The sequence below is a fragment of the Streptomyces roseolilacinus genome, from assembly GCF_014649335.1.
Taxonomy (GTDB): domain Bacteria; phylum Actinomycetota; class Actinomycetes; order Streptomycetales; family Streptomycetaceae; genus Streptomyces; species Streptomyces roseolilacinus.
This window is the reverse complement of sequence record NZ_BMSV01000012.1, coordinates 56,303-169,811: the sequence shown is the minus strand read 5'-3', so window position 1 is coordinate 169,811 and position 113,509 is coordinate 56,303. Positions and strand designations below refer to the sequence as shown.

The window sequence follows — 113,509 nt, the reverse complement described above, 5'->3', positions numbered from 1 at the left end:
ACCGCGGCGTCCTCGGCGTCCTCCAGGGAGGCGCCCCGCAGCGCGCGCGGTACGCCCGCCCCGGCGACGACCGGGACGTCCACGGTCTCCCGCCACAGCGCCAGCACCCGCCGCCGGTCGGCCGCCGTCAGGTGCAGCCCCCGCCCGGTGTGCGCCCACACGGCGACGCCGCCGACCCGTTCGGCGGCGATCCGCTCGGCGTAACGGCGCAGGGCCGGCAGGGCGACGGCCCCGGAGGCGTCCATGGGGGTGAGCACGGCGGGCAGGACGGTGCCGCGCAGTCGCCCGGCGAGTTCCTCGGTAGCGGACATGGACGGCCCCCTGTCTGACGGTCTGTCGCCACGGTGCGCGTTCACGCTAGCCTTTACGGCCCGGACCGTAAAGGAAGGAACCGGTGCCATGCGCCTCGGCCTCTACGTCAACCTGTACGCCGACAAGGCCGACCGGCCGCGGCTCGCCGACGCGGTGGAGCAGGTGCGGCTGGCGGAGCAGGCGGGCTTCGCCTGGGTGGTGCTCGGCGAGCGGCACCTGCACCGCCCCGGCTACCACGAGGCCGTCACGTCGCTGGCGTACCTCGCGGCGCACACCGAGCGGATCGGCCTCGCCACCGCCGGGCTGATCGCCCCCGTGTACCACCCGGTGTGGCTCGCGGAGACCCTCGCCCACGTCGACGTGCTGTCCGGCGGCCGGCTGACGGCCGGCTTCGTCCTCGGCTACCGGCCCGAGGAGTTCACGCTGTACGGCACCCGGCCGCAGGAGCGGGTGCCGCGGTTCGAGGAGTGCCTGGAGCTGGTGACGCGGCTGTGGACCGAGGACGAGGTCGACCACGAGGGCCGCTTCACCTCCCTGGACGGGGCGTTCCTCTCCCCCCGCCCGGTGCAGAGCCCGCGCCCGCGGATCTGGAACGGCGGGCGGGTGTCCGCCGCGCTGGAGCGGACGGCGCGGATGTGCGACGGCTGGACGACGTCGTTCAACGAGCTGGACGCGGAGCTGCCCGGCAAGATCGCCGAGTACCTGGCGTACCCGCGGGGCGCGGCCAGTCTGGGCGCGGAGGTCATCGTCTGCCGCGAGGGCTACTGCGCGCCCACCACGCAGCTGGCGCGGGCCGCGCTGGAGGAGCCGCTGCGCGGCCTGTACGACGCGTACGGTGACTGGAAGCGCACCTCGGCGGACGCGGAGCGGTACGCGCAGGAGTGGGAGGACGTCGCGGCCCGGTCGGTGATCGGCTCGCCCGAGGAGTGCGCCGACCGGCTCGGCCACTACGCGGCGATGGGCGCGGACGGCGTCGTCCTGCGCGTCCAGCCGCCCGGCATGCCGCAGGCGGACGCGCTGCGCGCCATCGAGGCGTACGGCACGGACGTCCTGCCGCGGCTGCGGACCGCGTGACGGCCGGGACCCGGACGCAGGTCCGGGTCCGGTCAGGGCTTGAGGCCCGTCGGGACCCGAGGCCCGTCAGGACTTGAGGCCGGTCGTCGCGATGGAGTCCGTCAGGTAGCGCTGGAGGAGGCCGAAGACCAGCAGGCAGGGCAGGACCGTGATGGTGGCCCCGGCCATGACCTGGTTGACGGCCACGTTCTCCCCCTCCAGCGTGGCCAGGCCGACGGTGAGGGTCCGCATCGCGGAGGACTGGCCGATGACGAGCGGCCACAGGAAGTCGTTCCAGTGCCACAGGAAGACGAAGACGCCGAGGGTCGCCAGGACCGGCGTGATGAGCGGGAGGACGACGGTGGTGTAGATCCGCCACTCGGACGCCCCGTCGATCTTCGCGGCCTCGAACAGCTCGTCGGGCAGCTGCGCGATGAACTGCCGCATCAGGAAGACGGCCTGCGAGTTGGCGAGGGTGGGCACGATCAGACCCCAGTACGTGTCCACGCCGCCGAGCCGGGAGACGAGGACGAAGTACGGGATGAGCGTCGCCTGGAACGGCACCATCAGCGTCGCCAGGAACGACCAGAACAGCACCTCGCGCCCCGGGAACCGCTTCTTGGCGAAGGCGTATCCGGCCATGGAGGAGAACAGCAGGATCAGCACGACCGACACGAGCGAGTACACCAGGGAGTTGGCCGCCCAGCGGGTGACATCGGCGCCGGACAGCACGGCGGAGAAGTTCTCCCACGTCGCCCTCGTCAGGTCGAAGGCGCCCGGCAGGGTCCTGCCGCCCGGCGGCGCGAACGCGACCAGCACCATCACCGCGAAGGGCGTCATCGTCACCAGCGCCACTAGGACCAGCAGCACCGGCAGCCGGAGTCTCGCCATCACTCGTCCCGTCCGATCAGCCGGCGCTGGATCAGGGAGAACACCAGGACCACCAGGAAGAGGACCAGCCCCAGCGCGCTCGCGTAGCCGAAGTCGAAGAACTTGAAACCGGTGTCGTACAGGAAGTACACGAGCGGGTAGCTGGCGCGCACCGGGCCGCCCGCCGTCATCACGTACATCGCGTCGAACACCTGGAACGCCCCGATCGCCTCGATGACGAGGACGAAGAACAGCACGGGGCGCAGCAGCGGCAGCGTGACCCAGCGCAGCCGCCGCCAGCCGGTGGCGCCGTCGATGACGGCGGCCTCGGTGACCTCGCGCGGGATGGACTGGAGTCCGGCGAGGAGGATCAGCATCGAGTACCCGAAGCCCTTCCAGGCGGACGTGGCCGCGATGGCGGGCAGGACGAGGCGCTCGTCGCCGAGGAAGTCGACGGGGCCCAGGGACAGCACGCCGAGCACCGCGTTGAGCAGGCCGTCCTCGACGTCGTAGATCCACTTCCAGATGACGGCGGCGAGCACGATGCTGGTGACGTACGGCAGGAAGAACACGCCGCGGAAGAAGCCGCGCAGCCACACCGTGCGGTGCAGCAGCAGCGCCGTGCCGAGCGAGAGGCCGACCGTCAGCGGCACGAAGAACAGGGTGTACAGGGCCGTGACGCCGAGGCTGGACCAGAAGAGGTCGTCCTGGAGGAGCCGGGCGTAGTTCTCGGCGCCGATGAACCGCCAGTCGCCGCTGAGCCGGTAGTCGGTGAGCGACAGGAACGCGGCGCCGATCGTCGGGCCGAACCGGAAGACCACGAACAGCAGCAGCATCGGCGCGACGAACAGCAGCCCGACGCGCGCCTCGCGGCGGCGGACCGGCCGGGCCGGCCGGCCCGCCGGGAGGGGCGGGCCGGGAACGGCGACGGGCTCGGGGGTCGGGGCGGTTCGCTCGCCGGCCGTGCCCGCCGTCAACGCTGCCGTGCCAGCAGGTCGTCGGCCTGGGCGGCCGCCGCGTCCAGGGCCTCCCGGGGGCTCTTGCGCCCGGTGAGCGCGGCCTGGATCTCGGGGGCGATCAGGGCCATCAGCTGGCGGGCGACGGGGCTGGGCTCACCGGGGTAGGCGAACGGCAGGGCCTCCTGGAACCGCTTGGCGTGCGGGTCGTCGCTGGGCACCGTCACGTCGGTGCGCGGGGAGAGGAAGCCGCTCGCCTTGCCGAGGCTCTGGATGCGGGCCGGTCCCGCCATGAAGGCGAGGAACTTCTCCGCGCCCGCGACGTTGCGGGCCTTGGCGTTCACGCCGAGGCCGCCGGGGACGCCGAAGGAGACCTGCTCGGCGTTGCGCAGGGGCTTGCCGACGACCACGTTCCCGGCGCCCCAGGTCTTGCGGGCCAGGTCGGCGTCGGCGAGGGTGCTGGAGAAGCCCATGGCGACCTGCTGCTTGCCCAGGGGGTGGTCGGCGAAGATGTTGGTGTTGGTGAGGGCCGACCTGGGGACGGCGCCCGCCTTGTAGAGGTCGGTGAGGAAGGTGAGGGCGGCGACGCCCTCGGGCCCGTTGAACGCGGCCTTCTTGCCGTCCTCGGAGAACACCGTGCCGCCCGCCTGCCACAGCAGCGGGTAGAAGTTGAGGTTGAGGGTCGCCTCGTTGCTCGCCGAGTAGTCGAGGGTGGCGGCCCCGACGCGCTTCAGCTTGGGCGCTGCGGCCTTGACCTCGTCCCAGGTGGCGGGCGGTTTGTCGATGCCGGCCCGGTCGAGGAGCCTCTTGTTGTACAGCGTCGTGGTGACGGTGTGGTAGATCGGCACCGCGTAGAGCTTGCCGTCGTGGGTGAGCGCGTCGAGCGCGTTGGGCAGGAACGATTCCTTGATGCCCTCGACGGCCTTGTCCACGGGGCGCAGGGCGCCGTTGCCGAGGTACTGCGGGACCTGGTCCGGGTTGAGCAGCACCACGTCGGGGCCCTTGCCGCTGCCGAAGGCGGTGGCGAGCTTCTCGTCGCGGTTCTCCCAGGGCTGCTCCTCGATGGTGACCGTGGTGCCGGGGTGGGCCGTCTCGAAGTCCTTCTCGACCTGGTCCCAGTAGGCGGAGTTGGCCTTGGGGTCCGCGATGACGGGGTACATCCAGACGGTGACGTCGTTCGCTTCCGACCCGCCGTCCCCGCCGCAGCCGGCCAGCAGGGAGGCCGCGGTGAGGAGGGCGAGGGGAGCGAGGGCGCGCTTGGATCCTGTCGTCATGAAGGGCCTCCGTAAGGCCTGAGAAGGAGACGTACACCCGGTCACTTTCGGTCCGGGCCGAAAGTAACCGGGCATAAATCGTACTGTCAATGCGCGCGGATTCAGCGGCGCACATCGACCTTGTAGAGCTCCGGGCCGCGGCTGAAGTACAGCCACCCCTCGTGGGCGGCGAGCCGCCGGTGCGGGAAGTTGACCAGGAGGTGCGGGTCGCGGTCCGGGAAGAACGGGTCGACCCGGAAGATCAGCGCGCCGTCGACGGAGACGTACAGCTTGCGGCGGCTGACCACGATCGACCCGTCGTTGTTCCGGGTGCCGAGTTCGAGGCGCCGCAGGATCCGCGGGGCCTCCGGGTCGATGGCGAACAGCGAGTGCCCGGCGAGCGCCCAGAGCACGCCGCCGGCCACCTCGACCGCGCTGACCGCCCCTATCCCCTCGACCAGTTCCAGCTCCCACAGCTTCCGGGCGCCCTCCACGTCCCAGGCGAAGACGGCGCCGGCGGTCCGGGTGGGCGGGGTGGTGCCGAGGCCGCCGAAGATCGACGCGCCCCCGTAGACCACGCCGTCGTCGGCGGTGAGGGCGATGACGGACATGTCCTGGACGACGTTGCGGGTGAACGTCCACTCGCCGGTGTCCCTGTCGTACACGGCGAGTCCGCCGCCCAGGCGGTTGCCGTCCGGCACGGTGCCGACGGCAATCTTCCCGTCGGTCTCGGCGAGGCAGCGGGCCCGCGCCTGGAGCTCGGGCTTCAGGGTGAGGACGACCTCGGGGTTGGCCGGGGTGCCGGGCGGGCCGTCCGGGGAGTACTCGGGGCTGTTCCACTGCTGGTCCGGCCGGTAGCGGAACAGCCTGGCGTCGGGGTACTGGCCGATCCAGACCGTGCCCTCGGAGTCGCGCAGGATCGCCTCGATCTGGCCGAAGCGGTGGAAGGACGGCGTGCCCGTCGCGGTGGCGACGGACGACAGGCCGCCGTTGAGGAAGCCGCCCGCGTAGACGGTGCGGCGGCCGCCGGCCGCGAGGGCCTGGATGTCGATCGGCTCCTTGCGGACCTTCGTCCCCAGCACGGCGTGGGCGCCCGTGGTCGGGTTGTACCGGAACATGTCGCCGCGCCACAGGGTGCCGACGACGCTGCGGCCGGGGTAGTCGGGCAGGCCCAGCTCGGCCCAGCCGAACGAGCGGGCGTTCTGCACCTTGCCGGTGAAGGAGAGGCCCGTGCCGGTGATCAGGCCGGTGTCCGGGTCGTAGCGGCGCAGTTCGCCGCGCTGCACGAAGTACACGGCGCCGTCCTCGTCCGGCGGGCAGACGCTCAGGCCGTGGACGTCGGGGACGGGGTCCGACCACGTGCGGGTGGCGAGGTCGAAGACGTAGAGCGGACTGGGGGCGTCGGAGCCGATCCGGGCGTACAGCCGGTTGCCGTACGCGTTGAGGTCGTAGATCGGCTTCCCGGCGACGGTGCCGAGTCCGGGCGGGGTGGGCAGCTGGGTGAAGGTGCGGGTGGCCGGGTCGAGTTCGGCGATGTGGGCGGCCGCGTAGGAGCCGCTGTAGACCTTGCCGCCGGAGCAGGCGATGCTGCGCACGTACGTCTGCCCGGGGACGGCCTGCCCGAAGTCGGTGAAGGCGCGGGTGGCCGGGTCGAAGCGGAAGACCTTTCCGCCGGGGAACGTACCGCCCCACACCTTGCCGTCGGCGTCGGTGGCGAGGCTCCAGATGAAGGTCTGGCCGGCCGCCGGGAGGCCCAGGTCCTCGGCGGTGTCGCCGGAACCCGGCGTCCAGCGGTACAGGTGGGCGTTGCCGTAGGTGCCCGCGTACACGCCGCTGGGCGCGGCGGTGACGGCCCACGCGCCGTCACCTCCCGTCAGCGGGGCGCTGACCAGCAGGTCGCCGGTCGTGGGGTCCATGGCGTTGAGGCGGGCGGGTTTGCCCGTCGAGGCGTTCCACAGGGCCTGTCTTCCGGACGGTCCCGGGGCGACGGCACCGCCGAGCAGCAGGACGTCGGCGAGGGGGACTCCGATGAGTTGGGGTTCACGCATGAGCTGGCTCCCGGCCTCGGCGTGTGCTTCGGGAGAAGGGGACAGGAGGGTGGCGGAGATAACTGCGGTCGAGCCGGCGAGGAACGCGCGTCGCGTCGCCACAGACGGGACACCTCCCTGGAAGGAGAGAGTTACGGCACTAGCCGAAAGTGATACGCCGCAGCTCATGGGCCGTCAACGGTACTCGTCGCCCCGGTGGTGTTCTGATACGACACACGGCCGCCTCCGCCACGTCAGCCGGAGGAGCGACACCGTGGTCACGGGGTGTGCGGCTCCCTCCGGAGCGGGGTTCCGGCGATTTTCGGCCAACTCCTCGTCGGGCAGGACGGAAACGTTCCCTCACCCGGGTGGAGCCCCCCGGGCCGACGGCCGGACCCGGGCCGGGCGCGCGGTGCCATTGGTACAGTCGGAACACGGGCCACCCGGCCACGAAGGGGGCGACGGACCATGCCGGTCGACGAACTGGACACCCGAATCCTCCGCCTGCTCATCGAACAGCCGCGCACAAGCGTGCGGGAGTACGCGCGAATCCTCAAGATCGCCCGCGGCACGCTCCAGGCACGGCTGGACCGGCTGGAGCGGGACGGCGTGATCACCGGCACGGGCCCGTTCCTCTCCCCCGCCGCGCTGGGCCACCCCGTGCTCGCCTTCGTCCACGTCGAGGTGACCCAGGGGCACCTCGACGAGGTGGGCGACGCGCTGGCCGCCGTACCGGAGATCGTCGAGGCGTTCTCGATCACGGGCGGCGGGGACCTCCTGACCCGGGTGGTGGCCCGGGACAACGCTCACCTGGAGGACGTCATCCAACAGCTCATCCGACTGCCGGGCGTCGTGCGGACGCGGACCGAGGTGGCGCTGCGCGAACGCGTGCCGTTCCGGCTGCTGCCCCTGGTGGAGGCCGTGGGGCGGGACCCGCGGACCGCGGCGCGGGCGCCCCGGCCGGGCGGGGGCGAGGGCCGGTGACCGCCGTCGTCTTCGACCTCGACGGCACGCTCGTCGACAGCGAGCCGAACTACTACGAGGCCGGCCGCAGGGTCCTCGCGGCCCACGGTGTCACCGACTTCGACTGGGAGCGGCACACCGACTTCATCGGCATCGGGACGCGGGAGACCCTGGAGGCCCTCAAGGCCGAGTACGGCATCGACGCGCCGCTGGAGGAACTGCTCGCCGGCAAGAACCGGCACTACCTGGAACTGGCCCGGGCGGCGACCGAGGTCTTCCCCGAGATGCGGCTGCTCGTCGAGCGGCTGCACGCCGACGGGGTGCCGATGGCGGTGGCGTCGGGCTCCTCCCGGGCGGCGATCGAGGCGGTCCTCGCCGGCACCGGCCTCTCCGGGTACTTCCGCGTGCTGGTCTCCGCCGAGGAGGTGCCGCGCGGCAAGCCGGAGCCGGACGTGTTCCTGGAGGCGGCCCGCCGGCTGGGCGCCGACCCGGCCGGCTGCGTGGTCGTGGAGGACGCCCCGCCCGGCGCGGAGGCGGCCCACGCGGCGGGCATGCGCTGTGTCGCCGTGCCGTACGTCCCGGCGACGGCCGACGACCCGGCGTTCCTGCGGGCGGGCCTGCTGTTCCGGGGCGGGCAGAGCGCGTTCCGCGCGTCGGAGGCGTACGACTTCGTCAGGGAGCGCCCGGGCGCGTGGGAGGCGGGGCCGGTGGGATAGGGGCCCCGCCCCCGTCCCCGGGCCGGAAGCCCGTCACTCCGGCCTCGGACCGGCCTCCCTCCTCCCACCCCCGGCCCGGGGCCCGTCACTCCGCCCCCGGCCCGCCCGTCCCGCCGGCGGGCCCCGCCCCGTGGGGGGCCGGGTCCACGGCGCCGGGTGCGCCGCCGCAGCCGTGGCCGGGGGCGCCGGTGGCGGCGGCCGTCAGGTCCTCGTACACGGCGACCTTGTACCGGATCAGGTCCAGGCAGCGGGTCAGCTCGGCCATCTGGTCCGTCACCCGGGCTTCGTGGTCGCGCAGCAGGGCGAGCCGCGCCCCTTCGGTGCCCTCGCCCTCGCGGGCGAGCTCGGTGTAGCGGCGGATCTCCGGCAGGGGCATGCCGGAGGCGCGCAGCACGACGCACAGGCGGAGCCAGGCGACGTCGTCCTCGCCGTAGACCCGCTGCCGGCCGGCCCGCCGGGCGGGGGCGGACAGCAGGACGCCCTCGCGCTCGTAGAACCGCAGCGTGTGGACGGACAGGCCGGTGCGCCGCGCGACCTGACCGATGCTCAGTCCCTCCGGTCGTCCCGACACGGTCTTCCCTCCCCCGCTCCGCGGCACTTGATCTGGAGCCGACTCCAGATCCTAGGGTCTGCGTCACCGGGCCGGGTCGGATCCCTCCCGGTCATCGCCGTACCGGCCCCCCCTTCCCAAGGAGTCCTGCCATGCGTTACCGCACCCTCGGCGGCACCGGCATCGAAGTGAGCACGTTCTGTCTGGGAACCATGATGTTCGGCGCCGTCGGGAACCCCGACCACGACGACTGCGCGCGGATCGTCCACGCCGCGCTCGACGCGGGCGTCAACTTCGTCGACACGGCCGACATGTACTCGGCCGGCGAGTCGGAGACCATCGTCGGCAAGGCGCTGCGCGGCCACCGGGACGACGTGGTCCTGGCGACCAAGGTGCACTTCCCGATGGGGGAGGGACGCAACCGGGGCGGCAACTCGCGGCGGTGGATCGTGCGCGCGGTGGAGGAGAGCCTCCGGCGGCTGGACACCGACCGGATCGACCTCTACCAGGTGCACCGGCCGGACCACACGACCGACGTCGAGGAGACCCTGTCCGTCCTGGGCGACCTGGTCCGGGAGGGCAAGATCCGGGCGTTCGGGTGCTCGACCTTCCCGGCCGAGGAGATCGTCGAGGCGCACCACGTCGCCGAGCGCCGCGGGCTCATGCGCTTCCGCACCGAGCAGCCGCCGTACTCGCTGCTCGCCCGCGGTGTCGAGGCGGGCGTGCTGCCGGTGGTGCGGCGGCTCGGGATGGGCGCGCTGACCTGGAGTCCGCTGGCCTCCGGGTTCCTGAGCGGGCGCTACCGCAAGGGGAGGCCGGTCGACCTGGGCAGCGGGCGGGCCGCGCTCACACCGGACCGCTTCGACCCCGCGCTGCCCGCCACCGCCGCCAAGCTGGACGCGGTGGAGGAGCTGGTGGCCGTCGCGGACGGGCTCGGCCGTACGCTGCCCGAGCTGGCGGTGGCGTTCCCGCTGGCGCACCCGGCCGTCACGTCGGTGATCATCGGGCCGCGCACCCGGCGGCAGCTGGAGGACGCGCTCAAGGGGGCCGACCTCGTCCTCGACGACGCGGTGCTGGACCGCGTCGACGAGATCGTGCCGCCCGGCACCGACCTCTACCACCCGGACGGGGCGTGGCGGCCGCCGTCGCTCACGCACTCCGCCCGGCGGCGCCGCTATCCGCTGGACGACCGGCCGGCGGCCTGACGCCCCCGGCCCGCCCGGCGGCGGCGGGACCCGGAGTGGGCCGGGGCGGGCCCGGCGCTCCTGGGCGGCGCCGGTGTCCGCGGGCGGCTCCGGGCCGGCACCGCGAGCGCGCCGCCCCCGGTGGGAGAGGGCGGGCCGGTGCCCGCGGGCGCGGCCGCCCGCGCCCCTTGCGTACCCTGTTCCCCGTGCCGTCCTCCCGTCCGCGCCGCGTCGCCGTCCTCGTGCTCGACGGTGTGAAGCCGCTGGACGTCGGCATTCCCGCGCAGGTGTTCACGACCCGCGCGAGCATGCCGTACGAGGTGCGGGTGTGCGGCGCGGCACCCGGTCCCGTGGCCGGCGGCGACGGACTGTCGTACCACGTCGCCCACGGCCTCGAGGCGCTCGCCTGGGCCGACCTCGTCTTCGTCCCCGGCTACCGGTTCCCGGACCGCGACGACCCGCCGCGGGCCGTCGTCGACGCGCTGGTCGCCGCCCACGGCCGGGGCGCCCGGCTCGCCGCCATCTCGACGGGCGCCTTCGCGCTCGCCGCCACGGGCCTGCTCGACGGCCGGCGCGCCACGACGCACTGGCACTACACGCGGGTGCTCGCGGCGAGGTATCCGCTCGTCGAGGTCGACCAGAACGTCCTGTTCGTCGACGAGGGCAGCCTGCTGACCTCGGCCGGCGCCGCCTCGGGCATCGACCTGTGCCTGCACATCCTGCGCGACGAGCTGGGGGTGGCCGCGTCGAACCACGCCGCCCGGCGCCTGGTCGCGGCCCCCTACCGCAGCGGCGGCCAGGCGCAGTACGTGCCGCGCAGCGTGCCCGAACCGCTCGGCGAGCGGTTCGCCGCCACCCGGGAGTGGGCGCTGCACCGGCTCGGCGAACCCCTCACCCTCGAGGCGCTCGCCCGGCACGCGGCGGTGTCACCGCGCACGTTCTCACGGCGCTTCGTCGAGGACACCGGGTACACGCCGATGCAGTGGGTCATGCGTGCCCGCGTCGACATGGCCCGTGAGCTGCTCGAACGTTCGCAGCGGAGCGTCGAGCGGATCGCCGCCGACGTCGGCCTGGGCAGCGGCGCGAACCTCCGGCTGCACTTCCAGCGCATCCTCGGCACCACGCCGAGCGAATACCGGCGCACCTTCGCCAAGCGCGGGTAGCCCGCCGCACCTGGCGCGATCCTTTCGAACCGTGGCGATCGCGCCGCTGTCCCGCGCGGACGCGCGCCGCGAACCTGGAGGCGAACCGAAGGGACACCACTCATGACTCGCATCGCCGTCAACGGATTCGGCCGCATCGGACGCAACGTGCTGCGCGCGCTGCTCGAACGCGACAGCGACCTGGAGGTCGTCGCCGTCAACGACCTCACCGAGCCCACCGCCCTCGCGCGGCTGCTCGCCTACGACTCGACGGCCGGCCGGCTCGGCCGCCCGGTGACCGCCGACGGGGACGCCCTCGTCGTCGACGGCCGCCGCATCAGGGTGCTCGCCGAGCGCGAGCCGAAGCGGCTGCCGTGGGCCGAGCTCGGCGTCGACATCGTGCTCGAGGCGACCGGCCGCTTCACGTCGGCCGCGGCCGCCCGCGCCCACATCGACGCGGGCGCGAAGAAGGTGCTCGTCAGCGCGCCCTCGGACGGCGCCGACGTCACGCTCGCGTTCGGGGTCAACACCGACGCGTACGACCCGGCCGCGCACACGATCGTCTCGAACGCCTCGTGCACGACCAACGCGCTCGCGCCGCTGGCCGCGGTGCTCGACGAGCTCGCCGGCATCGAACACGGCTTCATGACGACGGTGCACGCCTACACGCAGGAGCAGAACCTCCAGGACGGTCCGCACCGCGACCCCCGCCGCGCCCGCGCCGCCGGCGTCAACATCGTGCCGACCACGACGGGCGCCGCCAAGGCGATCGGCCTGGTGCTGCCGGGCCTCGACGGCAAGCTGTCGGGCGACTCGATCCGCGTGCCGGTCCCGGTCGGCTCGATCGTCGAGCTCAACACGACCGTCGCCCGCGACGTGACGCGCGACGACGTGCTGTCGGCGTACCGTGCCGCGGCCGAGGGCCCGCTCGCCGGCGTCCTGGAGTACTCGGACGATCCGCTCGTGTCGTCCGACATCACGGGCAACCCGGCCTCGTCGATCTTCGACTCGGCGCTCACCCGCGTCGATGGCCGCCACGTCAAGGTGGTCGCCTGGTACGACAACGAGTGGGGCTTCTCGAACCGTGTGATCGACACCCTCGAACTCCTCGCCGGTCGCTGACGGACCGCCGGGGCGGGTACGGGCGAAAGGCCGCGCCGGCGTTCGTGCGGCGCCCGTACGACGGCCGGGGGCCGTGGGGCCGTGGGGCCGCGCCGAGCGTGCGGCCCGCCGCCCGCGCCCCGCACGCTCCGGGCACCGGACGGGCCGGTCCCGGCCCGGCCCGGTGGCTCACGCCTCCCGCCGCGCCGTCACCAGGCCGGTCTCGTACGCGGCGATGACCGCCTGGGCCCGGTCGCGGACCCGCAGCTTGGCGAAGAGGCCGGTGATGTGGTTCTTCACGGTGGAGGCGCTCACGCCGAGCCGGTCGGCTATCTCCGTGTTGTCCGAGCCCCCGGCGATCAGCCGCCACACCTCCCGCTCGCGCGGGGTGAGCCCCTCGGCGGCGGAGGGCACCGCGTGCGCCGTCCGGTGGTCCGGGGCCGTGACGTGCGTGGAGATGAGCCGGGTCAGGAGCCGGGGGGCGAGGATCGCCTCGCCCTCGCGGACCACGTGCAGGGCGGCGACGAGGTCCTCGGGCGAGATGTCCTTGGGCAGGAAGCCGCACGCCCCGGCCCGCAGGGCGCCCACGACGTGCTCGTCCATGTCGAAGGTGCTCAGGGCCAGGACCCGGCAGCCGGGCAGTTCGGCGGTGAGCCGTTCGGTGGCGGCGATGCCGTCCAGGACCGGCATGCGGATGTCCATGACGACCACGTCGGGCCGGTGCTCGTGGGCGAGGCGGACCGCCTCGGCACCGTCCGCGGCCTCGGCCACGACCCGGAAACCCGGTTCGGGGGCGAGCATCAGGGCGAGGCCGCGGCGGACGAGGGGCTGGTCGTCGGCGATGAGGACCTTCACGGTCGCGCTCACGCGTACGTCTCCTGACGGTCGGGGGGCAGGGGCAGGCGGGCGCGGACGGCGAACCCCGTGCCCTCCGGTCCGGTCCGCAGGGTGCCGCCGTGGAGGGCGACGCGTTCCCGCATCCCCATGAGCCCGTGGCCCGATCCGCGGGCGACGGGACGGCCGGGACGCGGACCGTCGTCGGTGACGGCGACCCGCACCTCGTGGGCCGCGAAGGTGAGCCGCACGTCGACGTGCGCGCCGTCGCCGGCGTGCCTGCGGGCGTTGGTGAGGGCCTCCTGGACGATGCGGAAGACGGTGAGCGCGACACCGGGCGGAAGCGACCGCGGGTCGCCGTCGGTGGTGAGGGTGGTGGGGAGGCCCGCACGGCGGCTGTCCCCGACGATGCGGTCGAGGTCGCCGATCCCGGGCTGCGGCGCGGTCGCCTCGCCCTCGTCGCCCTCGTCGCCGGCCCGCAGCACGTCGAGCAGGTGGCGCATCTCGCGCAGGGCGGTGCGGCCGGAGCCCTCAAGGGTGACGAGGGCCTCGCGGGCCGCCTCCGGGGACCGGTCGAGGTTGGCCCGGGCACCTCCGGCGAGCAGCTGCATCGTGGTCAGGTGGTGGGCGACGATGTCGTGCAGCTCTCGGGCGATGCGGCGCCGTTCGTCGGAGACGGCCCGCTCGGCGAGCAGTCGCCGCCGGGTCTCGGCGTCGCGCTGCCGGCGGCCGACGACGACGGCGGCGCCGGCCACGAACAGCGCGGACGCGGCGTTGGGGACGAACTCCATCAGGGACGGCGCGGGCAGTCCCGGGTGGACGAACTGGAGCACCGCTACGCAGCCGGCGACGGCCGCCGCGCCGACCGCGGCGCTGTGGTGGCGTACGGCGGTGTAGAGGGCCACGACGGTGGCGGCGCCGTAGTGCTGGCCCACGGGACTGAACCAGTTGAGCGACAGGTTGACCGCGAGGACGCACGCGAGGACGCCCAGCGGTGCGCGGCGGCGGGCCAGCAGGAACAGCGAGGCGGCGACCACGACCAGGCACCCGGCCACCGGCACGCGGCCCTGGTCCAGCTGGCTGGTGACGGTGAAGCCCACGAGGTCGACGGCCGCGGCGCCGACGGCGACGAGCCCGTCGTGCCGGCTCCACCACGGCCCCGCCTCTCCGTGCCGGTCCCCCGTCCCCGTGCGGCCGGGACGCGTCCCGGCCGCACGGTCCGGGAGCCCGGTGCCGGATGCGCCCGCCCCGCCCGGTGCCCGGCCGGGGCGCGTTTCGTCCGCGCGCCGTCCCATCTCTCCCCCTGTGCGCATCCGCGCTTTCCCTGAGGCCGCCGCGGCGGCCCGACGAGCCGCGGTCCGTCCGCCGAGTCTCCCATGGTGCCGGGACACCGGGGCCACGGCGTCGGGACCGGGAGGGAGGAGGGATTGGGAGCAGGCTCCCAGCCCCCGAGGGGTTCGGGGCCGTGCTCCCAGCGGGTTTCTCGTCCGCGGCTCCGAGGCGTCGGCCGCGCGCCGCTGATGTGCTGGACACGCGCCGGGACCGCCCGGCGCGGGGGGCCGCCCGGAACGTACGCGGTCTCGCGGCCCCCGTTCACCCGTACCTTCCCGGAGGCCTTCCGTGATCCGTGCCCTGACCGGATTCTCGACCCGCAGACCATGGCGGGTCATCGTCGTGTGGGCGGTGGTCGGCGTCTTCGTGGCGCTCGTGGGCCAGGCGCTCGTCTTCCGCGTGACGCACACCGACAGCGCCGGCTTCCTGCCCCCGGAGTACGACGCGGCCGCGGCGCTGCGGGTCGCCCGGGAGGAGTTCGGCGCGGAGCCCGACGCGGACGCGGTGACGGTGCTGGTGGCGCGACGCGACGGCAGGCCGCTGGAGGACGCGGACGAGGAGCGCGTACGGGACGTGGCGCGCGCGCTGAGCGCCGCCCGCGTGGAGATGCCGTGGACGGACGAGCAGATACCGGGGCTCTCCGAGGACTACTCGCAAGTTCCCCGCGTCACACCGGCGATGACCGCTCCCGACGGGTCGTTCGCCCTGCTCGGCGCGCGACTGCGGGGCAACTCCACCGACCCCGGCATGCACGCCCTGTACCGGGCCTTCCACGACCGTGCCGAGCAGGAGTTCGGCGAGGCCGGGCTGCGCACGGGGTTCACCGGGGGCCTGGCGGACGTGGTGGACCGCGCCGACGCGGAGAAGACCACGCAGACGGTGGTCGGTCTGCTGATGATCGGGCTGATCGTGCTGATCAACGTCCTGGTGTTCCGCAGTCCCCTGGCCGCGCTCGTCCCGCTGATCGCGGTGTCCGTGGTGGGCGGCGCCGCCACCGGCACGGTCGTGGGAGCGGCCCTCCTGACCGGTTTCGCGCTGGACCCGGGCACCCCGGGCATGATCGGCATCGTGCTGGTCGGCATCGGCGTCGACTACTTCCTCTTCCTGCTGTTCCGTTTCCGCGAGGAGCTGCGGCGACGTCCGGAGGAGCACCACCGCCTGGTGGCCGCGGACGTGGCCGGACGGGTGGGCATCGCGGTGACCTCGGCGGCACTGACGATCGTGGCGGCCTTCGCGACGCTCGGCGTGGCGACGTTCGGGCAGTTCCGGGTGCTCGGCCCCTCCGTGGCGGTGTCGGTGCTGGTGATGCTGGTGGCGAGCCTGACCCTGATGCCGGCGCTGCTGGCGGTGACCGGGCGGAGGATGTTCTGGCCGTCGCGGACCCTGGCGAAGGCCGAGCGGACCGGCCCGGCGGGCCGTACCGGCGAGCTGGTGGCGCGCCGCCCCCTGCTGGTGCTCGTGGCGTCGGTCGCCCTCCTCGGCTCCCTCGCGGTCGGCGCGGTGGGCGTCCGCATGGACTTCGGCACCGGCGGCACCCCGCACGACACGGCGGCCGCCGCGACGGCGCGGGAGATCGCCGGCGCCCTGCCGCCGGGGGTGTCCGACCCGACGACGGTGTACGTCACCGCCGGCGACGGGCGGACCCTGGACCCCGCCGGGCTGGGCGGCCTGCGCCGGGCGCTGTCCCAGGTGGAGGGCGTGGGCACGGTGGCGGCCCCCGTGCTCGACGCCGACCGCACCGCCGCCCGGCTGGACGCCTACCTGACGGTGGACGCCCGGTCGCAGCGCGCCCGGGACATCGTGGCGGGCCCGGTGCGTCAGACCGTACGGGAAGCGACGCCGGCCGGGCTGACCGCGCACGTGGGCGGCACGGCGGCCGTGTTCGCCGACGTGGCGACGGCGGTCGACCGGGACCTGCGGACGGTGTTCCCGGTGGCGGCGGCACTGATCGCGCTGATCCTGGTGGTGCTGCTGCGCAGCCTGGCGGCCCCGGTGGTGCTGATGCTCGCGGTCGGGCTGTGCTTCGCGGCGACGTTCGGCGCCTCCGCCCTGGTCTTCCAGCACGTCGGCGGCGAGCCGGGCGTGAACTTCGTCCTGCCGCTGGTGCTGTTCCTGTTCGTGGTGGCGCTGGGCACCGACTACAACATCCTCATCAGCGACCGCCTGCGTGAGGAGACGGCCCGCGGGGGCCCGGCCCGCGCCGCCGTGGCCCGCGCGGTACGGCACACGGCGCCGGCCATCGCCACGGCCGGCGTGGTCCTCGCCGCCTCCTTCGGCAGCCTCGCGGTGAACGCGGACCCCTCCACCCGCCAGCTGGGCTTCGCCACGGCCCTGGGCATCCTCCTGTCCGCCTTCGTCCTGTCGCTCCTGCTGGTCCCGGCGGCCGCGGCCCTGCTGGGCCGGGGGATGTGGTGGCCGGTGCGCGGGGGACGGGGCCGGCGGGAGGGGGCCTGACCCGCGGCCCGGCGACGCGCCGGGGCCCTTTGCCGCTCGGCGGGCGATCCGCGAGGCCCCGGCCCCGACCCCGGCGGGAGGGTGCCCCCGCTTCGGCACGGGGAGGACGGTCCGGGCGGCCGCCACGGACCTGCGCCGGCCCTCCCACCCGGTGCGGCCGGGAAGCGCTCCCGCGGCCGCTCCGGGGCTACCCGAGGAAGCTCAGCCGCACCTTCCGCTCCGGGTTGTCCTTGTTGGTGTCGACCAGGCACACCGACTGCCAGGTGCCGAGGGCCAGGCGGCCGGCGACGACCGGGAGGGTCGCGTGGGGCGGGACCAGGGCCGGGAGCACGTGGTCGCGGCCGTGGCCGGGGGAGCCGTGGCGGTGCTGCCAGCGGTCGTCGGCGGGGAGGAGGGTGTGCAAGGCGGCCAGCAGGTCGTCGTCGCTGCCGGAGCCCGTCTCCATGAGGGCGACGCCGGCCGTGGCGTGCGGGGTGAAGACGTTCAGCAGGCCGTCGCGGCCGGCCGCGACCTCGTCGAGGAAGGCGGCGCACGCCTCCGTCAGGTCGTGGACGGTCTCGCGGTGCCCGGTGGTGACGGACAGCGTACGGGTGGTGAATGCGTCGCTCATGCCTCCATGGTGCCCGCCCGGCGCCCCGGGAAGATCCCCCGCGCCCGAAGAGTTGGTGGAAGCGTGAACGATTTCGAGGCGCGGGACGTGGACGTGGTCGTCGTGGGCGCCGGGCAGGCCGGGCTGTCCGCGGCGTACCACCTGCGGCGCACCGGGTACGTGCCGGACCGGGACTTCGTCGTGCTGGACCACGCCCCGGGGCCGGGCGGCGCCTGGCAGTTCCGGTGGCCGTCGCTGACGTACGGCAAGGTGCACGGGATGCACGCGCTGCCCGGGATGGAGCTGACGGGGGCGGACGCGGGCCGTCCGTCCGCCGAGGTGATCGGCGGGTACTTCGCCCGGTACGAGGAGGCGTTCGACCTGCGGGTGCACCGGCCCGTCGACGTGACGGCGGTGCGGGACGGGGAGGGCGGGCGGTTGCGCGTCGAGACGTCCGAGGGGGTGTACGCGGCGCGGGCGCTGATCAACGCGACGGGCACCTGGGACAGGCCGTTCTGGCCGCGCTACCCGGGGCAGGGGACGTTCCGGGGACGGCAGTTGCACACGGCGGACTACCCGGGGCCCGAGCCGTTCGCCGGGCGGCGGGTGGTCGTGGTCGGCGGCGGGGCCTCCGGCACGCAGCACCTGATGGAGATCGCCGACGTGGCGGCCGCGACCACGTGGGTGACGCGGCGCGAGCCGGTGTACCGCGAGGGGACCTTCGGCGAGGCCGAGGGGCGGGCGGCGGTCGCGCTCGTGGAGGAGCGGGTGCGCCGGGGTCTGCCGCCGCGCAGCGTGGTGAGCGTGACGGGGCTGCCGCTGAACGACGCGGTCCGGGAGGCGCGGGCGCGCGGCGTCCTGGACCGGCTGCCGATGTTCGACCGGATCACCCCGACCGGCGTGGCCTGGGACCCGGACGCGGAAGGCGGGCGGGGGCGGACCGTGGACGCGGACGTGATCCTCTGGGCGACCGGCTTCCGGGCGGCGATCGACCACCTGGCGCCGCTGCGGCTGCGCGAGCCGGGCGGCGGCGTCCGGGTGGACGGCACCCGCGCGGTGCGCGACGGGCGGATCCACCTCGTCGGGTACGGGCCGTCCGCGTCGACCGTCGGCGCCAACCGGGCCGGGCGGGCCGCCGTCCGGGACGTGCGGCGGCTCCTGGAGCGGGAGCCGGTGGCGGCCTGAGCCCCGCCGGGCGTCAGGAGGGGGCGTTGCGGCGGTTCTCGTTGAACTCCTCGACGTTCCGCAGCTGCTCCTGGTAGTCGGCGGTGAAGCGGGTGTCGCCGGGTGCGACGGTGACGAAGTACAGCCAGTCGCCGGGCGGCGGGGCGATCGTGGCGTGCACGGCCTGCTCGCCGGGGTTGCCGATCGGCGTCGGCGGCAGTCCGGGGGTGGCGTAGGTGTTGTACGGGCTCTCGATGCGGGTGTCGGCGTGCGAGGTGTCGATGGTGGAGCGGTCGAGGGCGTAGTTGAGCGTCGAGTCCATCTGGAGGGACATCCCGCGAGCGAGCCGGTTGTGGATGACGCGGGCCACCTTGCCCATGTCGTCCGCCGTGTCGGCCTCGGCCTGCACGATGCTGGCGATGGTGATCGTCTCGTAGAGGTCGGCGTCGTTGCGCCGGGATCCCTGGGTGACCTTCGGCGTCCCGAACCGCTCCCCCGCCGTGGCGACCATGTACCGCAGCAGGCTCCGCGGCGTGGTCGTGTCGTCGATCGGGTACGTCGCCGGGAACAGGAAGCCCTCGGGGTTGCCTTCCGCGGCGGCCGGCAGGCCGAGCCTCGCGGTGGCGGCCTCGTCGCGGGTGGTGCCGGGCGGCAGGCCCAGGGCCTTGTCCACGGCTTCGTAGACCTGGCCGGCGCGCCAGCCCTCCGGGATGAGCAGCGTCCGGGTCGCCTGCGGCGGCTTCCGCGGCGCGGGGGCCTCCCGGACGAGGAGGAGCGGCACCAGGACGCCCACCGCGACGAGGGTGAGCACGCCGACGATCAGCACCACTCGGCCGCGGCGGGTCAGCCGCGGTTTCCCGTGCCTGCGGTGGGACGCCTTCGGGGACTCGTACCTCATGGGTGCACGGTAACCCGCATACACTCATGAATTACGCATATCGGATATACCGACACGCGTGGGGGGCGGGGAAAGGCGGGAGCGGGTGGGCGCCGGGACGCGCGGGCGCGCGGGGCTCCGGTGGCCGGCTCCCGTGCGGCGCGGGGCGCTCACGACGCGCGGGCGACGGGCCGCGGACCGCGGCCGCGGGGTCCGGCACCCGCACGGCGCACGAGGGGGAGCCGCTCGCGCACCTCGCCACCGGTCCGCTCACCGGCGCCCTTCGCCGCGCGCGCCCTCCCCCTCCGGTGCCGCCGCTCCCCCGTCCCACGGGAGCGGTGGCGCTTCGGCGTCCATCCGCGCGTCACCGTGGACCAGGGCCGCGTACCGGCCGCCCTTGGCGAGCAGCTCGGCGTGGGTGCCGCGCTCGATGATCCGGCCGGCGTCCAGGACGACGATCTGGTCGGCGTCGCGGATGGTGGAGAGCCGGTGGGCGATGGTGATGGTCGTCCGACCGGTGGACAGGTCGTCGATCGCCTGCTGGACGGCCTGCTCGGTCCGGGTGTCGAGGGCACTGGTCGCCTCGTCGAGGATGAGCACGGGCGGGTCGCGCAGGATGGTCCGGGCGAGGGCGAGGCGTTGCTTCTCACCGCCGGAGAAGCGGTAGCCGCGCTCGCCGACCAGCGTGTCGTACCCGTCGGGCAGCGAGGCGATGTGGTCGTGGATCTGGGCGGCCCTGGCGGCGGCCTCGACCTCGGCGTCGGTGGCGTCGGGCCGGGCGAAGCGGAGGTTGTCGGCGACCGAGGCGTGGAACAGGTACGTCTCCTGGGAGACGACGCCCACCGCGCGGGCGAGGCTGTCGAAGTCGAGGTCGCGGACGTCGACGCCGTCGAGCGTGACCCGGCCTCCGGTCACGTCGTAGAGGCGGGGCACCAGGTAGCTGAGCGTGGACTTGCCGGAGCCGGTGGCGCCGACGACGGCGAGGCTGCCGCCCGCCGGCACGGTGATGTCGATGCCGTCGAGCGTGGGGCCGCTCTTCTCGTCGTCCTTGTCGTAGTGGAAGTCGACGTCCTCGAACCGGACCTCGCCGCGGACCTTCTCCAGGCGCACGGGCCGCTCGGGCTCGGTGATGTCGACGGGCAGGTCGAGGTACTCGAAGATCCGCTGGAAGAGGGCGAGCGAGGTCTGGATCTGCACGCCCGTGGAGAGCAGGCCGACGGCGGGGCGGAACAGTCCCTGCTGGAGGGAGACGAAGGCGACGAGCGTGCCGATGGAGATCGCCGGCCCGCCCGCCTGGAGCGTGAGCCCGGCCGCCCAGTACAGCAGCGCGGGCATGGCGGCCATGACGATGCTGATCGACGCCATCCGCCACCGCCCGGCCATGGAGGCGCGGACCTCCAGGTCGACGAGGCGCTCGGACTCGTCGGCGAAGGACCGGGTCAGCGAGTCGGCGCGGCCCATGGTGCGCCCCAGCAGGATGCCGCTGACGGACAACGACTCGGTGACCGTCGCCGCCATGGCGGCCATCTGCTTCTGCCGCTGCGTGGTGATCGCCTTGCGCTCCCTGCCGACCCGGCGGCTGATCCACACGAAGACGGGCAGCAGCAGGAGCGACACGACCGTGAGCCGCCAGTCGAGCGCGAGCATCGCCACGACCGTCGCGACGACGGCCGTCAGGTTGGAGACGAGCGAGGTGGCCGTCGACGTCACCGTGGCCTGCATGCCGCCGATGTCGTTGGCGATGCGCGACTGGACCTCGCCCGTGCGCGTCCTGGTGAAGAAGGCGAGCGGCATGCGCTGGAGCTGCGCGTAGACCGCCGTGCGCAGGTCGTGCATGACACGCTGCCCGACCGTGGTGGAGATCAGCGTCTGCAGGACGCCGAAGACGCTGGTCACCACCGCGGTGAGGATCATGCCGAGCGCGAGCAGGCTGAGCAGCCCCGTGCGCCTCTGCGGGATGGCGGTGTCGAGGATCTCGCGCAGGAGGAACGGCGAGGCGACCCCGACCAGGGACGAGGCGCCGACGAGCAGGCCGACGAAGGCGAGCCGGCCACGGTAGGGGCGGAAGAGTCGCAGGATGCGGCCGATCTGCGCCGGAGGCTGGTCCGGATCGGGGGGTGGCGGAGTCCAGGTGGACTCGGCGTGGATACGCATGGGCTCCTTCCGGCCGGTCGGTCGCGCGCCCCGCGGAGGCGGGACGCGGCCCTGCGACGCAGAGCTTAGCTCATTGTTACCTCACTTCACAATGAGCGTGGTCCTGATACCCTTCCGATTATGAACGCACCCGACGCCGACGGCCTGCTCGCCGAGCAGCTGCTGCGGCTGACCCGCCGCCTCCGCCGCAGCCAGCAGCGGCAGCTGGAGGCCGCGGACGTCAGCATCACGCCCGCGCAGCTGCGGCTCCTGCGCACGGTCGCGCACTACGAGCGGCCGCCCCGCATGGCCGACCTCGCCGAACGGCTGGAGGTCGTCCCCCGGGCGGTGACCAGCCTCGTCGACGGGCTGGAGGCGGGCGGCCGGGTGCGCCGCGTCCCCGACCCGGCCAACCGCCGCGTCATCCGGATCGAGCTCACGGACGAGGGGCGCGCCACGCTGAGACTGCTGAGGAGCGCGCGCCGGGCCGCCGCGGAGGACATCCTGGCCCCGTTGACCGCCGAGCAGCGCGAGGTGCTCGGCGGGCTGCTGTCCGCTCTGGTCGACGGGATGCCGGAGCGGCGCTGCTGAGCCGCCGTGCGCCCTGCGCGCACCGTCGAGGGGACGTGACATGCCGCTGCCGGAGCCGAAGCCGGACCCCCTGCGCCCGGGCGATCCCGGGCGGACGCCCTCCCCCGACCGGCTGCCCGACCCGACGGCGCGCGGCACGCCGTCGGGACTGCGCGACGAGCTGGTCGCGGTGCTCGGCCCCCGCAAGGTGCTGTCGCGCGTCTCCGACCTGGTGCGCTACGCCTCCGACGCCAGCCCCTACCGGTTCGTGCCGCAGGTGGTGCTGGTGGCGGAGGACGTGGACGACGTCTCGGCGATCCTGTCGTACGCGCGCGGCAGGGGCCGCGAACTGGTCTTCCGCGCGGCCGGCACGAGCCTGAACGGGCAGGCCCAGGGCGAGGACGTCCTGGTGGACGTGCGGCGCCACTGGGAGGGCGTCGAGGTCCTCGACGGGGGTGCCCGCGTGCGCGTCCGGCCCGGTACGACCGTCGCCCGGGTGAACGCCGCGCTCGCGCCGTACGGGCGGGTCCTCGGCCCGGACCCGGCGAGCGCCGCGGCCTGCACGGTCGGCGGGGTCGTCGCCAACAACGCGTCGGGCATGACCGCCGGGACCACGCGCAACGCCTACCGGACCGTGGCGTCGCTGACGGTGGTCCTGCCGAGCGGCACCGTCGTCGACACGGGCGACCCGGCCGCCGACGAGGAGCTGGCCCGCGCGGAGCCCGAGCTGTGCGGGGCGCTGCTCGACCTGAAGGCGCGGATCGAGGCGGACGCGGAGCTGACGGCCCGGATCCGCGCCAAGCACCGGATCAAGAACACCAACGGCTACCGGCTGGACGCGTTCCTGGACGGGGCGACGCCCGCGGAGATCCTGCGCGGGCTGATGGTCGGCTCGCAGGGCACGCTCGGGTTCATCGCCGAGGTCGTCCTGGACACGCTGCCGCTGGACCGGGCGGTGTCGGCGGGACTGCTGTTCTTCCCGTCGCTGCGGGCGGCCGCGGCCGCCGTGCCCCGGTTCGCCGCGGCGGGGGCGCTCGCCGTCGAGCTGATGGACGGCAACACGCTGCGCGCCTGCGCCGCCGTGCCCGGCGTGCCCGCCGACTGGGCGGACCTGCCCCGCGCCTGCGCGGCGCTGCTGGTGGAGTTCCGGGCCCCGGACGCGGCGGCGCTGGAGGCCCAGGAGTGGGCGGCGGTGGAGGTGCTGGACGCGCTGGAGCCGATCGCGCCGGTCCCCTCGGTGACCAACGCCTTCACCCGCCGCCCGGGGACGATCGCCGGGTACTGGAAGGCCCGCAGGGCGTTCGTCACGGCCGTCGGGGGCTCCCGCCCGCCGGGGACGACCCTGGTCACGGAGGACTTCGCGGTGCCGCCCGCCCGGCTGGCCGAGGCGTGCGGCGCCCTGCTGGACCTCCAGGCGGAGCACGGCTTCACCGCGGCGGTGGCGGGGCACGCCGCCCACGGCAACCTCCACTTCCTGCTGGCGTTCGACCCGGCCTCCCCGGCGGACGTGGAACGGTACGCGGCGTTCATGGACGCCTTCTGCCGGATGACCGTCGAACGGTTCGACGGCTCGCTGAAGGCGGAGCACGCGACGGGACGCAACATCGCGCCGTTCCTGGAGCTGGAGTGGGGGCCGCGCGCCACGGAGCTGATGTGGCGCACGAAGCGGGCTCTCGACCCGGACGGCGTGCTGGCCCCGAGGGTCGTCCTGGACCGGGACCCGGGCGCCCACCTGCGGGGCCTGAAGACGGTCCCGGCGGTGGAGCCCCTGGTCGACGCGTGCATCGAGTGCGGCTTCTGCGAGCCGGTCTGCCCCAGCCGGGACCTGACGACGACGCCCCGCCAGCGGATCGTGCTGCGCCGCGAGATGGCCCGCCAGGGCCACGGCTCGCACGTGGAGGACGCGCTGGTGGCGGAGTACGGGTACGACGCGGTGGACACGTGCGCCGCCGACGGGTCCTGCGCGGCGGCCTGCCCGGTCGGCATCGACACGGGCGCGCTGGTGAAGCGGCTGCGGCACCTGCGGCACTCGCCGCGCGAGGAGCGGGCCGCGGCGCTGGCCGCGCGGAACTTCACGGCGGTGGAGGGCGCGGCCCGGTACGCGGTGGCCGCCGCGTACCGGGCGGGGCGGGTCGCGGGCGGCCGGCTGCCGCGGGCGGTGACAGGCGCGCTGCGCAGGGCCGTGCGCCCCGACCTGGTACCGGAGTGGCTGCCGGAACTGCCGGACGCGGCGCCCGCGCGGCTGCCCCGCACGACGCGGGCGGGGGCGTCCGCCGTGTACTACCCGGCCTGCGTCAACCGGGTGTTCGGCGGACCTGACGGCCGGGGCGGGCCGTCGCTCCCGGAGGCGGTCGTGGCGCTGTCGGCGCGCGCCGGGCGGCCGGTGTGGATCCCCGGCGACGTGCGCGGTACGTGCTGCGCGACGATCTGGACGTCCAAGGGGTACGAGGAGGGCGCCGCCGTGATGGCCCGGCGGATCGTCGAGGCAGCCTGGGGGTGGACCGGCGGCGGGCTGCTGCCGCTGGTCGTGGACGCCTCGTCGTGCGCGCTGGGGCTGGGCCGCGAGGTCGTGCCGCACCTGGACGGGCGGACGCGGGAGCTGCACGGCGGACTGACCGTGTACGACTCCCTGGTGTGGGCGGCCGACCACCTGCTGCCCGGGCTGACCGTGCGGCGGACGGCGCGCTCCGCCGTGGTCCACCCCACGTGCTCGATGGCGCACCTGGGCGTCGGCGGCCGGCTGGCCGCGCTCGCCGCCGCGTGCGCGGACGAGGTGGTCGTCCCGGCCGACGCGGGGTGCTGCGCCTTCGCGGGCGACCGGGGGCTACTGCACCGGGAGCTGACCGAGGCGGCGACGGCGCGCGAGGCGGCCGAGGTGCGGGGGCGCGGCTTCGACGCGTACCTGTCCGCGAACCGGACGTGCGAGATCGGGATGCAGCACGCCACGGGCCGCCCCTACCGGTCGGTGCTCCTGGAACTGGAGCGCGCCACGCGCCCGTGAGCCCCGGACGGCCGATCCTCCCCCTCGCGCACCCGCGGCCCGGCCGGCCGGGTCCCTCCCGGGATGCGCGAACCGGTCCGGGGCGGGCCCGGAGCGTCCCGCGGAGGGGTGGCCGACGGCACCGGCGGGCTCCCGCGCCCCTCCGGCGCCGGAGGGGCGCGGGGGCGCCGGGAGGACGACCGCGCGCGGACACGGGGCGCTTCCGTTCCTCCCGGCACCCCGCCGAAGGCGCCCCGGGGCGGGACGGGCCGGCGGGTCAGCAGCGCCTGCGGTCCTCCGTCACCGTGCCCTGCGCCGTGGCGAGGGTGCGGTCGTGACAGCCGGCGGAACCGTGGAGCCGGTACCGCTCGGTGGAGGTGCCCACCGCGTGGCGCCGGTCCCGGGGCACGCCGGTCGTGTACGTGGCGTCGCCCGCGTACGTGTCGTCGAGCCGCGACCAGGACAGCGTCCTGCCGCCGCGCGCGGAGACGGTGTGGACGCGGTCCCCGAGCGACAGCACCGTGCGGAGCCGGTCGCCCTCGCCGAGCGTCGTCTCGCCGTCCATCGTGTACGTGCGCCGGGTGCGGGTGGTCGTGCCCCCCGCGGTGACCGTCTCGTGGTCGGTCCAGGTGGCGTCGAGGGCGTCGGGGTTCTCGCCGTCGCCCCAGCGGTGGACGGAGGTGTGGGCGAGGGCGCGGGTGACGGTGGTGGTCACCCGGCCGTGGGAGGTGTCGACGTACCCGGCGACGGTCAGCCGGTGGGCGGCGGTCGTGTCGAGGCGGTGCGGGGAGCCGGGGGTGTGGAGGGACTCGCCGTCGGGGCCGCCGTCCTCGTGGCGGGTGAGGGCGCCGGTGACGACGGCGCGGCCCTCGTCCTGCCACAGCAGCAGGTTGGTGGGGGTGCTCCAGCCGGGCCGCCCGGCCGGGACGCCGGCGACGGAGACCTCGACGCGGTGCGGGCGGCCGTCGTTGAGGAGTCCGGCGAAGGGCGTCAGGTCGTAGACGACGGGGGCGGCGTCGAGGGCCCGGGGGCCGGGGATCACGTACCAGAGGAAGGGGTTGGACCAGCCGCCCGTCCAGACCGTCGGGAAGGGGGCCGCGATGCCGGCGGTCCGCCCGTCCACGCTGATGCGGACCTCGCGGTGGGGCCCGCCGTCGGCGGTGCAGGAGTAGGGCGCCCCGGTGGGGACGGTGAGGTACCAGTACTCCTCGCAGCCGCCGCCCGAGCCGGTGGCGTGGACCTCGGCGAGGATGCGCTCGGTGTTGCGCGGGGTCGTGAGCGTGCCGGCCGCCCCGAGGGGGACGACCCGGTCGGGGGTGGTGGCCGGGTCGGGTTCCGCCGCGCCGCGGGCGGCGTGGAAGGTGAGGGTGACGGTGACGTCGATGACGCCGGTGTGGGTGTCGTCCACGACGTTGCCGATGAGCATCTCGACCGGCTGCGGCCGGCGCAGCGTGTCGCCGTACCGGGTGACGTCCTTCTCCACCGACCAGGCGATGCCGTCGGGCGAGGGCTGCGGCGTGGAGGTGCGGAACACCTCGACGCCGCCGATGGCGAGGTGGCCGAGCCGGTCGTACTGGCGTCCCTCGACGCGGCCGTCGAGCCGGAGCACCACCGCGCTCCACCGGCTGCCGCAGCCGTCGGGTGGCGTGTAGGCGCCACGGTAGGGGGTGAAGTCGCGGAACTGCGCCCGGACGACGGTCACCTCGCAGGAGGGCACGCCCTCCGGCCGGCGCACGGGGGGCGCGGCGGTCACCGGGTCGTGCCAGTCGCTGCCGAACTCCGCGGGTACCTCGGCCCGTTCGGCCGTCGCGGCGGCCGGCGGCCCGCCGGACAGGACACCGGCGGCGAGCACCCCACAGATAATCGTGCTCATGACTCTGCGTCGTCTCATGGGGAGGGAGTGAAGCGCGGGGGCGGGCCCGGCGCCAGGGGCGGATCCGGGACACCGGCCTGTTCCGTGCGCCCCGCGGGAAAACCGATTGCCCCGGACGGGGCGGCGGGGCCAACCTGACACGTCTTCGCCTCGCCGTCGCCGCGACGGCCCGCCCCTCCCGCTTCGCAGTCCGACCGCCGAGATGCCTGGGACGTCATGCCGCTCCGTCACCTTCCGTACGCCGACCCCGGAGAACCCGACGTCCGCTCGGGTTCCCGCTTCCTGCTCTGGCTGCTCGCGCGCCGGCTCGGCGGCCAGCTGGCCTCCCTGGGCTGGGGCCTGCTGATGAACCTGGGCATCGTCGGGCTGCCGCTGGGCGTCGGCCTCGCCGTGCAGGCCGTCGTCGACGGCTCGGGCGGCCGGCTCGCCCTCGCCGGCGGGGTGATCGCCCTGTGCGGCGGCGCCCTCGCCCTCGGCGACCTGATGCTGCACCGGACGGCCGTCGCCAACTGGATCGCCGCGGCGACGCGGGTGCAGCAGCTGCTCGCCCGCAAGGCCGCCGAACTCGGTTCGGCGCTCACCCGGCGGGTCGCCGCGGGAGAGGTCGTCACCGTCTCCACCGGGGACGTGGAGAAGATCAGCTGGTTCGTGGAGGCGCTGTCCCGGTTCGCCGCCGCGGCGGCCACCCTGGTCGCCGTCTGCGTGGGCCTCGTCCTGTACGAGCCGGAGCTGGGCGTCGTCGTCGCGCTGGCCGTGCCGGTGCTGGCGCTCGCGCCGCTGCCGCTGCTGCCCCGCGCGACCCGGCGGGCGGACGAGCAGCGGGAGAAGGCCGGGCGGGCGACGGAGCTGGCCACCGACACCGTGGCCGGGCTGCGGGTGCTGCGCGGCATCGGCGGCGAGGAGCTGTTCCTCGGCCGCTACCGCGCGGTGTCCCAGGAGGTGCGGCGGGCCGCCGTCCGCAGCGCCCGCTCGTGGGCGCTGATCGCGGCCGTCCAGGTGGCGCTGCCGGGGCTGCTGCTGATCGGGGTCGTCGTGTACGGGGCGCGGCTGGCGCTGGACGGCAGGATCGCGGTCGGCGAACTGGTCACCGTGTACGGCGCGGTGCTGCTGACCCAGCACCCGCTGCGCCAGTTCGAGGAGATCGCCATGGCCTACTCGTTCTCCCGGCCCTCGGCCCGGCGCGCCGCGCGGGTGCTGGCGCTGTCCCGTACCGCGCCGGGGACGGACGCCGCGCGGTCCGTGCCGGAGGGCGGGGACCTGTACGACCCGGCGAGCGGGGTGCTGGCCCCGGCCGGGCGGTTCACCGCCGTCGTGTGCGGCGACCCGGACGCGGCGGGGCGGCTCGCCGAGCGGCTGGGCGGGCACCCGGCGGAGCCCGGCGAGGAGCACGTGCCGGTCCTGCTGGGCGACGTCCCGCTGGACGCGCTGCCGTTGGACGCGGCCCGTACGGCGGTGCTGGTCCAGGACAAGGAGCCGGTGCTGCTGTCCGGGACGCTGCGGGAGCTGCTGGACGTGCCGTCGTCCGGCGCGGTCGGCGCGGGAGAGGCGCTGGAGGCGGCGCGGTGCGGGGACGTGCTGGAGGCGCTGGCGCAGGCGTCGCCGGAGCCGGGCGGCGACCCCCTGGACACCCGGATCACCGAGCGGGGGCGGTCCCTGTCGGGCGGCCAGCGGCAGCGGCTCGCCCTGGCCCGGTCGCTGGTGACCGACCCGGAGGTGCTGGTCCTGGACGAACCGACGTCGGCGGTGGACTCGCACACCGAGGCGCGGGTCGCCGAGGGCGTGCGGCGGCTGCGCGAGGGGCGCACGACGGTCGTGCTGGCCTCCTCGCCGCTGCTGCTGGACGTGGCCGACCGGGTGGTGCTGGTGCACGGCGGCCGGGCGGTCGCCGCGGGCACCCACCGGGAGCTCCTGCGCACCGAGCCGCGCTACCGGGCGGTCGTGTCCCGTGACACGGAACCCGCCGGGACCCCGGGCCCGAAGGCCCCCGAACTCGTCGACGCCGAGGAGTCCGCATGATCGGCCTGGCACCGCCGGAGTACGACCCGGCGGCCCCGCGGTCCGCGACGACGCTGCCCGTGGCGGGCCCGGACACCGTCCGCGGGTACGTGCGGGAGCTGCTGCGCCGGCACCGCGCGGCGTTCGCGGTGCTGGTGGCCGTCAACGCCGTCGCGGTCGTCGCGTCCATGGTCGGCCCGTACCTGCTCGGGTCGCTGGTGGACCGGATCTCGGCCGGGGTGCGCGAGCCGCACCTGGAGCGGACGCTGCTGCTGTTCGCCGCCGCGCTCGCCGTGCAGACGCTGTTCGTGCGGCTGGTGCGGCTGCGCGGGGCGATGCTCGGCGAGGAGATGCTGGCCGACCTGCGCGAGGACTTCCTCGTCCGGTCGGTGCGGCTGCCGCCCGGCGTGCTGGAGCGGGCCGGGACCGGCGACCTGCTGTCCCGGATCACCACCGACATCGACCGGCTGGCCGAGGCGATGCGGCAGGCCGTGCCGCAGCTGGCCATCGGCGTGGTGTGGGCGGGCCTGCTGCTGGGCGGCCTGGCGGTGACCGCGCCGCCGCTGGCGCTCGCGGTGCTGGTGGCGGCGCCGCTGTTGATCGCCGGCTGCCGCTGGTACTTCCGGCGGGCGCCCGCCGCGTACCGCTCCGAGGCCGCGGGGTACGCGGCGGTGGCCGCCGCGCTGACCGAGACGGTCGACGCGGGCCGCACCGTGGAGGCGCACCGGCTGGGGGCGCGGCGGGTGGCGCTGTCGGACCGGCGGATCGGGCAGTGGATCGGCTGGGAGCGGTACACGCTCTACCTGCGGTCGGTGTTCTTCCCGGTGGTCAGCCTCACCCACGTCACGGTCCTCGCGTCGGTGCTGCTGATCGGCGGGGTGCTCGTGCTGGAGGGCCGGCTGGACGTGGGCCGGCTGACCACGGCCGCGCTGCTCGCGCAGATGCTGGTGGACCCGGTCGGGATCATCCTGCGCTGGTACGACGAGCTGCAGGTCGCGCAGGTGTCGCTGGCCCGGCTCGTCGGCGTCCGGGAGATCGGGCCGCACGCCGGGGACGGATCGGTGCGCCCCGAGGGGCGGGACGTGCGCGCGGACGAGGTGCGCTTCGGGTACCGCGAGGGCGCCGACGTGCTGCACCGGGTGTCGCTGGAGGTGCCGCCGGGGACGCGGCTGGCGCTGGTCGGCCCGTCCGGCGCGGGCAAGTCGACGCTGGGCCGGCTGCTGGCGGGGATCTACGCGCCGGGCTCCGGCCGGGTGACGCTGGGCTCGGCGGAACTGGCGCGGATGCCGGCCGAGCGGGTCCGGGAGCACGTGGCGCTGGTCAACCAGGAGCACCACGTGTTCGTCGGGTCGCTGCGGGACAACCTGCTGCTGGCGCGGTCCGGCGCGGGCGACGGGGAGCTGTGGGCGGCGCTGCACGCGGTGGGCGCCGACGGCTGGGCGCGGGCGCTGGCCGACGGGCTGGACACGGAGGTCGGCTCCGGCGGCCGGGCGCTCACCCCGGCGCAGGCCCAGCAGGTGGCGCTGGCCCGGCTGGTGCTCGCGGACCCGCACACGCTGGTCCTGGACGAGGCGACGTCGCTGCTCGACCCGCGGGCGGCCCGCCACCTGGAGCGGTCCCTGGCCCGGGTGCTGGAGGGCCGCACGGTGGTGGCGATCGCGCACCGGCTGCACACGGCGCACGACGCGGACCTGATCGCGGTGGTCGAGGGCGGCCGGATCAGCGAGCTGGGCAGCCACGACGAGCTGGTCGCGGCGGACGGGGCGTACGCGGCGCTGTGGCGGTCCTGGCACGGGCGGCCGTGACGGGGCGAAGGGGCCTGACCCCGCGTCAGGTCCCCTGCGCGCGGGCTCAGATCACGCCGAGCGCGACCGCCCCGCCGAATCCGCCGAGCACCATGAACACCGGCATCAGCACCCTGACCTCCACCCAGCTGCCCGCCCTGAACCGCAGGGCCTTCGGCGGCCCGACCGGGTACCAGCGCTTCCGCCGGACCGGGAGGGGCCACAGGATGGGGCAGCCCGACACGGTCAGCGCGTCGCCGATGTCGTGCACCAGCGCGCCGAGCACGATGGGGAGCCCCAGCCACAGGTACTCCTGGCCGGGCGCCTCGAACAGCCAGTTCGCGCCGTTGCCGGGCTGGTCCAGGATGCCGGCGAGGTTCCAGGCGCAGCTCGCGCCGAGCAGCCACACCAGCACGTCGCTGGAGACCCGGGCGGCCCGCCACAGCAGGCCCTCGACGGCGAGGACGAGGTGGACGAAGAGGAGCCCGAGGACCGCCCAGCGGCCACCGGTGGCGGCGAGCGCGGAGGCGCCCGCGCCGATCCCGACCGCCCACAGGGCGGTGTGGGTCAGCGTGCGGTGGCCGCCGTTGCGGCGCGGGTCGGCCCGGGTGCGGGTCGCCTTGTACACGGCGTACGACAACTTGTCGACGACCTCGCACAGCCAGCGGGAGATCGGCCCGAAGGAGCGGGAGATCGTCGCCGACTTGTGGTCGAGGTCCGGGGCGAGGGCCGCCCCGGCGCAGATCAGCGCTCCGACGACGAGAACCGGCCACGGCATGGGGTGCCCGGCGGCCGTGGCCGCGGCGCCCACCCCCAGCCAGGCTGCCGCCCCGGAGAGTGAGTGCGCCGGTCCCATCATGTGTGTGCCCCGCCCCGTGTTCCCATGGTGTAGCCGAGTTGACGGCACAGGGTACCGCCCGTGATCTTCCAGGTGGTGGCCGGTTCCCGCTTCCCGGGGGAAGCCAGGCAAGATGGGGGCGTGACCCTTATCGATCAGCTGCCGCAGACCGCCGATCCCGATGCCCTCTTCGAGGCCTTCTCGTCATGGGCGGAGGGCCGGGGCATCTCGCTCTACCCGGCCCAGGAGGAGGCGCTGATCGAGGTGGTGTCCGGCGCCAACGTGATCCTCTCCACCCCCACTGGGTCCGGGAAGAGCCTGGTCGCGGCGGGTGCGCACTTCACGGCGCTCGCCAACGACCAGGTGACCTTCTACACCGCGCCGATCAAGGCGCTCGTGTCGGAGAAGTTCTTCGACCTGTGCAAGCTCTTCGGCACGGAGAACGTCGGCATGCTGACCGGCGACGCGTCCGTGAACGCCGACGCGCCGGTGATCTGCTGCACCGCCGAGGTGCTGGCGTCGATCGCGCTGCGCGACGGCAAGGACGCCGACATCGGCCAGGTCGTGATGGACGAGTTCCACTTCTACGCGGAGCCGGACCGGGGCTGGGCCTGGCAGATCCCGCTGCTGGAGCTGCCGCAGGCGCAGTTCGTCCTGATGTCGGCGACGCTCGGCGACGTGTCGATGTTCGAGAAGGACCTCACCCGCCGCACGGGCCGCCCCACGACCGTGGTCCGCTCGGCGACGCGCCCGGTGCCGCTGTCGTACGAGTACCGGACGACACCGATCACGGACACGCTGACCGAGCTGCTGCAGACCAGGCAGTCACCGGTCTACATCGTGCACTTCACGCAGGCGGCCGCCGTCGAGCGGGCGCAGTCGCTGATGAGCATCAACATGTGCACGCGCGAGGAGAAGGACCGGATCGCCGAGCTGATCGGCAACTTCCGGTTCACCACCGCCTTCGGCCGGAACCTGTCGCGGTACGTCCGCCACGGCATCGGCGTGCACCACGCGGGCATGCTGCCGAAGTACCGGCGGCTGGTGGAGAAGCTCGCCCAGGCCGGCCTGCTGAAGGTGATCTGCGGTACGGACACGCTCGGTGTCGGCGTCAACGTCCCGATCCGCACCGTCCTGTTCACCGCCCTGACCAAGTACGACGGGAACCGGGTGCGCACGCTGCGCGCCCGCGAGTTCCACCAGATCGCCGGCCGCGCCGGGCGGGCCGGGTTCGACACGGCCGGGTTCGTGGTCGCGCAGGCGCCCGAGCACGTCATCGAGAACGAGAAGGCCCTGGCGAAGGCGGGCGACGACCCGAAGAAGCGCCGCAAGGTCGTCCGCAAGAAGGCCCCGGAGGGCTTCGTCAACTGGTCGGAGAACACGTACGAGAAGCTGATCGCGTCCGAGCCGGAGCCCCTGACCTCCCGGTTCCGGGTGACGCACACGATGCTTCTGTCCGTGATCGCCCGGCCCGGCAACGCCTTCGAGGCGATGCGCCACCTCCTGGAGGACAACCACGAGCCGCGCAGGAACCAGCTGCGCCACATCCGCCGCGCCATCGCGATCTACCGGTCGCTGCTGGACGGCGGCGTCGTCGAGCAGTTGGACGAGCCGGACGCGGAGGGCCGCACGATCCGGCTCACCGTCGACCTCCAGCAGGACTTCGCGCTGAACCAGCCGCTGTCGACGTTCGCGCTGGCCGCGTTCGAACTGCTCGACCCGGAGTCGCCGTCGTACGCGCTCGACATGGTCTCGGTCGTCGAGTCGACGCTGGACGACCCGCGGCAGATCCTCGCCGCCCAGCAGAACAAGGCGCGCGGCGAGGCCGTCCAGGCGATGAAGGCGGACGGCGTGGAGTACGAGGAGCGGATGGAGCGGCTCCAGGAGGTGTCGTACCCGAAGCCGCTGGAGGAGCTGCTGTGGCACGCGTACAACCTGTACCGGAAGTCGCACCCGTGGGTCGGTGACCACCCGGTGTCGCCGAAGTCGGTGATCCGCGACATGTACGAACGGGCGCTGTCCTTCACCGAGTTCACCTCGTTCTACGAGCTGGCCCGCACCGAGGGCATCGTGCTGCGGTACCTGGCGGGCGCGTACAAGGCGCTGGACCACACCATCCCCGACGACCTGAAGACCGAGGACCTCCAGGACCTGATCGCCTGGCTGGGCGAGATGGTCCGCCAGGTCGACTCCAGCCTGCTCGACGAGTGGGAGCAGCTGGCCAACCCGGAGGTGGAGACCGCCGAGGAGGCGCAGGAGAAGGCCGACCAGGTCAAGCCGGTCACGGCCAACGCCCGCGCCTTCCGGGTCCTCGTGCGCAACGCGATGTTCCGCCGGGTGGAGCTGGCCGCGCTGGACCAGCTCGAGGAGCTGGGCGAGCTGGACGGGGAGACCGGCTGGGACGCCGACGCGTGGGGCGAGGCGATGGACGGGTACTGGGACGAGTACGACGACCTGGGCACGGGCCCGGACGCGCGCGGCCCGAAGCTGCTGTCCATCGAGGAGGACCCGGAGCACGGCCTGTGGCGCGTCCGGCAGACCTTCGCCGACCCGAACGGCGACCACGACTGGGGCATCAGCGCGGAGGTCGACCTGGCCGCCTCGGACGAGGAGGGCCGGGCGGTGGTCCGGGTCACCGGCGTGGGCCCGTTCTGACCTCCGGCCCCGCCGGGCCGTTCCGCACGACCGTTCCGACCGTCCCTTCGTGAGAGGAAGAACCGGAGATCCCATGACGACGAACCCCGCCGAGAGACTGGTCGACCTGCTCGACCTGGAGCAGATCGAGGTCAACATCTTCCGCGGCCGCAGCCCCGAGGAGTCGTTGCAACGGGTCTTCGGAGGGCAGGTCGCCGGTCAGGCCCTGGTCGCCGCGGGCCGCACGACGGAGGGCGACCGCCCCGTGCACTCGCTCCACGCGTACTTCCTGCGTCCGGGCATCCCGGGCGTGCCGATCGTGTACCAGGTGGAGCGGGTGCGCGACGGCCGGTCGTTCACCACGCGGCGGGTCACGGCGGTGCAGCGCGGCAAGACGATCTTCAACCTGACGGCCTCGTTCCACCAGCCGGAGGAGGCCGGGTTCGAGCACCAGCTGCCGCCGCGCCTGGACTTCCCGGACCCGCGGTCGCTGCCGCCGGTCGTGGACGAGATCCGCGCGCACCTGGGGTCGCTGCCGGAGTCCCTGGAGCGGATGGCGCGGCGCCAGCCGTTCGACATCCGGTACGTGGACCGGCTGCGCTGGACGGCCGAGGAGATCAAGGACGCGGACCCGCGCAGCGCCGTGTGGATGCGCGCGGTGGGCCCCCTGGGCGACGACCCGCTGGTCCACACGTGCGCGCTGACGTACGCGTCGGACATGACGCTGCTGGACGCGGTCCGCATCCCCGTCGAGCCGCTGTGGGGGCCGCGCGGGTTCGACATGGCGTCGCTGGACCACGCGATGTGGTTCCACCGCCCGTTCCGCGCGGACGAGTGGTTCCTGTACGACCAGGAGTCCCCGATCGCGACGGGCGGCCGCGGCCTGGCGCGGGGCCGGATCTACGACCTGGAGGGCCGGCTGCTCGTGTCGGTGGTCCAGGAGGGCCTGTTCCGGCGGCTGGGCTAGGGAGGGACGTCGTCCGCCCGCCCGGCGGACGGCGCTTCGAGGGCACGGCCTAGAAGAGGCGCTCCTGCTCCACGTCGTGGCGGCGGGGGCGGATGTCGGGGCGGGACGGGTGGAGTTTGGCGTCGCACGCCGGGCCGAGGCCGGTGCGGCGCGAGGCCCGGCCGGTCAGCGGGCGCCCGCACAGCCGGCACCGCACGGCCGGGCGGCCGGGCGCCTCCGGGTCGGGTTCCTCGGGGGCGCAGTCCGGAAGTGGCTGGTCGTTCATGGGTACGTGTCTACCCTGTCGTCTGATCCGATGACGACGAGGAGGGGCCGATGAGCCTGTACGACATCCCGCTGCGCACCCTGTCCGGCGAGCCGACGAGCCTGGCGGAGTACCGGGGACGGGTGGTGCTGGTGGTGAACGTGGCGTCGCGGTGCGGCCTGACCCCGCAGTACGCCGGGCTGGAGAAGCTCCAGCAGCAGTACGGCGAGCGCGGCCTCACCGTGCTCGGCGTGCCGTGCAACCAGTTCGGCGGGCAGGAGCCGGGCAGCGCGGAGGAGATCCGGACGTTCTGCTCGACGACGTACGGGGTGTCCTTCCCGCTGCTGGAGAAGACGGACGTGAACGGGGCCGGCCGGCACCCGCTGTACGCGGAGCTGACGCGGGTCGCGGACGCGGACGGCGAGGCGGGCGACGTGCAGTGGAACTTCGAGAAGTTCCTGGTCTCGCCGGAGGGCGGGGTCACCCGCTTCCGCCCGCGCACGGAGCCGGACGCCCCGGAGCTGGTCGACGCGATCGAGGCGGCGCTGCCCGCCTGACGCCGGGTGGCCGGCGCTCGCCCGGCCGCAGGACACGTGGCGCCGGCCGCGGCTCCCCGTGCGGGGCCGGTGCGGTGGCGGGCCGGGTCAGCCGTACGCGCCCAGGGTGTCCGCGAGCCTGCGGCGGGCGGCCCTGGCGGCGGGCACGACGGCCAGCGCGACGGCGCCGAGGACGGCCGCGGCCACCACGGCCAGCAGGTGCAGCGGCGAGGGGCCGTGGGCGATGCCCGCGCCGACGCCGCTGGTACGGCCCTCGTGGTCGATCAGCCAGTGGGCGAGCGGCACCCCCAGGGCCGTGCCGGCGACGGCCGCGGCGAGGGCGGTGCAGCCGACGGCGGTCACCGTGACGGCGGTGACCTCCCGGGGGGACAGGCCCATGGCCTTCAGGGCGAGCAGGTCGCGCTCCCCCGCGCGCACCGCGCCCCCGATGGCGGTGGACACCTCGGTGAGGCCGATGAGGGCGAGGACGGCGATCAGCCCGGCGACCACGCCGCGCAGTGCGGCGAGCCGGTCGGCGGGACCGGAGACCTGGTGGACGTCGAGGCGCCCGGCGGCGGCCTGGAGCAGCTCGGCGCGCACGGCCTGCGGGTCGGCGCCGGGCCGCAGCCGCAGGTGGTAGACGGTGGGCCGCAGGTCCGGGTCGTTCTCGCGGAGGGTGTCGAGCGAGGTGGAGATGGTCCGGCCGCCGTTCTCGGGTTCGATGCTGCGGCCGACGAGGTGGAGCACCTGCGGGCGGCCGCCGACCGTGACCCGCACCCAGTCCCCGACCCCGGCGCCGAGGAGGTCGAGGAGGCCCTGCCCGGCCACCGCCTCGTCGGGGCCGTCGGCGGGCCGGCCCTCGGCGACGGAGTACGGGTAGGGGTCCTGGCGGGTGCCGAGGCCGCGCAGCGTGATCGTGCCGGTCTGTCCGGGCACGAGCGCGGCGACCTGCAGTCCGCGGTGGGCGGCGAGCACGTCGGGGCTGCGCTGGAGCAGGGCGCGGGCCTCCCGGTCGCCGACCCCCTCGGCGGGGCGGGCGGTGAGCGCGGCGGGCAGGCCGAGCCGTTCGGGCCGGGTGTCGAAGCGTTCGATGGTGGTCCACGCGCCCAGGGCGACGGTGATCAGCAGCAGCGGCAGGGCGAGCCGGGCGACGGTGGCGGGGGTGTGGCGGCCGCGGCCGAACGCGCGGTGCCAGCCGAGGACCAGGGCGGGCGGTACGCCGGGCAGGGCGAGGGCGCGGCGCGCGGGCCGGGACAGTCCCCGGCCGGTGCGGGGGCCGGCCGGGGCGCCGGCGGGAACGGGGGGCACGCGGCCGGCGCGCCAGGCGGCGAGGCCGGTGGCGGCGCCGATGAGGGCGACGACGGCGGCCGGGACGCCGAGGAGCGCGGCCGGGTGCCCGGGCAGGCCCTGCCACACGCCGACGGCGTCGCCGACCCTGCCGGGTATGCGGCCGCCGAGGGTGTGGGTGAGCACGGTGGCGAGGGCGGCGCCGAGCACGGCGTACGCCAGGTGCTGGGCGAGGAAGACCCGGACGACCTGGCCGGGGGTGAAGCCGACGGCCTTGAGGACGGAGATGTCGCGGAGGTGGCCGCGTACGCGGGTGCTGATCGCGCCGAACACGGCGAGCGCGGCGGCGGCGAGGGCGCCCAGCCCGAAGAGGCCGAGGATCCGCCCGAGGAGCCGGGTGTCGTCCTGGGCTTCGGCGCGGGCCTGCTGCCAGTGCGTGACGTCGGTGACGGCGCCGGCGCCGAGGGCGGTGACGGCGCGCTGCACGGCGTACTCGGTGTCGTCGGCGTGGGTGAGGCGCAGGCCGGTGAGGCGGCCGGGCAGGCCGGGGACGGTGCGGACGGTGGCGGCGGGGGCCCAGACGGTGCCGGGGCGTTCGCCGGGCCGGTAGCGGGGTTCGGCCGTGTCGGCGACGCCGAGGACGGTGACGGTGCGTCCGGTGCCGCCGGGCAGGGCGAGGGTGTCGCCGGGCCCGGCGACCAGGGCGGCGGCGAGGCCGCTCTCCAGGACGACGCCGTCGGGGACGGCCGGGTCGAGCCAGCGGCCGGCGGTGAGCAGGGGGCGGCCGGTGGCGGGCGGGCGCTCCCCGGCGGCGCGCAGTTCGACGGAGGCGCGGGCGCCGCGCGAGGCGACGGTGGTGGCGACCGTGTCGTACGGGCCGGCGACGGACGCGACGCCGTCGAGTCCGGCGAGGCGGGCGGGGTCGGCGGCGCGGCCGGTGTGGAGCCACACGTGGGCGGCGTGGGACTGGGTGAAGACCCGCTGCCAGGGGTTGGTGGCGTAGCCGAGGAGGGCCGCGGCGAGGAGGAGCGAGGCGACGATCCCGGCCGTGGCGCAGACGAGGAACAGCGCCTCGCCGCGGTGGGTCCGCAGGTCGGCGTGCGCCCAGCGCAGCATGGCCCGCACGGCGGTCAGTCCCTCAGCTCGACGACGCGGCCGGGGCCGGCGGTGCGCGCGGCCCCGCCGCCGGCGGCGGGGCCGTCGTCCCCGAGGGTGACGTCGTCGGTGATCCGGCCGTCGAAGAAGCTGATGACGCGGTCGGCGGCGCTGGCGAGCCGGGCGTCGTGGGTGACGAGGACGATGGTCTGGCCGCGCCGGTGGAAGCGGGAGAGCAGCCGCATCACCTCGCGGGTGCCCCTGCTGTCGAGGCTGCCGGCCGGTTCGTCGGCGAGGAGCAGCCGGGGGTGGTTGACCAGGGCGCGGGCGAGGGCGACGCGCTGCTGCTCGCCGCCGGACAGTTCGCCGGGCATGCTGCGGGCCTTCGCGGCGAGGCCGAGCTCGGTGAGGAGCCTCTCGCGTTCGGCGCGGGCGTGGCGGGTGGAGGAGCCCGCGAGGAGGGCGGGCAGTTCGACGTTGTCGGCGACGGTGAGGTTGGAGACGAGGTTGAAGAACTGGAAGACGATGCCGATGCTGCGGCGGCGCTCCACGGCCCAGCGGGCCTCCGTGTAGTCGTCGGTGGACTCGCCGTCCAGGAGGACGGTGCCGTCGTCGGGGCGCTGGAGGCCGCCGAGGAGGTGCAGGAGGGTGGACTTGCCGGCTCCGGAGGGTCCGGTGACGGCGACGAACTCGCCGCGGCGCACGGTGAGGTCGACGCCGCGCACGGCGTGGACGGGGCCGCCTTCGCCGTGGTGGGTGCGGACCAGGCCGCGGGCCTCCAGGAGCGGGGCGGCGGACGGGGTGGCGGGGCTCATCGCGGCTCCTCCAGCCCTTCGAGTTCCTCCTGGCAGCGCTCCAGCCAGTCGAGGTCGGCCTGGAGGTGGAGTATGGCGCCCTCGATGAGCAGGTGCGCCGTGCGGTTGTCGCGGTTCTCGGTGGCGGCCAGCTTGGAGAGGGTGCGCATCGTCCTGAGGTACTCGCGTCGCTGTCGGTTGATGAGGGTGATCTGGTCGGCGAGGCCGGTCCGGGGGGCGAGGGCGAGCTTCATGAAGAACTCGTCCCGCACCCGCGGTTCGTCCGCCGTCTCCTCGAACCAGGTGCGCAGCTCGTCGCGCCCGGCGGTGGTGAGGCGGTAGATCTTCTTGTTGGGCCGGCTCGACTGGGCGACCTCCTCGCCCTCGATGAGCCCCGACTTCTCCAGCCGGCCGAGGGTGACGTAGATCTGGCCGACGTTGGGCTGAGGGTACGCGACGCCCAGGAGTTGTTCGAGGTCCTGCTTGAGCTCGTAGCCGTGCGCGGGCCCGTCCGCGAGGAGAGCGAGGAGCTGCATGCGCACTCGTGGGCTCTCCTTCTGTCGCGATCCGGGCTCGATGTGCTCTGCGGCCTAGTATCGCTCAATGCCTAACAGGTATACATGCCACTGACCTGACGAAGGTGTCCGGTACCGGTGTCACAGGGAGGAACCTATGCGGTGGGCGAGTGCCGCGGGTAGGGGCCTCCTCGTCGTGATCCTGCTGCTGGTGGGGTCGGTGGCGTCCGGGGTGCCCGGGGACGGCCGGCGGGAGGCCGGGCGGGGGCCCGTGACGCTGGCCACGGCCGGGGACCTCACGGGGTACCTGGGGCCCCTGCTGGACGACTGGAACCGGGCGCGGCCGGCGGAGCGGGTCACGCTGGTGGAGCTGCCGGACTCGGCGGACGAGACCCGGGCGCAGATGATCACCGACCTGCGGTCCGGTGGGGGCCGGTTCGACCTGCTCAACATCGACGTGGCGTGGACGTCGGAGTTCGCGGCGGCCGGGTGGATCGCGCCGCTGGAGCGGGGGCGGTTCGCGCTGGACGGCTTCCTGCCGCCGGTCGTGGACACGGCGACGTACGAGGGGCGGCTGTACGCCGTGCCGTACGTGACGAACGCCGGGATGCTCTTCTACCGTTCCGACCTGCTGGCCGCGGAGGGCGAACGGCCGCCGCGCACCTGGGCGGAGCTGGAGCGGCAGGCGCGGACGGTCGCGCCGGAGCACGGCGTCGGCGGGTACGCGGGCCAGTTCCTGCCGTACGAGGGGCTGACGGTCAACGTCACGGAGGCGGTGTACTCGGCCGGCGGCACGGTCCTCGGCGACGAGGGCGGACGGGTCGCGGTGGACTCGGCGGCCGCGCGGTCCGGGGTGGCGTTCCTGGCGCGGGGGGTGCGGGAGGGCTGGATCCCCCGCGAGGCGCTGACGTACACGGAGGAGGAGTCCCGGCGGGCCTTCCAGGACGGGCGGCTGCTGTTCCTGCGGAACTGGCCGTACGCGTGGGCGGGCGCCTCGGGGAGCGGCTCCGGGGTCGCGGGCCGGTTCGGGGCGGTGCCGCTGCCGGGCCGGGACGGTCCGGGCACGAGCGTGCTGGGCGGGTCGAACCTGGCGGTGAGCAGCCGGGCGCGGCACGCGGAGACGGCCGCCGACCTCATCGCGTACCTGACGAGCGACGCGGTGCAGCGCCGCGTCCTGGTGGAGGGCGCGCTGCCGCCGGTGCGGGCGGCGCTGTACGGGGACGCGGCGCTGGTGCGGCGCTTCCCGTACCTGCCGGCGCTGCGGGAGAGCGTGCTGGCGGCCCGCCCGCGCCCCAAGAGCCCGCGGTACGAGCAGGTCAGCCTCGCCGTGCAGGCCGTGATGCACGACGCGCTGGCGCAGCGCCAGGGGCCCGGGGCCGCGGTGCGCCGGCTCGCGGCGGAGCTGGACGCGATCGCGCGCCGCGGCTGAGCGCGCTCCCCTCCTTCACCTCACCCCCCTACTTACGTGTTAGGTATGCGGATCGGCCTCTTCGCCGTCCTTTCCCGGGGACAAACCACCCCATACACCGGTAACCAGCCGGTGTTTATTGCTTCGTCATTGACACGAGGTGAACCCCGCTACCTAACATGCATGCATAACCGCTGCCCTTCGAGCAGCACGCACCCTTCACGCAGAGACAGGTCAACGGGTGATGCTCACAGCCCCGGCCGACGACGGCCTCTCGCACCGCCTCACGCACCCCTGGTGGCGCGACGCGGTGATCTACCAGGTGTACGTCCGCAGCTTCCTGGACAGCACCGGCGACGGGATCGGCGACCTCGCCGGCGTCCGCTCCGGCCTGCCGTACCTGAAGAAGCTCGGCGTCGACGGCGTCTGGCTGAGCCCCTTCTACCCCTCGCCGCAGCACGACCACGGCTACGACGTGGCCGACTACCTCGACGTGGACCCGGTCTACGGCGACCTCGACGAGTTCGCGCTGCTGGTCGCCGACGCGCACCGGCTCGGGATCAAGGTGCTGCTCGACATCGTCCCCAACCACTGCTCCAGCGAGCACCCGTGGTTCCGCGAGGCGCTCGCCGCCGGACCCGGCGGCGCGGCCCGCGGCCGGTTCCACTTCGCCGACGGCCGGGGCCCCGGCGGCGACCTGCCGCCCAACAACTGGCACGCGATGTTCGGCGGCCCCGCGTGGAGCCGCGTCACCGAACCGGACGGCACGCCCGGCCAGTGGTACCTGCACATGTTCACGCCCGAGCAGCCCGACCTGAACTGGCGCGACCCCGAGGTCGGCGCGCACTTCGACCAGGTGCTGCGGTTCTGGCTCGACCGGGGCGTGGACGGCTTCCGCATCGACGTGGCCGCCGGGCTGTTCAAGCACCCGGACCTGCCCGACTCTCCCGACCCGGAGGCGGACGCCCGCGCCCGCGACTCGGTCAACCCCCTCGCCTGGAACCGGCCCGAGGTGCACGGCGTGTGGCGGCACTGGCGGAAGGTGTGCGAGGAGTACACCGCCCGCGACGGCCGGGAGCGGCTGCTCGTCGGCGAGGTGTCCGTGCCGACCGCCCGCGAGCACGCCCTGTACGTCCGCCCGGACGAGCTGCACCAGGCGTTCTTCTTCGACCTGCTGGGCGCGCCCTGGGACGCCGCCGCGTTCCGGTCCGTCATCGACGAGGCGCTGCGGGACATCGCCGGCACCGGTTCCAGCGTCACCTGGGTCCTCAACAACCACGACCAGGTCCGCACCGTCACCCGGTACGGGGAGTCCGGCACCGGGGGCACCGGGCTGGGCGCCGCCCGCGCGCGGGCCGCCGCGCTGCTGATGCTGGCGCTGCCCGGCGCCGCGTACGTCTACCAGGGCGAGGAGCTGGGCCTGCCCGAGGTCGTCGACCTGCCGGACGAGGTGCTCACCGACCCGATCTTCCACCGCACGGGCAGCCGGGCCCGGATCCGCGACGGCTGCCGCGTGCCGCTGCCCTGGTCGGGCCACGCCTCGCCGTTCGGGTTCAGCGCCGGCGCCCAGGCCCGGCCGTGGCTGCCGCAACCCGGCTGGTTCGCCGAGCACGCCACCGAGCGGGCGCTCGCCGACACCCGTTCGTCCTGGCACCTGTACCGGGAGGGCCTGCAGCTCAGGCGCGGTCTGCCGCAGCTGGGCGAGGGCTGTCTGCGCTGGCTGGAGGCCCCGCCCGGGGTCCTCGCCTTCGAACGCGGCGACGGGCTGGTGTGCGCCGTGAACTTCGGCACCGCGCCCGTGCCCGCCCCCGTCCCCGCGGCGCCGCTGCTGGCGAGCGGTTCCTGCCCGCCGGGCACGCTGCCCGGGTCCACCGCCGCCTGGTGGATCACCGCCTCCACCCCCTGACCCCCTTCCTCCTCCCGAACCCCTGCGAAAGGTACGGACATGATGAGACGACGCTCCACCGCCGTGTGCGCCTCGGCCCTCGCCACCGCCCTGGCCCTGGGCGCGACCGCCTGCGGCGGCGACCCGGTGACCGCCGGCGGCGGCGACGGCAAGGCCCTGGCCGGGCAGACCGTGACGGTCGCCGGCGTCTGGTCCGGCGCCGAGCAGAAGAACTTCCAGAAGGTGCTGGACGCCTTCACCGAGAAGACCGGCGCGCAGACCCGGTTCGTGTCGACCGGCGACAACGTCTCCACGGTCGTCGGCAGCAAGATCGAGGGCGGGAACGCGCCCGACGTGGTGATGGTGCCGCAGGTCGGCGTGCTCCGGCAGTTCGCCGCCCGCAAGTGGCTCACCCCCCTGTCGAAGACCGCCGAGAAGTCCGTCGACACCGGCTACGCGCCCGTCTGGAAGGGCTACGGCTCCGTCGACGGCGCCCTGTACGGCGTGTACTTCAAGGCGTCCAACAAGTCGACCGTCTGGTACGGCCCCGACACGCTCGACCAGGCCGGCGTGAAGCCCCCGAAGACGTACGACGAGATGCTCGCCGCCGGCCGCACGGTCGCCGACTCGGGCGTGCCGGCCTTCGCGGTCGCCGGCGAGGACGGCTGGACGCTCACCGACTGGTTCGAGAACGTCTACCTGTCGCAGGCGGGCCCGGAGAAGTACGACCGGCTCGCCCGGCACGAGATCAAGTGGACCGACCCCAGCGTCGTCGAGGCGCTCACGACGCTGTCGAAGCTGTTCTCCGACGACAGGCTGCTGGCCGGCGGCCGCAAGGGCGCCCTCGCGACGGACTTCCCCGGCTCGGTCGAGAAGGTCTTCGGGCCGAAGCCGGAGGCCGGGATGGTGTACGAGGGCGACTTCGTCGCCGGGATCGCGAAGGACGAGTTCGGACGGAAGATCGGCGAGGACGCGGCGTTCTTCCCCTTCCCGCCGGTCGGCCGGGGCGAGGCGCCGGTGGTCAGCGGCGGCGACGCGGCGGTCGTCCTCAAGGACGGCAGGAACCAGAGGGCCGCGATGGCGCTCCTGGAGTTCCTGGCCACCCCGCAGGCGGCGGCCGTGTGGGCGGCCGAGGGAGGCTTCCTCTCCCCGAACAAGGGCCTCGACCTCGGCGCGTACGGGGACCCGACGCTGCGGGCGACCGCCAAGTCCCTGATCGACGCGGGCGACTCGGTCCGCTTCGACATGTCGGACCAGGCTCCGGCGGCGTTCGGCGGCACGAAGGGCGCCGGCGAGTGGAAGATCCTCCAGGACTTCCTGCGCGACCCGTCGGACCCGGCCGCGACGGCGGCGGCGCTGGAGGCCGCGGCGGCCAAGGCGTACCGCACCGCGAACCAGGGCTGAGGCGGACCGCACCATGACCACAGTCACCGAGACCGCCCGGCGGGGGGCCGCCGACACGCGGCGCCGCGCCGGGCGGCGCCGGCGGGCCGTCGCCCTCGCCTTCGCCCTGCCCGCGCTGCTGCTGCTCGGCGCGCTGGTGGTGTACCCCGTGCTGTTCTCCGTCGGGCGGAGCTTCTTCGACGCGTCGGGGACGCGGTTCGTCGGCGGCGGCAACTACGTCGAGATGTTCCGCGACCCGGCCACCCTGAGGGCCGTCCGCAACAGCACCGTGTGGGTCGTCGTGGCACCCACCCTGCTGACCGCGCTCGGGCTGATCCTCGCCGTGCTGGTGGAGAGGATCCGCTGGGCGGCGGCGTTCAAGCTGCTGCTGTTCCTGCCGATGGCGGTGTCGTTCCTCGCGGCGGGCATCATCTTCCGCCTCGCCTACGAGGAGGACCCCGACAAGGGCGTCCTGAACGCGGCGGTGGTGGGCGTGCACGACCTGTTCGAGGACGGCGCGTCGTACCCGGGGGCGCGGGCCCGCGAGGGCGGGGACGTGCGGCGCACCGGGGACGGGGCGTACGAGACGACTGCGGCGGTCTCCCCCGGCGGTACCGCGCTCCCGCTGGGCCTCGTGGGCGTCAGGCCCGCGGAGGTGCCGCCGGAGGCGCGGCCCGCGGCGGCGGCCGCGGCGGGGAAGCCGGGCCCCGGCGAGCTGCGCGGCGTCGTGTACCTGGACTTCACCCCGGGCGGCGGGGGGCGCCCGGGCGCGGTCGACGCGGCGGAGCGGGGCCTGCCGGGCCTGGCCGTGGAGGCGGTACGGGACGGCCGGGCGGTCGCCACGGCCACCACGGGGGCGGACGGCGCGTTCCGCTTCGACGGCCTGGAGGAGGGCGGGGCGTACACGGTGCGGCTGCCCGCGGAGAACTTCGCCGAGCCGTTCGGGGGCGTGTCGTGGCTGGGCCCCGCGCTGGTCACGCCGGCGATCATCGGGGCGTACCTGTGGATCTGGACGGGCTTCGCCATGGTCCTGATCGGCGCCGGCCTGTCGGCGCTGCCGCGTGACGCGCTGGAGGCGGCGCGGATCGACGGGGCGAACGAGTGGCAGGTGTTCCGGCGGATCACCGTGCCGTTGCTGGCGCCCGTGCTGACGGTCGTCTTCGTCACGCTGGTCATCAACGTGATGAAGGTCTTCGACCTGATCTACATCATCGCGCCGGGCCCGGTGCAGCAGGACGCGACGGTGCTGGCCACCCAGATGTGGCTGGTGTCGTTCGGCGGCGGCAACGACCAGGGGCTCGGCAGCGCGCTGAGCGTCCTGCTCCTGCTGCTGGTGGTCCCCGCGATGGTCTTCAACGTCCGCCGCTTCCGCAGGAGCCAGTCATGACCGCGACCGCACCCGTCCTGGTGGAGCCGGCCTCCCCGGCCCCCCTGGCGCCCCCTCCCCCGCGCCCCCGCCGGCGGCGCCTGCGGCGCCTGCTCGGCAACGGGCTGGTGCAGGCGTTCCTCCTGGTGGTGGGGCTGGTCTGGATCACACCGGTGGCCGGTCTGCTGCTGTCCTCCCTGCGCTCGGCGCAGGACAGCGCGTCCAGCGGCTGGTGGACGGCCCTGGCCGACCCGGGGCAGCTGTCGTTCGCCAACTACGCGGCGCTGCTGGACGACGCGGGCATGACGCGGGCGTTCTGGAACACGGTGCTGATCTCGGTGCCGACGACGGTCCTGGTCGTCGCCCTGGCGGCACTGGCCGGCTACGCCTTCGCGTGGCTGGAGTTCCCCGGCCGGGACTGGCTGTTCCTGCTGGTGGTGGCGCTGCTGGTGGTACCGGTCCAGGTGGGCCTGCTGCCGGTGGCGAAACTCTTCGGCCAGCTGGGCCTGTTCGGCACGATCCCGGGCGTGGTGCTCTTCCACGTCGCGTACGGGCTGCCGTTCGCGGTCTTCCTGCTCCGCAACTACTTCGCGGAGATGCCGCGCGAGATGCTGGAGGCGGCGCGGATGGACGGCGGCGGGGAGTGGCGCGTCTTCGTCCACCTGGTGATCCCGGTGGGCCGCCCGGCCCTCGCGTCCCTGGCCATCTTCCAGTTCCTGTGGGTGTGGAACGACATGCTGGTGGCCCTCCTCTTCGCCGACTCCTCCTCGCAGCCGCTGACCGTGGAACTCCAGTCCCAGGTACGGCAGTTCGGCAGCAACATCGACGTCCTGGCCCCGGGCGCGTTCCTGTCCCTGGTCGTCCCGGTGGTGGTCTTCCTGGCCTTCCAGCGCCACTTCGTCCAGGGGGTGATGGCGGGTTCCGTGAAGTGACGGCGGAGGGCACGGGGCCGTACGCCCCGCGCCCCCACCGCCGATCCGTCGGCCGCCGTCCGCGGCCGGCGGTCAGCGGATCGGCACGCCGGAGAGGGTGCGGGCGATGACCAGGCGCTGGATCTCGCTCGTGCCCTCGAAGATCGGCGGATCACGGCGCCACCGTGCGACACACCAAACCCCACCGGTCGACGGGTGGTTGTCGAGGGGCAGAGCTGCGTCTCATCGCCAGTCGATCCGATGTGTGCTTGCGGGCTGTCACGATTTCATCACTACCGGAGCAGGCGCCTCCCCCGCCCCGCTACGGTCGTGGCTTCTCGCACAACCTTGGGGGTCCTCATGAGCCAGTCGCCGCCGCCGCATCCACCGCAGTGGGCGCCGCCGCCCACCGCGCCGCCTGCCCGGCCGGGCTGGGCGCGCAAGCGCTACGTCATCCCGGCAGCCGTCCTGCTGTTCTTCATCGGAGTAGGCATCGGCAGCGCCGGCAGCAAGGACACGACCGTGGAAGCGGCGCCCGCGCCGACGGTGACCAAAACGATCACCGCCACGCCGACGGCGGACGACAAACCGGCTGCCACTCCCCCGCCGAAGGCCAAGCCGTCCTCGACGCCAAGGACGGATCCTGCTGCTTCGGTGCCCCCTGCGGATAACCCCTCGGACAGCATCCGGGTGCCGAACTTCGTCGGCATGGGGCTGCAGGCGGCCCAGGACCACGCGCAGGAACAGGGCCTCTTCATGCTGACCTCTCACGACGAGACGGGGGCAGACCGGGCCCAGGTGCTCGACAGGAACTGGACCGTCTGCTCGCAGGATCCTGCAGCCGGCGCCACCGTCTCGGCGGAGACGACCATCGACTTCGGGGCGGTCAAGCTTGAGGAGACCTGCCCCTGACATCGGAAACGGCAGCGCGCCCCCACCACATCGGAGGTGGGGGCGCTGCTACTTCTCCGGCTTCTTCACGTGCTTGGTCCAGGCGGCGACAGTGGCCTGGACCAGCTGGGTGATGCATTGGGCGGCGGCCTGATCGACCCGGTTCTCGATGTTGCCGATCTCGGTCGACACGCCGTCGAGCACCACCGTGTTCATGCTTCCTGTACGGGGCACGTGGGTGCCGGCCGCAGGTGATGTGGCAGAGGATGGTGCGGTCGGTGAACACACGTCAGGCCCAGTGAAGTCACACCACCAGCAAGGAAGGAGCGACCCTGTTATTCGCGGGTCGGCGGTAAGGGTGCCCGCCACGAGGGGATGCCGGCCACAGGAGCCGCTTACGGGTGCTACTTGGTGGGGACGGCCCACTCGATCGGCTCGTCGATGGAGTCAGGGTGGTAGACGATGCGCTCGGGACGTTGATCGGGTTCGGTGGGGAACATGATGCCACCGCGCACGCACTTGCCAGGCTTGACGAGCTTCTCGTTCATGGGGAACTCGGGCTTGGGGAAGTCGCCACCGTGCAGGCCGGTCACTTCGGCCTGGGCCCCGTCCTCGTAGGCGAGTGACCAGGCAGACTGAGTGACGTGGATGTTCCCACCTTCTTCGTTGCAGACCTTCACCTCGATGCGCGCCCAGACCGCCTTGCCACTGACGCCCAACTCCTTGCCGGGCGGCCTGAAACCAACGACCGGCTGGGTGTAGGACAGGGCGACGGTGGAGCCCTTGGTACGAGTGACACCGTCGATGGCCAGACCCTCCCATTTCCATGCTTCGCCGAGAGGGAGGGGACTCTGTGGTGTGGAGGTGGACGGGGACGGTGCCTGCTCCGTCATTTCGCCGGTACTGGGCTGCGGAGCAGACGCCGGCTTGTCGGGCGTGGGCTCGGTACCGCAGGCGGTGAGTGTGGTGAGGAGGAATACCGCGAGTGCGGCGGTGGTACGGGTGCGCATGGTCTCCCCTGGACTGTGCGGATGCGGGGGACCATGGTGCCGTGGGAAGTGGCCGGGCGTCCGGGAAATGATGATGCCTCGCTTGGCGACGGGGCGTTCTGCATCCGGTCGTGCCGGATCCACTGAACCGGCGAAGGAGCAGCGGCGAAAGCGGCGGCACCATGAACACGAACGATCTCCCCATGATCTCCCAGAGGCACTCTGAGCGGATCAGGCAGACGATCCGGCCCCCCTCGCGCATGGGAGGGGGGCCGGTTCTTGAGAGGGATCCTATGCGCGTCCTGCTGGTTCCATGTGTCAGCGGATCGGCACGCCGGAGAGGGTGCGGGCGATGACCAGGCGCTGGATCTCGCTCGTGCCCTCGAAGATCGTGTAGATCGCGGCGTCGCGGTGCATGCGCTCGACCGGGTACTCGCGGGTATAGCCGTTGCCGCCGAGGATCTGGATCGCCTGGGCGGTGACGTCCCTGGCGGTCTCGCTGGCGTACAGCTTCGACATGGAGCCCTCCGCGGAGGTGAAGGGCTTGCCCGCGGTGGCCATCCAGGACGCGCGCCACACCAGGAGGCGGGCCGCGTCGATCCGGGTGCGCATGTCGGCGAGCTGGAAGGCGACGCCCTGGTTGTCGATGATCGGGCGGCCGAACTGGTGGCGCGTCGTGGCGTAGTCGAGGGCGACCTCGTACGCCGCGCGGGCCGTGCCGACGGCCATCGCGCCGACCGCCGGGCGGGACGCCTCGAAGGTGGCCATCGCGGCGTTCTTGACGCGCTCGCCGCCCTTCCTGGCCTTCTCCCGCGCGCGGGCCAGGCGCTCGTCCAGCTTGTCCTTGCCGCCGAGCAGGCAGGAGCCGGGGACGCGCACGCCCTCCAGGACCACCTCCGCCGTGTGGGAGGCCCGGATGCCGTGCTTCTTGAACTTCTGGCCCTGCGACAGGCCGGGCGTGCCGGGCGGGACGATGAAGGAGGCGTGGCCCTTGGAGCCCAGTTCCGGGTCGACGACGGCCACGACCACGTGGACGCCCGCGATGCCGCCGTTGGTGGCCCAGGTCTTGGTGCCGTCGAGGACCCACTCGTCCTTCGCCTCGTCGTACACGGCGCGCGTCCGCATGGAGGCGACGTCCGAGCCGGCGTCGGGCTCGGAGGAGCAGAACGCGGCGACCTTCACGTCCTCGGGGGTGCCGTACATCTGGGGTATCCAGGTGCCGATCTGCTCCTCGGTGCCGTTGGCGAGGACGCCCACCGCGGCGAGGCCGGTGCCGACGATGGACAGGGCGATGCCCGCGTCGCCCCAGAACAGCTCCTCCATCGCCACGGGGATGCCGAGGCCGGTCGGGTCGAAGAACTGCTGGGCGTAGAAGTCGAGGGAGTAGATGCCGACCTTGGCGGCCTCCTGGATGACCGGCCAGGGGGTCTCCTCGCGCTCGTCCCACTCCGCGGCGGCCGGGCGGATCACGTCCTTGGCGAATCCGTGCAGCCAGTCACGGACCTGCTTCTGGTCGTCGTTCAGCTCGAGTGTGAACTCGGCCATGGTTCCCTCCCGGCGGACGTGCGCATGTTACTAACGGTAACCGCAGTCTGTTACCGGTAAGTAGCCGCTGTCAACCGGCAGCCGGCGCCGGGTCGGTGTTACGTTGCGCTGGCCTTGGGAACGTCGACGGGCGGGGAGAGACGCTATGGACACCACACACCGGACCGAGCAGCAGCGATCGGCCGAACGGCGGCGGCGCGAACTGCTCGAGGCGGCGGACCGCGTGGTCCTGCGCGACGGACCGCAGGCGTCCATGAACGCCATCGCCGCCGAGGCCGGCATCACCAAGCCGATCCTCTACCGCCACTTCGGTGACAAGGGCGGGCTGTACCGGGCCCTCGCCAAGCGGCACACCGACGCCCTGCTGGCCGCGCTGCGCGCCGCGCTCGACGCCCCGGCCGACCGCCGGCGGCGCGTCGAGGCGACCCTCGACACGTACCTCGCCGCGATCGAGGCGCGCCCGCAGGTGTACCGGTTCCTGATGCACCCCGCCGAGGAGGCCGGCCAGCAGCCGGAGCAGGGGTTCGACGTGGGCCGGCACTCGGCGCCGCTGCTGCGCCGCATGGGCGAGGAGCTCGCCGAGGTCATCGCCGAGCGCGTCGACCTGGGCGAGGGCGGCGAGGCGCTGGCACGGGTGTGGGGGCACGGCATCGTCGGCATGATGCACGCGGCGGGCGACTGGTGGCTGGGCGAACGGCCCTGCGGCCGGGCCGCGTTGGTGTCGGCACTGGCCGACCTCCTGTGGGGCCGCCTCGCCGGGGCGGACGACCGCGTGGGCGGCCCCCGGTTCTGAGCGGTGCGGACCGCGGGGCGGTACGCCCGCGGAGGCGTACCGCCCGGGGCGGCCGCCCCGGGCCCCGGCGGCCCGTCAGGCACAGGATCCGCCAGGCACCGCACCCGTCGGACGCCGCACCCGTCGGACGCCGCACCCGTCAGACGCGGCGCCCCCACGGGGCGCGCCGCGCCGCGCGCAGGACCCTCGCCCGGCGCCAGCCGCCCAGGCGGTCCGGGTACAGCAGGCCGTCCAGGTGGTCGCACTCGTGCTGGAGGCACCGGGCGAAGAACCCCGTGCCCTCCACCCGCACCGGCTCGCCCCGCACGTCGACGCCCTCGACCACGGCCCGGTCGGGCCGCTCCGTCCCGGCCTCCAGGCCGGGCAGCGACAGGCAGCCCTCCGGGCCCCGCACGCTCACCCCGCCGGTCTCCACCAGACGCGGGTTGACGACATGCCCGAGGTGGCGGACGTCCTCGTCGTCCGGGCAGTCGTAGACGAAGACCCGCAGGCCCACCCCGACCTGGTTCGCCGCGAGGCCGACGCCGTTCGCCGCGTACATCGTGGCGAACAGGTCCTCCACCAGGCGCGCCAGGGACGGCCCGAAGTCGGTGACGGTCTCGCAGGGGGCGTGCAGCACGGGCGAACCGAGCAGGCTCATCGCCCGCACGGCGCCGGAACTGCCGGGGATCGGCCGGTTTCGCATGGCGTTCAGGGTACTTTCAGGCCCGCCACCTGCTCTCCGGTAGGTGGCGGGGTTCGGGGCGGCGACCGGATCTCGATAGGCTGAGGCGACCCACGCTAGGAGGAACAAGGACGATGGCAGGCAACTCGGAGCCGCTGTCGCCGCGCGCCAAGCTGGCCGTGACGGCGGGCAAGGCCGCAGCGGCGGTGTCTCGCGCGGCGGGACGCGGCAGCGGTTCGGTGATCGGCGGCCGGGTGGCGCTCAAGCTCGACCCCGACCTTCTGGGCCGGCTCGCGCAGCATCTGGACGTCATCCTGGTGTCGGCGACCAACGGCAAGACCACCACGACCCGTCTCATCGCCGAGGCGCTGCGCGCCAGCGGCCCGGTCGTCTCCAACGCGCTCGGTGCGAACATGCCCGCGGGCATCACCTCCGCACTGGCCGGCGGGACGGACTCGAAGTACGGCGTCATCGAGGTGGACGAGAAGTACCTCGCGGGCGTGGCCCGGGACACCGAGCCCAAGGCGATCGCGCTGCTCAACCTCTCCCGCGACCAGCTGGACCGCGCCGCGGAGACCCGGATGCTCGCCGAGAAGTGGCGCGAGGGCCTCGCCGGCACGAAGGCCGTGGTCGTCGCCAACGCGGACGACCCGCTCGTCGTGTGGGCCGCCTCCTCCTCACCCAACGTGGTGTGGGTGGCGGCCGGCCAGGAGTGGAAGGACGACGCCTGGTCGTGCCCGGCGTGCGGCGGTGTGATGCAGCGCCCCGGCGACGACTGGTTCTGCGGCGAGTGCGGCTTCCGCCGCCCCGCCCCCACGTGGGCGCTCAGCGGCGACCACGTCCTGGACCCGCACGGCTCCGCCTGGCCGATCCACCTGCAGCTGCCGGGCCGCGCGAACAAGGCGAACGCCACGTCCTCCGCCGCCGTCGCCGCCGTGTTCGGCGTGCCGCCGCAGGTCGCGCTGGAGCGGATGTACCAGGTGCAGGCCGTCGCCGGCCGGTACGACGTGGTCTCCTTCCTCGACCGCGACCTGCGGCTGCTGCTGGCGAAGAACCCGGCCGGCTGGCTGGAGACGTTCTCGCTCATCGACCGGCCGCCGACTCCGGTCATCCTCTCCGTCAACGCGCGCGGCGCGGACGGCACGGACACGTCGTGGCTGTGGGACGTCGACTACCCGCGCCTCGCCGGCCACCCGATCTTCGTGATCGGCGACCGCCGGCTGGACCTCGCCGTCCGGCTGGAGGTCGCGGGCCTGGAGTTCCGGGTGTGCGACACCCTCGACGAGGCCGTGCAGTCGGCCCCGCCCGGGCGGATCGAGCTGATCGCCAACTACACCGCGTTCCAGGACGTGCGCCGCCGTGTCGGCAACTGATCCGCGAGGAGGACGAAAGAGCATGAGCGACAGCAGCCTGCGTCTGGTGTGGGTCTACCCCGACCTGCTCAGCACCTACGGAGACCAGGGCAACGTCCTCGTCGTCGAGCGCCGCGCCCGCCAGCGCGGCCTGGACGTGCAGCGCGTGGACGTGCGCAGCGACCAGCCGATCCCGACCTCCGGTGACATCTACCTCATCGGCGGCGGCGAGGACCGGCCGCAGCGGCTGGCCGCCGAGCGGCTGCGGCGGGACGGCGGCCTGAACCGGGCCTCGGAGAACGGCGCGATCATCTTCTCGGTGTGCGCCGGCTACCAGATCCTCGGCCACGAGTTCATCAACGACCTCGGCGAGCGGGAGCCCGGCCTCGGCCTGATCGACGTGGTCTCCACGCGCGGCGAGGGCGAGCGGTGCGTCGGCGACGTCCTCGCCGACATCGATCCGCGCCTGGGCCTGCCGCAGCTGACGGGCTTCGAGAACCACCAGGGCGTCACGCACCTGGGCCCGACGGCCCGGCCGTTCGCGCGGACCGTCTTCGGCAAGGGCAACGGCACCGGGGACGGCACGGAGGGCGCGTACAACGACACCGTCTTCGGCACGTACATGCACGGCCCCGTCATGGCGCGCAACCCGCAGATCGCGGACCTGCTGCTGAAGCTGGCCCTCGACGTGAACGCGCTGCCGCCGACGGACGACCGGTGGTACGAGGCGCTGCGCGCCGAGCGGATCGCGTCGGCCAGCCAGCCGGCCTGACCCCGGTTCCCGGGCCGCTCCGCGCGCGGCCCGGGGGCCGGAGGGGCACGCGGAGGCCGGGAGGGCGGTCACGCGCAGGCGTGGGGCGCCGGGCGCGATCGCCCTCCCGGCACCCGCCGAGGGCATCCCGGAGGCGGGGCGGGGCGGGGGGACGGGTCCGCTTCGTCTGTTCCTCCGAAGTCCGTCCACGGGTCGGACGGCCGGTTCGGCTGTCCCACCCCGCGCCGGTAGGGTGGCGGGTGATCCAGACCGGACGACGTGGTCCGGGAGTCGGCCCACGTTGCAAAGGTATTTCGGGCTATGCGCATTGGTGTGCTCACCTCCGGTGGCGACTGCCCCGGTCTGAACGCCGTCATCCGTTCCGTCGTGCACCGCGCCGTCGTCGACCACGGGGACGAGGTCATCGGCTTCCACGACGGGTGGAAGGGCCTGCTGGAGTGCGACTACCGCAAGCTCGACCTCGACTCGGTGAGCGGCATCCTCGCCCAGGGCGGCACGATCCTCGGCTCCTCGCGGGTCCAGCCCGCGCACCTGGTGGACGGGGTGGAGCGGGCCCGCGGACACGTCGCGGAACTCGGTCTCGACGCGATCATCCCGATCGGCGGCGAGGGCACCCTGAAGGCGGCGAACCTGCTGTCGGAGGCGGGCCTGCCGATAGTCGGCGTGCCCAAGACGATCGACAACGACATCGCGTCGACGGACGTGACCTTCGGTTTCGACACGGCCGTCGGGGTCGCCACGGAGGCGCTGGACCGGCTGAAGACGACGGCCGAGTCGCACCAGCGCGTCCTCATCGTCGAGGTCATGGGCCGGCACACCGGCTGGATCGCGCTGCACTCCGGCATGGCGGCCGGCGCGCACGCGATCGTCGTGCCAGAGCGGCCCTTCGACATCGACGAGCTGGCCGCGCGCGTCGGTGCCCGCTTCGAGGCGGGCAAGCGGTTCGCGATCGTCGTCGCCGCCGAGGGCGCCAAGCCCCGCGCGGGCTCCATGGAGTTCGACGAGGGCGGCAAGGACATCTACGGCCACGAGCGGTTCGCGGGCATCGCCCGGCAGCTGTCCACCGAGCTGGAGGAGCGGCTCGGCAAGGAGGCCCGCCCGGTCATCCTCGGCCACGTCCAGCGCGGCGGCACCCCGACCGCGTACGACCGCGTCCTCGCGACCCGGTTCGGCTGGCACGCGGTGGAGGCCGCCCACCGCGGCGAGTTCGGCATGCTGACCGCGCTGCGCGGCACCGAGATCGTCATGGTGCCGCTCGCCGAGGCCGTGCAGACCCTCAAGACCGTCCCCGCCGACCGGTACGCCGAGGCCGAGACCGTCCTGTAACCCGGTACTCCGCGAGGGGCGCCCGCACGGGCGCACCGAACCCGCCCCCGGTCGCCGACGCGGCCGGGGGCGGTTCTAGTCTGGTGCGGCAAGCGGACAACCCAGCATGAATCAGGAGCCGCGGGATGGATCACAGCGGACACGGCATGACGATGGACCTGCCGCCGTTCACGCTGGGGCGGGGGCTGGCGTACTCGCCGGACACGTTCTTCCTGGTGGGGTGCCTGCTCGCGCTGGCGCTGTACGGGTGGGGCGTCGTGCGGCTGCGCCGGCGCGGTGACGCCTGGCCGGTCGGCCGCACGGTGTTCTTCACGGTCGGGGTGCTCTCCGTGGCGCTGGTGATGTGCACCGGGCTGAACGACTACGGCATGGTCATGTTCAGCGTGCACATGGTGCAGCACATGGTGATCAGCATGCTGTCGCCGATCCTGCTGCTGCTGGGCGCGCCGGTGACGCTGGCGCTGCGGGCGCTGCCCGTCGCCGGGCGGGGCGGCAGAGGGCCGCGCGAGCTGCTGCTGATGCTGCTGCACAGCCGGTACATGCGGGTGATCACGCACCCGGCGTTCACGATCCCGATCTTCATCGCGAGCCTGTACGGGCTGTACTTCACGCCGATCTTCGACTTCCTCATGGAGTCCACGGCGGGCCACATCGCGATGATGGTCCACTTCCTCGCGGTCGGCGTGGTCTTCTTCTGGCCGATCATGGGCGTCGACCCGGGCCCGCACCGGCCGGGCTACGTGATGCGGATGCTGGAGCTGTTCGCGGGCATGCCGTTCCACGCGTTCTTCGGTATCGCGCTGATGATGGCGTCGGAGCCGATGGTCGGGACGTACGCGAACCCGTCGGCGTCCCTCGGCATCGACGCGCTGGCCGACCAGAACGCGGCCGGCGGCATCGCCTGGGCGTTCAGCGAGATCCCGTCCGTGGTGGTGCTGGTCGCGCTGCTGTACCAGTGGTACCACTCCGAGCAGCGGGCGGCGAAGCGTTCGGACCGGGCCGCGGACCGGGACGGCGACAAGGAGCTGGCGGCGTACAACGCGTACCTCGCCTCGCTCCAGGCGCGCGGCCGGTAGCGCACGGCGCCCTGGCGCCGCCCCCCGGTGCGGGGCGACCATGGCAGGACGAGGCCCGCGGCCGGAGGAGTACGCGATGTCCGGATCCACGAAGACCATGGGGACGATCACCGTCGGTGCGCTGGTCCTGACGACGGCGTACACGGTGGCGTTGGGGAGCAACGGCTGGCTGTGGTTCGCCTGGATCGTGCTCGGCCTGGTGACGCTGGGGATGGCGGCCGTGGGCGACGGCTGAGTCCGGCGGAAGAAAATTCCCTCCGGGCGGCAACCTCCGCGGCGGTGGCGGCGACCACCGGGTGCAAGTGGCCCCCATGCAAGGATTCACATGAGTTCAGAGACACAGCCGCGGGCGCGGCACCGCCGTCGCCTCACCCGTCGCCGCACCCTCGTCGGCGGGCTCGCCGCCCTCGGCCTCACCGGTGCCGCGCTGGTCGGCAGCGGCATGCTCGCCCCGGCCGGCGCGGCCTCCGCGTGGCCGGAGGCGAAGGGCGGCAAGCCGGTCGCCAAGACCATCGAGGTCTCGGGCACGTACGACGGCAAGCTCCAGCGCTTCCACGGCAGCGGCCCCCTGGGCGACGGCGGCCAGGGCGAGGGCCAGTCGCCGATGTTCACGCTGAAGGACGGCGCGGTCCTGAAGAACGTCGTCATCGGCTCCCCGGCCGCCGACGGCGTCCACTGCCTGGGCAGCTGCACGCTGCAGAACGTCTGGTGGGAGGACGTCGGCGAGGACGCCGCCTCCTTCAAGGGCAAGTCCGCCTCGGCGGTCTACACCGTGCACGGCGGCGGCGCGCGGAAGGCCTCCGACAAGGTCTTCCAGTTCAACGGCGCGGGCAAGCTGGTCATCACCAAGTTCCAGCTGTCGGACTTCGGCAAGCTGGTGCGCAGCTGCGGCAACTGCTCCACGCAGTACAAGCGGACGATCGTCGTCGACGACGTCGACGTGACCGTCCCGGCCAAGCAGCTGGTCGGCATCAACGCCAACTACGGCGACACGGCCTCGCTGCGCAACGTCCGCATCCACGGCGACGGCAAGCGCAAGGTCCAGCCGTGCGTCCGGTACGAGGGCAACAACAAGGGCAAGGAGCCGCGCACGCTGGGCAGCGGCCCCGACGGCACCCACTGCCGCTACGCCGCGTCGGACATCACCCACAAGTGATCCGGCGCCCCGTCCGGCGGCCCGAGGGCACCGGACGGGGAAGGCGCGGAACGGCTCCCGGGGCCACGGCGATCACGCCGTGGCCCCGGTCGTGTGTCGGGGGGCGCGGAGCGCGGAGGCGTACGTAGGCACGACGTCGATACGCCAGCGCACCCCAGTCGATCGTATGACTAACCCTCTTCATGCTTTCGACGGAGCTTGTCGTGGACACAAAGTTGACGGGCCGTCCGAAACCGACGGAACCGTCCGCCGGACCGTCCCACGAGGAGGCCGCATGCTGCAGGTCGAGCGTCTGCTCGCGGACTGCCTTCACGACGCGCGCACCGATCCCCCCGGCGCCCTGCCGCTGCTGCCCGAGGGCGACGCGTACGCGGCGGCCCGCCGCACCTTCCTCGCCGCCGGGCTGCGCGCCCTGCGCGACGAGCGGCGGCCGGACAGCGGCTGGACGCAGGTCAACGTCGCCCCCGACGGGGCGCGCGCCTGGCCCGCCCTGTACCGGCGGCTCGCCGACACCGCCCGGGAGCTGACCGGGTCGGGGGCGGCCGACGACTTCTTCTTCCTCCACAAGCCGCCGGGGCTGCGCGTCCGCTTCCACGCGCCCGGGCCGGCCGGGGCCGCCGCGCTGCGCGAGGAGCTCGTAGGGCTGCTCGACCGGGAGCGGGGCGGCTGGGCGCCGCCGGTGCCGGCCGTCTACGAGCCGGAGACGTACCTCTTCGGCGGCGCCCGGTCGATGGAGTGCGTGCACCGGCTGCACACCGCGGACTCGCTGGCGTGGCTGGACCACCACACGGGGACGCGCCCGCCGGCGGACTGGCGGGTGTCGCTGACGCTGCTGCGCGCGGTCCTGGACGGGCTGGGCGTCGTCGGCTGGGAGCACCGCGGGGTGTGGCAGGCGGTACGGGAGGAGACCGGCCGCCGGCTGGCGGGCGGGCTGCGCGGAACGGACCGGGAGCGCGTCGCGGCCGGGGTCAGGGCGTACTGGGAGCGGTCGGACCAGGGCCGCCTGGAGGAGTTGCCGGCGGCGTGGCGGGCCCGGGTGGCCGCGCACCGGGACGCGCTGCGCGCGGCGGCCGAGCGGTGGCGGACCGGCTACTTCGAGTCCGGTGAGGCGCGGATCGGGCCGCGCAGGGCCGCCGCGCACTGGGTGGTCTTCCACTGGAACCGGGGGCGTTTCTCGGCGGCCCGGCAGGGGCTGCTCACCGAGGCGCTCGCCGACGACGGGAGGGCGTGACATGACCGCCGACACGATCGGTGCCCTCGCGCTGCTGCGCGTCGCCGGCATGCCGTGCGCCGCGTGGGCGGCGGCGGGCGACCCCGCGCTGTTCGGCCGGGTGGTCCGGCACGCCGACGCCGTCGAGCGGCAGGCCGCCCGGGCGCGGGCGCTGGCCGAGCGGGTGGGCGCCGAGGTGGTGCCGGACGCCCGGCTCTCCGCCGCCGGGCGCGGCGCCGTACTGGCGCTGCGGCGGCGCCTGCACGCCGGGGAGGCGCCCGGCCCGGCGGACTGCCGGCTGCTGGAGGCCGTGCCGGCCGTCGCCGCGGAGGCCCGGGCGCTGCTCACGGACGCGCGGCGGGCGCGGGAGGAGGAGCGGCGGCTGGAGGAGGCGGTCGCGGCCGAGCGGACCCGGGTGGCGGCCCGCGCCTGGGAGACGGCCCGCGGCGACCCGGTGCTGCGGACGTTCCTGGAGGGGACGGCGCCCGGCGTCGTCGCGGACATCGAGCGCCGGCTGGCCGAAGGCGGCTCCTGGGAGGGGAGGCAGCTGCGCAAGCGCGCCGCGTACCTGTGGCGGGTGCTGGGCCGGATGGCCGCGAAGACCACGCCCCGGGGCTGGGCGGGCCACGTCGCCGTGGCCCCGGTCGGCGAGGCCGGGGGCGCGTGGACGCTGGTCGCGGGGAAGGCCGTGCTCGGCGCGGTGGCGCTCGGGGAGGCGGAGAACGTCCACCTCGTACGGGCCGGGAGCGGGCCCGCCGGCCTGCCGGACGCCCCGCCGTCGACGCTGCTCGCCCCCGCGCCGCTGCACTTCACGCAGGGCGATCCGGCCGACGGTTCGGCGGTGCTGCGCTGCTGGGTGGTGGAGCCGCACGCGCCGGGGCGGCTGCGCCACGTCGTCCTGCGGCGCACCGGGGCGCTGGGCCGCGTCCTGGCGCTGCTCGCGGACGGGCCGGTGGCGCTCGGGGACGTGGAGAAGGCGCTGCTCGCCGCGGCGCCGGGCGCCCGGCCCGCGGACCCGGCGGTGCTGCGCGGGTTCCTCGGGCACCTGGCCGGGACGGGGGTGCTCCAGGTGTGCGCGGCGCCCCGGCAGCGGTACGGGGCGTGGTCGCCGCCGGGCGGGGCGCTGCCGCTCCCGACGGCGTCGGCGGGCGCCGGGTCGTGGTTCGTGGACGTGTACCGGCGGACGGACGCGGCCGTGGGCGTGCGCGCCGCCGACCGGGTGCGGGACGGGGTGCGGGTCGCCGCGCGGGTCGCCGCGCTGCGCGAGGCGGGGCGGGAGCGGCAGACCCCCGTCGCCTGGCCGATCGGGACGGAGCCACGGCCCGTCGGCGAGGTCCTCGCCGAACGGCTCGCCCCCGCCGGGGACGCCGCCCCCGCCGTACGCGGCGGATACGCGGGCTGGCCCGCGGCCGGCGCGCCGGACGGGGGCTGCGGGTACGCCGCGCTGCTCGACCACCTGGCGGCCCGTGCCGGCGAGGAGCAGGTCGACCTGGACGACGCGCTGCTGGACGCGCTCGGCGCGCCGAGCGCCGACGAGGCCCTGCCGCCCTGGCCGTTCGACTGCCTGCTGCGGCCCCTGGCCGGCGGCCCGGCGAGCCCGGTCGCCGTCCTGGAGACGGCGTCCCCGGCGGGGGTGCTGGACGCCCGGTTCGCCGACGGGATGCGGGCGCTGGACGGCGGGTACGGAGCCGCCGACGCGTACCGGGCGTTCCTGGCGGACCTGGAGCGGCGCACCGGGGTGCGGTTCGTCGAGCTGCTGGTGCCGCCGCTCGCGGAGCGGGCCGCCAACGCCGTGCGGCGCCCGGTCGTCACGTCCTGGTGGACGGGCGATCCGGACCCGACCCCGTACTACGGCCCGGCCGGCGAGGGGGCTCGGTACCTGCCGCTGGACCGGATCACGGTGCGGCTGCGGGACGGGCAGCTGGTCGCCGAGGCGGACGGGCGGCGGATCGTGCCGGTCCACCACGCCACGCGCAGCCCCGCGCCGCCGTACGACCTGCTGATGCAGCTGCTGCTCATGGCGGGCCTCCCGGTCACCCGGCGGATGGTGCGGCTGGACGGTCTGGAGGCGGCGCTGCCCGGGTACGGCCGGCTGCCGCGGCTGACGGTGGCGGGCGGTGCGCTCGTGGTGGCCCCGGCGACCTGGCGGCTGGAGCGCGCCCGGTTGTGGGACCAGCGCGACACCGCCCTGGCGAAGGTGCGCGCGCTGGCGCTGCTGCGGCGCTCCGCGGGCCTCCCCCGCCACGTCTTCCTGCGGACCGCGGCCGGGGCGAAGCCCGTCCCGGCCGACCTGGACTCCGTGACCGCCGTCCCGCTGGTCGAGCGGCTCTGCGCCCGGCAGGCGGGAGACGAGTTGTTCGCCGACGAGATGCTGCCCGGCCCGGACGGCCTGGTCCTGCGCGACCCGCTGCACGGCGGGGCGCCGGTCGCCGCCCAGCTCCTGCTGCGCCTCCCCCACCGTGCCCGTCCGGAGCAGCTCGCCGCGCAGGCCGCGGCCGCGCTGCTGCCCGACGAGGCACCCCCAGGCGTCCCCGGTCCGGCCGTCCCGCAGGGGCGGCGGACCGCTGGGGCGGTCAACACCTCATGAGGAGACAGAGGAAGAAACCCACGAAAGGCGGGAACCGTGCCCGAGACCCTGGAACTGACCGACCTGGACAGCCTGATCGACGACCTCGACGAGCGCATCACCGAGACGGAGCTGCCCGAGGCGCAGGCCGCGTCGATGGACTGCAACAACAGCGTGCTCTGCACGATCATCATCTGCGCCACGGTCATCATCTGCTGACCACGGCGTCCGTACGACAGGAGCCGCCCGGTCCGCCGGGCGGCTCCGCCGCACCCCAGGACACCGTGACCCGAGGAGCACCGTGCAGCACCGGCCCGACCCCCTCCCCCCGCACGATCCGCTCGGCCTGGTCGACCTCGCCGCCGGCCACCTGACCGCCTGGGCCGCCGCGCCGGACGGCCCCGGCGCCGCGCGGCTCCCCTCCGACCCCGGCGTCCCCGTCCTCGCCCACACCCTGGCGAGCGTCGGCGGCGGCACGCCGGAGGCGCGGCGCGCGGCCGCGCACGCCGTCGCCGTCTGGGCGCGGAACGCCGGCCGGGGCCCCGGCCACCACGGCCTGTACGACGGCGGGCTGGCCGGCACGCTCGCCGGCCTGCGCCTCGGCGCCGCCCTCCACCCCCGCCTCCACCACGTCGCCGACCGGCTCCGCGACCGCCTGGTCGCCGCCGCGACCACCCGCGACGGCCGCCGCCGAGGGGTGCGGCTGGCCGACTACGACCTGATCCTCGGCCCCGCCGGGGTCCTCCTCGCGCACTGCGCCGGCGCCCGCCCGGAGCCGGGTCACCTCCTGCCCTACCGGGACCGGCTCGCCGCCCTGTGCGACAGCGACGACCTGTGGCGGCTGCGCACCGACGGGTACGCGGGGCATCCGCACCTGGCGTGGCTCCAGGGCCGCGTCAACACCGGCATGGGCCACGGGGTGGCCGGGGTGACCGCCGCGCTCACCGCCGCCGTGCGGCACACCGGCCCGGCGGCCGGGGACGCGCTGCGCCGGGCCGCGCGGTGGCTTGAGGCGCAGGCGTACGAGGACGACCGGGGGCTGCTCACCTGGCCGGGCGCCGGGCTGGACGGGCGGACGCCGCCGCGCGACGCGGTGCCCCGGCAGGCGTGGTGCTACGGCGCGCCCGGTGTGGCGTGGGCGCTGTGGGACGCGGCGGACGCGCTGGGCGACACCGGTGCGGCGGACCGGGCGGCGGCCGTGTTCACGCGGCTGGCCGACCGGTACGACGAGGGGTTCCACCTGTGCGGCGACGGCCCCGCCGACGTGCTGGGGCTGTGCCACGGCGCGGCGGGCGTGCTGGTGGTGGCCGACGCGTTCGCCCGGTACGCCGGGCACGCGGGTGCGGCCGGGCTGCGGGAGCGGCTCACCGCGCTGCTGCGGGAGCGGCTGCCCGGGGCCCTGGTCCCGCCGTCCGGCTGGTCGGCGGAACTGCTGACGGGCGCGCCGGGGGCACTGGCCGCCCTGCTCACCGTCGCGCACGGCGCGTCCCGGGCGTGGCTGCCCTGCCTGGGGCTGCGCTAGGTCGTGTCTTCAAAGTCCCGTCTGCCTGCCGACGCCTGGCACGCCCTCCCCCGAGCTCTCGGCTGCGCTCGAGCAGGGGGGACCCCCAGCCGCGTTGTCGTCGGTCGCCCATGCTCCGCAGTGGCTCCCTCCTCCGCCTTGCGATCGCACGCACCAGACGCCGCCCGGCCCGCCCTACGGGCGAACGACGCCACTTCGAAGACACTCCCTAGGGGCCGCGCGGCTCCGCACGGGGGCGCCGCGCTCACCCGTCTGCCGCGGGGGCGGGGCGGGCGGGCCGCGGGGGTGGGGCCGCTGGTGCAGACTGAGGCCATGGGCGACCTCAGTGCCCCGGCGGCACCGGCACGGCGGTTCCCCCCGGAACCGGAGAGCGCCGCGCGGGCCCGGCGGTTCGTGCGGGCCGCCCTGGACGGCGCCGCACCGGACCTGGTGGACACCGCCGAACTCCTGGCCGGCGAGCTGGTCACCAACGCGGTGCTGCACGCGCGCACCGGGATCGAGGTGTCGGCCGGGATCGTCGGCGGCAGGGTCCGCGTACGGGTCGGGGACCACCGGCCGTCACGGGCGCCGGTGCCGCGGGACTGCTCCCCGCACGCCGCCACGGGGCGGGGGCTGGCGCTCGTCGACCGGCTGGCGTCCCGGCACGGCGTCGAGACGGGCGAGGACACCAAGACGGTGTGGTTCGAGTTGTGGCCCGACGGGGCGCCGCCGCCCTCCGCGTGGGAGGCGCCCGCGCCGTCCCGCGCGTCCGAGGCGACGGTGACGCTCGTCGACGTGCCGGGCGCGCTGTACTCGGGGGCGCAGCACCACCGCAACGCCCTGCTGCGGGAGCTGGCGCTCGCCGCGGCCGGCGGCGAGGACCTGGGGGTGCCGCCGGCGGACCTCGCGACCGCGCACGACGTCAGCGACGTGATCGGCGCGTGCGTGGCGGCCGCGCTGCGCGACGGGCACGCCGAGGGCGAGATGCGCTCCCTGCCGCTGGGCCTGCCGCCCGACGCCGCGCCGGCGGTGGAGACGCTGAGCCGCGTGCTCGACGCGGCGGAGGAGGCGGCACGGGAGGAGCGGCTGCTCACCCTGCCGGCGCTGCCGCGCAGCCGGGTCTTCCACACCTGGCTGTTCGACCAGATCACCGGCCAGCTCGCCGGCGCGCACCCCACCGCGTGGACGGTGGTGCCGCGCGAACCGGGCTCCGGCCCGGCGGAGATGGTGTCGTGGGACGCCGACCACGTCCAGGCGGGCAGGGTCCCGACGATCGCCGCCGACGAGCGGAACCGGATCATCGCGGTGAACGGCCCGGCGGCGGACCTCGTGGGCTGGCACGCCGACGACCTCGTCGGCCGGCCGCTGACCACGCTCATCCCGGAGCACCTGCGCAGGCGCCACCTCGCGGCCTTCACCTCGCTGCTGCTCAGCGGCCGGCCGCGCATCCTGGGCCGGTCGGTGCCGCTGCCCGCGCTGCACCGCGACGGACGGCTGGTGCCGGTGCGCCTGTTCCTCCAGACCCGGCAGACGGCGGACGGCCGTACGGTGTTCGTCGCCCAGCTCTCCCCCCGCGCCGCCGCGCCGGCCCCGTCCCCGCACCGCCCGGGCAGACGGGCGGCGGTACAGGAACAGGCGGCGCGGGAACAGTCGGCGCGGGAACAGGCGCCGCCGCCCGCGGCCGTCCCCGAAGGCGCCGCGGGGCCGCGCGCCGAAGCGGCCCTGCCGGCGCTGGAACGGCTGTCGCTGCTGGCGCGGACCGGAACCGCGCTGGGCAACGCCGCGAACCTGGACGAGGGCCTGCTGCGGGTCGGCGGGGTCCTGACCGAGCGGTTGGCCGACTGGTGCGCGGTGGACCTGTTCACCGAGGACGCCCGGGTGGAACGGGCCTGCGTGGTCCACCGCGAGCCCGGGGGGCTGCGCCTGGAGGAGTTCGAGGGCACGCTGCCGCCGCTGTCCGACACGTCGCGGGGGCCGTTGGCCCGGGCGCTGAGCGGCGCGGGCCCGCTGCTGCTCACCGCCCCCTCGCGGCCCGGCCGGCCCCCGAGCCCGCTGGACGCCCACTACCGGGAGCTGCTCGGCGGGCTCCGGGCGCACAGCGCCGTCGTCGCCCCGCTGCGGGCCCGGCAGGGGATCATCGGCGCGCTCACCGTGGCCCGTACGGATCCGGGGCACCCGTTCACGGAGGAGGACCTGCCGCTCGTCGACGACCTGGTCCGCGCACTCGCCCTGGGCGTGGACAACGCGCGCCTGTACCAGGAGACCCGGAACATCGCCGAACGCCTGCAGCGCTCGCTGCTGCCCGTACTGCCGGAGGTGCGGCACCTTCAGCTGACGGCGCGTTACGCCGCCTCGTCGACCACCGCGCAGGTCGGCGGCGACTGGTACGACGGCTTCCTCCTGCCCAGCGGGGACACCGCGCTGGTCATCGGCGACGTGACGGGGCACAACCTGGACGCGGCGATCGCCATGAGCCAGCTGCGGAGCATGCTGCGCGGCATCGCCGTCGACCGCCAGGAGCCACCCGAGACGGTCCTGCGCCGCCTCGACGCGGCGAACCACAGCCTGTACCGGGAGGCCACCGCGACCTGCGTCTACGGCCTGCTCAAGGGGCCGGAGGAAGGGCCCTGGGACCTGGTGCACTCCTCCGCCGGGCACCTGCCGCCGCTGCTCACGACGGCGGACGGCCGCACCCGGTTCCTGGAGGGCGGCTCGGGCGTGCTGCTCGGCCTGGACCCCGACCTGCCCCGCCCGCGCGCGACGGACGCGGTGCCGGCGGGCGCGACGGTGCTGCTGTACACGGACGGGCTCATCGAACGCCGCGACGAGTCGCTGGACGACGCCATGGAGCGGCTGGGCCGGCGCGCCGCCGCGCTGGCACGCGAGCCGCTCGACGTGTTCTGCGACGAGCTGATGATCGGTCTGGGCGCCGACAGCGACGACGACATCGCGATCCTCGCGGTGCGTCCGTCGGCACCGTCCTGACCCCTCCCCCGGGCACCGCGCACCCCGGTCCTCCCGCTTCCCCCAGGGCCGACGGGGCGCTCCCGGCCGGTCCGCCGGCGCGGGCGGTCACGGTGCCGGGGACCGCCGTGTGAGGCGCCGTACCGTCTGCCGCGCGACCCGGCCGAGCAGCCACCGCTCCTCGTACAGCACCCGCCCGACGAGCGCGCCGCCGAAGACGACGAACCCCACGCCGACCAGCCAGGACTGGATGACGAGGACCGTGCCGACCGGTCCGTACGCCACCGCGTTGGACGCGATCAGCGGCGAGAACACCAGGTGCGAGAAGACCCACAGCCCGGCCAGGCCGATCACCGTGGACACCGCGCCCGGCAGGAGGGCGCCCCACGGCACCCGCCCACCGAGCAGCAGCCGCTGCGACCACCAGAAGAAGACCCAGGCGCTGGCCGCGGCCGCGGAGACCCGCCACGCCAGGTCGCCCGCGTCGACGGGCCGGGCGGCGACGTACGACGACAGCAGGAGGTACCCGATGAGGCCGGCGAGCCAGACGAGGTGGCGCCACATGGTGTGCCAGCGGGCCGGGGGGAGCTCCCAGACCTTCTCGTACCCGGTCTGCACGACCCCGCCGAAGGTGAGCCCGAACCCGGCGAGCGCGGCGAGGCCGAACCCGGTGGTGGATTCCAGGGCCGAGCTGGGCGGCGCGAACAGGCGCTCCACCTCGTCCTGCGACGCCTCGGACACCCCGAGGCCCTCCGCGAGCCACTGGGCGAATCCCTGGCCGTCGGCGGGGTCGGCGGCCGCGACCACGATGAGCAGGGGGACGAGGGTCAGCAGCCCGAGCGCGGCGAAGCCCGTCGCCCGGTGCATCAGCTCCAGGTCCTTGCCGCGCCGCCACCCGCGCCCGGCGGCCGAGCCGCGGAACGAGCCGTGCATCCGGTGGAACCACCACATACCCCTCGCATACCCCGGCGGGACCGCTCCGGGCCGCCGCCCCGCCGGCCGGCACCCGATCGCCCCCTCCCCCGCCCGGGTCGGCCCAACGCCGGACGGGACGTCCCGGTCCCGCCGGCCTTTCCGGAACGGTGCGTTCTGGACCGGACGCGGTCTTCGGGGAGGAAGGTGGTGTCACCCCCCTCCCTCGTCACGTCCACACGTCCTTCTGGAGACCGGATGAGAGATCCCTCGACCGGGGTGCCGCCCACGCCCCCGTCACCGCGCGAGGAGTTCGCCGCCGAGCTGACACGGCTGCGGGAGAAAGCCGGACTGACGGTCCGCAAGGTCGCCGCGCTCGTGGAGATCCCGGGAGCGCACACGACCGTCGGCGGCTGGTTCGCCGGGCAGAGCCTGCCCTCCATCGGTTCGCTGCCGCTGTTCACGGCCGTCCTGCGGGTCTGCGGGGTGGAGGACCCGCAGGACGTCGACGACTGGCACGAGCGGCTGCGCCGGGTGCGGCGCGCCCGCTCACCCCGCGCGGCGCGCGGCGCCGTCCCCTACCGGGGCCTCGCCCGTTTCGAGGAGGCGCACGCCGCGTGGTTCTTCGGCCGGGACCGGCTGCGCGACCTGGTCGTGGACCGGCTCGCCGGGGGGCCGGCGACCGGCCCGCACCTGCTCGTCGGGGCGTCCGGCTCGGGCAAGTCGTCCCTCCTGCGGGCCGGCGTCCTCCCCGCGCTGCGCACGGCCCACGCCTTCACCCCCGTGGTCCTCTCCCCCGGGAGCGCCCCGCCCGCGGCGCTGGCCGCCGCCGTCTCCGCCGCCACCGGCGCCCCCGCCCCGCCGCAGGACGTCCACGACCCGCTCGCGCCCGCCGCGCGGCTGCACGCCTGGGCGGAGGCGAACGACGCGCGCGTGGTCGTCGCCGTCGACCAGTTCGAGGAGGTGTTCGCCGTCTGCGACGACCCGGGCGAACGCGAGCGGTTCCTCACCGCCCTGGGCGCCCTGGCCGCGCCGCGGGTCCGCGTCGTCGGCTGCCTGCGGGCCGACTTCTACGCCCGCGCCCTGGCCCACCCGCTGCTCGCCGAGGCCCTCCAGAGCGACCAGACCGTCGTCGGGCCGCTGTCCGAGGAGGAGCTGCGCGCGGTCGTCACCGGGCCCGCCGCCCGGGCCGGGCTCGCCGTCGACGACGGTTTCGTCGAGGTCCTGCTGGCCGATCTGCGCGCCTCCGGCGACGGCACCGCGGCGCACGAGGCGGGGGCCCTGCCCCTGCTGTCGCACGCCCTGCTCACCACCTGGGAGCGCGGCCAGGGCACGGCGCTGACCGTGGCCGACTACCGCGCGGGCGGAGGGCTGTCGGCCGCGATCTCGGACAGCGCCGAGGAGGCCTTCGCCGGGCTCACCGACGCCCGGAAGTCGATGGCCCGCACCCTGTTCCTGCGGATGGTGAGCGTCGGTGAGGACACCGCGGACACCCGGCGCCTGCTCCCGCTGCCCCGCCCGCACGAGGGCGTCGCCGCCGGCTCCCGGGCGGCGCGGGCGTACGACGTGCTGGAGCGGTTCGTCGACCGGCGGCTGGTCACCGTCGACGACGACGGCGCACAGATCACCCACGAGGCCCTGCTGACGGCCTGGCCCCGCCTGCGGCGCTGGATCGACGCCGACCGCGCCGGCCACCTGGTGTGGCAGGAGCTGACCAGGGACGCCGGACGGTGGCACTCCCTGGGCCGCGAACCGTCCCTGCTCTACCGCGGCACGCAGCTCGCCATCGCCCTGGCCTGGGCCGAGCGCAGCGGGCGGGCACCCGAGCTGACCCCCCGTGAGGCCGACTTCCTCACCGAGAGCGGACGGGCCGAGGAGGGGCGGCGGGAGAAGGAGCGGCGCCGCACCCGCCACCGGCGCCGGCTCCTCGCGGCGCTGTCGGCGCTGGTGGTGCTGTCGGCCCTGCTGAGCGGGGTGGCCGTGCAGCAGCGCCGGGACGCGGAGGACCAGCAGGCCGTCGCGCTGTCCCGGCTGGTCGCCGCGAACGCCGAGCGGTTGCGCGGCACCGACCCCGCGCTCGCCGCCCAGCTGGGCGTGGTGGCGTACCGGACGGCCCCGACCGCCGAGGCGCGGGCCGCGCTGACGGACGCCTCGGCGCAGACCCCCTCGGCCCGCCTCCTGGCCTTCCGCGGCGTCGTCCAGTCCGTGGCCCTCAGCCCCGACGGGCGCCTCCTGGCCGCCGGGGGGCTGGACCGGCGGGTCGCCCTGTGGGACGTACGGGACCCCGGCAGGCCGCGGGCCCTCGCCTCCGGCGCGCCCCGCTTCGCGGACACCGTGTACACGCTCGCCTTCAGCCCCGACGGACGCCGTCTCGCCGCCGGTTCGGGGGACGGCACGGTGCGGGTGTGGGAGCCGGGCCCGGCCGCCCGCGCGGGGAGGGCGTCCCCCCTCGTCCTGCGCGGGCCGCGGTCCGCCGTGTACGGGCTGGCCTTCAGCCCCGACGGGCGCCGCGTCGCCGCCGGTTCCGCCGACGGCGGCGTCCACCTGTGGTCCCTCGGCCGGCCCGGCGGCCCCGCCGGGTCCGGGCCGCCGACGGTGCGCCTCGCCGGCCCGGCCCCGGTGCACACCGTCGCCTTCCGCCGGGACGGCGGGGTCCTCGCCGCGGGCGGCGCCGACGGCGCCGTACGGCTGTGGGACACCTCGGGCCCCGGCGCGCCCCTGCCGTACGCCCACCCGCTGACCGGCGCGACGGGCACGGTGCTGAGCGTCGCCTTCACCCCCGACGGCCGCTCGCTGGCCGCCGGCAGCCTCGACCGCTCCACCCGGGTGTGGCCGGTCCCCGCCCGCCGGCGGGCGCCGGGCCGGCCGGTCGTGCTGGGCGGTGCCCCCGCCGTGCCGGAAGGGCCGGCCAGCTACGTGAACGCCGTCGGGTACAGCCCGGACGGACGGTGGCTGGCCACCGGCAGCGCGGACAACCAGGTCCGCGTCCACGACGGCCGCTCCCGGCTGCCCGCCGCCGTCCTGCCCCACCCCACCCCGGTCACCACCCTCGCCTTCCTGCCCGGTGGCCGGGGCCTGGTCACCGGGGCGGCCGACGGGACCGTACGGCTGTGGCAGCTGCCGCCGCGGAAGCTGCGCGGCTTCCAGGGAACGGCCAACGCCGTCGCCTTCAGCCCCGACTCCCGGCTCCTGGTGACCGCCGGCCGCGACGCCCACCTGTGGGACGTCTCCGACCCGCGGGCGCCCCGCCCGGTCGGCCCCGCCCTGCCCAACACCACCGGCTACTCCGGCGCGGTCGCCTTCACCCCCGACGGGCGGACCGTCGCCGTGGGGGAGCGCGAGGGCCGGGTGAGGCTGTGGAACCTCGCCCGGCCCGCCCGCCCCTCCCCGTACGGGGGCGCGGCCCTGGACGGCGGCACCGGGACCGTCCAGTCCGTCGCCTTCGACCGCACGGGTGGGCGGCTCGCGGTCGGCAGCGAGGGGCGCACGGTACGGATCTTCGACACGTCCCGCCCCGCCCGCCCCGTCCTGTGGGCCGAACTCACCGAGCCGACCAACTACGTCGCCTCCGTCGCCTTCAGCCGCGACGGCCGGTGGCTGGCCGCGGGGACGGTGGACAAGGTGGTGCACGTCTGGCGCGTCGACGGGCGCCGGCCGGTGCTGCGAGCGACCCTGCGCGGCCCCGGGAGCTACGTCATGTCCGTCGTGTTCAGCCCGGACAGCCGCACCCTGGCCGCCGGGACGGCGGACCGCGACGTGTGGCTGTGGGACGTCGGCGGCAGCGCCCCGGCCCCTGCGGGACCGGCGCTGACCGGGCCGGGCAGCTACGTCTACGCGCTGTCGTTCGCGCCCGACGGCCGGCGGCTCGCGGCGGCCAGCACGGACGGCACGGTGTGGCAGTGGGACACCGCGGACGTCCGGCGCCCGCGCCTCCACGCCGTCCTGACCGCGCTCGGCGGCAAGACCTACGCCCTCGCGCACAGCCCGGACGGCCGCACGCTCGCCGCCGGCGGCTCGGGCGCGGAGGTGGTGCTGTGGGACACGCGGGAGTCCTCCGCCGAGGAGGGGATCTGCTCCCGCGTCGGCTCCGCGATCACCCCCGCCGAGTGGTCGAGGCTGGTGCCCGGCCTGGCCTACGCCCCGCCCTGCCGGTGAGGCGGAGCCTGTACGGAGTTGTACGGCCGTCCGTCCGGGCCTGTCCGACCTGCGGTTTCACGCTTCCCGGCGGGGGGCGGCGGCCGGCTTCCTGGTGGAGCGCCACCAGGGCGCACCCTCCAGACAAGGAGAACGTCATGCGCGTATCCACCACCCTCCGGGCCCGGGCCGGTCTGGCCGCCGCGGCGGCCGCGGCCCTCACGGGCCTCTTCGCGGGCGCCGGGACGGCCGAGGCGGCCGGCAGCCACATCTCCTCCGACAGCGGCGGCGCCAACCTCCGCACCTGCGCGAACACCGGCTGCACCTCGCTCGGCTACCTGTCCAACGGCACCGGCGTGTCCATGGTGTGCTGGGTGGACAGCCAGTGGGTCTACCCGCCGAACTCCGACTACGCCTCCAACCGCTGGTTCAAGGTGAACAGCTACAAGGGCCAGGGCTACGTCCACTCCTCGCTCGTCGCCAACCAGACGAGCGTCGGCCACTGCTGACGCCCCGTCCCACGCCCCGGGCCGCCGTCCTCCCCGGACGGCGGCCCGGTCGCGTGCGGTGGCGCCGCCGGGGCCGCGGCCCGTCGCGTCGCCGCCGCGGGAGCGGGCCGGCGAGGGGGTGGGAGCCGGGGCCCCGGCCCTTTCGGGTGCGTTCCGGCTCCCTGGGACGGGGGCCCGGCACCACGCGTGCGCCACAATGACCTGATCCTTCTTCACATGAAGTCGGCACCAGGACGGTATGCGTACGATCGGAGGTGATCGAGGATGGCGACGACCGCATGTGCCCCGGTCCCCCTCCGTGCGCCGCTCGACCCGGCGGAACGCAGTTCAGAGGCCGATCCGGCAGCGTAGGGAGCCAGCCCGTGTTCTATTACCTGCTCAAGTACGTGCTCCTCGGGCCGCTGCTGCGGCTGCTGTTCCGGCCGAGGACCGAGGGACTGGAGCACGTCCCGGAGACGGGCGCGGCCATCGTGGCGGGCAACCACCTGTCGTTCTCCGACCACTTCCTGATGCCGTCGGTGCTGAAGCGGCGCATCACGTTCCTGGCCAAGCAGGAGTACTTCACGGGGCCGGGCCTCAAGGGGCGGCTGACCGCCGCGTTCTTCCGCAGCGCGGGGCAGATCCCGGTGGACCGCTCCGGCAAGGAGGCCGGGCAGGCGGCCATCCGCGAGGGCCTGCAGGTGTTGTCGCGGGGCGAGTTGCTCGGCATCTACCCGGAGGGCACGCGCTCGCACGACGGGCGGCTGTACAAGGGCAAGGTGGGGGTCGCGGTGATGGCGCTGAAGGCCGGCGTGCCGGTGGTGCCGTGCGCGATGGTCGGCACGTTCGAGATCCAGCCGCCCGGGAAGGTCGTGCCGAGGATCAGGCGGGTCACGATCCGGTTCGGCGAGCCGCTGGACTTCTCCCGCTTCGCCGGGATGGAGAACGAGAAGGCCGTCGTCCGCGCCGTGACGGACGAGATCATGTACCGCATCCTCGCCCTGTCCGGACAGGAGTACGTGGACGACTACGCGGCCAGCGTGAAGGCGGCGGCCCCGGAGCGGCAGCCCCCGGCACCCGGTCCGCGCGGGCTGCGGCGCGCCCTGCCCCGGCGGCGCCGCGACTGAACGGCGCCGCGCCCGGCCGGCGTCACGCCCCGGCCGGGTCACGCCCCGGCGGCGCCCCGGCCGGCACCGCGGTCCCCCACGGGCCGGTGAGGGCCTTTATCGCCTCGTCGAGGACGCGGCGCAGCCGCAGCGCGTCCGGGGCGACGGCCGTCACCAGGGCGGCGGGGCCCGCCAGCGGGGTGAGGGCGGCGGTCCGGCCCAGCGGCCGGGCCTGCGCCGGCCTCTCCCCGAACTCGGGCCGGACCACCAGGAGCTGGCCGACCGCCCGGTGCCCGGCGAGGACCGCGGGGCCGTCCCACCCTCCGGGGGCGCCCGGTCCGCAGGCGAGCTCCTGGTCCAGGAGGGGGCGGCCGGCGCGGTGGACGGTGAGGCGCGCGAAGAGGGTGCCGGACGGTTCGCCGGAGCGGCCCAGGACCTGCTCCTCGCGCAGGACCAGGCGGGCGGACGCGGCGAGGTCCACGGTCGTGCGCATCCGCAGGTCGGACCCGCGGGCGGTGATCAACTGCTCGGGCAGCCAGACCAGTTCGGCGTCGTCGCCCACGGTGAGCCGTACGTCGTAGTGCGCGGTCTCGCCGGCGGGGCCCGGCAGGGACACCGTCGCGGCGGCCGCGTCGACGGTGAGCCGCGCCCCGTCCCGTACCACCGCCTCCAGGGCGAGCCGGTCACCGCCGAGCGGGGCGCTCATGGCGCCGACGACGGTGACCCGGGCGGTGTGCGGCCGCCGGGCGCGGGTGCGGCGCACCGCGAGCGGGCCGGCGCTCTCCAGGACGGGCAGGACGCCGCCCGGCGCGGCGACGACGCGGGCGGTGGCGCGGACGCTCACGCGGCCCCGGCCGACGTCCACGCGGCGAGCCGCTCCCGCACCCAGTCGGCGACGGGCGCGACGCCGTCCTCACCGGTCAGGGAGGTGAAGACGACGGGCAGGTCGCCCCGCTGCTCCCGGGCGTCGCGGGCCATCCGGTCCAGGTCGGAGCCGACGTACGGGGCGAGGTCGGTCTTGTTGACGACGAGCAGGTCGGCGGTGGTGACGCCGGGGCCGCCCTTGCGGGGGATGTCGTCGCCGCCCGCCACGTCGATGACGAAGACCTGCGCGTCGACGAGGCCCCGGGAGAAGGTCGCGGTGAGGTTGTCGCCGCCGGACTCCACGAGGATCAGGTCGAGCGGCCCGACCGCCTCCTCCAGGTCCTCGACGGCCTCCAGGTTGGCCGAGATGTCGTCGCGGATCGCGGTGTGCGGGCAGGCCCCGGTCTCGACGGCGGCGATCCGCTCGGGCGGCAGGACGGCGTGGCGCAGCAGGAACTCGGCGTCCTCGCGCGTGTAGATGTCGTTGGTGACGACCGCGAGGGACAGCCGGTCGCGCAGGGCGCGGCACAGGGCCGCGACGGTGGCGGTCTTGCCGGAGCCGACGGGCCCGCCGAGGCCGATGCGCAGGGCGCGGCGGCTGCCGTCGGGGCGGGTGGCGTCGGCGCTGACGGCCGGGGCGGCGTGGTCGTGGGGGTGGCCCAGGTGCATGGTGCGGCTCCAGGAGGGGTGGGGAGGGTACGGGCGGGTCAGGAGGCGAAGAGGCGTACCGGCCAGGCCGCGTGCTGTTCCGCCGTGATGTCCAGCAGCGGCGCGGACGCGGCCGGCAGGGCGTCGACGCCGCGGCGCGCGGCGGCCGTGGCGCGGGCGGCCACGTCGTCCGTGTCCGGGGCGAGCCGGGCCAGGACGGCGGTGGCCTGGAACGGGTCGAGGCCGAGCAGCCGCACGGCGGCGGTGGCGGGCCCGCTGACCGTCTCGTACGCGGCGCAGTGCGCGGCGTCCTCGGGCCCGAGCCCGGCGGCGCGGGCGGCGGTGCCGAGGACGACGGGCTGGTGGGCGCCGCGCGGGAAGGCTTCGGCCAGCGCGTCCAGTTCGGCCGCGGGCCAGGCCGTGCGGGCGGCGCGCATCAGCTGCCGGCCGAGGCGCCGCGCGGCGGCCCGCAGGGCGGGCGAGGGAGTGCGGGCGTCGGCGGCGGCGTCCAGGGCCGCGGGGTCGTGGCCGAGGGCCGCCGCGGCGGCGAGGGCGGCGGCGGTGAGGCCGGTGGTGTGCAGCCGGCCCCGGCAGAACCGCTCCAGGTCGGCGGCGTCCTTGATCCGGCCGGCCCTGACGGCGGGTTCGGCGCCCCCGGAGTGGGCGTGCCCGCCGGCGGGGAAGCGCCCGTCGGCGAGGACGAGGAGTGCGGATCGGCTCATCGCGGTGCGTCCGTCTCCCTGTGCGTGTCCGAGTGGGTGTGGGTGTGGGTGCCGGAGGGGTCAGAAGAGGAAGTAGCGCTGCGCCATGGGCAGTTCGGCCGCGGGCGCCGCCTCGAGCGGGTCGCCGTCGATGGTGACGGTGAAGGTGTCGGGGTCGACCTCGACCCGGGGCAGGGCGTCGTTCTCCCGCATGTCGGCCTTGGTGACGCCGCGGGTGCCGCGGATGGCGGCGAACCGCTTGCCGAGGCCGAGGCGCTCCGGCAGCCCGTCCTCGATCGCCGCGCCGGTGACGAAGTTGACGGAGTTCGCGGCGGGCGCCCGGCCGTGCGCGCCGAACATGGGGCGGGGCAGGACCGGCTGCGGGGTGGGGATGGAGGCGTTGGCGTCGCCCATCTGCGCGTACGCGATCTGCCCGCCCTTGAGGACGAGCTGCGGCTTGACGCCGAAGAACGCCGGCTCCCACAGGACGAGGTCGGCGAGCTTCCCGGTCTCGACGGAACCGGTCTCGTGGTCGATGCCCTGGGCGACGGCCGGGTTGATCGTGTACTTGGCGACGTAGCGGCGCGCCCGGTGGTTGTCGGCCCGGCCGTCGCCGGGCAGGGCGCCGCGCCGCCGCTTCATGACGTGCGCGGTCTGCCAGGTGCGCAGGACCACCTCGCCGATGCGGCCCATGGCCTGGGAGTCGGAGGAGATGATCGAGATGGCGCCGAGGTCGTGGAGGACGTCCTCGGCGGCGATGGTGCCGGGCCGGATGCGCGACTCGGCGAAGGCGAGGTCCTCGGGGACGGCCGGGTTGAGGTGGTGGCACACCATCAGCATGTCGAGGTGCTCCTCGACGGTGTTGAGGGTGTGCGGGCGGGTCGGGTTGGTGGAGCTGGGCAGGACGTACGGCTCCGAGACGACGGTGATGATGTCGGGCGCGTGCCCGCCGCCCGCGCCTTCGGTGTGGTACGCGTGGACGGTGCGCCCGGCGACGGCGGCGAGGGTGTCGCCGACGAACCCGGCCTCGTTGAGGGTGTCGGTGTGGAGGGCGAGCTGGGCGCCGGTCTCCTCGCAGACGCCGAGGCAGGCGTCGATGGCGGCCGGGGTGGCGCCCCAGTCCTCGTGGATCTTGAAGCCGATGGCCCCGCCGCGCAGTTGGGAGTGGAGGGCCTCGCGGGAGAGGGTGCTGCCCTTTCCGAGGAGGCCGATGTTGACGGGGAAGGCGTCCAGCGCCTCCAGCATCCGGGCGAGGTGCCAGGGGCCGGGGGTGACGGTGGTGGCCTTGGTGCCCTCGGCGGGTCCGGTGCCGCCGCCGACGAGGGTGGTGACGCCGGAGGCGAGGGCCTGGTCGACGAGGGTGGGCGAGATGAAGTGGACGTGGGCGTCGACGGCGCCCGCGGTGAGGATCCTGCCGTTGCCGGCGATGACCTCGGTCTCGGGGCCGATGACGAGGTCGGGGTGGACGCCGTCCATGGTGTCGGGGTTGCCGGCCTTGCCGATGCCGGTGATGCGGCCGTCGCGGATGCCCACGTCGGCCTTGACGACGCCCCAGTGGTCGAGGACGACGGCCCCGGTGACGACCGTGTCGGGGGCGCCCTCGGCGCGGGTGGCGCGGGCCTGGCCCATGGACTCGCGCAGGACCTTGCCACCGCCGAACACGGCCTCGTCGCCGGCGCGTCCGGGGCCGCCGCAGCGGTCCTCCTCGATCTCGACGAACAGGTCGGTGTCGGCGAGCCGGACGCGGTCGCCGGTGGTGGGGCCGTACAGGTCCGCGTAGACGGCCCGGTCGACGAGGAGGGGGCGGGGCTCACGCATCGAGGGCGCCCCCGGTCTCGCCGCGGAGGCCGGGCACGACCCTGGCTCCCGCGAGCGGTACGAGTTCCACGTCGACCGGGACGCCGGGCTCGAAGCGGACGGCGGTGCCCGCGGCGACGTGCAGCCGCAGCCCGCGCGCGGCGGCCCGGTCGAAGTGCAGGCCGGGGTTGGCCTCGGCGAAGTGGTAGTGGGAGCCGACCTGGACGGGCCGGTCGGCGGTGTTGAGCACGGTGAGGCGGGTGACGGGGCGGCCCTCGTTGACGGCGACCGGCTCGTGCGCGTACAGGATCTCTCCGGGGATCACGGCGGCCCCCTTCAGATGACGGGGTCGTGGACGGTGACGAGCTTGGTGCCGTCCGGGAAGGTGGCCTCGACCTGTACGTCGCGGATCATCTCGGGGACGCCGTCCATGACGTCGGCGCGGCTGAGCACCTTGCGCCCGGAGGCCATGAGTTCGGCGACGGTGCGGCCGTCGCGGGCGCCCTCCAGGACGTGCGAGGTGATGAGGGCGACGGCCTCCGGGTGGTTGAGCCGCACGCCGCGGGCCCGGCGCTTCTCGGCCACGTCCGCGGCCACGTGGACGAGCAGGCGCTCCTGCTCGTGCGGGGTCAGTTGCACGGTTCCACCTCACAGTTCCCGCCCGGCGCGGTCCCGGGCGCAGCGGGACACCATCCGGCGTCAACACTCTGTTGACCTGCGAGGACGACTGTGACGGAGAGATATTTCCTTCTCTCGCAGAAGTTTTTCCGATGCGTTAACCCGCGTTTTGCCGCCCCATGGACATCAGCGCGCGCAGCCCGTCCTGGAGCACGGAGACGGGGACGGCGCCGAACAGGGCCTGCTGGGCGGCGAATCCCTGGGCGACGGCGATCATCGTCCGGGCGACGTGCGCGGCGGGCACGTCGTCGCGCATGAGCCCGGCGGCCTGGTACGCCTCGACGACGCCGACCCAGGCGGCGTGCACGCGCGCGTACCCCTGGCGCATGGCGGCGGAGAGCCGGTCGTTGCGCAGGGTCTCGGTCCAGACCTGGATCATCAGGCGCGGCAGGCTCTCGTCGCCGTCGTAGGGCAGCCCGGACCGCTCGGTGAGCACCTCCTCCATCACCCGGTCCACGAGGACGTCGGGCGCGGGCGGCGGGCTCTGCGCGGCGGCCGACTCGAAGGTGTCGCGGATCGCGTCGAGGACCTCGGTGACGATCGCCTCGATCAGCTGCTCCTTGCCGCTGAAGTACCGGTAGACGGCACCGGCCGAGAGGTCGGCCTCGCGGAGGACGTCCTGCATCGACGTGGCGTGGAAGCCGTTGCGCGCGAAGCAGCGCGCGGCGCCGTTGAGGATCTGGCGTCGGCGGGCGTCGAGGTGTTCCTGGGATACGCGAGCCATGATCAAAACAATAAAACGAACGTTCATTCTTGACAAGGAAGCGGGGCGGGAGGAGATTGAGAACCGTAAAACGAACGATCCTTCTCTTTGTCTGCCCCCGGAGGCTCCCCATGTCCGCCACGCCCCAGCGCCGGATGACCGCGGCGATGGTGCTCGTCCCGGTCTTCGCCGCCCTCGCCCTGTGGGCCTTCGTCTGGCCCGCGGCGCGCGTCGCCCCCCGCGACGTGCCGATCGGGCTCGCCGGCCCCGAGAGCGCCGTCACGCAGTTGGAGAAGGGCTTCCGGCAGCGCGGGGACGAGTTCGCGCTCCACCGCTACGACGACGCCGACGCCGCCCGCGCGGCGATCGAGGACCGGACCGTATACGGCGCGCTGGTCGCCGGCCCCCAGGGCCCGGAGGTGCTGGTCGCGTCGGCCGCGAGCCCGGCCGTCGCCCAGCTGCTCCAGCAGGCCGCCGCCGCGCAGAGCCCGAGCGGGCAGGTGAAGGTCACGGACGTGGTGGCGGCCCCGTCCGGCGACCCGCGCGGCAGCGGGCTGATCGCGAGCCTCCTGCCGCTGGGCCTGGCGGGCCTCGCCGCGGGCGCCGCGGTGACGCTGATGGGCCTGCGGGGCGGGCGCGCGGCGACGGCCCTGGTGGGCGGCGCGGTCCTGGCGGGCGCCGTGGGCGCCACGATCACCGACACCTGGCTCGGGATGCTCGGGGGCGACTGGGCGGCGGAGGCCGGGGTCCTGGGGCTGACGGTCCTGGCCACCAGCTCCGCGGTCGCCGGCTTCGCGGCGCTCGTCGGGCCGCCCGGCATCGGCCTCGGCGCCCTGCTGATGGTGCTGCTGGGCAACCCGTTCTCGGGCGTGACCAGCGCGCCGGAGATGCTGCCGGAGCCGGTCGGGACGCTGGGGCAGCTGCTGCCGCCGGGCGCGGGCGCGTCGCTGCTGCGCTCCGTGGCGTTCTTCGACGGCGCGGCGGCCGGCGGGCCGCTCCTGACCCTCCTGGTGTGGGTGGCGCTGGGCATGGCGCTGGTCTTCCTCGGCGCCCGCCGCGGCCCCGCCGGCCCGGCCGGCCGGCCGACTCCGTCCGCCGCCGCACCGAGGCCCGCCCCCATCGGCTGACCCGGCACCGGACGCCGCGCGCCCCCGCCCGCACCGGGCGGGGGCGCGCGGCTTTCCCGTGTGCGCGGTGCGGCGCCGGTCAGCCGCCGTGGGGGCGGTGCTCGGCCGCGATGCCGAACCGGCGGTGTTCGCGCGGAGCGGACGGCGCGTCACCCAGCTCGGAGACGGAACCGATCGCGCGCTCCTCGGCCGCCTGCGCGGCGGATTCGAGTCGCTCCAGGTCAGCGGCGGAGACCAGCGCCACCAACGGCTTGCCGTGCCGGGTCACGACGACCCGCTCACCACCGTAGACGACGCGGTTGATCAGATCGGCGAGCTCCGCCCGGGCTTGCGTCACCGGAATCTCGTAGGCCATGCTCCCATTCTAGCGGTCTGTACATCCTGTACATTTTTTACGGACGGAGGCACCTCCTCATGACCTCGAACGCCCGCCATGTCCTCCCCGAGTTCTCCGAGCGCACCGCCGGGGGCACCCGCACCCTCGACCCGTACTCCAAGCTCTTCGAGGGCCGGATCATCCTCCTCGGCACCCCGCTCGACGCCACCGCGGCCAACGACGTGGTGACCCAGCTCATCCAGCTCGAGTACACGGCGCCGGACCAGGACGTCTCCCTCTACATCAACTCGCCCGGCGGCCCGGTCGACGCGATGACCGCGATCTACGACGCCATGCAGATCGTCACCTGCGACGTGGCGACCACCTGCGTCGGCCAGGCCGCGTCCACCGCCGCGGTCCTGCTCGCCGCCGGCGCGCCCGGCAAGCGCGCCGCCCTGCCCGGCTCCCGGGTGCTGCTCCGGCAGCCCGAACTGGACGAACCGTCACACGGCCGGCCCTCCGACCTGGACGTCCAGGCGCGCGAACTGCTGCGCCAGCGCGACCTGCTCACCGACCTGCTGGCCCGGCACACCGGGCGGGAACGCGACCGGGTGGCGGCCGACTTCGACCGCACCCTGGTCCTCGACGCGACCGGCGCACGGGAGCACGGCCTGGTGGACCACGTGGTCCGCACCCGGAGGGGATGACCGTGCGACCCCCCGAGCCCCCGCCCCTGCCGGCCCTCACGCGCGCGGAGGGCGCCTACGTCGACGCCTACCTGGACGCCGTCGACCTGCTGGGACGCCTCAACCCGGCCCGCGCCACGCACACGTACGGCGCGCTGCGGGCGGCCCAGGCGCTCGTCGACCGGGCGGCCGCGCTGCGCGACGCCCTGACGCTGATGCACCAGCGGGGCGAACACGAGGTCCACGCGGAGACCCTGGCGCGTGCGCTGCGCGTGCTGGACGGTGAGCGGCGCACCCGGAGGGTGACGGTGCCTCATGACCCGTTGCCCTGACCGGTTTGGGGGACCCGGCCGGGGGACGCCCACTCGACCGTTCGGCTGAGACGCGGGGACGAACTTCGTACGGCCCGAGTTGCGGTCGCCACGTAGCCGCAGGACGGTCCACGGCCGCGACGCCGCAGGTACGGGGCTCAGCAGCACGCGGCCGACCGGCCCGGAAACATCGCTGTCCACCCGATCGGACCAGTCGTGACGAGACTCACACCGCCCCGTCGCAACCCCGGATTCCGGGGTGCTGCGGGAAAGATCCGTCTCGACGACAAGCCCCCGCCATCCCGGCGAGGCGGTCCGGGCGGACGCCGAGTCCTGCCGCCGTCCGGACGACTGGTCGACACCAGTGGATCGGCAGGAGTGGAGGACCCGAGCAGTACGGGGCGGCCACCGCACACGGTGCGGGCCGGCTCCCCTTGGGGTGAAGCCGCGTCAGCGGCCGGGCATCTTCGTCCTGTCCGAACCCGACAGGCAATCCTTCACAGGCGGGTTGACGAAGGGTACTGCATGTCCGCGACGCAGAATCAGGTCCCGGTACCGCACTCCCGCACGGCCCCGCACGTCCCGTCCGGGGGTGCCTCCCCGGACCCCTCCCCCACCCCGCCGGCACCGGCCCGGATCTCCCGCATCGTGTCCGCCCTCACCCTGGCGGCCGTCGGCGGCACGCTCGTCGCGCCCGGCGCGGCCCCCCCGGCGCACGCCGCGCCGGCCGTCGCCAACAAGGCGCTGAAGGTCGCCGCGTCGAAGCAGGGGGCCCCGTACCAGTGGGGGGCCATGGGCCCGTACCGCTTCGACTGCTCGGGGCTGACGCTCTATTCGTACAAGCGGGCCGGCAAGAAGCTGCCGCGCACCGCGCAGGCCCAGTACAACAAGACGCGCCAGGTGGCCAAGTCCGACCGCCGCAAGGGCGACCTGGTCTTCTTCCACGGCAACGGCGGCGTGTACCACGTCGGGATCTACGCCGGGAACAACCGGATCTGGCACTCCCCGAAGACCGGCTCGTGGGTGAAGCTCGACCGCATCTGGTCCAAGTCCGTCTCGTACGGCCGCGTGCGCTGACACCGGGCACGAGGGGGCGGCGGGACGGACGACGGTGGGTCAGGTCTGGACCGGCGCGGTCCAGGGCAGGGCGATCCACACGGTCTTGCCGCCCTCCTCGGTCGGCGTGACCGACAGCCGGCCGCCGCACTCGGCGGCCAGCCAGCGGACGATGACCATGCCGCGGCCGTTGTCCTGCTGGACGGCCGCGGGGAGCCGCTGCGGCCAGCGCGGGTGGCTGTCGGTGACGCCGATGCGCAGCCGTTCGTCCCGTTCGAGCCGCAGGTCGACGGTGAAGGTGGGCGACAGGCCGAAGGTGTGCTGGACCGCGTTGGTGACGAGTTCGGAGACGACCAGCCGGACCGTCTCCGCGGTGTCGGTGTCGCGGCCGAGCCCCCACTCGGCGAGCACGTCGGACACGTACCTCCGGGCGGTGGGGACCGAGGCGGGATCGCTCGGCAGAGTGACGGACGCTTCCTGATGGTCTGCCATGGCGACGCTGTCCCTTTCCCACCGGGGCCGGACTCCGACGTGCCGTGGATTCCCTGTCGGGACGGCCCCGGACTGTGCTCCGCGCCAGACTGCCACTCATGTCGTCCCAGGGGGAGGCATCCACCGAGATATGTGTTTATCTGTCGCTCGATACGGTGAAGCCTGCGACGCGAGACCGGATTCAGCAGGACGGCGCGGTGCGCAGGACCACGGCCACGGCCCGGTCGATCTGCTCCCCGTCGAGGTCCGCGCGGGCGGTGAGCCGCAACCGCGACACCCCGTCCGGCACGGACGGCGGCCGGAAGCAGCCGACCGCCACGCCCTCGGCGCGGCAGTCCGCCGCCCAGCGCAGGGCCTGCTCCGGGGAGGGCGCCCGCACCGACACCACCGCCGCGTCGGGCCGTACGGCGGTGAGCCCCGCGGCGGTCAGCCTCGCGTGCAGGGTCGCCGCCACCGCGCGGGCGCGGCCGGCCAGGTCCGGTTCGCGGCGCAGCAGGCGCAGGGCCGCCAGGGCGGCGCCCGCCGAGGCCGGGGCGAGGCCCGTGTCGAAGATGAAGGTCCGGGCGGCGTTCACCAGGTGCTCGACGACCCGGGCGGGGCCGAGGACGGCGCCGCCCTGGCTGCCCAGGGACTTGGAGAGCGTCGCCGTGGCGACCACGTCGGGCGCGCCGGCGAGACCCGCCGCGGCCAGGGCGCCGCGGCCGCCCTCGCCCAGCACGCCCAGGCCGTGCGCGTCGTCGACGACGAGGGCGGCGCCGTGCTCCCGGCAGGCGCCGGCGAGGGCGCCGAGCGGGGCGGCGTCGCCGTCGACGGAGAACACCGAGTCACTGACGACCAGGGCGCGCCGCCCGGGGTGGGCGCCCAGGGTCTTGCGCACGGCCTGCGGGTCGGCGTGCGGGACGACGGCGGTCTCGGCGCGGGAGAGCCGGCAGCCGTCCACGATCGACGCGTGGTTGTCCGCGTCGGAGACGAGGAGGGAGCCGCGGGTGCCGAGCGCGGTGAGCACGGCGAGGTTGGCGGCGTACCCGGACGAGAAGACGAGCGCCGCCTCGAAGCCGCAGAAGGCGGCGAGTTCCCGCTCCAGTTCGGCGTGGAGGGCGGTCGAGCCGGTGACGAGCCGCGAGCCGGTGGAGCCGGCGCCCCAGCGGCGGGCGGCACCGGCGGCGGCACCGGTGACCTCCGGGTGGCGGGTGAGGCCGAGGTAGTCGTTGCTCGCCAGGTCCAGCAGGTCCGCGTCGGCGGGGCGGGGGCGCAGCGTGCGGACGAGTCCGGCGGCGGCGCGGCGGCGCGCCTCGGCGTCGGTCCAGTCGAACGGGGCCTCGGGCACGGCGTCGCCGGGCGCGTCCATGGGCATGTCTGGGTCCCCTTTGTAGGCAGCGCACAGACCCTAACGAAGAAGGGGCGGGGTGAGAGTGTGGTCATCCACACACCCCCGACGGGCCGCGTTGTCGGGTTCCTCCTTGGCCCGGGGGTGTGCCGTACGCCAGGATCAGCGCCATGGACCTGTTGAACACGTTGGTGGACAAGGGGCTGCGGCGCGAGCTGCCGACCCGTGAAGAGGCGCTCGCCGTCCTGGCGACCTCCGACGACGAACTGCTGGAGGTGGTGGCCGCGGCGGGGAAGGTGCGGCGCCACTGGTTCGGGCGGCGGGTGAAGCTCAACTACCTGGTCAACCTGAAGTCGGGGCTGTGCCCCGAGGACTGTTCGTACTGCTCGCAGCGGCTGGGCTCGAAGGCCGACATCCTCAAGTACACCTGGCTGAAGCCGGAGGAGGCGTCGAAGGCGGCGGCCGCGGGCGTCGCGGGCGGCGCGAAGCGGGTCTGCCTCGTCGCCAGCGGCCGGGGCCCGACGGACCGGGACGTGGAGCGGGTCTCGAAGACGATCGAGGCCATCAAGGAGGGCAACGAGGGCGTCGAGGTGTGCGCGTGCCTCGGGCTCCTCTCCGACGGGCAGGCCGAGCGGCTGCGCTCGGCGGGCGCCGACGCGTACAACCACAACCTCAACACGTCCGAGGCCACGTACGGGGACATCACGACCACCCACACGTACGCGGACCGGGTCGACACGGTGAACAAGGCGCACGCGGCCGGGCTGTCCGCCTGCTCCGGGCTGATCGCGGGCATGGGCGAGAGCGACGAGGACCTGGTCGACGTGGTGTTCGCGCTGCGCGAGCTGGACCCGGACTCGGTGCCGGTGAACTTCCTCATCCCGTTCGAGGGGACCCCGCTCGCCCAGGAGTGGAACCTCACCCCGCAGCGGGCGCTGCGCATCCTGGCCATGGTGCGGTTCGTCTGCCCGGACGTGGAGGTCCGGCTGGCGGGCGGGCGCGAGGTGCACCTGCGGACGCTCCAGCCGCTCGCGCTGCACCTGGCCAACTCCATCTTCCTGGGCGACTACCTGACCAGTGAGGGCCAGGCCGGCAAGGCGGACCTGGAGATGCTCGCGGACGCCGGCTTCGAGGTGGAGGGCGCCGGGACGACGACGCTGCCCGAGCACCGCGTGGACGCGGCCGCCGCCGGTGGCTGCGGGACGGGCGGCGGCTGCGGCTCCGGCGACGTGTGCGGAACGTCCGCGGAGGCCGGGGCGCCGGCGGAGGGGGACGCGGCCGCTCCGGGGGCCCGGCCGGACCTGGTGGCGGTGCGCCGCCGGGGCGCCGGAACGGACCTCGCGCCCAATGCCTGAACCGCTGTACGGCCCGGGCGAACTGCTCGCGCTGGACCGGGAGCACGTGTGGCACCCGTACGGCCCGATGCCCGGCCGGGCCGACCCGCTCGTGGTGGAGTCGGCCTCCGGGGTGCGGCTGCGCCTCGCCGAACCGGCCGAGGGGCGGACGGAGCTGGTCGACGGCATGTCGTCCTGGTGGTCGGCGGTGCACGGCTACCGCCACCCGGTGCTCGACGAGGCCGTGCGCGGCCAGCTGGACCGGATGAGCCACGTCATGTTCGGCGGGCTCACCCACGAGCCGGCCGTCCGTCTGGCGACCCGGCTGGTGGAGATCACCCCGGCCCCGCTGCGGCACGTGTTCCTCAGCGACTCGGGGTCGGTGTCCGTCGAGGTCGCCGTGAAGATGTGCCTCCAGTACTGGCGGTCCGTCGGCCGCCCCGCCAAGCAGCGGCTGCTGACGTGGCGGGGCGGCTACCACGGGGACACCTGGCAGCCGATGTCGGTGTGCGACCCCGAGGGCGGGATGCACGAGCTGTGGGCGGGGGTGCTGCAGCGGCAGGTCTTCGCCCCGGCGCCCCCGGCCGCGTACGAGGAGGAGTACGCGCGCGGCCTGCGCGAGCTGGTCGCCCGGCACGCCGACGAGCTGGCCGCCGTGATCGTCGAGCCGGTGGTGCAGGGCGCGGGCGGGATGCGCTTCCACTCCCCCGCGTACCTGCGGGTGCTGCGGGAGGCGTGCGACGCCCACGACGTGCTGCTGGTGTTCGACGAGATCGCGACGGGGTTCGGCCGGACGGGCGAGCTGTTCGCGGCGGACCACGCGGGGGTGGCGCCCGACGTGATGTGCCTCGGCAAGGCACTGACCGGCGGCTACCTGTCCATGGCGGCGACGCTGTGCACGACGGGGGTCGCGGAGGGCATCTCGCGCGGCGAGGTGCCGGTGCTGGCCCACGGGCCGACGTTCATGGGCAACCCGCTGGCCTCCGCGGTCGCGTGCGCCTCGATCGACCTGCTGCTGTCGCAGGACTGGGCGCGGGAGGTCAAGCGGATCGAGGCCGGGCTGCGCGAGGGGCTGGAACCGGCGCGCGCGCTGCCGGGGGTCCGGGACGTGCGGGTGCTCGGGGCGATCGGCGTGGTCCAGCTGGACCACCCGGTCGACACGGCGGCGGCCACGGCGGCGGCGGTGCGCGAGGGCGTGTGGCTGCGGCCGTTCCGGGACCTGGTGTACGTGATGCCGCCGTACGTCACCGACGACGGGGACGTGGCGCGGATCTGCCGCGCGGTGTGCGCGGCCGCGAAGGAGGGCTGACATGCGGATCGTGGTGGTGAGCGGTACCGGTACCGAGATCGGCAAGACGGTCGTGACGGCCGCCGTCGCGGCGGCGGCGTGCGCCGCGGGCCGCTCGGTGGCCGTGCTGAAGCCCGCGCAGACGGGGGTCGGGCCGGGTGAGCGGGGCGACGCGGACGAGGTCGTACGGCTCGCCGGGCCCGGGGTGACCGGGCGGGAACTGGCCCGGTTCCCCGAGCCGCTGGCCCCGGAGACGGCCGCCCGGCGGGCCGGGATGGCGCCGGTGGGGCCGGACGCCGTGGCGGAGGCGGCGGAGAAGCTGGCCGCCGCGCACGACCTGGTGCTCGTCGAGGGCGCGGGCGGGCTGCTCGTGCGGTACGACGCGCGGGGCGGCACCCTCGCGGACGCGGCGCGGCTGCTGGGCGCGCCGGTGCTGGTGGTCGCCGCGGCGGGGCTCGGCACGCTCAACCTGGCGGCGCTGACGGGTGAGGCGCTGCGCGCGCGTGGCCTCACCCCGTTGGGCCTGGTCGTGGGCAGCTGGCCGAAGGCGCCGGGGCTGGCCGAGCGGTGCAACCTCGCGGACCTGCCGACCTCGGCGGGCGCCCCGCTGCTGGGCGCGGTCCCCGAGGGGGCCGGCGCCCTGTCGCCCGGGTCCTTCAGGGCTGCGGCGCCGGGCTGGCTGGCGCCGGAGCTGGGCGGGACGTGGGACGCGCGGGCGTTCACGCGGGCGGCGGGCGCCTGAGCCCGGACGGCGGGCGTCCCGGCGCGGCGGCCGGTGCCGCACTCTGACGCCGGACGGCGAACGGCGGCCGGTGCCGGCCGCGGACGGCGGGCGTCCCGGTCCCGGGGACCGGGGCGCCCGCCCCCTACGCTGGCGGGCATGCGAGCGACTGTCAGTGAGATCGTGTTCGACTGCGCCGACCCCTCCGCCCTGGCGCGGTTCTGGGCCGGGCTGCTGGGCGGTGAACCGGTGGACCGGGAGCCGGGCTGGTCGTACGTGGACCCGCCGGGGTTCGTGCGGGTGGCGTTCCAGCGGGTCCCGGAGGGCAAGTCCGTGAAGAACCGGCTGCACCTGGACCTGGACGGCGGTGACGTGGCGGGCGCCGCCGAGGAGGCGGTCGCCCTGGGCGCCGTACGGGTCGGCGGGATCGTGCAGGACCCCCAGGGGTGCTTCCAGGTGCTGCGCGACCCGGAGGGCAACGAATTCTGTTTCGTGGGCGGCTGACGGGCCCTCGGCGGCGCGGGGTGGTGCACAATCACCGTGTCCGCCCCGATATGCCGGATGCTGCCGGAGGAGGTCCGCGATGACGGAACAGAGCACGAAGACCGGCCCGGACGCCGTGCGCCACCCCCTGTTCGCCCGTTTCTACGCGCGCGTGAGCGTGGTGGCCGACGCGAAGGGCGGGGTCGGCGAGCTGCGGCGGGAGCTGCTGGACGGGCTGTCCGGACGGATCGTCGAGGTGGGGGCGGGCAACGGCCTGAACTTCCCGCACTACCCGGCGGCCGTCTCCGAGGTCGTCGCGGTCGAGCCGGAGCGGACGCTGCGGCGGCTCGCCGCGGAGGAGGGCCTGCGGGCGGGGGTGCCGGTGGACGTGGTGCCGGGGACCGCGGAGGCGCTGCCGGTCGAGAGCCAGGCGTTCGACGGCGCCGTCGCGTCCCTGGTGCTGTGCAGCGTGCGGGACGTGCGCGGGGCCCTGGCGGAGCTGCGGCGGGTCCTCAGGCCGGGCGGCGAGCTGCGGTTCCTGGAGCACGGCCTGGCGCGGGGGCGGGTGGCGGCGGCGGTGCAGCGGGGCGCGGACGCCACGGTGTGGCCGCGGCTGTTCGGGGGCTGCCACACGGCGCGGGACCCGCTGGCCGAGATCGGGGCGGCCGGGTTCGAGATCGTCACGTACCGGAGGCTGCGACTTCCGGAGCGGGGTGTTCCGCTGCCGTCGTCGCCGGCCGTCCTGGGCGTCGCGCGGCGACCCTCGTCCGGTACCGCCTGAGGCCGCCGCGCCCGCAGCCGCGCAGCTGGGCCGGGGAGAGCCGGGCGCGGCCGCCGCCCGTGACGAGGGCGTTGACCGGGGCCATCGGATCGGCGGCCGCCGCCTTGGCGAACAGGACGCCCAGGGCGAGGGGCAGCAGGGCCCCGGCGAGGGCCGTACCGAACACGGTGATCTGCTTCGGTCCGACGCGTTCGGCGCGGCGGGGGGTCGGTGCGCGGTTCATGGGTCCAGGGAACCGGCGCGGCGGGGCGCGGGGGATCCGCCGGGGTACTCAGGCGGCCGCCCGCGGCGTACTCACCCGCGCCGGGTCAGAGCGTCCAGCGCTCCAGTTCGTCGGCGATGTCGCGGACGTCCGCCCCGCCGCCCTTGACCAGGCGCGCCAGGTCCCTGACCCGCTCGGGCGAGGTGGTGACGCGCAGCCCGGAGGCGACGAGGTAGCCGTACGCGACGGCCGACGCGAACAGCGCGTTGGAGTGCTCCAGGGCGGGGACGTGCAGCAGCAGTTGCAGCAGGGCCGCGGCGCGGAGGTGCGGGTCGTCGTAGACGGCGATGCCGAATATCTCGGCGTCGTGCCGGCTGACCGCGGCGACCAGCGCGCCCCAGTCGACGACCTGCGGGTCGCCCGGCGCCTTCTGCTCGGCGACCATCAGCAGCCAGGCGAGGTCCACGGAGAGGTTCATGCGCGGGCGGACGCCTTCACCGACCGCCCTCGGGCCGGGGTCCGAGCGCCGGGTCGCCGCGGAACTCGTCGGCGAAGACCGACTCGTACTGCTTCATGAAGTCGGCGGCCGCGTCCACGAAGGTGCGGCCCGCCTCGCCCGCGTCGCGCTGGACGAGCTCCTCGATGTACCGGTTCACACTGACCCCCCGCTGCCGCGCCCTGCGGCGGGCGGCCTCGGCGGTCGTCTCGTCCACCCGTACGTTCAGCTGAGTCTTCGCCACCCCACGACGCTAGCGCCCCCGCGCTAGCACCCGCAAGGGGGCGGGGGGAACCGGTCCGAATCCGTTCGACGCCGCCCCGCGCGCGGTGATGGGATGCCCCGCATGGACGATCTCCGCATACGCGCCGCCACCCCCGCCGACCTGGACGCCGTCCTGGCCTTCTGGAAGGTGGCGGCCGAGGGCACGAGCATCAGCGACGACCGCGACGGCGTCGAGCGGCTGATCGCCCGCGATCCCGGCGCCCTGCTCCTGGCGGAGTGCGGCGACGGGGAGGTGGCGGGCACCGTGATCGCCGGGTTCGACGGCTGGCGCTGCCACCTGTACCGGCTCGCCGTCCGTCCGGAGCGGCGCCGGAGGGGCGTGGGGGCGGCGCTGCTCGCGGCCGCCGAGGAGCGGTTCACCCGGCTGGGAGGGCGGCGCGCCGACGCGATGGTGCTGGACCGCAACGGGCTCGCGCACCACGCCTGGCGGGCGGCCGGCTACGCCCCCGAGCCCTGGTGGAGCCGCTGGGTCAAGCCGCTCACGGACTGACGGGGACCGGTCCTGACGCCGCTCCGCCGCTCCCTTAGCATGGCTGGACGATTCCGGCCGTATGCGAAAGGTGTGTGAGTGTCCGCCCATGGGCGAGCCTCCCAGTAGCACGATCCGCCCCCGACATCGCGCGATCATCCCGCCTCTGACCGATCATGGGACGGAGGTGAACCGATGACGGAAGTGCTGCTGCTCCTCGTGGCGCTGCTGCTCGCCCTGGCGTGCGGCGCGTTCGTCGCGGCCGAGTTCTCGCTGACCACGGTCGAACGCGGCACGCTGGAACAGGCGGCCGAGCGCGGTGAGCGCGGCGCCACCGGCGCCCTGAAGGCCGTCCGGTCGCTCACCTTCCAGCTGTCCGGCGCGCAGCTCGGCATCACCGTGACCAACCTGGTCGTCGGCATGCTCGCCGAGCCCTCCGTCGCCCGGCTCATCAGCGGCCCGATCCGGGACCTCGGCGTGTCCCCCTCCGTCGCCTCGTCGCTGGCCCTGGTGATCGGCACGGCGCTGTCGACGGTGGTCCTGATGGTCGTCGGCGAGCTGGTGCCCAAGAACTGGGCCATCTCGTCGCCGCTCGCGGTGGCGAAGGTCGTGGCGACCCCGCAGCGGATCTTCAGCGCCGCCTTCAAGCCGCTGATCAGCCACCTCAACAACACCGCCAACCACATGGTGCGCCGCCTGGGCATGGAACCCGCCGAGGAGCTGGCGTCCGCGCGCGGCCCTCAGGAGCTGGTCGCGCTGGCGCGCCACTCCGCGAAGGAGGGCGCGCTGGAGCCGGACACCGCCGAGCTGTTCGTCCGCACGCTCAACCTGGCCGAACTCACCGCCGAGAACGTGATGACGCCGCGGGTCCAGGTCACCGCCCTGGAGGCGCAGGCCACCGCGGAGGACGTCGCCAACGCGACCCGCGCGACCGGCCTGTCCCGCTTCCCCGTCTACCGGGGCGGCCTGGACGCGGTCATCGGCACCGCCCACATCAAGGACGTCCTGGCCGTGCCGGCCGAGCGGCGGCACCGGACCCCGGTGGTCGACCTGCTGCGCGAGCCGGTGCTGGTGCCGGAGAGCCTCACCGTGGACCGGCTGCTCGACCGGATGTACGGCAAGGCCACCATGGCCGTCGTCATCGACGAGTACGGCGGCACGGCCGGGGTCGTGACGATGGAGGACATCGTCGAGGAGGTCGTCGGCGAGGTGCGCGACGAGCACGACCCCCACGAGACGCCGGACCTGGCACGGGCGGGTGAGGACGCCGACGGGCGCACCCTGTGGTCCGCCGACGGGGCCGCCCGCACCGACCAGCTGCGGCCGATCGGGCTGCACGTCCCGGAGGGTCCGTACGAGACGCTCGCCGGGTTCGTCGCGACGGCGCTGGGCCGGATCCCGGAGGCCGGGGACACCGTGGAGGTGTCCGGCTGGCTGCTGGACGTGGTCGACGCCTCGGGGCGCCGGGCGGCGCGCGTCATGCTGCACGCCCCCGCCGAGGGAGAGGAGCCCGGGGGGCCGGGGAACGCCGACGGCCCGGCGGAGCCGGGTGCTCCGGGGACTTCACGGGCTCCGGACGCTTCGGGCGCTTCCCGGGCTCCGGGCGCTTCACGGGCTCCGGGTTCTCCGGACGCCCCGAATGCTTCGGGCGCTGCGGGCGCTCCGGGTGAGGGGGCCGGTCGATGATCGCCGTCCAGTTGCTGATCGGCTTCCTGACGCTGGTCCTCAACGCGTTCTTCGTCGGCGCGGAGTTCGCCCTGATCTCCGTCCGCCGCAGCCAGGTCGAGCCGCAGGCCGAGGCCGGCGACCGCAGGGCGCGCAGCGTCCTGTGGGGCCTGGAGCACGTCTCGGCCCTCCTCGCCGCCGCCCAGCTGGGCATCACGCTGGCGACGCTGGTGCTCGGCATCGTCGCGGAACCGGCCATCGCCCACCTGCTGGAGCCGCTGTTCGGCGCGGTCGGCGTGCCGCACGGCCTGGTCCACCCGATCTCGTTCGTGATCGCCCTGGCGGCGGCCACGTACCTGCACATGCTGCTGGGCGAGATGGTGCCGAAGAACATCGCCCTCGCCGAACCGGTCCGCACGGCGCTGCTGCTCGGCCCGCCGCTGGTGGCCCTGGCGCGGGCGCTGCGCCCGGTGATCTTCACCATCAACGCGTTCGCCAACGCGCTGCTGAAGCTGCTGCGGGTGGAGACGAGGAACGAGGTCGCGGCGACGTTCTCGGACGACGAGCTGGCCCGGATGGTCACCGACGCCGGCGACGCGGGCCTGCTCGACGACCGTGCCGCCGAGCGGCTGCACGACGCGCTGGAGCTGGGCCGGCGCCCGGTGCGCGACGTGGTCATGCCGCTGGAGCGGGTCGTGTACGTGCAGGCCGACACCACGCCGGACGAGGTGGAGCGGCTCGCCGCGAGGTCCGGGTTCTCCCGCTTCCCCGTGGTGGACCGCTCCCGCCGCATCCTGGGCTACCTGCACGTCAAGGACGCGCTGGACGTCATACCGCGCGACCAGCCGTTCCCGGTGTCGGCGATGCGCCCGATCGCCCGGGTGCGGGACGCGACCCCGCTGGACGACGTGCTGACGGCGATGCGCCGCAGCCGCACCCACCTGGCGGCCGTCCTCGACGACGACGGACGGCTGGCCGGACTGGTCACGATGGAGGACGTGCTGCGCGAACTGGTGGGCGGCCCGGCCTCCTGACCCCGGCGCGGCCCGCGGACGGGCTCCGGCTCAGAAGCGGGTCGCGGCCAGCCAGGCGTCGAGGAGCGAGCGGTCCCCGGTGACGGTGAACCGGCCGTCCCCGGCGCCGTACCGGCCGTACAGCAGGAGCAGCAGCTCGCCGCACCCGGCCTCGACCGTGGCGGTGGCGGCGGGGCCGCCGCCGTCCGCGCGCCAGGTGAAACCGCCCCCGCCGAGTGTGAGCGTCCACACCGCGCCGGTGTCGGCCGCGCGCAGGCGCAGGGTCTCCCCGTCGCGGCCGAGCCGGGCTGCCGGCTCGGCGACCCAGCCGTAGTACGGCAGGTTCTCCAGGAACTCCTCGATGCCGTCGGCGGCCACGCCCGGCGCGACGCGCGGTTCGGCGCCCAGCGCCAGTTCGACGTCGGCGAGGTGGACGACCGTCTCGAAGAACAGCCGCCGCGGGTAGAACCGGACGTGCGGGTCGGCGCCGTACGACCACATCGGCGTGTCGGGGTGCGCGGCGCGCAGGGTGCGCACCACCGCGTCGGCCCCCCGGGCCAGCCAGGCCGGGTACGCGGCCGGGTCGCCGGGCAGGCCGAGCGGGACGTCCTCGGGCTCGACGCGCACGGTGGCGCGCGTGCGGACGAGGTGCTCCATCCAGCGGTGCACCTCCCCCACGTGCCGTGCGAGGTCGGCGAGCGTCCAGCCGGGGCAGGTGGGCAGCGGTGTCGCCGGGTCGGCGTCCCGCACCGCCGCGACGAACCGGGCCACGTGGTCCCGGACCCCGTCGCAGTACGCGGTGTGGGCGTCACCGGTCAGGCCCAGGTCCCCGGGCAGCCGCAGCAGGGCGCCGCGCCGGGCGCCCTCCGGTTCGCGGCGGGCCGTGTCGTGGAACAGCGCGGAGAGGCGGCGCCGGTCGGCGGGGGTGAGCCGCCGCAGGACGCGGGCCGCGTCCTGCGACCACCGCACGGCCTCGTCCGGGCCGAGCGCCTCGTCGCCGCGGGCGGTCAGCAGATGTGCCAGCGCGTCGGCCAGAGCCCGCTCCAGTGCCTCGCCCATGGGCCCCTCCCCCTCTTCCCGCCGTCTCCGGCGGCCGCTTCCCTCCCCCGCCCCGGCGACCCTACGCGAACGTCCGTGCGCCGCCCGCATCGCGATACGATCGCTCCGCCATGGAGATGAATGCTACGTACACGAGTTTCGTCGCGGTGGGCGACAGCTTCACCGAGGGCATGTCGGACCTGCTGCCCGACGGCTCGTACCGGGGTTGGGCCGACCTGCTCGCGGGCCGCCTCGCCGCCCGGGCGCCCGGCTTCCGCTACGCCAACCTGGCGGTGCGCGGCAAGCTCATCGCCCAGATCGTCGACGAGCAGGTGGACCGGGCGGCCGGCATGGGCGCCGACGTGGTCACGCTGGTCGGCGGGCTCAACGACACGCTGCGCCCCAAGTGCGACATGGGCCGGGTGCGCGCCCGGCTGGAGGAGGCCGTCGAGCGGCTGGCGCCGTCGTGCAAGCGGCTGGTGCTGATGCGCAGCCCCGGCCGCAACGGCCCGGTGATGGAGCGCTTCCGCCCGCGCATGGAGGAGCTGTTCGCGCACGTCGACGCCCTGGCGGCGCGGCACGACGCGCTGGTCGTCGACCTGTACGGGGCGCAGGTGCTGGGCGACCCGCGCCTGTGGGACCTGGACCGGCTCCACCTGACGGCCGAGGGGCACCGGCGGGTGGCCGAGGCGGTCTGGCAGGCGCTCGGGCTGGAGCCCCAGGAGGACTGGCGGGCGCCCCTGGGGCCGGAGGTGCGGGGGCCGTGGGTGGGGCGGCGGCTGGACGACCTGCGGTTCGCCCGGCAGCACCTCGGCCCGTGGATCGGGCGGCGGCTGACCGGCCGCTCGTCCGGCGACGGCCGTCCCGCGAAGCGCCCGGAGCTCCTGCCCTACGACGGCCCCTCGGCGTAGCGCCGGGCGCACCGCTCCCGGCGGGCGGTGCGCGCGGCGGCCCGCGCCTCGTAGCAACGCACAAACCGGGGCGGGGCGCTGGCCTGCAGGAACCGCCAGTAGAATCCGTACACGTGACTGCAAAGCCTCGCATCCCCAATGTCCTCGCCGGCCGCTACGCCTCCGCCGAGCTCGCCCTCCTCTGGTCCCCCGAGCAGAAGGTGAAGCTGGAGCGCCGCCTGTGGCTCGCCGTGCTGCGCGCCCAGAAGGACCTCGGGATCGAGGTTCCGGACGCCGCCCTCGCCGACTACGAGCGGGTCCTCGACCAGGTCGACCTGGTGTCGATCGCCGAGCGCGAGAAGGTCACGCGGCACGACGTGAAGGCCCGGATCGAGGAGTTCAACGCCCTCGCCGGACACGAGCAGGTCCACAAGGGCATGACCTCGCGCGACCTGACGGAGAACGTCGAGCAGCTGCAGATCCGGCTGTCCCTGGAGCTGATGCGGGACCGCACCGTCGCGGTGCTGGCGCGGCTCGGGAAGCTGTCCGCCGAGTACGGCGAGCTGGTCATGGCCGGCCGGTCGCACAACGTGGCCGCGCAGGCCACGACGCTCGGCAAGCGCTTCGCGACCGCCGCGGACGAGCTGCTCGTCGCGTACGCGCGGCTGGAGGAGCTGCTGGGCCGCTACCCGCTGCGCGGCGTCAAGGGCCCGGTCGGCACGGCGCAGGACATGCTGGACCTGCTGGGCGGCGACGCGTCGAAGCTGGCCGAGCTGGAGCAGCGGATCGCCGCGCACCTCGGCTTCGCGCACGCGTTCACGTCCGTCGGCCAGGTCTACCCGCGGTCCCTCGACTACGAGGTCGTGACGACGCTGGTGCAGCTGGCCGGCGCCCCGTCCTCGCTGGCGAAGACGATCCGCCTGATGGCGGGCCACGAGCTGGTCACCGAGGGCTTCAAGCCGGGTCAGGTCGGCTCGTCCGCGATGCCGCACAAGATGAACACCCGCTCCTGCGAGCGCGTCAACGGCCTGATGGTGATCCTGCGCGGCTACGCGTCGATGGTCGGCGAGCTGGCCGGCGACCAGTGGAACGAGGGCGACGTGTCCTGCTCGGTGGTGCGCCGGGTCGCGCTGCCGGACGCGTTCTTCGCGTTCGACGGGCTGCTGGAGACGTTCCTCACCGTGCTGGACGAGTTCGGCGCGTTCCCCGCGGTCGTCGCGCGGGAGCTGGACCGGTACCTGCCGTTCCTCGCGACCACCAAGGTGCTGATGGCGTCCGTGCGGGCCGGCGTGGGCCGCGAGGTGGCCCACGAGGCCATCAAGGAGAACGCCGTCGCGTCCGCGCTGGCCATGCGCGAGCGGGGCGCCGAGCGCAACGAGCTGCTGGACAAGCTCGCGGCGGACGAGCGGATCCCGCTGGACCGCGCGGAGCTGGACGCGCTGATGGCCGACAAGCTGTCCTTCACGGGTGCGGCCGCCGACCAGGTGGGCGCCGTGGTCGCGCGGATCGGGGAGATCGCCGAGCGGCACCCGGAGGCCGCCGCCTACGCGCCGGGCGCCATCCTCTGACATGGCCTCCCGCCGGTTCACCGCCGAGGAGCTCCAGGCCGCTCGCGACCGCGTCGTCCCCGACGTGATCGCGGACGGCCTGTCCGTGCTCTTCTGCGGCATCAACCCGGGCCTCATGTCGGCCGCGACGGGCCACCACTTCGCCCGGCCCGGCAACCGCTTCTGGCCCGTGCTCCACCTGTCCGGCTTCACCCCGCGCCGGCTGGCGCCGTCCGAGCAGCACGAGCTGCTGTCGTACGGGCTGGGCATCACCAACGTCGTGGCGCGGGCGACGGCCCGCGCGGACGAGCTGACCGACGACGAGTTCCGGGAGGGCGGCAGGCTGCTCACCGCCAAGGTGGAGCGGCTGCGGCCGCGCCGGCTCGCGGTCGTCGGCGTGACCGCGTACCGCGTGGCCTTCGACGACAGGAAGGCCGTGGTGGGGCCGCAGGAGCGGACGATCGGCGACACCCGGGTCTGGGTCCTGCCCAACCCCAGCGGACTGAACGCGCACTGGACGCTGCAGACGATGGCGGAGGAGTACGCCCGGCTGCGCGTCGCGGCCGCGGCGGAGCCGCCCCGGTGACCGCGGCGGGCGGCCGGCGCGGCGCCTCCGCGGGGCGCCGGGCGGTCCGCCCGCGGCGGGCGGACGGCCGGTACGGGAGCGCCGGGCACGGGCCGGGGCCCCGGCGGCCGGCGGTCCGGGCGGCCCGCGCTCGCCGCCCGTCCCGGCATTGAGTACCATCCGGCAGACACGCGGCTCGAGCTGGGAGGACACACGGTGGGGCGGCTGACCGGCGGGGACCCGTCTCTGCTGCGGCGGATCAACTCCGCGGTGGTACTCCATGCGTTGCGCGGCGGTGAGGCCCGTACGCTCACCGACCTCACGCGACTCACCGGCCTCTCCCGCCCCACGGTCGAGGGCGTGACGGAGGGGCTCATCGAGGCGGGGCTCGTGGTCGAGGCCGGTCCCGAGGAGCGCGAGGTGCGGCGCCAGGGGCGGCCGGCGCGGCGGTTCCGGTTCCGGGCCGAGGCCGGGCACCTGCTGGGCATCGAGATCGGCCCGCACCGGGTGGCGGCGCTCCTGTCGGGACTCGACGGGCGCATCATCGGCGCGGGCACCCGGGAGGTCGCCGAGGACGCGTCGGCCGACGAGCGGCTGGAGCGGGTGCGGGCGGCGGTCGCGGACGTGCTGCGCCGCACCGGCGTGGCGCGCGGCACGCTGCGGGCGGTCGGCGTGGGCACGCCGGGCATCGTCGAGGCGGACGGGACGGTGCGGCTGGGCACGGCGCTGCCGGGGTGGACCGGGCTGGCGCTGGGCGAGCGGCTGCGGCGGTCGTTCCACTGCCCGGTGCTGGTGGAGAACGACGCCAACGCGGCGGCGGTCGCCGAGCACTGGAAGGGCGCCGCGATCGACTCGGACGACATCGTGTTCGTCCTGGCCGGACTGAGCCCGGGCGCCGGTTCGCTGATCGGCGGGCGGCTGCACCGGGGGTTCGGCGGGGCCGCCGGGGAGATCGGCGCGCTGCACCTGCTGGGGCGCGGGGAGGCGCCGGAGACCCTGCTGTCGACGACGGACGAGCCGCTGCACCCGCTGGACGAGCAGGCGGTGGCGGAGGTGTTCGCGCGGGCGCGGCACGGCGACGAGCGGGCGCTGGCGGCCGTGGGCCGGTTCACCCAGCGGCTGGTGCACGACGTGGGGGCGCTGGTGCTGGCGCTCGACCCGGAGGTGGTGGTCGTCGGCGGGTGGGCGGCCGGCCTGGACGGCATCCTGCCGCCGCTGCGCGAGGAGTTGGCGCGGTTCTGCCTGCGGCCGCCGCGCGTGAAGCTGTCACTGCTGGGCGAGGCGGCCGTGGCGACGGGTGCGCTGCGGCTGGCCCTGGACCACGTCGAGGAGCAGCTGTTCGCCGTGGAGGGCACGGTCACCGCGCGGCGCTGAGCGGGGCGCCGCGCGGCGGGTCAGGAGGCGATCCGGAGGTCGCCCACGTCGCCGAAGGTCAGGCGGCACGCGTCGGCCCGGTAAGTGGCGACGGACACCGCCGCCGTACGGCCGCCGGACAGGTAGCGGGTCGTGACGACGAGCACCGGGGCGCCGGGCAGGCGGTCGAGTTCCCGGGCGTCGTCCGCGCGGGCCGAGCCGAGCTCGACGGCGCGGTCCTGGCCCTCCAGGGGCAGCCGCTCCAGCTCGCGCAGGACCCCGCGCGCGAGGGCGGGGCCGGTCAGGGACTCGGACGTGACGAGGCCGGGGACGGAGGCGGCGGGGACGTACAGCTGCTCGGCGGCGAGGGCCTGGTCCTGCGTGGAGCGCAGCCGGCGCACCGCGTACACGGGGCGGTCGGCGACGTCCTCCAGGAGGCGGAGCACGGCGGCGGGCGGCGGCGCGGTGGCGCAGTCGACGGCCTGCCAGCTGTCCTCGCCGACGCCGGGCCAGCGGTGCCGGGCGGTGGAGACGTCCACGCCGACGCGGGGCGGGGCGACGGTCGTGCCGACGCCGCGGCGGCGCTGGAGGCGGCCCTCCAGCTCCAGCTGTTCGAGCGCCTGGCGGAGCGTGGCCCGGGCGACGCCGAAGCGCGCGGCGAGCTCCCGCTCGTTCGGCAGGACCTCCCCGACTTGGAACTCGGAGTCGAGTGCCTCGCCGATCACGGTCTTCAGGTGCCAGTACTTCGGCTCCGGCACCGATTCCAGCTGCGTGGTCCCCACCCTGATCCTCCGCGATCGCCGTGTCCCGGACGACTTTCCGTGCCCTTGTTTATTAAAGGTCCCTGCACTATCCCTGTGACCATAGGACGACCCACTCCCTTGGTCAAGACCAATCGTCGCCAGAGTGGGCGGCGCGGCGGCGGTGCGCGGCCGAGGGGCTCCTGAACTCCCGGCTGTTGAGGGGCAGTCGCCGCGGACACGCCGTCCCGGCGGCGTCGGGCGGGCTCGGGCGGGAGGCGGGAGCGTCGGCACGGCCGCGGAGGCCTCGTTCACGGTGGGGTCCCGCGGGGGCCGCGCGGGCCGTCCGTGCGGTACGGGCGCGGGGGCGCGGGGGCGCGAGGGCGCGGGCGGACCGTTCCCGCTGCGGCACGGCATCGGCCGCCACCGGCAGGCGGGGGAGCCGGTGGCGGCCCTCCCGGCGTACGAGCGGGGCGTGATCACCGTGGACCTGCCCGGCTCGGCTGCGGGAAGTCGGCGGCGCTGCCGGACGGCCCGGCGTACGACCCGCCGACGGTCGTGCCGGCGCCGGGCGGCCCGTGCGCGGCGCCGGGGGCCTGGGCGCTTCGGCTTCGGCTTCGGCTTCGGCTTCGGCTTCGGCCGGATTGTCAGTGGTCGGTCCTACGGTCGGGACATGACGCGATCCGTACAGGCACTCGCCTACGCACGCCCGTCCACCCTGGGGTCCTCGCGGTCCGGGCGGTCGCTCGGCCTGGAGACCTCCGGTGGTCTGACGCCGGCCGGTGCCGAGGCGCACCCCCGTTTCTTCTCCGGCTTCCTGGCCTCCCCGCAGACGGCGGCGCGGGGTCTGCTCGCCGTGGCCGACGTCGCCGCGGCCCGCTACCACCAGCGGACGCGACCGGGTTCGCTGGACCCGGTGGTGACGGGGAACGGCGACCGGCTGCGGTTCGAGTCCTTCTCGGGGTGCAACGGCGTGTACGCGCGCCTGGACGTGCTGCGCGAGGGCCTGGACGGCGCGGACACGGGGCACGGCACGACGAACGTGGACGTGAACAACCCGCTGCGGGAGGCGCTTTCCCGGCTGACCGGTGACGATCCGCTCCACCTGCGGGTCGGTCCGGAGGAGCTGGCGGTGACCACGCTGGGCGGCTCGGTGGTGGAGAAGAAGGTGCCGCTGCCCGACCGCTGGCTGCGCGGCTTCGCCGAGGCCCAGGTCGCGTGCGCCGGGTTCGACCTGCGGGCCGAGCTGCCGGCCGCCGAGGCGGTGCGGTTCCTGCGGACGCTGCCGCGCGCCGGGGGAGCCTCCGCGCGGGGGCCGATGTGGGTCGTACCGGCGGGGCGGACGCTGCGGCCGACGACGCGGCCGGTGCCGGGCGCGGTGTGCCTGGCGGGCCCGGACCGGCTGTCGGCGCTGCAGCGGGTGCTGCGGCACGCGACGGCGCTGCGCGTGTACGGCCCGGCGGCGGGCGGGGCGGGCGGCGCGGCGAGCGCCTGGGAGGTGGGGCTGCCGGGCATGCGGCTGACGCTGACGCTGTCGCCCGACCCCGCGCGGGGGTTCTCCGGCGAGGGGGGCGTGCTGGAGGCGCTGGCCGCGGAGGACTCCGCGGCCGACGCGGAGCTGGTGTCGGTGCTCCTGGCCTGGGAGCCGCGCATCGACCCGTGGGACCTGTCCGTGCGGGCGGGCCTGCCGGTGGAGCGGGTGCGGGCGGCGCTGACCCGGCTCGGCACGGCGGGCCGCGTGGGGTACGACGTGGCGGAGGCCGCGTACTTCCACCGGGAGCTGCCGTACGACGCGGACCGCGTCGAGCGGCACAATCCGCGGCTGGTCGCGGCGCGGGAGCTGGCCTCCTCGGGCGCGGTGGAGGTGTCGGGCGCCCTGGCGACGGTCGTGTCGGGTGAGCGCCGCCACCAGGTGCGCGAGTCGGACGGGGTGCTCAGCTGCACGTGCCGCTGGTGGGCGGACCACCGGGGCGGGCGCGGCCCCTGCAGGCACGCGCTGGCCGTGCGGATGGTGCGGCGCGGGACGACGGTCGCCGGAGGTGCGCGGTGAGGGAACTGCTGGACGCGGTGCGGCAGGGCCGCGCGGAGGACGTGCCGGACCTGCTGCAGGCACTGGACGCGGCGGGGCGCAGGGCCGCGCTCGGGGAGCTGAAGGCGCTCCGCGCGGAGGCCCGCGGCTGGGGCTGGGACCAGTGGGACAGGCGGCGCCGGGTGCACCAGGCGCTGCTCCTCGCGGGGGCCGGCTGCCACGGGGGCGCGGCCGCGGCGGCCGCCTGGATCGGTGCCCGCGACCTGCGGGACTGGCAGACCCCACCGCACCCGCTGCTGCTGGACGTGCTCCGCGACCGCGACGCGGCGTGGCTGGGCGACGTGGCGCACCGGCTCGCGGGCCGCGCCGCGACGGCGCGGGAGGACTACCCGCTGATCCGGGAGCTGGTGCGGCGCGCCGGCTGCCCGGTGCCGGTGACGGACGGCTACGTGTACGGCTGGGTCGACGCCCTGTCGCGCCGGGACGTGCCGGCGGACCTGCCGGCCGACCCGCAGACGCCGGTGCTGGTGCCCCGCCTCTTCGAGACGGCCGAGCTCGCCCAGGGGCTGGCCTGGACGGAGGTCTGGGCGAAGGCCCTGCTGGCCCTCCCCCACGCGGGCGTGGTGGAGCGGCGGGTCCTGGTCGACGGGTGCGTGGCCCGGCTGCTGCGCGGCGGCAGACAGTCCGACCTGCGGTTCTTCCTCGGCCTGCTGCGGGATTTGGAGCTGACCCCGGAGGAGGAGCGCGCGCATGCGGCCGACTGGGCGGGCCTCGCGGCGGACGCCCCGTCGACGGTGGCCGGCCACGCCCAGGACGTGCTCGGCCGGCTGGCCGCGCGGGGGGAGGTCTCGGCGCGGCAGGTGGCGGAGGTGTCCGCTTCGGTGCTGTTCCGTACGGAGAAGAAGCTCGTCCGGGCGCAGCTGGTGCTGGTCGACAAGGTGCTGCGGCGTGACGCGGCGGCGGCCGGGGAGCTGCTGCCGGTGGTGGCCGAGGTGTTCGGGCACCCGGACACGGCCTTCCAGGAGCGGGCGTTGAAGCTGGTGGGGCGGCACCTCGGCGCGGTGGACCCGGAGGTGCGGCGCCGGCTGGCGGAAACGGCCGCCGAGCTGCTGAGCCCCGCGCACCGGACGGTGGCCGCCGGGCTGTTCGGCGCGCTGCCGGAGCCGGAAGGCACGCCGGGCCCGTACCAGGAGCTGCTGCCGCCCCCGCCGGAGCGGGAGCGGCTGGCTCCGGCCGCGCGGACGCTGCCGGAGCTGGTGGAGGAGGTCGCCGCGCTGCTCCGGTCCACCGACCCGGACGTGGAGGACGTGGAGCGGGCGCTGGACGGGCTGACGCGCGGCGTCCACCAGGACCCGGCGGCACTGCGGGAGGCGCTGCTGCCGCTGCTGCCCGGCCTGTGGTGGTACGACCACGGCCGGGCGGAGCCGGGGTACCTGCACGCGGTGCAGCTGTTCGTGGCCGCGGTGGTGGGCCGGGTCGGGCGCGACGAACTGCGCCGGGCGCTGCGCGGCCCGGGGGACGCGCCCTGCGTGCACCAGCGGCTCGCGCGCGTGGCGTCGGCGCGGGCTCAGGAGGCGGCGCTCCGGGCGCTGACGGAGCCCCTGCCGTTCCTGCTCGCGACACCGACGTGGAAGTCGGGCGCGCTGGATCCGGCGGAGCTGGTCGAACGGCTCGCGGCCTACCGGCGGCTCGGCGTACGGCCCGGTGAGTACGACGTCGCGCAGGCGCTGCTCCGGGTGGTCAGGACGGGTCCCGGAGTGCGGGAGGCCGCGGAGACGGCCGCCGCGCTCGGCACGCCGGAGGGCGGGCGGCTGGCGGCCTGGCTGGCACGGGACGCGACGTTCGGGCCGGGCACGCGCGCGGTGGTCGAGGTGCCCCGGCCGGTCTGGGAGGGGGGACGGCCGCCGCTGCGGCGGATCGTGGTGGGGACGCCGGAACAGCCGGAGCTCCGGCGGAAGTTCCCCCCGGCGTTCCGGGCGCTGGGCCTGCCCTGGACGGGGACGGGCGAGAGGTGCCACTGCCAGGGTTCGGTGGGGGGAACCCACATCGCCGTGCTGCCCGAGGACCGGGAGGCGCTCGCGGCGTGGCTGCTGCCGCTGGTGACCCCGTGCGCCGACGCCGACGAGCAGGGCGGCGGGCTGGTCCTGCCCGCGCTCGTCGAGGCGGGCGGCGCGGCGGGGACCGCGCTCCACCTGGCGGTGGCGTGCGGGCTCGGCGCGCGGCACGCGGAGGACCGGTTGGCGGCCGTCGACGCGCTGCTGGTGCTGGCCTCGCGCGGGGAGCTGGACGCCGAGCGGCTCGGCGGCGAGCTGGCGGCGCTGGTGGAACTGGGCACGGTCAAGGTGAACCGGCTGACCGACGCGCTGGGCACGACGGCGGCGACGGGCGCGTACGCCACGGTGTGGGCGGTGCTCGCGGGTGCGCTGCCGGGGCTGCTCGCCGGAGGGGAGCCGCCGCACGGGCTGGGCGGGATGCTCGCGGTGGCCGCGGACTGCGCCGAGCGGTGCGGGGCCGCCGCCCGCCCGACCGGGACGGTGCCGCCGGGGCTGGCGGAACTCGCGGCGCGGCGGGGCTCCTCCCAACTGGCGGCCCAGGCCCGGCGGCTCGCCGGCGCGCTGCGGCGGCCGTGAGGGGGCGCGTCGTCCACGGGGCGGACCGTCCGGCGCCACGAACTGCAAAAATCAACCTTTAAGCACCCAAGTGCACGCTTAACCAGTCAGTCACACATCGTTCGTGATCGCGCAACACCGCTGCGGCAGGGTGCTGTCATGACCCAGATGACCGAAGCGTCCGCCACTTCCGCGAAGCGTACCCGCCGTCAGCACCACTGGCGGCGGGACCTGGTCGAGCTCGCGGCCCTGTTCACCGCCGTGGCGGTCGCGGACGCGATCGCGAACGCCATCGCGCACGGTCCGGACGGCCCGTACCTGCTCGTCGTCTCGGCGGTGGTCCTGGTGGCCACCGCCGCCTTCCACACCTGGTGGGCGCGCCGCCACAGCCATGCCCCACCGCCCCCGGCTCCCCCCGGGACACCGGGCGCCCCGGGTCGCGCGCCGGCCGCCGGGCGGGGCGACGGCGTGGCGGACGCCCGGGCCGGGACCGCGCTGTGGCGGATGCGGACCACCGTGCGCGACGAGCCGGGCAGCCTGGCCGCCCTGTGCGGGGCGCTCGCGGAGCTGCGGGTGGACATCCTGACCCTGCAGACCCACCCGCTGGCCGACGGGACCGTCGACGAGTTCCTGCTGCGCGCCCCCGCGCCGCTCCAGGCGGCCGCGCTGACCCGGCAGGTCGCCGCGGCGGGCGGCGCGCACACGTGGATCGAGCGGGCCGACGCCCACGACCTGGTCGACACCCCCACGCGGGTCCTCGGCATGGCCACCCGCACCGCCCTCGACGCCGCCGAACTGCCCCTGGCGCTGCGGCAGCTGCTGGGCCGCTGCACCATCCGCTCCGTCCCCGCCGTCTCCCCGACCGGCCGCCGCAGCGACCGCGCCGCCCCGGTGGAGGGCGCCCTGGAGCAGGACGACACGGTGATGCTGCTGCGCGACCCGTACGGCGGGGTGCTCACGGTCGAGCGCCCGTACCTGCCGTTCACGCCCAGCGAGTTCGCCCGGGCCCGCGCCCTGGTCGAGCTGGACGCGCGCCTCGGGCCGAGGGTGCCGCGCAGCCAGGACGTCCACGTGCTGCCCGAGGGCGACGAGATCACCGTCCGCCGCGCCGACCAGGACGACGCGAAGGCCGCGCGGGCCATGCACGACCGCTGCTCCGACCACACCCTCGGACTGCGGTACCACGGCCCCGTCGCCGACGCCGACCGCTACCTGAACCACCTGCTCAGCCCCCGCTTCGGCCGGACCCTCGCGGTCGAGACCGCCTCGGGGCGGCTGGTCGCCCTCGGGCACCTCCTGTGGGACGGCGACGAGACCGAGGTGGCCCTCCTCGTCGAGGACGCCTGGCAGCGCCGCGGCATCGGCACCGAGCTGCTGCGCCGCCTGATCGGCCTCGCCGTGGACGCCGGCTGCGACAGCGTCTACGCCGTGACGCAGGCGTCCAACACGGGCATGGTCGCCGCCATGCGCGCCCTGCGGCTGCCCCTCGACTACCAGATCGAGGAGGGCACGCTGGTGATCACCGCGCGGCTCGACGCCCTGCGTGCCGAACGGCGCAAGTCGGCCGAAAGGCATGGCCGGTCCACCCCGCGCACCGACCGGGCCGCGGACACCGGCCGCGCCGGTCAGGGCACCCCTCACCGCCCGTAGCCCCCTTCCCGGCGGCCCGCCGGCAACAGGATCCGGCCAAATTCCACGGGGTCCGGGCCGCGGCGCACCCGGGTGCGCCGCGGCCCGCCGCGCGCCCGCGCGAGGCGCGCCCCGCGCCTCGCGCGGCCGGTCCCGCACGCCCCGGCCCCCGGGGCGTACGGCCGGCCGGACGCTCCGCCACAGGTCGCGACAACTGCCCGGCGCACATGGCGGTGACACCCCGTCCCGCCCCGGCGCCGGCACCGCGCGGACCCCCCGCGCCACCACCGCGCCCCGCGGATCGGCGGGGGTGACCACGGCGCGCTCATTTGTCAGCCGACTGAGATCGGATGAGGTGACGCGGACGTCGGCCGCGTACGAGGATGGGGCCATGCCAGATACCCCCAGCAGCGCTCTTCCCCGCCAGGTCGCGGACGCCTTCGTGGACGCCCTCGTCGAACTCGACCCGGTCACCGGCACGTACCTGGGCGTGCGGGAGAGCTACGCGCTCCTGCCCGACTTCTCCCCCGCCGGCCAGGAGGAGATCGCCGGCCTGGCCCGCGACACGCTCGCCCGGCTCGACGAGGCCGAGCGGGCGCCGGGCGCCGAAAGCGACGCCGAGCGCCGCTGCGGGCGCCTCCTGCGGGAGCGGCTCACCGCCGAACTGGCCGTCCACGAGGCCCAGGAGGGCCTGCGCACCGTCAGCAACCTCCGGTCCCCCGCGCACAGCGTGCGCATGGCGTTCACCGTGACGCCCACGGAGACGGAGGAGGACTGGGCGGCCGTCGCCGAGCGGCTGCGGGCCGTGCCGGCCGCGCTCGACGGATACCGCGAGTCGCTGGCGCTGGGCCTCGGCCGGGGGCTGCCGGGCGGTCCGCGCGCGACGGCGACGTTCGTCGGCCAGCTCACCGAGTGGGCGGGGGGCAGGGGCGGCTGGTTCGGGGAGTTCGCCTCGGCCGGGCCCTCCGCGCTGCGCGCGGAGCTGGACGCGGCGGCGCGCGGCGCGACCGCGGCCGTCGCGGACCTGCGCGACTGGATGCGCGACGTGTACGCGCCGGCCGTCGAGGGCGCCCCCGACACGGTGGGCCGCGAGCGGTACGCCCGCTGGTCGCGCTACCACAACGGCACCGACTTCGACCTGGACGAGGCGTACGCGTACGGCTGGGACGAGTACCACCGGATCCTCGGCGAGATGAAGAAGGAGGCCGACCGGATCCTGCCCGGCGCCGGCCCCTGGGAGGCGCTGGCCCACCTCGACGAGCACGGGACGCACATCGAGGGCGTCGAGGAGACCCGCGTCTGGCTGCAGGAGCTGATGGACGAGGCGATCGACGCCCTCGACGGGACGCACTTCGAACTCGCCGAGCGGGTACGGCGCGTGGAGTCGCGCATCGCGCCCCCCGGCAGCGCCGCCGCCCCGTACTACACGGGCCCGTCCGAGGACTTCTCCCGCCCCGGCCGGACCTGGCTGCCGGTCGGCGACGAGACCCGCTTCCCGGTGTACGACCTCGTGTCGACCTGGTACCACGAGGGCGTGCCGGGCCACCACCTCCAGCTGGCGCAGTGGGCGCACGTCGCGGACCGCCTCTCCCGCTACCAGGCGACCGTCGGCATGGTGAGCGCCAACGCGGAGGGCTGGGCGCTGTACGCGGAGCGGCTCATGGACGAGCTGGGCTTCCTGCCGGACGCGGAGCGGCGGCTGGGGTACCTGGACGCGCAGATGATGCGGGCGTGCCGGGTGATCGTGGACATCGGCATGCACCTCGGCCTCGGGATCCCGGCGCACTCGCCGTTCCGGCCGGGCGAGCGGTGGACGCCGGAGCTGGCGCAGGAGTTCTTCCAGCAGCACAGCAGCCGTCCGCCCGCGTACGTCGAGAGCGAGATGGTCCGCTACCTGTCGATGCCGGCGCAGGCCATCGGGTACAAGCTGGGCGAGCGGGCCTGGCTGCTGGGCCGGGAGAACGCCCGCAAGGCGCACGGGGCCGCGTTCGACGCGAAGAAGTGGCACATGGCGGCGCTCTCGCAGGGGCCGCTCGGCCTGGACGACCTCGTCGACGAGCTGTCCCGGCTCTGAGGCCCGTCCGCCCGGTTCAGCAGCCGCAGTCGTCGGCGCCGACGGGCGCGGTGAGGGGGTCGGCGTCCCGGTGGCGCCGGCCCTCCCGCGTCTCGTACGGGAAGCCCTCGCGGGCCCAGTACTCGAAGCCGCCGAGCATCTCCTTGACCCGGTAGCCGAGTTCGGCGAGGGCGAGGGCGGCGCGGGTCGCGCCGTTGCAGCCGGGGCCCCAGCAGTAGGTGACGACCGGGACGGCCTTGTCGAGCAGCCGCTCGGCCTGCTCGGGGACGAGCGCGGTCGGCAGGTGGACGGCGCCGGGGACGTGCCCCTGGTCCCACGCCTCGGCGGAACGGGAGTCGAGGACGACGAACCCGGGGTCGCCGCCGGCGGCGAGGGCCGCGGCGACGTCGGAGGCGTCGGTGTGGAACGCCAGGCTCGCGGCGAAGTGGGCGGCGGCCGCCGCGGGCGCGGCGGGCGGCACGCGCAGCACGGGGTTGGCGGTGCGGGCGGGCGTCGTCGTGCCCGGGGTGTTCTCGGTGTCGGTGTCCATGTCGGAGAATCTACGGTCGGTGATCTTCACGGTGAAGTGACGATCCCCGGCCGCTGCCTTGTCCCGCCGGGGAATCCCCTGCTATTCGTCGTCCATGACGGGATTCTCACCGGACGCCACCGACTGGCGCATCCTCCAGGCCCTGCAGGCCGACGGCCGGGCGAGCTTCGCCGAGCTGGCCCGCGCGGTGTCGATGTCGGCGAGCGCGGTGACCGAGCGGGTGCGCCGGCTGGAGGAGGCGGGTGTGATCACCGGGTACACGGCGGTCGTCGACCAGGAGGCCCTGGGCCTTTCGATCCTCGCCTTCGTCCGGCTGCGCTACCCCCACGGCAACTACAAGCCGTTCCACGACCTGCTGGAGGTGACGCCGGAGGTCCTGGAGGCGCACCACGTCACCGGGGACGACTGCTTCGTCCTGAAGGTCGCCGCCCGGTCGATGCGGCACCTGGAGGAGGTGTCGGGGAGGATCGGCGCGCTGGGGTCGGTGACGACGAGCGTCGTGTACTCGTCGCCGCTGCCGCGCCGCCCGGTCAGCCGCTGATCCCCTCGCCCGCCCTGAGCCGCACCCGGGAGCCGTCGCGCCCCTTGACGACCTCCAGCTGCGTCGGGATGCGGCGGCGCAGGTCGGGGACGTGGCTGACGATGCCGACGCTGCGGTCCCGTTCGCGCAGCGAGTCGAGGACGTCCAGCACCTCGTCGAGCGTCTGCTCGTCGAGGCTGCCGAACCCCTCGTCGATGAAGAGCGTGTCCAGGCGGACGCCGCCCGCCTCGTCGGTGACGACGTCCGCGAGGCCCAGCGCCAGGGCGAGGGAGGCGAAGAACGTCTCGCCGCCCGAGAGCGTCGCCGTGTCGCGTTCGCCGCCGGTCCACGCGTCGACGACGTGCAGGCCGAGACCGGCGCGCTTGCCGCCGCTGCGGGCGTCGGAGTGGACGAGGGTGTAGCGGCCGGACGACATGCGCTGCAGCCGGGCGGTGGCCGCGGCGGCGACCTGTTCGAGCCGGGCGGCCAGGACGTACGACTCCAGGCGCATCCGCCGCTCGTTCTCGGCGGAGGTCCCCGCGGTGAGCGTGGCGAGCCGGGCCACCCGGTCGTACTCGGCGCGCAGCGGGCCCAGCGTGCGGACCTCGTCCGCCGCGCGCGCGGAGAGGCGGTCGAGTTCGGCGCACCGGTCGCGGTGGGCGGCGAGCGTCGTGGCGGCGGCGCGGGCGGCGCGCTCGGCGGCGTCGTGGGCGGCGACCGCGGCCGCGACGTCGGCGGGCGGCCCCTCGGCGGCGGCGCGGGCGGCGGGCTCGGCGAGCCGGTCGGCGACCACGGCGGCCTCCGCCTGCCAGGCGTCGACCCGGCGCTGGAGGTCGCGGCGGGCGGCGTCGTCGAGGAGGGCGGCCGCGGCGGCGGCCGGCGTGGCGAACCCGGCCCGGTACGCGGCGTCCGCGAGCCGGTCGTCGGCCTCCTTGAGCCGCCGCGCGGCGGCCTCGGCGTCCCGGACCGCGTCGGCGGCGGCGTCGAGGGCGGCCGCCTCGCGTTCCAGGGCGGCCGCCCGGCGGGCGACGGTGCCGCCGCCGTCGCCGAGGGCACGGGCCAGGTCGGCCTCGCGGGCCGCCTGCTCCTGGTCGAGCGTCTCGCGCCGGGAGGCCCGGGCGGCGGCCCGCACCTCCGCCTGCCGGCGCTCCTCGACGCGCCGGGTGTGCTCCCGTTCGGCGCGCTCCAGCGCTTCGCGCGCGGGGTGGCTGTCGGCGGCCAGGTCGCGTGCCTCGGCGTGCTCGCGCTCCAGCCGTGCGACGAGGTCCTCCAGCGCGGCGACGGCCGGGCCCGCGGGGCCGTCCCCGTCCGGGCCGTGGGTGTCGGCGCCGTGGTCCTCGCCGGTGCCGGCCCCGTCGTCCTCGCCGGCGTCGGGTGACGGCCGCGCGGCGGCCTCCGCCGCGGCGGCGGCGAGGGCCTCCCGTACGACGGCCAGGTCCCGTTCGGCGGTGGTGCGGGCCTCGGCGGCGTGCGTGTGCGCCTCGTACGCGCCGGCCTCCGCGGCACGGTCGACGTGGTCGGCGGTGGGTCGTGCGGGCGACGGGTGCTCGGCGGAGCCGCAGACCGCGCAGGGGGCGCCGTCCTCCAGGTGCGCGGCGAGTTCGGCGGCGATGCCGCGCAGTCGGCGTTCGCGCAGGTCGAGCCAGGTCTCGTGGGCGGTGTTGGCCCGTTCCCTGGCGGCCGCCAGGCGGACCTCGGCGGCGGCCGCGTCCCGCGCGAGGGCGTCGCGGCGGCGGGCGGCGGCCAGCCGGCGGCGGGCCGGGGCGAGCCGCCCGAGGAGGTGCTCGGCGCGGGTGGCGGCCTCGCGGGCGGCGTCGACCCGGTCGAGGAGGGCGCGCCGGGCGGCGTCCCAGCCCGCCGGCCAGTCGGCGGCGTCCTGGAGGGAGTGGTCGTCGGCGCGGGCCTGCCGGTCGAGGTCGGCGCGCTCGCGGGCGATCTCCGCGAGGCGCTGTTCGGCGCGGCGGGCGGAGTCGAGGCCGCCGAGCTCCTGGCGGCGGGTCTGCGCGAGGCGGGCGAGCGCCTCCGCCCCGGCGTCGGCGAGGTCGGCGGGCAGGGCGGCCCGGGTGCGGTCGCGGGCGGTGCCCGCGGCGCGGTGCCCGCGCTCCGCCTCGTCGCGCAGGGCGAGCGGCCCGGCCACCCGTTCGGCCGCGCGGGCCTCGTCGAGGCGGGCCCGCCGCGCGTCGTGCCCGGCCCTGCCCTCCTCCAGGGCGGCGGCGCGGCGGCGGGCGTCCTCGTACCGCTCGCGCAGGGCGGCGAGGTCGCGCCGCTCGTCGAGGGCGCGGCGGGCGGCGGCCTGCCGCGCCTCGGCCGCGGCCAGGGCGAGGCCGGCGGTGTCGAGGGCCTCGCGGGCGCCGGAGCGGGCGACGGCGGCCCAGCCCAGGACGGCTTCGGTGAGGCCGGGGTCGCCGGGGGCGCCGTCGGGCGCGGGCCAGTCGCCGGCGGCGTCACCGGCGGCCTGCGCCATGCGGTGGGCGAGGGCGAGGAGCCGCTGGTCGCCCTCGCGGACCCGCTGTTCGGCGGCGCGGCGCAGCTCGGCGAGGCGCTCCTCGACGGCGGCGAAGCGGCGGGTGCCGAACAGCCGGCCGAGGAGCCTGCCGCGCGCCTCGGCGTCGGAGCGCAGGAAGCGGGAGAAGTCGCCCTGCGGCAGCAGGACCACCTGGCAGAACTGGTCGCGGCTCATGCCGACGAGCTGGGCGACCTCCTCGCCTATCTCCTGGTGGGAGCGGCTCAGGCCGTTCCAGGTGCCGGTGGCGGGGTCGTACTCGCGCAGCCAGGACTGGGCCTTCTCGGTGGTGAAGCCGCGGCCGCGCCTCTTGGGGCGGGGCTGGGCGGGCCGCCGGGTGACCTCCAGGCGGCGGCCGGCGACGGTCAGGTCGAGGACGACCTCGGTGACGGTGTCGGCGGGTGCGTGGTCGCTGCGCAGCGGGGCGCCGGGCGCCTGCCGGGCGCCGGGGACGGATCCGTACAGGGCGAAGCAGACCGCGTCGAGCACGGAGGTCTTGCCGGCGCCGGTCGGGCCGTGGAGGAGGAAGAGGCCGGCGGCGGAGAGCGCGTCGAAGTCGATCTCCTGGGCGGTGCCGAAGGGGCCGAAGCCGGTGACGCGGAGCCGGTGGAGCCTCACCTGCCCACCTCGCGTTCGCGCACGGCGAGGTCGGCGCGCACGTCGGCGAAGGCGCCGTGCAGGACGGCCCGTTCACGGGCGTCGGGCCCGGCCCCGCGGACGTGGGTCACGAAGTCCTCCGCGATCTGCTGGTCGGTGCGCCCGCGCAGGCGGCGGGCGTAGGAGAGGAGGTCGTCGGCGGTGTCGGCGCGCTCCGGCTCGAAGACGAGGCCGAGCGCGTGGGGGAAGCGCCGGGCGAGCCGGACCATGGGCTCGGCGGGGCGCACCGGGTCGGTGAGGGTGGCCTCGACCCAGGCGTCCTCGTGGCGGTCGAGGGCCGGATCGGCGAGGAGGTCGTCGAGGCGGCCGCGGATGCGGGCGAGGGGGCGCGGGACGGGGCAGTCGATCCGCTCGGCGGTGACGCCGCCGTCGGGGGCGAGGTCGACGAGCCACATGGTCTTGCGGTGCCGCCACTCGGAGAACGAGTAGGCGAGGGGCGAGCCGGAGTAGCGGACGCGGTCGGTGAGGGCCTGGGAGCCGTGCAGGTGGCCGAGGGCGACGTAGTCGACGCCGTCGAAGACGCCGGCCGGTACGGAGGCGACGCCGCCGACGGTGATGTCCCGCTCGCTGTCGCTGGGTTCGCCGCCGGAGACGAAGGCGTGGGCGAGGACGACCGAGCGGGTGCCGGCCGGGCGGTCCGCGAGGTCGGCGCGGACGCGGTCCATGGCGGCCGAGAGGACGGCCCGGTGGTCGGCCTTGGGCGCGCCGAGGCGTTTGCGCACGAGGGCCGGTTCGAGGTAGGGCAGCCCGTAGAGGGCGACGTCGCCGTGGGGCGGGTCGGGGAGGACGACGGGGGTGCCGATGCCGTCGGGGTCGGTGCGCAGGTGGATGCCGGCGCGTTCGATGAGGCGGGCGCCGACGCCGAGGCGGCGGGCCGAGTCGTGGTTGCCGGAGATCATCACCGTGGGCACGCCGGCTTCGGCGAGCCGGTGCAGGGCGGTGTCGAACAGCTCCACGGCGGTGAGCGGCGGTACGGCCCGGTCGTACACGTCGCCGGCGACGAGGACCGCGTCCACCCCGTGGTCGCGGACGGTGGCGACGAGGTGGTCGAGGAAGGCGGCCTGGGCGTCGAGGAGGCTGACGCGGTGGAAGGACCGGCCCAGGTGCCAGTCCGATGTGTGCAGAAGTCTCACGGCTCCGCCCCGCCCCCCTGTGTCGCTGTACCGCTCGTCCGCCTCCCGGGCCGGTAGGCAAGTCTGCCATCCGCCGGGGGGTCCTCCGCGCGCCGGCACGGCGGCCGTGGCGGCGGGAGGCCGTGCGGCGGGCGGGGAGGGGGCGGGCGGTCAGCCGTCGCCGTACGCCTCGCCGCCGAGCTCCAGCGTGGCCGTGCCGGCGGTGGCGTCGGCGAGCCAGCCGCGGAAGGCGTCCACGTCGGCGTCGGGCAGGCCGACCTCGATGCGGACGGCGTCGGCGTACCGCACGTCGCGGACGGACCGGCCGGCGGCGCGCAGGTCGTTCTGGAGCCGGCCGGCCCGCTGGTGGTCGACGGTGACGGTGGCGAGCCGGAACCGGCGGCGGGTGACGGTGCCGACGGCGTCGAGGGCCTCGCCGACGACGCCGCCGTAGGCGCGGATGAGGCCGCCGGCGCCGAGCTTCACGCCGCCGTAGTAGCGGGTGACGACGGCGGCGACGTACCGCACGTCGCGGCGCAGCAGCATCTGGAGCATCGGCACGCCGGCGGTGCCGCCCGGTTCGCCGTCGTCGGCGGCCTTCTGGACGGCGGCGTCGGCGCCGATGACGTACGCGAAGCAGTTGTGGGTGGCGGTGGGGTGCTCGCGCCGGACGCGGGCGACGAAGTCCTGGGCCTCCCGCTCGGTCGCGGCGGGGGCGAGCGCGCAGAGGAAGCGCGATCGGTTGATCTCGGTCTCGTGCACGCCCTCGCGGGCCACCGTCAGGTACTGCTCCTGCATCCCGCCACCCTAGGTCGTGTCTTCAAAGTCCCGTCTGCCGGGCGGCGTCTGGCACGCCCTCCCCCGAGCTCTCGGCTGCGCTCGAGCAGGGGGGACCCCCAGCCGCGTTGTCGTCGGTCGCCAATGCTCCGCAGTGGCTCCCTCCTCCGCCTTGCGATCGCACGCACCAGACGCCGCCCGGCCCGCCCTACGGGCGAACGACGCTACTTTGAAGACACTCCCTAGCCGCGTCCCGGCACGGCTCCCCCCGCGGCGTCCCGGGCGGCCTGCTCGGCGAGGCGGCGCCGGGCCTCGTCCCAGGTGAGCGGCAGGTCGTCGGTGGTCGTCTCCCAGAAGGTGAACGTGGAGGCGCGCATCGTCGACCGGAGGTCCTTCATGATCCCGCGGTGGGGTTCGGCGCGGGCGTAGGCGTACAGGGCGTCGCGGTCCCGCCAGGCGGAGAGGGTGTAGAAGGTCCGCTCGAACGGCCGGGCGTCGAGGGAGGCCCCGTAGGCGCCCGGCGCGGTGGTGACCTGCCGCCAGGCGGCGAGGGACTTGAGGAGGAAGCGCGGCACGTCCCTGAGGGAGTGCACCTCGAAGCGCGAGGCCATGACGAAGGCGGGGGCGTGCGCGGGGGCGGGGTGGGGCCTGGTCCAGGGCAGGGCGGGCACGGCGGGCTCCTCTCGGCGGGCCGCGGCGGGTGGACGCGGCACTGAACGGATAGTTGAACTACCCATAACCGGATAGTGTCACTATCCATCTCGCGCGTAAAGCGGATTCCCCGGAATGCCGGGCGCCGTAGCCTGGTTGCCCGCACAGGGACAGCCCCCGGAAGGCAGGAGACGGCACGTGTACGGCGATACGGAGACCATCCGCAGGATCCTCACCGAGTCCGGCGACACCTGGGCCGTGGTCGGCCTGTCCACGAACCGGTCACGGGCGGCGTACGGCGTGGCGGCCGTGCTCCGGCGGTTCGGCAAGCGGGTCGTACCGGTGCACCCGAAGGCGGAGGCCGTGCACGGCGAGCAGGGGTACGCCACGCTGGCCGACGTCCCCTTCCCGGTGGACGTCGTGGACGTCTTCGTCCACAGCGAGCTGGCCGGGGACATCGCGGACCAGGCGGTGGCGAAGGGCGCCGGGGCGGTCTGGTTCCAGCTCGGCGTCGTCGACGAGGAGGCGTACGCGCGGACCCGCGCGGCGGGACTGGACATGGTCATGGACCGGTGCCCCGCCATCGAGATCCCCGCCCTCGGACTCGGCTGAGCCGCCGGGCCCTACGCCCGGCCGTGCTCCCTGCGGGTGCGCCGCGCCACGGTGTCGATGACGACGGCCGCCAGCAGCACCCCACCGGTGATCATGAACTGGACGGCCGACTGGATGCCCAGGAGGGACATCCCCGAGGCGATCGACTGGATGACGAGCATGCCCAGCAGGGCGGACCAGGTGGTGCCGCGGCCGCCGAAGAGGCTGGTGC

General features: G+C 75.3%; 99 protein-coding genes and 1 pseudogene (2 of these 100 cut by a window edge). 58 read left to right on the top strand and 42 right to left on the bottom strand.

The genetic code is table 11. The annotated features are described in order from the left end of the window. Positions 1–311, bottom strand: partial view of a dihydrodipicolinate synthase family protein gene (locus IE106_RS25895; RefSeq protein WP_189537635.1) — the start only. The gene continues 667 nt to the left of window position 1, outside the view; 311 of the gene's 978 nt are visible here — the first part of the coding sequence; it begins with the start codon at positions 309–311; the stop codon falls past the left edge of the window. Between the two features lie 88 nt (positions 312–399). Between IE106_RS25895 and IE106_RS25890 the strand changes: the two genes are divergently transcribed. After that, positions 400–1,386: an LLM class flavin-dependent oxidoreductase gene (locus tag IE106_RS25890; RefSeq protein WP_189537634.1), complete on the top strand. Its 987-nt coding sequence runs from the start codon at positions 400–402 to the stop codon at positions 1,384–1,386. Between the two features lie 66 nt (positions 1,387–1,452). On the opposite strand, the gene IE106_RS25885 is transcribed toward IE106_RS25890, so the two are convergent. The 4 genes from IE106_RS25885 to IE106_RS25870 form a co-directional block, all read right to left on the bottom strand. Then, the gene (locus IE106_RS25885) at positions 1,453–2,256 is read right to left on the bottom strand and encodes a carbohydrate ABC transporter permease (RefSeq protein ID WP_189537633.1); all 804 of its coding nucleotides are present in this window, start codon (positions 2,254–2,256) and stop codon (positions 1,453–1,455) included. After that, on the bottom strand, positions 2,256–3,212 hold the full coding sequence (locus IE106_RS25880) for a carbohydrate ABC transporter permease (protein ID WP_189537632.1): 957 nt from the start codon (positions 3,210–3,212) through the stop codon (positions 2,256–2,258). Before IE106_RS25880 ends, IE106_RS25885 begins: the two co-directional genes overlap by 1 nt. Then, on the bottom strand, positions 3,209–4,465 hold the full coding sequence (locus tag IE106_RS25875; protein WP_189537631.1) for an extracellular solute-binding protein: 1,257 nt from the start codon (positions 4,463–4,465) through the stop codon (positions 3,209–3,211). The genes IE106_RS25880 and IE106_RS25875 overlap by 4 nt, the downstream gene beginning before the upstream one ends. Positions 4,466–4,566: 101 nt before the next feature. After that, positions 4,567–6,492 (bottom strand): NHL repeat-containing protein, encoded by a 1,926-nt coding sequence (locus IE106_RS25870; protein ID WP_229840770.1) that lies wholly within the window; start codon positions 6,490–6,492, stop codon positions 4,567–4,569. Positions 6,493–6,939: 447 nt separating this feature from the next. On the opposite strand from IE106_RS25870, the gene IE106_RS25865 reads away from it, so the two are divergent. Further along, the gene (locus IE106_RS25865; protein WP_189537629.1) at positions 6,940–7,455 is read left to right on the top strand and encodes an Lrp/AsnC family transcriptional regulator; all 516 of its coding nucleotides are present in this window, start codon (positions 6,940–6,942) and stop codon (positions 7,453–7,455) included. Then, the gene (locus IE106_RS25860; protein ID WP_189537628.1) at positions 7,452–8,150 is read left to right on the top strand and encodes an HAD family hydrolase; all 699 of its coding nucleotides are present in this window, start codon (positions 7,452–7,454) and stop codon (positions 8,148–8,150) included. Before IE106_RS25865 ends, IE106_RS25860 begins: the two co-directional genes overlap by 4 nt. Before the next feature lie 85 nt (positions 8,151–8,235). Here IE106_RS25860 and IE106_RS25855 read toward each other — a convergent pair whose 3' ends face one another. Further along, entirely contained in the window at positions 8,236–8,721 is a 486-nt protein-coding gene (locus tag IE106_RS25855) for a MerR family transcriptional regulator (RefSeq protein ID WP_229840769.1), read from the bottom strand. A 131-nt stretch (positions 8,722–8,852) separates the two neighbouring features. Here IE106_RS25855 and IE106_RS25850 point away from each other — a divergent pair, with 131 nt between their 5' ends. The 3 genes from IE106_RS25850 (at position 8,853) to gap (ending at position 12,148) form a co-directional block, all read left to right on the top strand. After that, positions 8,853–9,905 (top strand): aldo/keto reductase, encoded by a 1,053-nt coding sequence (locus tag IE106_RS25850; protein WP_189537627.1) that lies wholly within the window; start codon positions 8,853–8,855, stop codon positions 9,903–9,905. A 185-nt stretch (positions 9,906–10,090) separates the two neighbouring features. Further along, a complete protein-coding gene (locus IE106_RS25845; RefSeq protein WP_189537626.1) occupies positions 10,091–11,047 on the top strand; it encodes a GlxA family transcriptional regulator in 957 nt (318 codons plus the stop codon). 102 nt (positions 11,048–11,149) lie between these two features. Next, positions 11,150–12,148 carry a type I glyceraldehyde-3-phosphate dehydrogenase gene (gap, locus tag IE106_RS25840; protein ID WP_189537625.1) on the top strand — a complete coding sequence of 333 codons (999 nt, stop codon included), beginning with the start codon at positions 11,150–11,152 and terminating at the stop codon, positions 12,146–12,148. A 168-nt stretch (positions 12,149–12,316) separates the two neighbouring features. On the opposite strand, the gene IE106_RS25835 is transcribed toward gap, so the two are convergent. Both IE106_RS25835 and IE106_RS25830 read right to left on the bottom strand, forming a co-directional pair. Next, positions 12,317–12,994 carry a response regulator gene (locus IE106_RS25835; protein WP_189537624.1) on the bottom strand — a complete coding sequence of 226 codons (678 nt, stop codon included), beginning with the start codon at positions 12,992–12,994 and terminating at the stop codon, positions 12,317–12,319. Beyond that, positions 12,991–14,274: a sensor histidine kinase gene (locus tag IE106_RS25830; protein ID WP_229840768.1), complete on the bottom strand. Its 1,284-nt coding sequence runs from the start codon at positions 14,272–14,274 to the stop codon at positions 12,991–12,993. The genes IE106_RS25835 and IE106_RS25830 overlap by 4 nt, the downstream gene beginning before the upstream one ends. Positions 14,275–14,581: 307 nt before the next feature. Here IE106_RS25830 and IE106_RS25825 point away from each other — a divergent pair, with 307 nt between their 5' ends. After that, the gene (locus IE106_RS25825; protein WP_189537623.1) at positions 14,582–16,747 is read left to right on the top strand and encodes an MMPL family transporter; all 2,166 of its coding nucleotides are present in this window, start codon (positions 14,582–14,584) and stop codon (positions 16,745–16,747) included. A 187-nt stretch (positions 16,748–16,934) separates the two neighbouring features. Here the strand turns inward: IE106_RS25825 and IE106_RS25820 are convergent, their stop codons facing one another. Further along, the gene (locus tag IE106_RS25820) at positions 16,935–17,357 is read right to left on the bottom strand and encodes a secondary thiamine-phosphate synthase enzyme YjbQ (RefSeq protein ID WP_189537622.1); all 423 of its coding nucleotides are present in this window, start codon (positions 17,355–17,357) and stop codon (positions 16,935–16,937) included. Between the two features lie 63 nt (positions 17,358–17,420). On the opposite strand from IE106_RS25820, the gene IE106_RS25815 reads away from it, so the two are divergent. Further along, complete coding sequence (locus IE106_RS25815) at positions 17,421–18,521, top strand: NAD(P)-binding domain-containing protein (protein ID WP_189537621.1); 1,101 nt, start codon at positions 17,421–17,423, stop codon at positions 18,519–18,521. Between the two features lie 13 nt (positions 18,522–18,534). Here the strand turns inward: IE106_RS25815 and mltG are convergent, their stop codons facing one another. Together mltG and IE106_RS25805 are read right to left on the bottom strand one after the other, a co-directional pair. After that, positions 18,535–19,398 (bottom strand): endolytic transglycosylase MltG, encoded by an 864-nt coding sequence (gene mltG / locus IE106_RS25810; protein ID WP_189537620.1) that lies wholly within the window; start codon positions 19,396–19,398, stop codon positions 18,535–18,537. A 249-nt stretch (positions 19,399–19,647) separates the two neighbouring features. Beyond that, entirely contained in the window at positions 19,648–21,531 is a 1,884-nt protein-coding gene (locus IE106_RS25805) for an ABC transporter ATP-binding protein (protein WP_189537619.1), read from the bottom strand. Positions 21,532–21,651: 120 nt separating this feature from the next. On the opposite strand from IE106_RS25805, the gene IE106_RS25800 reads away from it, so the two are divergent. After that, positions 21,652–22,101 carry a MarR family winged helix-turn-helix transcriptional regulator gene (locus tag IE106_RS25800; RefSeq protein WP_189537618.1) on the top strand — a complete coding sequence of 150 codons (450 nt, stop codon included), beginning with the start codon at positions 21,652–21,654 and terminating at the stop codon, positions 22,099–22,101. Between the two features lie 40 nt (positions 22,102–22,141). Then, on the top strand, positions 22,142–25,081 hold the full coding sequence (locus IE106_RS25795; protein WP_189537617.1) for an FAD-binding and (Fe-S)-binding domain-containing protein: 2,940 nt from the start codon (positions 22,142–22,144) through the stop codon (positions 25,079–25,081). Positions 25,082–25,337: 256 nt separating this feature from the next. Here the strand turns inward: IE106_RS25795 and IE106_RS25790 are convergent, their stop codons facing one another. Next, positions 25,338–26,951: a peptide-N4-asparagine amidase gene (locus IE106_RS25790; protein ID WP_189537616.1), complete on the bottom strand. Its 1,614-nt coding sequence runs from the start codon at positions 26,949–26,951 to the stop codon at positions 25,338–25,340. Positions 26,952–27,149: 198 nt separating this feature from the next. Here IE106_RS25790 and IE106_RS25785 point away from each other — a divergent pair, with 198 nt between their 5' ends. Both IE106_RS25785 and IE106_RS25780 read left to right on the top strand, forming a co-directional pair. Beyond that, positions 27,150–28,949: an ABC transporter ATP-binding protein gene (locus IE106_RS25785; RefSeq protein ID WP_189537615.1), complete on the top strand. Its 1,800-nt coding sequence runs from the start codon at positions 27,150–27,152 to the stop codon at positions 28,947–28,949. Further along, complete coding sequence (locus IE106_RS25780; protein WP_189537614.1) at positions 28,946–30,733, top strand: ABC transporter ATP-binding protein; 1,788 nt, start codon at positions 28,946–28,948, stop codon at positions 30,731–30,733. Before IE106_RS25785 ends, IE106_RS25780 begins: the two co-directional genes overlap by 4 nt. A gap of 46 nt (positions 30,734–30,779) precedes the next feature. Here IE106_RS25780 and IE106_RS25775 read toward each other — a convergent pair whose 3' ends face one another. Beyond that, complete coding sequence (locus tag IE106_RS25775; RefSeq protein WP_189537613.1) at positions 30,780–31,571, bottom strand: metal-dependent hydrolase; 792 nt, start codon at positions 31,569–31,571, stop codon at positions 30,780–30,782. Between the two features lie 60 nt (positions 31,572–31,631). On the opposite strand from IE106_RS25775, the gene IE106_RS25770 reads away from it, so the two are divergent. Both IE106_RS25770 and IE106_RS25765 read left to right on the top strand, forming a co-directional pair. Further along, positions 31,632–34,205: a DEAD/DEAH box helicase gene (locus IE106_RS25770; RefSeq protein WP_373295980.1), complete on the top strand. Its 2,574-nt coding sequence runs from the start codon at positions 31,632–31,634 to the stop codon at positions 34,203–34,205. Between the two features lie 73 nt (positions 34,206–34,278). Beyond that, positions 34,279–35,151 carry an acyl-CoA thioesterase gene (locus tag IE106_RS25765; protein WP_189537611.1) on the top strand — a complete coding sequence of 291 codons (873 nt, stop codon included), beginning with the start codon at positions 34,279–34,281 and terminating at the stop codon, positions 35,149–35,151. Between the two features lie 49 nt (positions 35,152–35,200). Here the strand turns inward: IE106_RS25765 and IE106_RS25760 are convergent, their stop codons facing one another. Beyond that, positions 35,201–35,416, bottom strand: coding sequence for a DUF6011 domain-containing protein (locus tag IE106_RS25760; RefSeq protein ID WP_189537712.1), 216 nt, complete (start codon positions 35,414–35,416; stop codon positions 35,201–35,203). Positions 35,417–35,466: 50 nt separating this feature from the next. Between IE106_RS25760 and IE106_RS25755 the strand changes: the two genes are divergently transcribed. Further along, the gene (locus IE106_RS25755; RefSeq protein WP_189537610.1) at positions 35,467–35,952 is read left to right on the top strand and encodes a glutathione peroxidase; all 486 of its coding nucleotides are present in this window, start codon (positions 35,467–35,469) and stop codon (positions 35,950–35,952) included. An 87-nt stretch (positions 35,953–36,039) separates the two neighbouring features. Here IE106_RS25755 and IE106_RS25750 read toward each other — a convergent pair whose 3' ends face one another. The 3 genes from IE106_RS25750 to IE106_RS25740 are packed head-to-tail and all read right to left on the bottom strand — an operon-like array spanning position 36,040 to position 39,649. Further along, positions 36,040–38,343, bottom strand: a complete 2,304-nt coding sequence (locus IE106_RS25750) for an FtsX-like permease family protein (protein WP_189537609.1) — start codon at positions 38,341–38,343, stop codon at positions 36,040–36,042. Between the two features lie 5 nt (positions 38,344–38,348). Then, the gene (locus tag IE106_RS25745; RefSeq protein WP_189537608.1) at positions 38,349–39,128 is read right to left on the bottom strand and encodes an ABC transporter ATP-binding protein; all 780 of its coding nucleotides are present in this window, start codon (positions 39,126–39,128) and stop codon (positions 38,349–38,351) included. Beyond that, on the bottom strand, positions 39,125–39,649 hold the full coding sequence (locus IE106_RS25740) for a PadR family transcriptional regulator (protein ID WP_189537607.1): 525 nt from the start codon (positions 39,647–39,649) through the stop codon (positions 39,125–39,127). The genes IE106_RS25745 and IE106_RS25740 overlap by 4 nt, the downstream gene beginning before the upstream one ends. Before the next feature lie 130 nt (positions 39,650–39,779). Here IE106_RS25740 and IE106_RS25735 point away from each other — a divergent pair, with 130 nt between their 5' ends. From IE106_RS25735 to IE106_RS25710, 6 genes are all read left to right on the top strand, one after another. Continuing rightward, the gene (locus tag IE106_RS25735; protein WP_189537606.1) at positions 39,780–41,051 is read left to right on the top strand and encodes an ABC transporter substrate-binding protein; all 1,272 of its coding nucleotides are present in this window, start codon (positions 39,780–39,782) and stop codon (positions 41,049–41,051) included. 223 nt (positions 41,052–41,274) lie between these two features. Further along, the gene (locus IE106_RS25730; protein WP_189537605.1) at positions 41,275–42,936 is read left to right on the top strand and encodes a glycoside hydrolase family 13 protein; all 1,662 of its coding nucleotides are present in this window, start codon (positions 41,275–41,277) and stop codon (positions 42,934–42,936) included. Between the two features lie 42 nt (positions 42,937–42,978). Then, complete coding sequence (locus IE106_RS25725) at positions 42,979–44,319, top strand: ABC transporter substrate-binding protein (RefSeq protein WP_373295981.1); 1,341 nt, start codon at positions 42,979–42,981, stop codon at positions 44,317–44,319. A 13-nt stretch (positions 44,320–44,332) separates the two neighbouring features. Further along, positions 44,333–45,685: an ABC transporter permease gene (locus tag IE106_RS25720; RefSeq protein WP_189537603.1), complete on the top strand. Its 1,353-nt coding sequence runs from the start codon at positions 44,333–44,335 to the stop codon at positions 45,683–45,685. Further along, complete coding sequence (locus IE106_RS25715) at positions 45,682–46,596, top strand: carbohydrate ABC transporter permease (protein ID WP_229840767.1); 915 nt, start codon at positions 45,682–45,684, stop codon at positions 46,594–46,596. Before IE106_RS25720 ends, IE106_RS25715 begins: the two co-directional genes overlap by 4 nt. 339 nt (positions 46,597–46,935) lie before the next feature. After that, entirely contained in the window at positions 46,936–47,487 is a 552-nt protein-coding gene (locus IE106_RS25710) for a Stk1 family PASTA domain-containing Ser/Thr kinase (RefSeq protein ID WP_189537602.1), read from the top strand. A gap of 48 nt (positions 47,488–47,535) precedes the next feature. On the opposite strand, the gene IE106_RS25705 is transcribed toward IE106_RS25710, so the two are convergent. From IE106_RS25705 to IE106_RS25695, 3 genes are all read right to left on the bottom strand, one after another. Next, on the bottom strand, positions 47,536–47,682 hold the full coding sequence (locus IE106_RS25705) for a hypothetical protein (protein ID WP_189537601.1): 147 nt from the start codon (positions 47,680–47,682) through the stop codon (positions 47,536–47,538). Positions 47,683–47,870: 188 nt separating this feature from the next. Then, positions 47,871–48,476, bottom strand: coding sequence for a hypothetical protein (locus tag IE106_RS25700; protein WP_189537600.1), 606 nt, complete (start codon positions 48,474–48,476; stop codon positions 47,871–47,873). A 297-nt stretch (positions 48,477–48,773) separates the two neighbouring features. Then, complete coding sequence (locus IE106_RS25695) at positions 48,774–50,000, bottom strand: acyl-CoA dehydrogenase family protein (protein WP_189537599.1); 1,227 nt, start codon at positions 49,998–50,000, stop codon at positions 48,774–48,776. Between the two features lie 145 nt (positions 50,001–50,145). Here IE106_RS25695 and IE106_RS25690 point away from each other — a divergent pair, with 145 nt between their 5' ends. Then, positions 50,146–50,793: a TetR/AcrR family transcriptional regulator gene (locus tag IE106_RS25690; protein ID WP_189537598.1), complete on the top strand. Its 648-nt coding sequence runs from the start codon at positions 50,146–50,148 to the stop codon at positions 50,791–50,793. A gap of 139 nt (positions 50,794–50,932) precedes the next feature. Here IE106_RS25690 and def read toward each other — a convergent pair whose 3' ends face one another. Further along, positions 50,933–51,478, bottom strand: a complete 546-nt coding sequence (gene def / locus IE106_RS25685) for a peptide deformylase (RefSeq protein WP_189537597.1) — start codon at positions 51,476–51,478, stop codon at positions 50,933–50,935. A 113-nt stretch (positions 51,479–51,591) separates the two neighbouring features. Between def and IE106_RS25680 the strand changes: the two genes are divergently transcribed. From IE106_RS25680 to IE106_RS25630, 11 genes are all read left to right on the top strand, one after another. Continuing rightward, positions 51,592–52,830: a Mur ligase family protein gene (locus IE106_RS25680; protein ID WP_189537596.1), complete on the top strand. Its 1,239-nt coding sequence runs from the start codon at positions 51,592–51,594 to the stop codon at positions 52,828–52,830. 22 nt (positions 52,831–52,852) lie between these two features. Next, positions 52,853–53,581 (top strand): type 1 glutamine amidotransferase, encoded by a 729-nt coding sequence (locus IE106_RS25675; protein WP_189537595.1) that lies wholly within the window; start codon positions 52,853–52,855, stop codon positions 53,579–53,581. Between the two features lie 300 nt (positions 53,582–53,881). Continuing rightward, on the top strand, positions 53,882–54,907 hold the full coding sequence (locus IE106_RS25670; RefSeq protein ID WP_189537594.1) for a 6-phosphofructokinase: 1,026 nt from the start codon (positions 53,882–53,884) through the stop codon (positions 54,905–54,907). Between the two features lie 125 nt (positions 54,908–55,032). Next, positions 55,033–55,983: a cytochrome c oxidase assembly protein gene (locus IE106_RS25665; protein ID WP_189537593.1), complete on the top strand. Its 951-nt coding sequence runs from the start codon at positions 55,033–55,035 to the stop codon at positions 55,981–55,983. A 76-nt stretch (positions 55,984–56,059) separates the two neighbouring features. Next, positions 56,060–56,218, top strand: a complete 159-nt coding sequence (locus tag IE106_RS25660; RefSeq protein ID WP_189537592.1) for a hypothetical protein — start codon at positions 56,060–56,062, stop codon at positions 56,216–56,218. 90 nt (positions 56,219–56,308) lie between these two features. Beyond that, positions 56,309–57,139, top strand: coding sequence for a pectate lyase (locus IE106_RS25655; protein ID WP_189537591.1), 831 nt, complete (start codon positions 56,309–56,311; stop codon positions 57,137–57,139). Between the two features lie 274 nt (positions 57,140–57,413). After that, positions 57,414–58,370, top strand: coding sequence for a thiopeptide-type bacteriocin biosynthesis protein (locus IE106_RS25650; RefSeq protein ID WP_189537590.1), 957 nt, complete (start codon positions 57,414–57,416; stop codon positions 58,368–58,370). A gap of 1 nt (position 58,371) precedes the next feature. Further along, positions 58,372–60,936 (top strand): lantibiotic dehydratase, encoded by a 2,565-nt coding sequence (locus tag IE106_RS25645; protein ID WP_189537589.1) that lies wholly within the window; start codon positions 58,372–58,374, stop codon positions 60,934–60,936. Positions 60,937–60,972: 36 nt separating this feature from the next. Then, positions 60,973–61,134 (top strand): hypothetical protein, encoded by a 162-nt coding sequence (locus IE106_RS25640; RefSeq protein ID WP_189537588.1) that lies wholly within the window; start codon positions 60,973–60,975, stop codon positions 61,132–61,134. A gap of 82 nt (positions 61,135–61,216) precedes the next feature. Beyond that, a complete protein-coding gene (locus IE106_RS25635; RefSeq protein ID WP_189537587.1) occupies positions 61,217–62,437 on the top strand; it encodes a lanthionine synthetase LanC family protein in 1,221 nt (406 codons plus the stop codon). 312 nt (positions 62,438–62,749) lie between these two features. Further along, positions 62,750–65,401, top strand: a complete 2,652-nt coding sequence (locus IE106_RS25630; RefSeq protein ID WP_189537586.1) for a SpoIIE family protein phosphatase — start codon at positions 62,750–62,752, stop codon at positions 65,399–65,401. An 87-nt stretch (positions 65,402–65,488) separates the two neighbouring features. On the opposite strand, the gene IE106_RS25625 is transcribed toward IE106_RS25630, so the two are convergent. Next, positions 65,489–66,331: a YhjD/YihY/BrkB family envelope integrity protein gene (locus tag IE106_RS25625; RefSeq protein WP_189537585.1), complete on the bottom strand. Its 843-nt coding sequence runs from the start codon at positions 66,329–66,331 to the stop codon at positions 65,489–65,491. Positions 66,332–66,550: 219 nt separating this feature from the next. On the opposite strand from IE106_RS25625, the gene IE106_RS25620 reads away from it, so the two are divergent. The 3 genes from IE106_RS25620 to IE106_RS25610 all read left to right on the top strand — a co-directional run bounded on the left by IE106_RS25620 (position 66,551) and on the right by IE106_RS25610 (position 72,041). Beyond that, positions 66,551–70,447: an nSTAND1 domain-containing NTPase gene (locus IE106_RS25620; RefSeq protein ID WP_189537584.1), complete on the top strand. Its 3,897-nt coding sequence runs from the start codon at positions 66,551–66,553 to the stop codon at positions 70,445–70,447. 137 nt (positions 70,448–70,584) lie between these two features. Further along, entirely contained in the window at positions 70,585–70,935 is a 351-nt protein-coding gene (locus IE106_RS25615) for an SH3 domain-containing protein (protein ID WP_189537583.1), read from the top strand. A 362-nt stretch (positions 70,936–71,297) separates the two neighbouring features. Next, the gene (locus tag IE106_RS25610) at positions 71,298–72,041 is read left to right on the top strand and encodes a lysophospholipid acyltransferase family protein (RefSeq protein ID WP_189537582.1); all 744 of its coding nucleotides are present in this window, start codon (positions 71,298–71,300) and stop codon (positions 72,039–72,041) included. Positions 72,042–72,063: 22 nt separating this feature from the next. On the opposite strand, the gene IE106_RS25605 is transcribed toward IE106_RS25610, so the two are convergent. The 7 genes from IE106_RS25605 to IE106_RS25575 all read right to left on the bottom strand — a co-directional run bounded on the left by IE106_RS25605 (position 72,064) and on the right by IE106_RS25575 (position 77,432). Then, positions 72,064–72,864 carry an urease accessory protein UreD gene (locus tag IE106_RS25605; protein ID WP_189537696.1) on the bottom strand — a complete coding sequence of 267 codons (801 nt, stop codon included), beginning with the start codon at positions 72,862–72,864 and terminating at the stop codon, positions 72,064–72,066. Next, positions 72,861–73,553 (bottom strand): urease accessory protein UreG, encoded by a 693-nt coding sequence (ureG, locus tag IE106_RS25600; protein ID WP_189537581.1) that lies wholly within the window; start codon positions 73,551–73,553, stop codon positions 72,861–72,863. The genes IE106_RS25605 and ureG overlap by 4 nt, the downstream gene beginning before the upstream one ends. 38 nt (positions 73,554–73,591) lie before the next feature. After that, positions 73,592–74,254, bottom strand: coding sequence for an urease accessory protein UreF (locus IE106_RS25595; RefSeq protein ID WP_189537580.1), 663 nt, complete (start codon positions 74,252–74,254; stop codon positions 73,592–73,594). 60 nt (positions 74,255–74,314) lie between these two features. After that, complete coding sequence (locus tag IE106_RS25590; protein ID WP_189537579.1) at positions 74,315–76,051, bottom strand: urease subunit alpha; 1,737 nt, start codon at positions 76,049–76,051, stop codon at positions 74,315–74,317. Then, on the bottom strand, positions 76,044–76,355 hold the full coding sequence (locus IE106_RS25585; RefSeq protein ID WP_189537578.1) for an urease subunit beta: 312 nt from the start codon (positions 76,353–76,355) through the stop codon (positions 76,044–76,046). The genes IE106_RS25590 and IE106_RS25585 overlap by 8 nt, the downstream gene beginning before the upstream one ends. Positions 76,356–76,366: 11 nt before the next feature. Next, entirely contained in the window at positions 76,367–76,669 is a 303-nt protein-coding gene (locus tag IE106_RS25580; RefSeq protein ID WP_189537577.1) for an urease subunit gamma, read from the bottom strand. 136 nt (positions 76,670–76,805) lie between these two features. Beyond that, positions 76,806–77,432 (bottom strand): TetR/AcrR family transcriptional regulator, encoded by a 627-nt coding sequence (locus IE106_RS25575; protein WP_189537576.1) that lies wholly within the window; start codon positions 77,430–77,432, stop codon positions 76,806–76,808. Between the two features lie 110 nt (positions 77,433–77,542). On the opposite strand from IE106_RS25575, the gene IE106_RS25570 reads away from it, so the two are divergent. Then, the gene (locus tag IE106_RS25570; protein ID WP_189537575.1) at positions 77,543–78,538 is read left to right on the top strand and encodes an ABC transporter permease; all 996 of its coding nucleotides are present in this window, start codon (positions 77,543–77,545) and stop codon (positions 78,536–78,538) included. A gap of 79 nt (positions 78,539–78,617) precedes the next feature. Here the strand turns inward: IE106_RS25570 and IE106_RS25565 are convergent, their stop codons facing one another. Beyond that, a complete protein-coding gene (locus tag IE106_RS25565) occupies positions 78,618–78,893 on the bottom strand; it encodes a type II toxin-antitoxin system Phd/YefM family antitoxin (RefSeq protein ID WP_189537574.1) in 276 nt (91 codons plus the stop codon). A 59-nt stretch (positions 78,894–78,952) separates the two neighbouring features. On the opposite strand from IE106_RS25565, the gene IE106_RS25560 reads away from it, so the two are divergent. From IE106_RS25560 to IE106_RS25550, 3 genes are all read left to right on the top strand, one after another. Continuing rightward, positions 78,953–79,561 carry an ATP-dependent Clp protease proteolytic subunit gene (locus tag IE106_RS25560; RefSeq protein ID WP_189537573.1) on the top strand — a complete coding sequence of 203 codons (609 nt, stop codon included), beginning with the start codon at positions 78,953–78,955 and terminating at the stop codon, positions 79,559–79,561. Continuing rightward, complete coding sequence (locus tag IE106_RS25555) at positions 79,558–79,872, top strand: hypothetical protein (RefSeq protein WP_189537572.1); 315 nt, start codon at positions 79,558–79,560, stop codon at positions 79,870–79,872. Before IE106_RS25560 ends, IE106_RS25555 begins: the two co-directional genes overlap by 4 nt. A gap of 504 nt (positions 79,873–80,376) precedes the next feature. Beyond that, on the top strand, positions 80,377–80,928 hold the full coding sequence (locus IE106_RS25550; RefSeq protein ID WP_189537571.1) for a C40 family peptidase: 552 nt from the start codon (positions 80,377–80,379) through the stop codon (positions 80,926–80,928). Between the two features lie 39 nt (positions 80,929–80,967). Here the strand turns inward: IE106_RS25550 and IE106_RS25545 are convergent, their stop codons facing one another. Both IE106_RS25545 and IE106_RS25540 read right to left on the bottom strand, forming a co-directional pair. Beyond that, entirely contained in the window at positions 80,968–81,399 is a 432-nt protein-coding gene (locus IE106_RS25545; RefSeq protein ID WP_189537570.1) for an ATP-binding protein, read from the bottom strand. 181 nt (positions 81,400–81,580) lie between these two features. Beyond that, positions 81,581–82,753, bottom strand: a complete 1,173-nt coding sequence (locus IE106_RS25540; protein ID WP_189537569.1) for an 8-amino-7-oxononanoate synthase — start codon at positions 82,751–82,753, stop codon at positions 81,581–81,583. Between the two features lie 143 nt (positions 82,754–82,896). Between IE106_RS25540 and bioB the strand changes: the two genes are divergently transcribed. The 5 genes from bioB to IE106_RS25515 all read left to right on the top strand — a co-directional run bounded on the left by bioB (position 82,897) and on the right by IE106_RS25515 (position 87,333). After that, positions 82,897–84,081, top strand: a complete 1,185-nt coding sequence (bioB, locus tag IE106_RS25535) for a biotin synthase BioB (RefSeq protein ID WP_189537568.1) — start codon at positions 82,897–82,899, stop codon at positions 84,079–84,081. Beyond that, positions 84,074–85,369, top strand: coding sequence for an adenosylmethionine--8-amino-7-oxononanoate transaminase (locus IE106_RS25530; protein ID WP_189537567.1), 1,296 nt, complete (start codon positions 84,074–84,076; stop codon positions 85,367–85,369). Before bioB ends, IE106_RS25530 begins: the two co-directional genes overlap by 8 nt. 1 nt (position 85,370) lies before the next feature. Continuing rightward, a complete protein-coding gene (bioD, locus tag IE106_RS25525) occupies positions 85,371–86,090 on the top strand; it encodes a dethiobiotin synthase (protein WP_189537566.1) in 720 nt (239 codons plus the stop codon). 138 nt (positions 86,091–86,228) lie between these two features. Next, positions 86,229–86,573, top strand: coding sequence for a VOC family protein (locus IE106_RS25520; protein ID WP_189537565.1), 345 nt, complete (start codon positions 86,229–86,231; stop codon positions 86,571–86,573). Between the two features lie 79 nt (positions 86,574–86,652). After that, positions 86,653–87,333, top strand: coding sequence for a class I SAM-dependent methyltransferase (locus tag IE106_RS25515; protein WP_189537564.1), 681 nt, complete (start codon positions 86,653–86,655; stop codon positions 87,331–87,333). Between the two features lie 308 nt (positions 87,334–87,641). On the opposite strand, the gene IE106_RS25510 is transcribed toward IE106_RS25515, so the two are convergent. Then, a complete protein-coding gene (locus IE106_RS25510; RefSeq protein ID WP_189537563.1) occupies positions 87,642–88,013 on the bottom strand; it encodes a fic family toxin-antitoxin system, toxin component in 372 nt (123 codons plus the stop codon). A 16-nt stretch (positions 88,014–88,029) separates the two neighbouring features. Continuing rightward, the gene (locus tag IE106_RS25505) at positions 88,030–88,275 is read right to left on the bottom strand and encodes an antitoxin (RefSeq protein WP_189537562.1); all 246 of its coding nucleotides are present in this window, start codon (positions 88,273–88,275) and stop codon (positions 88,030–88,032) included. Positions 88,276–88,344: 69 nt separating this feature from the next. Between IE106_RS25505 and IE106_RS25500 the strand changes: the two are divergent. The 3 genes and pseudogenes from IE106_RS25500 to IE106_RS25490 all read left to right on the top strand — a co-directional run. Next, positions 88,345–88,806: pseudogene (locus IE106_RS25500) on the top strand (GNAT family N-acetyltransferase); the annotation flags it as partial. A 174-nt stretch (positions 88,807–88,980) separates the two neighbouring features. Continuing rightward, positions 88,981–90,471, top strand: coding sequence for a hemolysin family protein (locus IE106_RS25495; protein ID WP_229840765.1), 1,491 nt, complete (start codon positions 88,981–88,983; stop codon positions 90,469–90,471). Further along, on the top strand, positions 90,468–91,484 hold the full coding sequence (locus IE106_RS25490; protein ID WP_189537560.1) for a hemolysin family protein: 1,017 nt from the start codon (positions 90,468–90,470) through the stop codon (positions 91,482–91,484). The genes IE106_RS25495 and IE106_RS25490 overlap by 4 nt, the downstream gene beginning before the upstream one ends. 30 nt (positions 91,485–91,514) lie before the next feature. Here the strand turns inward: IE106_RS25490 and IE106_RS25485 are convergent, their stop codons facing one another. Then, positions 91,515–92,522, bottom strand: coding sequence for a maleylpyruvate isomerase family mycothiol-dependent enzyme (locus IE106_RS25485; RefSeq protein ID WP_189537559.1), 1,008 nt, complete (start codon positions 92,520–92,522; stop codon positions 91,515–91,517). Positions 92,523–92,632: 110 nt separating this feature from the next. On the opposite strand from IE106_RS25485, the gene IE106_RS25480 reads away from it, so the two are divergent. From IE106_RS25480 to IE106_RS25465, 4 genes are all read left to right on the top strand, one after another. After that, positions 92,633–93,412, top strand: coding sequence for an SGNH/GDSL hydrolase family protein (locus IE106_RS25480; RefSeq protein WP_189537558.1), 780 nt, complete (start codon positions 92,633–92,635; stop codon positions 93,410–93,412). A gap of 113 nt (positions 93,413–93,525) precedes the next feature. Further along, a complete protein-coding gene (gene purB, locus IE106_RS25475; RefSeq protein WP_189537557.1) occupies positions 93,526–94,959 on the top strand; it encodes an adenylosuccinate lyase in 1,434 nt (477 codons plus the stop codon). 1 nt (position 94,960) lies between these two features. After that, on the top strand, positions 94,961–95,524 hold the full coding sequence (mug, locus tag IE106_RS25470) for a G/U mismatch-specific DNA glycosylase (protein WP_189537556.1): 564 nt from the start codon (positions 94,961–94,963) through the stop codon (positions 95,522–95,524). 195 nt (positions 95,525–95,719) lie between these two features. Next, a complete protein-coding gene (locus IE106_RS25465; protein ID WP_189537555.1) occupies positions 95,720–96,877 on the top strand; it encodes an ROK family transcriptional regulator in 1,158 nt (385 codons plus the stop codon). Between the two features lie 20 nt (positions 96,878–96,897). On the opposite strand, the gene IE106_RS25460 is transcribed toward IE106_RS25465, so the two are convergent. Continuing rightward, the gene (locus IE106_RS25460) at positions 96,898–97,638 is read right to left on the bottom strand and encodes a GntR family transcriptional regulator (protein ID WP_189537554.1); all 741 of its coding nucleotides are present in this window, start codon (positions 97,636–97,638) and stop codon (positions 96,898–96,900) included. Positions 97,639–98,269: 631 nt separating this feature from the next. Between IE106_RS25460 and IE106_RS25455 the strand changes: the two genes are divergently transcribed. The 4 genes from IE106_RS25455 (at position 98,270) to IE106_RS25440 (ending at position 105,937) form a co-directional block, all read left to right on the top strand. Further along, a complete protein-coding gene (locus tag IE106_RS25455; protein WP_189537553.1) occupies positions 98,270–99,646 on the top strand; it encodes an SWIM zinc finger family protein in 1,377 nt (458 codons plus the stop codon). Beyond that, positions 99,643–102,255, top strand: a complete 2,613-nt coding sequence (locus tag IE106_RS25450; protein ID WP_189537552.1) for a DUF7824 domain-containing protein — start codon at positions 99,643–99,645, stop codon at positions 102,253–102,255. The genes IE106_RS25455 and IE106_RS25450 overlap by 4 nt, the downstream gene beginning before the upstream one ends. A gap of 138 nt (positions 102,256–102,393) precedes the next feature. Next, a complete protein-coding gene (locus IE106_RS25445) occupies positions 102,394–103,884 on the top strand; it encodes a GNAT family N-acetyltransferase (protein WP_373295979.1) in 1,491 nt (496 codons plus the stop codon). A 370-nt stretch (positions 103,885–104,254) separates the two neighbouring features. Beyond that, positions 104,255–105,937 (top strand): DUF885 domain-containing protein, encoded by a 1,683-nt coding sequence (locus IE106_RS25440; protein ID WP_189537551.1) that lies wholly within the window; start codon positions 104,255–104,257, stop codon positions 105,935–105,937. Positions 105,938–105,953: 16 nt separating this feature from the next. Here IE106_RS25440 and IE106_RS25435 read toward each other — a convergent pair whose 3' ends face one another. Beyond that, the gene (locus tag IE106_RS25435) at positions 105,954–106,466 is read right to left on the bottom strand and encodes a rhodanese-like domain-containing protein (RefSeq protein ID WP_189537550.1); all 513 of its coding nucleotides are present in this window, start codon (positions 106,464–106,466) and stop codon (positions 105,954–105,956) included. Between the two features lie 94 nt (positions 106,467–106,560). Here IE106_RS25435 and IE106_RS25430 point away from each other — a divergent pair, with 94 nt between their 5' ends. Continuing rightward, a complete protein-coding gene (locus IE106_RS25430) occupies positions 106,561–107,007 on the top strand; it encodes an Lrp/AsnC family transcriptional regulator (RefSeq protein ID WP_189537549.1) in 447 nt (148 codons plus the stop codon). Here IE106_RS25430 and IE106_RS25425 read toward each other — a convergent pair. From IE106_RS25425 to IE106_RS25410, 4 genes are all read right to left on the bottom strand, one after another. After that, positions 106,997–110,107 (bottom strand): AAA family ATPase, encoded by a 3,111-nt coding sequence (locus tag IE106_RS25425; RefSeq protein WP_189537548.1) that lies wholly within the window; start codon positions 110,105–110,107, stop codon positions 106,997–106,999. The two genes, IE106_RS25430 and IE106_RS25425, sit on opposite strands and share 11 nt — an antisense overlap. Further along, positions 110,104–111,279 (bottom strand): exonuclease SbcCD subunit D, encoded by a 1,176-nt coding sequence (locus IE106_RS25420; protein WP_189537547.1) that lies wholly within the window; start codon positions 111,277–111,279, stop codon positions 110,104–110,106. Before IE106_RS25420 ends, IE106_RS25425 begins: the two co-directional genes overlap by 4 nt. Positions 111,280–111,429: 150 nt before the next feature. After that, positions 111,430–112,056, bottom strand: coding sequence for a YigZ family protein (locus IE106_RS25415; RefSeq protein WP_189537546.1), 627 nt, complete (start codon positions 112,054–112,056; stop codon positions 111,430–111,432). A gap of 221 nt (positions 112,057–112,277) precedes the next feature. Next, positions 112,278–112,706, bottom strand: a complete 429-nt coding sequence (locus IE106_RS25410; RefSeq protein WP_189537545.1) for a DUF3291 domain-containing protein — start codon at positions 112,704–112,706, stop codon at positions 112,278–112,280. 178 nt (positions 112,707–112,884) lie between these two features. Here IE106_RS25410 and IE106_RS25405 point away from each other — a divergent pair, with 178 nt between their 5' ends. Further along, positions 112,885–113,298, top strand: coding sequence for a CoA-binding protein (locus IE106_RS25405; protein ID WP_189537544.1), 414 nt, complete (start codon positions 112,885–112,887; stop codon positions 113,296–113,298). Between the two features lie 11 nt (positions 113,299–113,309). Here the strand turns inward: IE106_RS25405 and IE106_RS25400 are convergent, their stop codons facing one another. Continuing rightward, a protein-coding gene (locus IE106_RS25400; RefSeq protein ID WP_189537543.1) for a sugar ABC transporter permease crosses the window boundary here: on the bottom strand, positions 113,310–113,509 show its final stretch. It continues 1,000 nt past the right edge of the window; the window shows 200 of its 1,200 coding nt (coding positions 1,001–1,200); its start codon lies beyond the right edge, outside the window — the gene reads right to left on this strand; the stop codon is at positions 113,310–113,312.

Coding starts and splice junctions, on each gene's coding strand:
- IE106_RS25890 (WP_189537634.1), top strand. CDS start 400: ATGCGCCTCGGCCTCTACGTCAACCTGTACGCCGACAAGGCCGACCGG.
- IE106_RS25885 (WP_189537633.1), bottom strand. CDS start 2,256: ATGGCGAGACTCCGGCTGCCGGTGCTGCTGGTCCTAGTGGCGCTGGTG.
- IE106_RS25875 (WP_189537631.1), bottom strand. CDS start 4,465: ATGACGACAGGATCCAAGCGCGCCCTCGCTCCCCTCGCCCTCCTCACC.
- IE106_RS25870 (WP_229840770.1), bottom strand. CDS start 6,492: ATGCGTGAACCCCAACTCATCGGAGTCCCCCTCGCCGACGTCCTGCTG.
- IE106_RS25865 (WP_189537629.1), top strand. CDS start 6,940: ATGCCGGTCGACGAACTGGACACCCGAATCCTCCGCCTGCTCATCGAA.
- IE106_RS25850 (WP_189537627.1), top strand. CDS start 8,853: ATGCGTTACCGCACCCTCGGCGGCACCGGCATCGAAGTGAGCACGTTC.
- gap (WP_189537625.1), top strand. CDS start 11,150: ATGACTCGCATCGCCGTCAACGGATTCGGCCGCATCGGACGCAACGTG.
- IE106_RS25830 (WP_229840768.1), bottom strand. CDS start 14,274: ATGCGCACAGGGGGAGAGATGGGACGGCGCGCGGACGAAACGCGCCCC.
- IE106_RS25820 (WP_189537622.1), bottom strand. CDS start 17,357: ATGAGCGACGCATTCACCACCCGTACGCTGTCCGTCACCACCGGGCAC.
- mltG (WP_189537620.1), bottom strand. CDS start 19,398: ATGAGGTACGAGTCCCCGAAGGCGTCCCACCGCAGGCACGGGAAACCG.
- IE106_RS25805 (WP_189537619.1), bottom strand. CDS start 21,531: ATGCGTATCCACGCCGAGTCCACCTGGACTCCGCCACCCCCCGATCCG.
- IE106_RS25800 (WP_189537618.1), top strand. CDS start 21,652: ATGAACGCACCCGACGCCGACGGCCTGCTCGCCGAGCAGCTGCTGCGG.
- IE106_RS25795 (WP_189537617.1), top strand. CDS start 22,142: ATGCCGCTGCCGGAGCCGAAGCCGGACCCCCTGCGCCCGGGCGATCCC.
- IE106_RS25790 (WP_189537616.1), bottom strand. CDS start 26,951: ATGAGACGACGCAGAGTCATGAGCACGATTATCTGTGGGGTGCTCGCC.
- IE106_RS25785 (WP_189537615.1), top strand. CDS start 27,150: ATGCCGCTCCGTCACCTTCCGTACGCCGACCCCGGAGAACCCGACGTC.
- IE106_RS25780 (WP_189537614.1), top strand. CDS start 28,946: ATGATCGGCCTGGCACCGCCGGAGTACGACCCGGCGGCCCCGCGGTCC.
- IE106_RS25775 (WP_189537613.1), bottom strand. CDS start 31,571: ATGATGGGACCGGCGCACTCACTCTCCGGGGCGGCAGCCTGGCTGGGG.
- IE106_RS25765 (WP_189537611.1), top strand. CDS start 34,279: ATGACGACGAACCCCGCCGAGAGACTGGTCGACCTGCTCGACCTGGAG.
- IE106_RS25760 (WP_189537712.1), bottom strand. CDS start 35,416: ATGAACGACCAGCCACTTCCGGACTGCGCCCCCGAGGAACCCGACCCG.
- IE106_RS25755 (WP_189537610.1), top strand. CDS start 35,467: ATGAGCCTGTACGACATCCCGCTGCGCACCCTGTCCGGCGAGCCGACG.
- IE106_RS25745 (WP_189537608.1), bottom strand. CDS start 39,128: ATGAGCCCCGCCACCCCGTCCGCCGCCCCGCTCCTGGAGGCCCGCGGC.
- IE106_RS25735 (WP_189537606.1), top strand. CDS start 39,780: ATGCGGTGGGCGAGTGCCGCGGGTAGGGGCCTCCTCGTCGTGATCCTG.
- IE106_RS25730 (WP_189537605.1), top strand. CDS start 41,275: ATGCTCACAGCCCCGGCCGACGACGGCCTCTCGCACCGCCTCACGCAC.
- IE106_RS25725 (WP_373295981.1), top strand. CDS start 42,979: ATGAGACGACGCTCCACCGCCGTGTGCGCCTCGGCCCTCGCCACCGCC.
- IE106_RS25720 (WP_189537603.1), top strand. CDS start 44,333: ATGACCACAGTCACCGAGACCGCCCGGCGGGGGGCCGCCGACACGCGG.
- IE106_RS25715 (WP_229840767.1), top strand. CDS start 45,682: ATGACCGCGACCGCACCCGTCCTGGTGGAGCCGGCCTCCCCGGCCCCC.
- IE106_RS25710 (WP_189537602.1), top strand. CDS start 46,936: ATGAGCCAGTCGCCGCCGCCGCATCCACCGCAGTGGGCGCCGCCGCCC.
- IE106_RS25705 (WP_189537601.1), bottom strand. CDS start 47,682: ATGAACACGGTGGTGCTCGACGGCGTGTCGACCGAGATCGGCAACATC.
- IE106_RS25700 (WP_189537600.1), bottom strand. CDS start 48,476: ATGCGCACCCGTACCACCGCCGCACTCGCGGTATTCCTCCTCACCACA.
- IE106_RS25695 (WP_189537599.1), bottom strand. CDS start 50,000: ATGGCCGAGTTCACACTCGAGCTGAACGACGACCAGAAGCAGGTCCGT.
- IE106_RS25690 (WP_189537598.1), top strand. CDS start 50,146: ATGGACACCACACACCGGACCGAGCAGCAGCGATCGGCCGAACGGCGG.
- def (WP_189537597.1), bottom strand. CDS start 51,478: ATGCGAAACCGGCCGATCCCCGGCAGTTCCGGCGCCGTGCGGGCGATG.
- IE106_RS25680 (WP_189537596.1), top strand. CDS start 51,592: ATGGCAGGCAACTCGGAGCCGCTGTCGCCGCGCGCCAAGCTGGCCGTG.
- IE106_RS25675 (WP_189537595.1), top strand. CDS start 52,853: ATGAGCGACAGCAGCCTGCGTCTGGTGTGGGTCTACCCCGACCTGCTC.
- IE106_RS25670 (WP_189537594.1), top strand. CDS start 53,882: ATGCGCATTGGTGTGCTCACCTCCGGTGGCGACTGCCCCGGTCTGAAC.
- IE106_RS25665 (WP_189537593.1), top strand. CDS start 55,033: ATGGATCACAGCGGACACGGCATGACGATGGACCTGCCGCCGTTCACG.
- IE106_RS25660 (WP_189537592.1), top strand. CDS start 56,060: ATGTCCGGATCCACGAAGACCATGGGGACGATCACCGTCGGTGCGCTG.
- IE106_RS25655 (WP_189537591.1), top strand. CDS start 56,309: ATGAGTTCAGAGACACAGCCGCGGGCGCGGCACCGCCGTCGCCTCACC.
- IE106_RS25650 (WP_189537590.1), top strand. CDS start 57,414: ATGCTGCAGGTCGAGCGTCTGCTCGCGGACTGCCTTCACGACGCGCGC.
- IE106_RS25645 (WP_189537589.1), top strand. CDS start 58,372: ATGACCGCCGACACGATCGGTGCCCTCGCGCTGCTGCGCGTCGCCGGC.
- IE106_RS25630 (WP_189537586.1), top strand. CDS start 62,750: ATGGGCGACCTCAGTGCCCCGGCGGCACCGGCACGGCGGTTCCCCCCG.
- IE106_RS25625 (WP_189537585.1), bottom strand. CDS start 66,331: ATGTGGTGGTTCCACCGGATGCACGGCTCGTTCCGCGGCTCGGCCGCC.
- IE106_RS25620 (WP_189537584.1), top strand. CDS start 66,551: ATGAGAGATCCCTCGACCGGGGTGCCGCCCACGCCCCCGTCACCGCGC.
- IE106_RS25615 (WP_189537583.1), top strand. CDS start 70,585: ATGCGCGTATCCACCACCCTCCGGGCCCGGGCCGGTCTGGCCGCCGCG.
- ureG (WP_189537581.1), bottom strand. CDS start 73,553: ATGCACCTGGGCCACCCCCACGACCACGCCGCCCCGGCCGTCAGCGCC.
- IE106_RS25595 (WP_189537580.1), bottom strand. CDS start 74,254: ATGAGCCGATCCGCACTCCTCGTCCTCGCCGACGGGCGCTTCCCCGCC.
- IE106_RS25590 (WP_189537579.1), bottom strand. CDS start 76,051: ATGCGTGAGCCCCGCCCCCTCCTCGTCGACCGGGCCGTCTACGCGGAC.
- IE106_RS25575 (WP_189537576.1), bottom strand. CDS start 77,432: ATGGCTCGCGTATCCCAGGAACACCTCGACGCCCGCCGACGCCAGATC.
- IE106_RS25570 (WP_189537575.1), top strand. CDS start 77,543: ATGTCCGCCACGCCCCAGCGCCGGATGACCGCGGCGATGGTGCTCGTC.
- IE106_RS25565 (WP_189537574.1), bottom strand. CDS start 78,893: ATGGCCTACGAGATTCCGGTGACGCAAGCCCGGGCGGAGCTCGCCGAT.
- IE106_RS25560 (WP_189537573.1), top strand. CDS start 78,953: ATGACCTCGAACGCCCGCCATGTCCTCCCCGAGTTCTCCGAGCGCACC.
- IE106_RS25555 (WP_189537572.1), top strand. CDS start 79,558: ATGACCGTGCGACCCCCCGAGCCCCCGCCCCTGCCGGCCCTCACGCGC.
- IE106_RS25550 (WP_189537571.1), top strand. CDS start 80,377: ATGTCCGCGACGCAGAATCAGGTCCCGGTACCGCACTCCCGCACGGCC.
- IE106_RS25545 (WP_189537570.1), bottom strand. CDS start 81,399: ATGGCAGACCATCAGGAAGCGTCCGTCACTCTGCCGAGCGATCCCGCC.
- IE106_RS25540 (WP_189537569.1), bottom strand. CDS start 82,753: ATGCCCATGGACGCGCCCGGCGACGCCGTGCCCGAGGCCCCGTTCGAC.
- bioB (WP_189537568.1), top strand. CDS start 82,897: ATGGACCTGTTGAACACGTTGGTGGACAAGGGGCTGCGGCGCGAGCTG.
- IE106_RS25530 (WP_189537567.1), top strand. CDS start 84,074: ATGCCTGAACCGCTGTACGGCCCGGGCGAACTGCTCGCGCTGGACCGG.
- bioD (WP_189537566.1), top strand. CDS start 85,371: ATGCGGATCGTGGTGGTGAGCGGTACCGGTACCGAGATCGGCAAGACG.
- IE106_RS25520 (WP_189537565.1), top strand. CDS start 86,229: ATGCGAGCGACTGTCAGTGAGATCGTGTTCGACTGCGCCGACCCCTCC.
- IE106_RS25515 (WP_189537564.1), top strand. CDS start 86,653: ATGACGGAACAGAGCACGAAGACCGGCCCGGACGCCGTGCGCCACCCC.
- IE106_RS25510 (WP_189537563.1), bottom strand. CDS start 88,013: ATGAACCTCTCCGTGGACCTCGCCTGGCTGCTGATGGTCGCCGAGCAG.
- IE106_RS25495 (WP_229840765.1), top strand. CDS start 88,981: ATGACGGAAGTGCTGCTGCTCCTCGTGGCGCTGCTGCTCGCCCTGGCG.
- IE106_RS25490 (WP_189537560.1), top strand. CDS start 90,468: ATGATCGCCGTCCAGTTGCTGATCGGCTTCCTGACGCTGGTCCTCAAC.
- IE106_RS25485 (WP_189537559.1), bottom strand. CDS start 92,522: ATGGGCGAGGCACTGGAGCGGGCTCTGGCCGACGCGCTGGCACATCTG.
- IE106_RS25480 (WP_189537558.1), top strand. CDS start 92,633: ATGGAGATGAATGCTACGTACACGAGTTTCGTCGCGGTGGGCGACAGC.
- mug (WP_189537556.1), top strand. CDS start 94,961: ATGGCCTCCCGCCGGTTCACCGCCGAGGAGCTCCAGGCCGCTCGCGAC.
- IE106_RS25455 (WP_189537553.1), top strand. CDS start 98,270: ATGACGCGATCCGTACAGGCACTCGCCTACGCACGCCCGTCCACCCTG.
- IE106_RS25445 (WP_373295979.1), top strand. CDS start 102,394: ATGACCCAGATGACCGAAGCGTCCGCCACTTCCGCGAAGCGTACCCGC.
- IE106_RS25440 (WP_189537551.1), top strand. CDS start 104,255: ATGCCAGATACCCCCAGCAGCGCTCTTCCCCGCCAGGTCGCGGACGCC.
- IE106_RS25435 (WP_189537550.1), bottom strand. CDS start 106,466: ATGGACACCGACACCGAGAACACCCCGGGCACGACGACGCCCGCCCGC.
- IE106_RS25430 (WP_189537549.1), top strand. CDS start 106,561: ATGACGGGATTCTCACCGGACGCCACCGACTGGCGCATCCTCCAGGCC.
- IE106_RS25415 (WP_189537546.1), bottom strand. CDS start 112,056: ATGCAGGAGCAGTACCTGACGGTGGCCCGCGAGGGCGTGCACGAGACC.